We start from the raw sequence: 115,343 nt of genomic DNA on the forward strand, positions 1-115,343 counted from the left end.
GTTGAATGAATCATCTTCATCTATAACTGCACAGTTGTATTTTTCTGTAGTAGAAGGGCTGTAATAAAACTTTTCGTTAACTTGCTCAATATGTTGCAAATTGTTTGTGTGATCAATTAATAAAGTTTTTAGAAATTCTTGTATTGTGGGAAATGAGAATGCCATATTGTCCTCCTATTATGTATAAAAATTTTGACAGTGATAAAAAAATAATACACCTATTTATGATAAATTCAAAATATTTTTACAAAATAAAAATATTATTTGTAAAAAGTGTATATATGTAGAGTTGGCACGTCAATTGCATAAAAGAAAGTGAGGGAGTAAAAAGAAGGGAGGGGTGCTACGTGAGGCACTGTGACGTTTTAATAATAGGCGGTGGTATTATAGGATGTTCTATCGCTTATTACACATCAAAATATGGAAGAGACGTAACAATCATTGAAAAAGGAGAATTTGTCAGTGGGACGTCTTCACGGTGTGACGGAAATATTTTGGCTATTGATAAAGACCCAGGGTTTGATAGTCAAATGTCATTAGTAAGTCAAAGATTAGTAACTGATTTAAGTGAAGAGTTAGAGCACTCATTTGAATATAGGGCGCCAGGAAGTATTCTCGTATGTGAGTCGGACGAAGAGATGGAAGCAGCGCTGCAATGGGTAAATCGTCAAAAAGAAGCTGGATTACCATTTCGAATGCTTGATAGACAAGATATAAGAGCAGAATCACCATTTTTCGCGGACGATTTATTAGGCGGGTTAGAATGCGCAACGGATTCGACTGTAAATCCATATCTTCTCGCTTTTTCACTTCTTGCAGAATCGAAGAAGTTTGGTACGAAAGTTTTTAATCATACAGAAGTAAAAGAAATGAAAAGAGATATAGACGGTTCCTTTATTGTAGAAACGACAAATGGGACGTTTACTACGAAGCAAGTAGTAAACGCAGCTGGTGTATGGGCTCCAAAGATCGGAGAAATGTTGGATGTAAATATCCCAATTGAACCGAGAAAAGGACATATTATTGTAGCTTCAAGGCAACAACACGTTGGTTGCCGTAAAGTAATGGAATTTGGTTATTTAATTTCTAAATTTGGCGGAAAACGAAAAGTGGATGCTTTAACTGAAAAATATGGGGTAGCTCTTGTGTTTGAACCGACAGAGAGCCAAAATTTTTTAATTGGTAGTAGTAGAGAGTTTGTAGGATTTCATACGAGGATAAATAACGAGGTAATTAAATGTATTGCGAACAGAGCAATACGCTTTTATCCGAAAATGGCGGATATGATGGTGATTCGTTCATACGCTGGATTACGTCCGTGGACAGAAGACCATTTGCCAATCATTTCACGTGTGGAACATATCCCGAATTACTTTATAGCAGCAGGGCATGAAGGGGACGGCATTAGTCTTGCCGCAGTTACTGGGAAAGTGATTGAAGAGTTATTAAATGAAAAAGAAACAATTATTCCTATTGAACCACTTCGTTTGAGTCGTTTTACAGAAAGGGTGTTAAACGGATGAGGTCACAAAGAGTCTTTACGACAATTGATACACATACAGGCGGGAATCCAACGAGAACATTGATTAGCGGACTGCCAAAGTTAATTGGAGAGACGATGGCAGAGAAGATGTTACATATGAAAAAGGAGTATGACTGGATTCGCAAATTGTTAATGAATGAACCGCGTGGTCATGATGTCATGTCAGGAGCATTATTAACAGATCCATGTCATCCTGAAGCAGATATTGGTGTTATTTACATAGAAACAGGTGGATATTTACCGATGTGTGGTCACGATACAATTGGTGTATGTACAGCTTTAATTGAATCAGGTTTAATTCCGGTAGTTGAACCGATTACTTCGTTAAAGTTAGACACGCCAGCCGGCTTAGTTGAAGTTGATATCTTTGTTCAAGATGGAAAAGCGAAAGAAGTCTCTTTCTGTAACATACCAGCTTTTTTACTGAAACATATCACCGTACAAGTCGAAGGAATTGGAACTGTTAAAGCAGATATTGCGTATGGAGGAAATTTCTATGCCATTATTGATGCGAAGTCAGTAGGTTTAGAGTTAGTACCGGAAAATGCATCTACAATTATCGATAAGGCAATCCATATTAGAAATATCATAAATGAGAAATTTGAAATCATTCATCCGCAGTATTCGTTTATTAGAGGGTTAACCCATATTGAATTTTATACAGATCCTACTCATGAAAGTGCTCATGTGAAAAATACAGTTGTCGTTCCGCCAGGAGGAATTGATCGTTCTCCATGTGGTACAGGAACATCAGCGAAGCTAGCTGTATTATACGCAAATCAAAAAATTGAAGTGGATGAAGAGTTTATTCATGAGAGTATCGTTGGCTCTTTATTTAAAGGGTGCGTCATAAATACAACATCTGTAGAAAATATTGAAGCTGTCGTAACGAAAATTACAGGTTCAGCCTGGCTTATGGGTATGCATAGATTTTTTTACAATGAAAAGGATCCGCTGAAAGAAGGCTTTTTGCTAATTCCGCCGATGGAACATGAAACGGAGGATGTAAAATGAACATTCAAAAAATGTATACAGCAGTAGACGTACACGTAAATGGCGAGGCATTTCGTGTAATAAAAGATGTACCATGTAAGTACTACTACAATTTAGAACAATTAAGCGAACAATTCTCAGGTGAATTAGCAGATGAAATGCAGCTTTTATTAAATGAACCGCGTGGTTTTATCGGTTTAAATGGATGTATCGTCGTTCCTTCTATTCATTCGGAAGTCGATGCAGCTGTATTATTTTTTAATCATGAAGGATCAATTCCTCTCCACTACGGAGGTATTGTCGCAGTCATAACGATGTTACTAGAAAGCGGGTATTTAAAAAAGAGAGAGACGAATCAATACAAAATCGAAACGTTATCTGGCATATTCTCAGTCTATGCGTATGTAGAGAATGATGAAGTAGTCTCTGTTTCGTTTGAAAGCAAACTATGTTATATGATTGAGAAAAATTTACAAGTCGGTAATTTAAGTTACTCTCTCATACAGGCAGATAAAGTATATGCAGTTGTAGAAAAAGGTGCGTATTCGCCAGAAATTCGTATTGAAAACATTTCTGAATTGAAAAAATGGGGAGAAGCTACACTACAAGCTATACAAAAACAATCACTTATAAAAAGACTTATTTTAGTAGATTCTTCGCAGAAAGAAAAGAACCATATAAAGTCGATTACATTTCATGAAGATAATTTCATCGTACGTTCGCCAGGATTTGTCTCTACTATTGTGTCTTTTGTTCATACATTATTTAAAAATGATTATATAGCGGATAAACCTTTTATAAATGAAAGTATATTTAATAGCTTTATAACTGTTGAAAAAGTGAAGAAGGAAGAAACGGGTTACATTTTCCGTTTCGAAAGTAGAGGTTTTATTACAGGGATGCAGACGTTTCTATTAGACCATACAGATCCGTTTCCGACAGGATTTTTACTAAAATAAAATGGTAAAGGGAGAGATAAATATGAAAAAATTTAAAGGGGCATTTCCAGTATTAATCACACCGATGGATGAGTTGCAAGAAATTAATTGGAACGGTGTAAAACAAAATGTAAACTATTTTATCGATCAAAAAGTAGCTGGCATTATTATTAATGGAAGTACAGGGGAGTTTGTTAGTTTATCAAAAGAAGAACGATTTAAAATGGTAGAAACAGTATTAAAAGAAGTTGATGGCCGTATTCCAGTTATTGTAGGAACTGCAGCAGAAACGACGAAAGAAACGATTGAATATACGAAACATGCAGAAGCACACGGAGCGGATTGCGCATTAATTATTAACTCGTACTATTGTAAGCCGAAAGAAGAGGAAATTTATTTTCATTTTAAAGAAATCTCAAACGCTGTAAATATACCAATTATGTTATACAATAATCCGTTTACATCTGGTGTTGATATGAGTACAGAGCTCATGCTACGTATTGGAAAAGAATGTGAAAATGTTACACATATTAAAGAATCTAGCGGAGATATTCGTAAAGCAAGAGATTTAGTACGACAAGGCGAAGGTGCTTTTCAAGTATTCTGTGGATCTGAAGATTTAGTTATGGAATCTTATTTAGTAGGTGCAACGGGATGGGTTTCAGTAGCAGGAAATATCTTGCCGGGACTTGTTACGAAAATGTATGAGCATTTCCAAAATGGTGAATTAGAAAAAGCTTGGGAAATAAATGATGCGATTTTACCTCTTTGCGAGTTTCTTGAAGGATCAGGAAAATATGTACAAATCGTTAAACGCTCAATGGAATTACACGGGCAAGCAGGGGGACCTTCTCGTTATCCGAGACTCGGATTAACTGAAGAAGAAGATCAAAAACTTCAAACGATTATTTCAAAAATTGCAGCTCATGCAGCTGTTTAAATAAGGAGGAGAGCATATATGTTAACGACAAACATTGAGCTGAGACCAAAAGTGAAAGCGTTTTTAAATGAAGAAATTAAAATGTTTATTAATGGTGAATTTGTACCTTCCATTAGCGGGAAGACATTTGAGACATACAATCCAGCAACAGAAGATGTTTTAGCTGTCGTATGCGAAGCGCGAGAAGAGGATATTGATGTAGCGGTAAAAGCTGCAAGATCTGCATTTGAATCAGGACCTTGGGTAGAAATGACTACCGCTGAAAGAGCGCACCTTATTTATAAATTAGCAGACTTAATTGAAGAGCATGGAGAAGAATTAGCGCAGTTAGAAGCTTTAGATAATGGAAAACCATATCAAGTAGCACTGGATGATGATATTGCAGCGACTGTAGAAAATTATCGTTATTATGCGGGATGGGCTACGAAAATTATCGGGCAAACGATTCCGATTTCAAAAGATTACTTAAATTACACACGCCATGAACCTGTTGGCGTTGTAGGTCAAATTATTCCTTGGAATTTTCCACTCGTTATGTCTTCTTGGAAAATGGGAGCTGCACTAGCAACAGGTTGTACAATCGTATTAAAACCAGCAGAGCAAACGCCTTTATCGTTATTATATACAGCGAAGCTCTTTAAAGAAGCAGGTTTTCCAAACGGTGTTGTAAACTTTGTTCCAGGTTTTGGCCCTGAAGCAGGAGCTGCAATCGTAAACCATCATGATATTGATAAAGTAGCCTTCACAGGTTCAACAGTTACAGGGAAATATATTATGCGTCAATCTGCAGAAACAATTAAACATGTAACGTTAGAACTTGGTGGTAAATCACCAAATATCATTTTAGAAGACGCTGATTTAGAAGAAGCGATTAACGGCGCATTCCAAGGTATTATGTATAATCACGGCCAAAATTGTAGTGCTGGATCTCGCGTATTCGTTCACCGAAAACATTACGAAACAGTCGTAAATGAACTAGTGAAAATGGCGAACAACGTAAAACTTGGAGCAGGTATGGAGAAGGAAACGGAAATGGGTCCACTTGTGTCTAAAAAGCAACAAGAACGTGTGCTACATTACATTGAACAAGGAAAAGCAGAAGGTGCTACTGTTGCTGCTGGTGGTGAACGGGCATTTGAAAAAGGATATTTTGTACAGCCAACAGTTTTCACAAATGTTACTGATGATATGACAATTGTGAAAGAAGAAATTTTTGGACCAGTTGTCGTTGTACTTCCGTTTGATTCAACAGAAGAGGTTATCGAAAGAGCGAATCGCTCTTCATACGGACTCGCTGCGGGCGTATGGACACAAAATATTAAAACAGGACATCAAGTTGCCAATAAATTAAAGGCAGGAACAGTATGGATTAATGATTATAACTTAGAAAATGCAGCTGCACCATTTGGTGGGTTTAAACAATCTGGAATCGGTCGTGAGTTAGGTTCATATGCGCTTGATAACTATACAGAAGTGAAAAGCGTTTGGGTAAATATAAAGTAATAGAGAATCTAACTGTTAATAAATAGAGGGATGAAATAATGAGAGATACGGACAACTGTAAGGTTTAATAATAGTTGTCCGTTTTCTTATATATAAAATAGTTTTCAAAAGAATGTTAAGGGGGATTTTGATGGAGCAATTAGTAGAGTGGTTAGTAGGGCAAGTATGGAGTATTGGGTTAGTTGTTTTTGCATTAGGGGCAGGTGTGTATTTTACAATTGCCACTCGTTTTCTGCAAATTCGTTATTTTAAAGAGATGATTAAACTATTATTTGAAGGGAAGAGCTCGGAGACGGGAATTTCATCCTTTCAAGCATTTTGTTTAGCGTTATCTGGTAGGGTTGGAATAGGTAATATCGCAGGGGTCGCGACAGCAATCGCTTTTGGCGGACCAGGAGCTGTGTTTTGGATGTGGGTAATGGCTCTTTTAGGAGCAGCGAGTGCATTTGTTGAATCAACATTATCTCAAGTGTATAAAAGTAAAGTTGGGAATGAATACCGAGGTGGTACACCATATTTCATTGAAAAAGGCCTGGAAATGAAATGGTTTGCAGTTATTGTAGCGGTCGTTGTAACACTTTCATATGGCGTTTTATTACCAGGTATTCAATCTAGTAGTATCGCAGTTGGTTTTGAAAACTCTAACGGTATTAGTAAATATATAACTGGTATATTGTTAGTCGTATTATTAGCAGCGATCATTTTTGGTGGCGTAAAGAGAATAGCTGGCGTTTCGCAAATGCTCGTTCCATTTATGGCAATAGGTTATGTAATTGTTACATGTATCGTATTAATTGCGAATGTAACAGAAATTCCAAGTATGTTCGCTTTAATTTTCTCTAGTGCTTTTGGTGTAAATGAAATGTTTGGCGGAATCGTTGGTGCAGCAATCGCTTGGGGCGTAAAGCGTGCTGTATTTTCAAATGTTGCTGGTGTTGGAGAAGCGACGTATAGCTCCGCTGCTGCTGAAGTATCCCATCCTGCAAAACAAGGGTTAGTTCAAGCGTTTTCTGTATATATCGATACAATTGTTGTATGTACAGCGACAGCTCTTATGATTTTAATAACAGGTATGTATAATGTTATACCGGAAGGGAAAAGCGCTATTGTAAAAAATATAGGGAATGTTGATGCAGGTCCAATTTATACACAACAAGCAGTTGAAACTGTTATGACAGGGTTTGGTCCATTATTCATTTCAATCGCAATCTTCTTCTTCGCATTTACAACTTTACTCGCATACTACTATATCGCTGAAACGACACTTACTTATTTAGATCGTGAGCTTAAACATAGCTGGTTAAAACCAGTTTTAAAAATTGGATTTTTAATTATGGTTTACATCGGTAGCGTAGAATCAGCGTCGCTTTTATGGAATCTTGGAGATTTAGGAATCGGTAGCATGGCATGGTTAAACTTAATTGCGATTCTACTATTAAGTAAAATCGCATTAAAAGTGTTAAAAGATTATGAAGCACAGAAAAAGGAAGGGAAAGATCCCGTGTTTGATCCTAAAAAAGTTGGGATTGAAGGATTAGTTTTTTGGGAGGAGAGAAGTAAAGAGATTGAAAGGAAAAACTATAAAGAACAAACGGTAGAGGATGATAGTCTGAAATTATAGTTAAAATAAACTGAATATTCATTCTTTTTAGTGTTGTATATTGCCTTCTTTTCATCACATACTACAATAGGTACACATAATTGGAATGGAGGTAATAATAAAATGGAACACGAACAACATAGTTCAGTAAATGACGTTCTACATCATTATAAAGAAGGAATCGGTAGTTTTACAAACCAAATTCCTGAAATTGCAGAAACATATAATGCATTCACGCAAGCTTGTTTTCAAGAGGGCGCTTTAACAAAAAGGGAAAAACAACTTATCGCATTAGGAATTAGTCTAGCAACGCAAGATGAATATTGTACCATTTATCATACAAAAGGTTGTCTTGATCAAGGATGTTCAGATAAAGAGATTCTGGAAGCATGTGGTGTATCAGCAGCATTTGCTGGCGGAGCTGCAATGAGTCAAGCGGTAACATTAGTACAAGAGTGTTTAAGTGAACTGAAAAATCAGAAGCATTGAATGTAAAAGAACGTTTTAAACTTTATGTTTAAAACGTTCTTTTACGTGAGATTAAATTTGAGTATAAAAATTATCTGGTATGTGATGTATTAAAGTAAGAATTTTAAATTTAGTCGGAATGAGAAATAACAACTATTTATTTAGTATTAAGATTTTCTAAAAAGTTTCAATTGTTTCATATAATCAATAGCTTTTGTTTTGTTCTTTTGTTTACATACATATTCGAATTCATTCTTATCTCGATAATAACAATTCATTATTTCTTCTGTAAGAAATCCATCGGAAATAGCTTTTTTAATTGCGCAATGTGGTTCATTTGTATGAGTGCAGTTAGAGAATTTACAGCTCATAGATATCTCTTCGATATCTTCATAGCCAAGATTAAAGTTGTCCTCATGTTTTATTAAGTCAAAACCTGTGTTACTAATGGTTAATCCCTCCACTTTTCAATGAGTTTTTTAGAAGTACGCATACAAAAATTCTACCGTCTTTAAGTTGTATGTAATTTAACATTCCATATTTTTATAAATCGATTTCTCCACGTCAGGAAGAACTCTGTATATGCTCTTACCGATTAAAGATTCTAATTCATTCTTAATTGTATAGAAACCTTTCCAATGTAAAGAAGAATGAGAGGTTGTTCCATGTCGTAAACCAACTGAAATTAATCTTTTTTCAAGAGTAGTAAAGCCTTCTGCATCAGCAAGTGCGTCACAAAGGGTAATGACCTTATTGTATAAGTCGTAGTCACTATTTTTATTTAAAATTTCAATTAATCGGCTTTTCATATAATCAGGAACAAGGGACCACTCCGCTGCTATGTCTAAATGTTCATTTTTGCACGGGAATGAATGTGTCACGCAAATAATCGCGTTTCCTATATAGCCTAAATCATTCATATACATATAACCATCATAGGAATGAATAACAGATTTAGTAAAACCTTTATACCGTCCTATATCATGCAGGAGAGCTGCATTATATGCTATGTCAGCATTTAGGTCATACCCATTATTAATAAGTTCTACAGCTATCTTTTCAGTTGCAAGAGCAACATTATATGAATGTTTGAACCACGGACCTGGGTTTTGTTCATATGCCCACTCGAGAAGTTCTCTTGCGTATGTCCTATCTAATATATACTTCATATAAGTATCCTTTCTCTAAAAAATTGTACTTTAAATAATTTCATCTTAGTAACCCGTTTTTCCTTCCTTAAAACTTGGTACAATGAAACAAAAGGGGGGATTAGTAATGCAAAATGTAGTAATTGAAGAGATTAAGCAAATAAATGATGATATGGAAGAGCTTTCTAAACTTTTGAAAACGGTTGTAGATGATGGGGCGTCAATTGGTTTTTTACCTCCACTGGAACAAATAGAATCAACAAAGTATTGGGAAACTGTTTTAGCACCAGAAGTGATCTTGTATGTTGCTAAAATAAATAATGAAGTGGCAGGGAGTATTCAATTACATTTAGTTACAAAGCCTAATGGGATTCATAGAGCTGAAATTTGCAAGTTAATGACTCACCCGAACTTTAGACGTAACGGCATTGGACGTTCGCTTATGCAAAAAGCAGAGGAAAGAGCAAAGCAAGAAAATAGATCTCTTATAGTGTTAGATACGAGAGAAGGAGACCCTTCTAATAGATTGTATAAATCATTAGACTATAAAGAAGTTGGAAAAATACCAGAATATGCAATATCTCCAAATGGTAATTTAGATGCAACGGTTATTTATTATAAAATGATTTAGTATTTTTATTTAAAAAGAGGGATATTTTCAAACGAAAAATCTGTTATTAGGTCTGAGTATTGATTTGTAAAAAGATTGATAACCCCCTGTATAATAGGGGGTTTCTTTTCATTCATTAACTTCATATTGAATGTTCAATTTGAGGGCCAATTTGTATAAGGTTTTAACAGTTGTATAAGAGGTATTACTTAAATAAGGATTTTGAAGTCTTTTGGTGAATATTAAATGTTAATCTAAAAGATGGAGGTTGCTGTGATGTTGAAACTGTTTCAATATAACTGGCAAGTTCGTGATGATTGGTTTACATGGTGCGAAGACATATCGGCCGAAGAACTGGTAAAGAAACGGGTCGGTGGATTCGGCAGTATACTACATACCCTATTTCATATTGTAGATGTGGAATATATGTGGATCTTAGGGTTGCGTGGTGAATCAGTGCCTGAGGAGCCATTGTTTGAAGAGTATGCCAGCTTACAAAAAGTGAAAAATCTTTCAGCTCAATACCACGGGAAAGTGAAGCCATTTGTGACCTCTTGGACAAATGAAATGGATTCTCGGAAACTTTCAAAAGCTGACTTCAATGAAGAGCCGATTAGCTCAAGAGACGCACCAATTAGGCGCCGAGTCATTGAATGTACACACGGAGAGTTAATAAGTCATGTCATTGTCCACGAAATCCACCATATCGGCCAGTTATCTATATGGGCACGTGAAATCGGAAAGGAGCCAGTTTCCGCAAATCTGAGAGGGAGAGGGCTATTTGATAACTAGACTAACTTTGCCAATTTCGTAATTTATTTATAAACGAATAGTTTAATTTAGTATATTTAACACCGTCTATATTTCTCTAGCGGTGTTATTTGAATGTATCAATAAAATTTATTTAATGTACTAAATGAATTTGAGAAAGTTTTTAGAGGGTTCTTTTAGGTATGTTCTTCGACTTATAATTGATGTAGAGAAGATGACTAGCCGACTATAGTTATTTTCGCTTTATTATGGGAAAGGGGATGATGGGATGAGAACGAAAGGTTTACAGAAGGTGAAGAAAGTTATATTAAGTGGTGGTATATTACTTACGGGATTGTTAACTTTCGGTTTTTCAGAAAAAGCTTCAGCTCATGGATATGTTGAATCACCAGCGAGCCGTTCTTATTTATGTAAGCAAGGGGTAAATGTAAATTGCGGACCAATTCAATACGAGCCGCAAAGTGTAGAAGGAATAGGTGGATTCCCGCAATTAGGACCTTCTGATGGACAAATCGCAGGAGCAGGCCATTTTCCTGCTTTAGACGTTCAATCAGTTGATAGGTGGAAGAAAGTTACGTTAAACGGCGGGACGAATACATTCAAGTGGAAACTAACCGCACCTCATAGTACGAAAGAATGGAAATACTATATTACGAAAAAAGATTGGAATCCAAATAAGCCGTTAACAAGGTCTGATTTAGATTTAGTGCCATTCTATGTGAAAAATGATGGGGGAACAAGACCAGGAACTTCAGTAACTCATGAAGCGAATGTACCTACTGATAGAAATGGATATCACCTTATTTTAGCTGTTTGGGAAATTGCAGATACTGGGAATGCATTTTATCAAGTTATAGATGTTAACCTTGTAAATAACGGTTTAGCATCAAATTTTCCGCTAAATCATGTAGTGCAAGCTCCTAGCTTATTTTAAATAAAATATACATTTTGATCATCTAATTCATTTTAGATGATCTTTTTTTACGAAAAACGATGAAAAATATAGAAGAAAGTGCAATTATTTATAAAAAATTATGCTTTAAATATTGTCATATTTGCTTCTTTAAGATATCCTTTTCATGAAGAGGTGGAAAACATGGAAAAAGTACTAGTTTTCGGGCATAAAAACCCAGATACAGATGCAATTTGTTCTGCAATTGCTTATGCAGAATTGAAAAAAGAATTAGGAATGAATGCTGAGCCTGTACGTTTAGGCGAAATCAGCGGTGAAACTCAATTTGCGTTAGACCATTTTAAAGTAGAAGGACCGCGTTTTGTTGAGACAGTTGCAAGCGAAGTGGACAACGTTATTTTAGTTGATCATAACGAGCGTCAACAAAGTGCTAACGATATCGAATCTGTTCGTGTGTTAGAAGTTATTGACCATCACCGTATTGCTAACTTTGAAACAAGCGATCCTATTTACTATCGTTGTGAGCCAGTTGGTTGTACAGCTACAATCTTAAACAAAATGTACAAAGAAAATGGCGTTACAATTCGTAAAGAAGTTGCAGGTTTAATGTTATCTGCAATCATTTCAGATTCTTTACTATTCAAATCTCCAACTTGCACAGAGCAAGACGTAGCAGCAGCTCGTGAATTAGCGGAAATCGCTGGTGTAGATGCTGATAACTACGGGTTAGAAATGTTAAAAGCTGGTGCTGACTTAAGCGGAAAAACAATGGAGCAATTAATCTCTCTTGACGCTAAAGAATTCCAAATGGGTAATGCAAAAGTTGAAATCGCACAAGTAAACGCTGTTGATACAAACGACGTTCTTGTACACCAAGCGGAACTTGAAAAAGTTATCTCTGCAGTAGTAGAAGAAAAAGGTTTAGACCTATTCTTATTCGTTGTAACTGATATCTTAACTAACGATTCTGTCGGTCTTGCGATCGGTAAAGCAGCAAACGTTGTTGAGAAAGCATACAACGTATCTCTAGAAAACAACACTGCTACTTTAAAAGGTGTTGTATCTCGTAAAAAACAAATCGTACCAGTATTAACAGAAGCATTCCAAGCTTAATTTTATTGAGTACAGATACACAGCAAGGACAAGTAGTCGGATTGGCTACTTGTCCTTTTCTATCTCTAAAAAACAGAAAATTAAAATTTTAAAACAGGAGGATTGTGTATGCTTAATGATTTGGAGAGTAAATTACAGTCACTTTTAGAGCGAAATATGACTTCTGTTTCAGAATTAGAGAGTTGGCTTTTGGATGAACTGCGTGTAACCGCTGAAATAGAAGAGGAGATAACAAGTAGTTTAATTGCCACGTATAGAGATACAAATGACAGAAATAAACGTAATTTACATATGTATAATCAAAATACAATTCAACCACTTTTAAAAAGATACAATGCGAAATTTGACCAGAAATTTAGAGAGTCTCCGTTTTCCGACTTATTAAATGAGCAGAAATACGGTTTTATGAAAAAAGCAAGATTGGTAAAAAGTAAAATGTTTAATGACAAGAACGTTGCTCTTTCCATTAAAGAGCAAAAGCTTATTACGAAATATAGAGAAATAATGTCTAACATATCTATTAATTGGGAAGGAGAGCAAAAGACGTATGCATATGTAAAAGCAAAGCTAGATAACCCCAATAGAGCTATTCGCGAAAAAGCTTGGTACGCTTTATGTGAAGTAAGAAGTATAGTGAAAATAGAAATAGATTGTATTATGAATGAACTCATACAATTGCGGAATGAGATCGCTTTAAATGCAGGATTTAATAATTATAGTGAGTATGCTTTTAAACAAAAAAATAGAGATTATAGTATTAAAGAGTGTTATAAGCTTCATGAATCTATAGAAAAGTATGTTGTACCAATATGGGAACAGTTGGGGATTCTTTCTAAAAACAATCTCGGTGTAAAAAAATATCGCCCTTGGGACCTTACTCCATGTAAATTACCAAAAGCTCCATTCCAAAATGCTATTGATTTATTGAATGGGGTGGAAGAAATATTTCGGAAGACAGATTTATATTTTTATGAGAAATTTATTCATATACGAAGAACGGGATTAATTGACGTAGAAGAATGTGAAAATAAAGCACCGGGAGCTGCTTGTTTTACCCTTCCTCATAGTAAAGAGGTTTTTGTGTATTCTAATTTTAGTCCATCTTTTTATGCAATTAACGCGCTAATACATGAAGTGGGGCATGCATTTCATTTTTATAAACAATTTAACAGTGATAGTAGCATGCAAGAAAGATATCTTCGAGAAGAGGTAGCTGAGCTTTATTCCCTAGGTCTTGAGTTGCTAGTAATGGATAAGCTCAATATCTTTTATAAGCAAGAGGATGAATATAAAGAAGTGCAGCGTGTACAATTATATCGTGCTTTGTCTTTATTAATGTCGTCAATTGCAGGAGATGTATTCCAGCACTGGCTCTATACAAATCCAAACCATACACCAGAAGAACGTGATAAGAAATACGCTGAAGTATGTAAAAGGTATCAATATTCATCAGTCAATATTGCAGGATTAGAAGATGAAATCGGTGCAAGCTGGTTAGAGTCATTTCATTATGTTCAGTTTCCTTTTTATCAAATTGAATACGCAATTGCGCAAATAGGAGCAATGCAATTGTTTCAAATATATCGAGAGGATCCAAAAAAAGCGATTGCTTACTTTAAAGAGGGAGCGAATGCAGATTGGAATTTACCTATACAAGAAATATATGAAAAAACAGGTGTTACGTTTGACTTTTCGGAAGAAAGGATAGAAAGTACTGCAAGTGTAATTTTTGATCAAATAAATGAATTAAAATAAGGATAGCATTTGCTATCCTTATAACTGTTTATTCGTAGATTTTTTCTTGTTTATAGAAAATGTAATAATTGCAGTAATGAGGAAAATAGGTATAGCATATGCTTGCCCAACAAACAATTTCCAGCCAATATGATTATAGCCTTGAGATGTTGGAGCAATCATAGCGATTACGCAAACGATAATATAGAGTACTAGTGCAGGAATTATATTTTTCATTTGTTCACCCCCATTTCATAAAATCATCACATGTATATTTATATAATACTTTATAAATTGAGATAAGATATAGGTTTATCTAATATTTATGTAAATAAAAGGGTTGTTTTTAAGTGGAATAGAATAGGTGTATGTAGAATGATATAGGGGTGTTATATATAATGAACAATATATTAAATCGAATAAAGAAAGATATAAATATAGAATTATTGAATGGGCTATGGCCTGGTTTTAAGAGGGCTGCATTTGCATTATATGATGATGAGCATGTGTATGTATTTCATCATCCATTATTTTTGAAAGATGATGGTGAGTATGCCATTTTAAAGTGGGATGACCAATTTAAAGGTGATACACTTATTCTATTCAAAGATTATCCGACTGCCATTGTGAATATGAATAGGTATAAAGATTATGAAAGTTTATTTGCGGTTGTTGTGCATGAACTTTTTCATTGCTATCAATATTTGAATAAAGAAAGTAGATTTCCAAATGAATCTCTAGGATTTCTATATCCAATATAAGAAGAAAATATACAATTGCGAAATAATGAACGAATGTGTTTATATGATGCTGTGCATTGTAAGTCACAAGCTGAGAAATATAATTATATTAAGCAATTTATTGAACTAAGAGAGCAAAGAACTAGTTTTATGAAAGAAGAGTTTATAACATATGAGTGTATGGTTGAAAGTATAGAGGGGCCTGCTTGGTATGTTGAAATGAACGCCCGCATTGCAGTATGCGAAAAGGATGAAAGTGAAACAATACGAAAATATAGCGGACTTATTTTAGATGCATATGAAGCTAATTATAACATTAGGAAGAGCGGCTATAGCTCAGGAATGCTTTTATGTTTATTATTAGATGAAATCCATCCTGAATGGAGAACGAACTTCTTTAATAGTGATAAATCGTTATATTCTTTTTTAAAACAAAATATAAATGTGGACTTGAGTTTTAATAATGAAATTGCAATAAGTAAGGAAACGAAACAAATCCTTCATTTTGTTCAAAACGAAAGAGACAAGGATTTTAAACAATTCTATAAAGAAAAAGGGTATCATCTGTATATTGTAGGGGATATAAAATTAAATTCGTTTAATCCGATGAATGTAAAATTAAACAAAAATAAAGCGTTACATAAAACCTTTTTAAGTGTAAGTATACATAATAAAACATATATGATAAATCAACCTGTTTTAGCATCTTTTGAAGAAGATTTTAAAAATATGAAACAAGTTCATATTATAATGAATGAAAAGCCAATAGAAGCAAATAATGGATGGAACGTAGTAGGGATTGGAGATATAGAAGGTGAGTATGAAGAAGTAGGGAATTCTATATTTTTATATTTAAAAAGTTAGAAGTGAGGTAAGAAATAACGATGAAAAGGTTATGCATAATTCCATGCGGAAAAAAGAAGATTTGGGATAAGTATCCAGATTACGGACCGATGGAGGCAAAAGATGTATATATTAGTCCATTCGGAAAAGCATGTCAGGCGTATGCAACTATGTTTTTCGAGAATTGGGTTATCTTATCGGCGAAGCATGGATTTTTAAGACCAAATGATATTGTATTAGAAAACTATGATCTTGCCTTCGATTCAAAGAGTGATGAAATTATTAGCATGGAACAATTAAAACAACAGATGATTGAAAAAGACTTGTTTCAGTTTGATGAAATTGTTTTACTTGCAGGCAAGAAGCATAAGAAAGTAGTGACACAATTATATGCAGAAGAAATTATTACGTATCCGTTAGCAGGGTGTAAAGGGATTGGGTATATGTTGCAGAGGTTGAAAGGGGCTGTTGGGGAAGGGAAGGAACTATAGAGAATAGCTGTTGAATGTGATAGTTGGTCACAAGATTGGTCACATTTTTATTATCTTTTCAAGTTCATCAGATATTGACTTATCCATACTCGGTAAAACATGCGAATAAATATCTAACGTAGTCTTAATCGATACATGTCCCAAGCGTGAAGAGATTAATTTCACATTTACGTTTTGTTCAATTAACATCGTCGCATGTGTATGTCTTAAGTCATGAACTCTAATTTGCGGTAAACCAACACGTTTAGTTGTTTCTTTGAAGAAATGACGAAAGTTACGCGGGATGATAGGTTTACCTTGTTGAGTACATACAACTAAGTCAAAGTTATTATATTCAGCTTCAAGCTGTTTCTTCTCACTTTCAATTCTATCCCTATGAGAAAGTAATTCATCAACGAGTATCGAAGGGATATGGATGGACCTTATACTAGAATCGTTTTTTGCCCCAGTTTTTATTTTAACATCTTGTGTAACAGTTTGTTTAATGTGAATTATGCCATTTGTAAAGTCTATATCACTCCATCTAAGGCCGAGAGCTTCACCTTGCCGACAACCCGATAACGCAATGATTACATAGCCTATACGACACCGTGTAACGCTCTTTAACGTGCGTGATTTACTAATAAATTCAGATACCTGTTCTGTGGTCCAAATATTCATTTCTCTCTTCTTAATCTTAGGCAACCTTGTTCCTTCAGCTGGATTATCTTTAATTAGTTTCATTGTCTTTGCTCTTTTTAGAGATCCATTAATAATTTGAAAAATTAAACGGATTGTCCTAGGAGCATAATGATTGTCAAGCACTATTAATATTCAAAAATATGAGTCTCGTACATGGCGTTCAGCATTCGTTCACTATGCAGTTGATTGGAATGAAACTATTCAAATTGCTGATACAAAATACATAGCTTATGGTGCAGGACCAGGCGCAAACAAAAGATTTGTACATGTAGAACTTTGTGAAACGACTAATTATGAAAAGTTTAAACGTTCCTATGAAAAGTATGTTAGATTACTAGCTAAAATTTTAAAAGATAATGGTTTATCTGTAGAAAAAAGTTTATGGACTCACTATGATGTAACGAAGTATCATGGCGGTACAGACCATGAAGATCCACTAGATTATTTGCGTAGTCATGGCGTTTCTGAATCTCAATTCAGAGCGGACGTGCGACGCGCGTATAATAATGGTGATGTATCAGTTCCAAATAAACCTTCTAATCCAGGTAAGCCGACTTCAAATGTGGAAGGAATTGCGTATGTTTTAGGATACAATGTGAATCTTCGCAAGGGGCCAGGAACAGATTATTCGGTTATTCGTCAATTAAACAAACCTGAAGCATACCAAGTATGGGGAGAGAAAGATGGATGGTTAAATCTTGGTGGAGACCAGTGGGTATATAATAACTCGTTTTATATCAAGTTTGAGAAGAAAGAGTCAGTTAATACGATTGCAGGGAAACGTGTTGTGTCTAAAGCGGACAATCTACGTTTCTATGATTCTCCTTCTTGGCAGGATAAAGATGTTGCTGGTACATTAGATGCAGGCTTAGGATTTGCAATTGATAAAAAAGTAATGGTGAATCGTTTTCCACAATATCGTGTACATAATTCTAAAGGGAAGACATTTTATATTACTGCTAGTGAGAAGTATGTGAGTGTGAAGTAATAGTAAAAGCCGACTCAAATTGATATGAGTCGGCTTTGTTAATTACAACTTTATTCTTTACTGTTTATAGATTCTTTTAGTGTTTCAAGTGTCTACTTTAACCATTCTATAGGTGTTAAATTTAAACAGTGTATTTAATATATGTTTTCATTTAAATGTTCAATTTATTTAATAACTTTTCTATTCTCTTTAATTCATTATTACTCTGTTCTGCAAGGTATTCATCAGGACATTCTTTTAATATTTCAAAAAAGTTTTCTGCTCCTTTTAATAAAGTTAATAATAATTCATCTTTATTAAAACGTGTTTTTTCTCCTGCAATAGATAATAAAATTTGCTCTTGCGAAATAACCTGCATTTTTACCTCTAAAGGTTGGTCTGGAAAATAAAAACTTACATCGTTTTTATTTTCAAACAATTCTTCAATTGCATTTATGAAATATGACCATAACTGATCAATCATATCCCATTCTTTAAATCCTAAAATAGTATTTCCATAATAGTTTATTATTATTGCACCTTCCATATAATCAAAATCAATAACCAGTTCTAAACATTTCGTATTATCAAAATCTATGAAATATTCAAGAAAGTTACTTTCGATATTATCTAATGAAGTTATTATTTTATCATTTTTTATATATGATTTTACACTAATCATATTAACGTCTCCTCGGATTTCTATTTAGGATATAATTGTCCTATTCTGCCATTTTTAAATCCAACAATATATGTTATTCCATCTACTTTCCCCTCAATTTGATACATACCTTTTGTTCCTTTAGAAATAATCGTATCTCTATTCTTACTGATAACTTCTCCTGCTATATTTTGTATATCAGATATCGACAAATCTTTGTTTAAAAATGATTGTTCTTTTTTTACTGAACCATCCCAATAATCTGGATGATGTCTTTCTAAAACATGTTTCATGCCTTTTTTATCAAACATTATGTTGTTTCCATCAACATTCCATTTTTTTGATGTGTAATTATCTAAATCATTAATAATTTTTTCTGGTTTGGCAGCTTTACTTGCCCCTTTACCAACACCAGAAGACGAAGAAGACTCGAATTTTTGAAGACTATCCTTGGCATTTTGAATCGATTTATCCCAAACCAATCCACCATGTACAACAGCACCAACACCAGCAGCTGTAGCAGCTGCATCTAATGGAAGAACAATTGGTGATGCTAACCCACCACTTCCTACTTCTGCGGCGAATGTTAAGAAATTAGCCCCACCTATGACCGAAATACCTTCAAAAATTTCTACAATAGATCCTGCCGTTGATATAACATGTCCAGTAAATCTTCCAGCTTGATAAGTTGCTTCGCTTTCTAATTTATCATTATCAGGTGGTGTTAGTCCAATATAGTCTTCAGCTACTGCACTACCAGCGCCTTGTATAAAGTCCCAAGCACCTTCATAAATATCTTCGACACCATGTTTAAACTTATCTAGTAAAGATTTATCTTTTTTCTCACTATTTAATGGACCACACATTGCTCCTTCTTCAATTGAACTACCATTTAAAAGATCGTCGGCCTGACGCTTCCTATCTTCTTCAATCGCCTGAATGGAAGTCGTCCACTCCATATTCAATTCTTGTGTACTAAACGTGCCACTTGCAGGACTAAAGCATTTTCCACTTTGGACTTCGGCAAGACCAGTAGCAATACTAGCTGCTAGTTAAAGAGCCGTACTATAGTTATTACTGGATGTATATTCAAATTCATGTAAATGCTCTAGTTTTTCTTCAAGTTTTTTTCTCATCGCAACTAAGACTGCAACAATTGCGTCTATTCCAGGCATTGGCATAGCTACATCTACCGCTTCTATACTTGCAATCGATTGATTGATTTCCTGTATTTGTTCTCTTATCTCTTGTTCGATAACATCAGTTGAAGCTACCTGTGATTGAAATTGACTTGGAAAAGCATCATTCTGACGGATTAATTCTTCACATAAATAAATGATTCCTTGCGCTAAAGGACGAAAGGTTTGAACAAAAAATGCTTTTGCACTGCTATATGTTTGCCCTTGTAACACAGTATCAGTTGCAAAAGCATCAATCGACTGAATGGCTTGTTCCATACCTTGAATGGTAGCCGTACATACAGCATTCATGCTTTGAGTTTGGCTTTGTACTTCGCCCAAATACATATTTAAACTCATGCATTGACCTCCCTTGCTAATTGTTGTTGCTGGTAGGATAGGTCGTCTTCTAAATCACTAAGGTCTCGTCTTTCTTTAAGCAATGTTTCTTTTTGATTTTCCAATTCGAATGTAAGTTTTCGTTCGATGTGTTGTGCTTCTTGACGCATATTCATAAAAAAATGAGATAACTCTCTATCGCCGTGCCAAGTTTCTAGAATTCGGTTAAATAAACGATTACTTCGATTTCTCCATTCGTGAAAATCTGCTTCCGCGTGTTCTTGAGTTTGAATTGCAGATTGATTCCGATCCTGTGCTTTGAATACACTTTGTAATTTTTGATTCAATTGATTGATTTGTTTTTCAATATCTTGACTCATCTTTTTCCTCCTACCGTTTTACTTTTACGAAGGTGGTCACATTAGCGAAAAGTGTTGTGAAGTTCGTGATCCATTCTCTCGAACTCTTTAGCTACCAAATGAATGTTATCGACCGCTTGTTGAAAGGCGGCGGAAAATTGTTTCGTCAAATCTAAAAGTTGTTGGTTCGCTTCTTGTGCTTTTGAATTAACAGAAAGTGTAGTACGCGTCGCCTTTTTTATAGAGCGATTTGTTGCACTTTAGATGGTATCCGACGCTGCTCTCATCTGCGTAGCAATTTGTTGTGCCGATTGAAAATTACTTTGAAATTGTCCCATCGTATAAACCCTTTCTATATTTCTATGAACGTATTAAAGAAGGGGAGTGCCTAGTATGTATGTCCATTATCCTATTGTTCTTTATAGGAACTCTCCTGGGAAAATATTGCAGATATAATTATAATAATAAATGGTTAAAATTTCCTCAAAAAATGTGTTTTACAACATATGTGTTTGTTATAGTTCTCAATAGGTAATGTAGTATAACGTAGAGGTAAAACACTAAGGGGAGAGTAATAAATTGATGTTAATATTTTAAATTATAATGATATTTTTCAATGGTAAAAATCGATAATTTAGGTACTTAGTTGAGACTATCCCAATCCTGTTTCATAGTGTGACTAAACAAGTTATAATTAAATTATAGATGAACAGAAGGGGATGGCTCGATGGAGAAAAATAGTGAGTTGTATAAGCATTTAAGCTCAACCGGATATTCAAAAAGAATAATGAAATATCAACTAGAAACCTATTTAAGATTAAATATGGGTATTGTGCGTAAGATACAAAAGAAATATGGGCATAACGATCAAGTAATGATAGCGATAATAGATTACGTATTGTATATTTCTAAAGGAATTCTTTATCTTCGATATATAGAGTATCTTTCTGCTATGATTATTGGCGAAAGAATTGATTTAATGAAAAATTTATTAAAGTACTTATATAACGTGAAACCGTTACAGCAAGAAATAGAATGCAGGTTGGATGTCAAATAAAACTAATATCTGTTTCTAGGCAATGTTACAGTAAATGATGGAACTATATCATTATGGAGGTATAAATAGATGATAAAAGAAATATCCTTATTTGATTTGAATGAAATAATTGATAATAGAAAAGCTGCCTTCCTTTGTGGTAATGGATTTAGTATGAATTTCGATAGTGATTTCGGAAATATATTTAACAGGTTATATGATGCTCATAAAGAAATTATAAAAGGTAATGCAGAATATAAAATTAAAGCGAATTCACTATTTGAAAACAAATGTAAAGGTAATTATGAAAATGTTAAAATGCTGTTAGAGGATGCTTCTAGTGAGAGAATAGTAAAAATATTCAGCGATGCATTGATTTTTGCAGAAAGCATACAACAAAACAATAGATTAATTGATGAGTTATGGAATAGAAATTTAATTAAAAAACTTGTTTTTGGATTAAGTGAACAAGATATTTTAAATCAAATTTGTAAAATAGGACAAGAACTAGGTATAGAACGTATTAATATTGAACACTGGACAATCCTTATTTATTTTTATTTTGCTATCCAGCAAGTAAAGCCATCTTATTATGAATTTCCAGAAAATAATTTATTTTTAAAGGCGATAGATATTGGCGATGAAAATTCGAATGAAGCAAAGGATGATATAACTTCAAGAGTAATCACTAATGGCTTTAGTACATATTATCGTATGCTGTTTTCCATTGTTATTTTTGCAAATGGAAAGAGTGTGGACCATAAATTATTAAATAAAATCAACGAGATTTCGATTTCTGGAATAAACGATTTTCTGCAGAAATTTGAATGCCTGTGCTCTTTGAATTATGATCACATATTAGAGAACATAACGAAACGTAACGTAGAGCACTTTCATGGAGAATTTATTAAAGATGAGAAAGAATATGTGTTTAGTCAAAGTTATGGATTGAGTTATACTGATGGGTATATTAGTTTTTCTGATATTTTGATAGGCGACTATTTTATATTTAAATCGTTATTACCAATAATATCAAACTTTGCCATTAAGAGTAATCCTTATAATAAAAAGACAAAACCATTTTCTAATAGGATGAATGATGTTATTCTAACAAATGCAATTGATACATTTTTTATATTTGGCATGAATATTGAAAATGATCAACATGTAATTAGAAACATTATGGTATGTCTTCATAGTGCAGGTATTCGAAAACCGAAAATAGTGTATTCTTATTTCAACGAAAAAGAAAGAAATGCATTTGTAGAACAATTTGAAGCTGTAATTACTTTTGGGGAAGAACTTAGCAGTTATGCAAAAAATATAGAAGTGAATTATATTAAGACACAAGATATATTAAATGCGTATTTTTATAAAAATGAAATAGTTGAAGAATTATTAAATTAATGTGGTACTCACCAATGATTCTTTATCTCCATTAAAATAGAAAAAAGGCTTAGGATTTGTTCTCCTAAGCCTTTTTTTATGGAAATAATCATGTCAAATAGCAAATTATTATTTAAATAGCGATCACATTTTGGTCACAAAACTGGTCGCAAATCTTAAAAATTCAACCCTTTCGTTAAATTAAACACCTCCACAAACCCTGTAATAAAGCCATTTCTCATTACGTACCCATTAGCAGGGTGTAAAGGGATTGGGTATATGTTGCAGAGGTTGAAAGGGGCTGTTGGGGAAGGGAAGGAACTATAGTAGAAAACTATTCGATGTTGAATCTTTAGAGTTTGTATATTTAGAGCATGCTCCATCTAATATAACAGCTCGACAAAGAACAGATAATAGAATTTTCTTCAAAATTTATCCTCCTACATGTATAAAATATATTTTCGGTTTATAGTATAACAGATTACAAATAATCATTTTACAAAAACTTTTAAAAAGATTTGTTTTCAGTAAGATTAGCTATACTAAAGAGTCAAAACTAGACTAGTAAACAATCCTTTTTATACTTTCAAACATAGAATATGATGAATACTATTGAAGGGAGAGTCATATTCATGGGAAACAATTGTCGTTGTAGACAGTTCCGGGATTGTAATAGATTTTGGGATGATCTAATGTTTGGAAGATGTAGACGTAGAGATTGTGATGATTGTGGTTGTAAACGAAAACGTCATTGTGATTGTGATGATTGCCGTTGCAATCATAAACGTGACGATGATGACGATAAATGCCGAAAGTGGTAATTTTTTTGAAAGAGTACTTATAAGTAAGTACTCTTTTTGTATATCAACCTTTTACATTCCATCCTGAACTAATTTCCTTTCAATTTCCCATGAATCTCGCTTTTTAATTGTAATAGCGATATTAGTTCCAGTATACTCCTTATAAAAAATATATCCATTGTTTGCGTTCACATATGTCAATGGTTCACCTATGCAATCTCGCGAACAAGATGTATTAATTAGCTCGATTAATGATAGTTCGCTCGGATCGGTTTTACTTACATCTATAATAGTATCAACGTCTATTTTACGGTAACCTTGTAAATTCACATGGAAACTTTGTTCAATTTCACCTGTAATGCTAGTATTCATTACTTCAACAGAATTTTTCTTTTCTTGAAGAAATCCGTTTTCATAAAGTAATTTTGTATATCCAAGCCATCCAATTAAAACTAGCATAATAAATATACTAGATATTTTAAGTGTTCGAAGCCGTTTACTAACAATCGTTTCTGAGTATTTCATTTAGTTTAATCCTCCAATGTTTTTAATTAAAAGTATGCCTAGATACATACTTTTAGAAGAAGGATAGAAGTTAATGAGTTCTGGATTCAAAAAAGAAAGCATCCGAAGTTAGATGCTTTCTTTTTTTAGTATTTTTCGCTATCTGTTCGTTACTTGTTTCATAAGTGGCCTAATTTCTTTAACGGGTGGTTTTTTATCATAGGCATCAACGTAAGAGAAATAGTAATTTAAGTTTCTGAGAAGACCTTTTCCTATTTTAGCGCTCAAGAACGGAAATACTTGTCCAGTATAATCATCGAGAGATTTACAGTAATATTTTTCATCTAGATAAATACTGTATTTACATGTTAGTTCTACTAGTGAGTTCCCTTCATCATCAATTACTTCTTTAGAATCAATAATGTCTATTAATGCGAATTTTTCATTCAGATAAACTTTCTTCTTTTTCTCGTGTTTATTTGTGAGGATAAATACGAGACCAATGGCGTTAATCAAAAGATTTCCTCCTATAAAAAACGGATATTAATAAAATATATCGATATACGTTAAATGTAAAGAGGAGAGGTGAAATTTCATTGATAGAAAGTTTTATAAACCGATTTGTTTTTTTAAATCGGCTTATTATTATTGAAACACTTGTGGGAATTGTTTTACGATTGCATTTGTTAGCATATCAGCCATTTCTAATGCTTCTTTTTCAATTTTATCGTATAGTTTTACGCTTGCTTCAAAATCTTTATTTAGGAAGGCAAGCGCTTCTGCTTTCGTAAGTGCTAAATGTTCATAAAACATTTTTCTGAATTCTTCTTTTTCTATATATGGGTTGATGCTAGTAAGAAACGCCACAATTTCATCACCATTAGCGTACCATTTTTTCTCTATAGCGGCAGCTGCATTTTGATCACCTGCTTTTGCGGCTTTAACTAGATCCGCTGCAATGACTAAGTGATCTTTAATTAGTGCACTATATTTTTTTACAGCATCTTCACCATAGAATGGTTCAAGTGACAGTCCCATATGTGTTGCATTTTGAAGAAGTCGCCCAACTGTAACGTTTACGTCTGGTAAATTAAAGACAATGCTAATAATAGCTAATCTCGTCCAAGCGACATGTTGTTCCCATAAAGAACGCATATAACCTTTTAAAAAGTTCTCGTTTTTACTAATTCGGTAATTACGTACGGATGTATCAAAGTGTACATAAGGGTTATGATAGGGGGAGTAATACGATTGCCAATAAGAATACATAAACGGTAACACTCCTTTGAACATGTATAACTCAAAGTATGATGGGAATTTATTTTTAGTTACGTGTCCTAAATTAATTTCAGAAATTGATATGGAAAAAGATGAAGAATTTTATTGCGATATATACAAATAAAATGAATATAAAAATAAACAAGGCTCTGCAAGGGAAGTTGCAGAGCCTCAAAAGGGTATTGCCGAGATGTCGGACTCGACTAAGTAATGTTATCATAAAATTCTATTTAAAAAACCTGGTAAATGTGTCCAAATGAAAGTGGATCTTTAATAAAGTCAAAGAGATCAGCTTCCCGCAGCAGATCCCGTTAACTAGATAATGTTGATGAGCAAAAACTCATCTGGAGTACTTTTATAGTAATAAGTGAAATTCGTTTTGTGTATGGAGAAAAAAAGAATTACTTCAATAAATGTTAAGAACTTATATTTTACATCTCGTTACTATTATCATTTGTTGTGAGTGGAGTATGGTTATAAAATAGAGAAAAGATATACAGGTGTATCTAAAAGTGTACTGAAATATATAATAATCAAAAAAGACCTGCTTTTATAAGCAGGTCAACTTAAGGGGTTTATCCAACAGAATATTTCATATGATAACATCTGTATTATAGTAAGTCTATAAGGTATATATTGAGAAAATTATTATGGATAATATATCACATACACATTAACGTTTAAAAAGTTGAGAAAGAAAATGGAAAAGCTTTCTATAAGAAAATAATGGCTGGCATTTATAATACGATTCATATTTCCACGCATCATGATTCGAAAATTGGAGTTGGTTCGGTACTGTTTTCTGCTTGATGGGACTAATATTCTGCTGCTTCATATAGTAACCTCCTGAATTCATATGTATAAGATTAGTAGTATTCAAGGAAGAGTAATAAAATGTACATTTATTTTGCAATTCATTTTATATGCGCTTTATTTTTGTTTTAAAATTTATAAACATAAATAGCCATTAAAACACCGTTGCTAAACAACCTTTAAAACGTAGAAAAGCATAAAAAATGAAAAAGCAAGCTGTTAGTCATGTATTCATCACTTTCATGACGCATAAGTGATGATATAATAGGAATAGATGAAAGATATAGAAAAGCAGGTGACTCTTTTTTGTTTACAAAAGCACAAGAACTTTTAGCGTCTTATTTCGGTTATTCGTCATTCCGAAGAGGACAAGATGAAACAATTAAAAATGTATTAGATGGGAAAGATACGGTTTGTATTATGCCTACGGGTGGTGGTAAGTCAATTTGTTATCAAATTCCCGCATTAGTATTCGAAGGAACGACATTAGTTATTTCACCTTTGATTTCACTTATGAAAGACCAAGTAGATACATTAGTACAAAACGGTATTTCAGCTACTTATATTAATAGTTCTATTTCAATTACAGAAGCGAATCAACGCATTCAATTAGCGAAACAAGGACATTATAAGTTACTTTATGTAGCGCCTGAGCGTCTTGATTCAATGGAGTTTGTTGACCAACTTATCGATATGAAAATCCCAATGATTGCAATTGATGAGGCGCACTGTATTTCGCAGTGGGGACATGATTTCCGTCCAAGTTATTTACATATACATCGTATATTAGATTATCTTCCAGAAAAGCCGCTTGTATTAGCTTTAACTGCGACGGCAACACCACAAGTTCGTGAAGATATTTGCAACACGCTTGGAATTAATCAAGAAAATACGATTATGACAACGTTTGAGCGCGAGAACTTATCATTTTCTGTTATTAAAGGACAAGATCGTAATGCATATTTAGCGGATTATATTCGTCAAAATCAAAAGGAATCTGGGATTATATATGCAGCTACTAGAAAAGTAGTTGATCAGTTGTATGAAGATTTAATGAAAGCGGGAGTTTCGGTATCAAAATACCATGCTGGTATGAGTGATACCGATCGAAATGAGCAGCAAGAACTCTTTTTACGTGATGAAGTGAGTGTAATGATAGCGACATCTGCATTCGGGATGGGGATTGATAAATCGAATATTCGTTACGTTATCCATTATCAACTGCCAAAAAACATGGAAAGTTATTACCAAGAAGCAGGACGTGCTGGACGTGACGGATTAGATAGTGCGTGTATATTGCTATATTCTTCTCAGGATGTGCAAGTACAGCGCTTTTTAATTGATCAATCGACAGGTGAATCTCGATTTTCAAATGAACTTGAAAAACTGCAAAATATGACTGATTATTGTCATACAGAACAATGTTTACAATCATTTATTTTGCAATACTTTGGAGAAGAACCGAAAGAAGATTGTGGCCGCTGCGGAAATTGTACGGACGACCGGGAAAGTATCGATGTGACGAGAGAATCACAAATGGTTCTATCTTGCATGATTAGAACGAACCAACGATTTGGAAAACAAATGATTGCACAAGTTTTAACTGGTTCGAAAAATAAGAAAGTTATTGAATTCAATTTTCATACTTTACCAACATACGGGTTACTATCAAATCGTAGCGTAAAAGAAGTTAGTGAATTTATTGAGTTTCTAATTTCAGATGAGTTAATTGCAGTAGAACATGGTACGTATCCAACATTAAAAGTTACGGAAAAAGGGAAAGAAGTATTATTAGGTAAAGAGAATGTTTTACGTAAAGAACGAGTAGAGACAAGACAAATTGTTCAAGATCATCCTTTATTTGAAGTACTGCGCGAAGTACGTAAAGAAATTGCGCAAGGAGAAGGTGTACCTCCATTCGTTATTTTCTCTGATCAAACGTTGAAGGATATGTGTGCAAAAATGCCACAAAGTGACTCTGAACTTTTAACTGTGAAAGGGATCGGCGAACATAAACTTGTGAAGTATGGTTCTCACTTCTTACAAGCAGTTCAGCACTTTATTAAGGACAATCCAAACTATGCTGAAACAGTTAAAACAGAAGTGGTGACAGAGCGGAAAAAGTCAGGGAAAGCTTCAGCAAATTCTCATTTAGAAACGTATGAAATGTATAAACAAGGCATTGATCTAGATGAAATTGCGAAAGAACGTGGCTTATCAAGACAAACAATTGAAAATCATTTAATTCGCTCTTTTGAAGATGGAATGGAAATAGACTGGAACAGTTTTGTTCCTGCAGAATATGAATCACTGATTGAAACTGCCATGCAAAATGCAGAAGGTGGTCTGAAATCGATTAAGGAACAACTTCCAAATGAAGTGAGTTACTTTATGATTCGTGCATATTTACAATTTAGAAAGTAGAGATATATAAAGGGGATAGGGGAATGCATCACGTTTTCGTGTATGGCACATTAAGAAAAGAGCAAACGAATGCTCATTTTATGCAAGGTGCAATATGCATTGCAGACGGAGCATGGACGTATGGGAAATTATTTGATACAAACGAGGGGTATCCGGCAATGATTTGTTCAAATGAAGACAAAGTATACGGAGAAGTTTATGAAGTAAATGAGGTTATTCTGCAAAAATTAGATGAACTTGAAGAATATACAGGTAATGCAGAAAGTGATTTATATGACCGAATCACCGAAACGATTTATTTAGGAGATAGAATAATACGTGCATTTGTGTATGTCGCTCAAGATAAAGAGATGCTAAAGAAAGTTATCATTTCTGGTGATTGGGTAGAGTATCAACAAGAAAAATAATAGCAGCCATAGAGCAGATAGTGGGATCATTCATTATCTGCTTTTTATATTGTTACTTTAAAAATTCTTATTATTTTGATAAAATTGTAAATATAGAGAATAATAACCTTTTTTCATGGGTGTCAGAAATTTAGTTTCTCACCTGTAGAAGAAAAATCTATTGCAGGAGGAGAATAATAATGAATGAATTAGATGTGAGAGAATTTTACGAAAAACAATTCGAACTATCCAATTACGATATTAATACAGAAAACTGGTTAGAACAGGTTGCGAAAGAAGTTCAAGAACAAATTGGACATCCATTTCAGTCAATGTTAGAACTAGGAGCAGGAAATGGTGGATTTGCAAGGGCGATGTCTAAGTTACAAGTAAAAATGACTACTGTTGAGCTTGTACCAGAGTTAGTTATGTTTGCAAAAGAACATTCTACTAATGATATAGATATTCATTGCGCTGATTTTTATAAAATTAATTTTGAAGAAAAGTTTGATGTTGTTAGTTATTTAGACGGATTTGGTGTAGGATCAGATGATGAGCAATTGATTCTATTAAAACGGATTAAAAACTGGATGAAGGATGATGGATGTGCACTTATTGATATTTATCAACCACTTTATTGGAAAAAGGTAAGTGGACAAGAAATGACCTTAAGTGCAGCTATGCGAAAATACGAATATGATCGTATAAATGAAAGAATGTTAGATTATTGGTGGCATCCTAATAATCCAAATGATATAGTTACACAGTCTTTACGTTGTTATACGGTAGATGAGATTAGCAATCTATGTGCTGAAGCTGGATTAAGTATTGTAGGGTTCTTCCCAGGCGGAGCATATGATTTTGAAAAACGAAAATATAAAGAATTAGCAACTTTAAATGAATGTTTGGCGTACCGAATTAAAATAAAGAAGAGTAGAGATTAATCTCTACTCTTCTTTATTTTAGAAAATTCTTACTAAAACTATTGACTTTATAAATGGATTTTTAATACAATTATATTTCGACTGAAAAATTAGAACGGACAGGAGGGAATCATCAAATGAACAATATTTTTGAAGAAGAGTTACAAAGGATGAAAGATACATTACGTACGATGGATGATCAATTAGAACAGCTCGAAAACATTCCGGTTTATTATGGAGATGATTTTAAAGAACAAATTCTAGAAAGTATGAGAGAATCTAATAGGCAAAATTTACGTATCGGTGTACAAGAACCATACTTTGGAAGATTAGATTTTCAAGAGGATGGCAAGGAAGGTGTTATGCCGATCTACATCGGTAAAGTAGGTGTTTCACATAAAGACACAATGAAACCAATTGTAATAGATTGGCGGGCACCTGTTGCAAGTATGTTTTATTCATTTACCGGCGGTGATGAATTAGCGTTTTATCAATCTCCAGACGGATTAGTAGAAGGTGATGTGTATTTAAAGCGAAACATCTCTATTCGAAAAAGAGAACTAGAACGTGTTGTTGATACATATGTAAAAGGAAATGAAGATGTCTCACATGCCGATGATTTTCTTCTATATCGATTAGGTGAGAATAAAGATAATAAACTAAAGGATATTGTTTCGACAATACAATCGGAGCAAAACGATATTATTCGTGCGGAAAGAAACTTACCATTATTAATTCAAGGGGTTGCAGGAAGCGGAAAAACAACGATCGCTTTACATCGCCTTGCTTTTTTAATTTATGAATATCGTGAACAATTAGAAGCTGAGAGAATGATTGTATTCGCTCCGAATAGTCTGTTTTTAGACTATATTTCGAGTGTGCTTCCTGAATTAGGGGTAGGGAATATTAGTCAAACAACATTTCCAGATTGGGCATTACGTACGTTAGATGATTCTGTGAAACTAAAGCAAACAGAAGAAAAGTTGAAAGAAGCCTTTTCTATTAATCGTGATGAAGAAAAGGTTATGCTCGGTAAATTGAAAGGCACGCTGGAATTTAAGTCCTTTATTGAAGAGAGAATGGTTCAATTTGAAAAAGAATTAATACCAACAAGTGATTTTGAGGCATGGGACAAAGCTATTATTCCAGTAGAAGACATAAAAAAATGGATGCAAGTTGAATATAAACATTATCCATTAAAGAAAAGAAGAGAAAGATTAGTCGGCCGAATGAAGCGCTGGATTGAAATTGAACTGAAAAAGTATGGAGAAACAAACGAGAAGAAATTATTAAAAAAAGAAGCGACAAAGAGATTGAACACATATATGAAGTTTTGGCCGAAAATGAGCCCACTTTCACTTTATAGTTCAATATTGAAAAGTAAAGAAATACTCGAAGTATTGCCTGAAGAACTTGTGAAAGAAACTGAAAAGAGTTGTCGTAAAAAAGAAGTGTATGTAGAAGATTTACCAGCTTTAATTTACTTACATCACCGCATAACAGGTATTGAAATCGGACAGAAATTCCATCACGTCGTTATTGATGAAGCGCAAGATTTCTCACCATTCCAAGTGTATGTATTAAAAGAAATTACACTAGGTAATTCTTTCACTATATTAGGTGATTTATCTCAAGCAATTTATGATTATCAAGGGATTGAAGATTGGGGTGCTTTTAAGGAAGTATTCCAAGAAACAGGTTATTATGAACTGACGAGAAGTTATCGTTCTACAAAAGAAATTATAGAATTTGCGAACGAAATAATTAAAAACGCAGAGATTCCAGTTGGGCTCGCAACACCAGTTTTTCGCAGTGGTGAAAATGTTAAGGTAATCCATGCAGAAGATCAATTTAATGAGATTATGAAGACGTTAAAACATCTACAAAACGAAGATGTGAAAACAATTGCGGTAATAGGGAGAACAGAAGATGAATGCCGCGATATATATGAGAAATTAACAAAAGCAGGATTGGCCGTAAACGTCATTGAAGCAGATCAAAGTAAATATGAAGGGGGTATTTCAGTAGTACCTGTATATTTGGCAAAAGGGCTAGAATTTGATGCTGTTCTATTAATCGATGTTGATGAAGAACATTATAAAAATACGAAACATGATGCGAAGTTACTATATGTCGGATGTACAAGGTCACTTCATGATTTATGGATTTTCCATAGCGGGGAAGCATCGCCTTTAATTAAAGGAATAAAATAAATATGAAAAACAAGAGGCGTTTCTAGTAACAAAAAGAAGAACCTCTTGTTTTTCTATATAAAGACATGGAGAGAAAATAACAATGATCACAAAAGTAATAACAAAAAGAAATTGGGAAATCGCAAAGATAAATGGAGAAATTAATGAAACTTCACTAAAAGAAGAAGGATTTATTCATTGTTCATTTTTAAAACAAGCTTTAGAAGTTGCTGAAAAATATTTTAGTCATGAAGAAGATGTTTTATTACTTACAATTGATCCATCATTAATAAAAGCAGAAATAAAATATGAACTTGCTTTTAACGGTCAAGAATATCCGCATGTATACGGAGTAATTCATATTGAATCAGTTGTAAATGTTACCCCATTTATTAAAGAAAAAGGAGAGTTTATATTACAAAGAGGTACAAAATTAAAATTGTTATAAGCATTTAAATTAGCCAGAAAAGCACAAAATCTATAGTTTGTGCTTTTTTATTTTCTATTTTTTGTAAATACGTATTGTTTTTATCACATTAATACTGTACGATACATAGTATAAAACACATACTGTATGACATATAGTAATGAAAATGAGGTGAGTGAATGGATGCTTTATTAAATTCGTTAATTACTGAACTAAGAAGAGGTACATTAACATTAGCGGTTTTAAGCCAGTTAAGAACACCACAGTATGGGTATTCACTTGTTCAATTATTGGAGCAATCAGGGATTACAATCGATCAAAGTACGTTATATCCACTACTTCGCCGATTAGAAAAGCAGGAGCTAGTGACGAGTAGTTGGGATAAAACGGAGAGTAGACCGCGTAAGTATTATATTTTAAGTGAATACGGATTAGAGATATTTTTGCAGTTAAAAAAGGAATGGATAAAGGATTCGAAAGAACTTTATAAATTATTAAAGGAGGAGGACAAGAATGAATTTGATTGATATTTACGTCGAGGAAGTAGCGAAGAGATTACCTGAAAAAAATCGTGAAGATATTATTCTTGAACTACGGTCAACAATCGAGGATATGTTACCGACTGATTATAATGAAGATGATGAAAAAAGAGTTCTTGAAAAATTGGGGAGTCCAGTTTCATTGGCAAATGGGTACTTAGATAGGCCGATGTATTTAATTGGACCACGTTATTTTGATGTATATACGACGTTATTAAAAATGATCATACCGATTGCAGCTGTTATCGCACTCATTGCAATGGTTGCAGAAAATTTTGTAGGATATGACGGTGAGCAAGCGGTATTAAATGTTATTTTAAATCTGATAGGTAAAGGAATTGGGGAAATTATCGAAGTAGGCCTCCATGTATTTTTCTGGTTGACACTTGTATTTGCTATTTTAGAAAGAACGGATAAAGACAAAGGTACCGAGCCGTTGACAACAAGTTTAAAAAAGTGGACGCCAGATGATTTGAAAAATATTTCGTATATTCCGAAGAAAAAAGCAATCTCCAAGTTTGAAGTTTTTGGAGGGTTAATGTGGACGGCAATATGGGCTACACTTTACTTTTATGCGAATCATCTCGTTGGCGTATACAGTAGTACGGGAAGTGGATTGAAGTTTGTCGCGCCAACGTTTAATCAAGATGTGTTACTTCAGTATTGGCTAATCGTTGTGATGATAATTGTTTTTGAAATAGCTATATCTCTTTATAAGTTAGTACAGGGACAATGGACGAAAAGATTGGCAATCGGGAATACTATTCTCCAAATAGCTGGAACAATAGTATTCATTATAATTGTAGTAAATCCGGACATATTTACCGATGGATTTATTACGTTTGTGGCAAATGTGTTCACTATTTCTCTGGAAGAAATTAAAAAGTGGCTAATTGGTGGGGGGATTCTCATTTACGTTTTATCTGCTGCATTAAACATTTATGATGGCTTTCGAAAAGCTAGTGTTCGTGTAACAAATAGGTAGTTAAAAAGAGAACGTATATGAAAGGAAGAAAACGATGATAAGGGAAGCAACGGAAAAAGATGTAACATACATTTTAGATATTTATAATGATGCCATACTAAATACAACCGCTGTATATGCATATAAACCTGTAACCCTTGAAAATAGAATAGATTGGTATGAACAGAAAAAGTCTGAGGGTTATCCGATTTTAGTATATGAACTAGATAATAAAGTAGTAGGTTTTGCGACATTCGGTCCGTTTAGAGCTTGGCCTGCCTACAAATATTCAATTGAGCATTCTGTGTATGTTGATAAGGAATATAGAAAATGTGGGATTGGAACTTCTATGATGAGAGCATTGATCACAATTGCAAAAGAAAGAGAATATATGACTTTAATTGCTGGAATTGATGCGGAAAATGAGAAAAGTATTTCTTTACATGAAAACTATGGATTTGTTCATGCTGGTACAATCAAAAAGGCTGGTTATAAGTTTAATAAATGGCTAGATTTAGCTTTTTATCAATTAGAGCTTAGCGGTCCTAAAACGCCTACGGAAGAATAGATAATTGTATTTTTCCTAGTATTTATTTTAGAAAGGTAGCATGGAGAAATTTCATGCTATCTTTTTCTTATTGTAATAGCCGATTTAATCTGCTAAAAAGGGTTTTTACATTCTATATTGAATTATTGAAGGTGATAAAACGATATGAAATGAGGAATGAAAATGGAAACTGTCATTCGAAAAATGAAAGAGATACAATCTGATCATGTTGGGATAACTATTTATTCTACAAAAAGCAATCGTATAGTTGCTTCATATAATGGTGAATTAAATATTCCGTTAGCATCGGCAGCAAAAGTAGTAATCGGATTTGTAGTAGCGCAAATGGTGAAGGAAAATAAATGTCATTGGAATGATATACTTCAGCATGTTAAATTTAATCCGAAAGAAGATAGTGCGCAGTTATATCCACATTTACAAGGGAGAAGGACTTTAACACTTAGTAAAGCAGTAGAAGTAATGATAGCATGTCATGATAGTTACGTTGCACAGTCAGTTGTAATGTACTGTGGTGGATGGGATGTTGTGAAAATGTATGCCCAAACGTACTTTTCAAAAATTCATATACAAGAGGACGCTAGAGATGAGAAAAATGTTGGAGAATTAAATGAAGTTCTTTCACTGTTAGTACATATTTTTCAGGGGTATAAATCAGAAGCAGAATTATGGGAACCAATTATTAATGGCATGGTAAGGCAGCAAGGAGAATATGAAGGGATACCATATTATCATATAGCTCATATGACAGGTGGATTGCCTACAGCAATAATAAATATTGGTATAATAGGGGTGTTTAACGAATTCCCGGTTCTTTACGTTATTGGGGGGAAAGATTTACCTAATCGAAGTGAAAATAAAGAAATAGATGAAGTTTTTGCAGTATCGTTGAAATACATATATAAAGAATATAGTAAAAGCATGCTAGGGGTGTGCGATTGAAAAGAAACTTAAAAACTTCAACAATTATCATATTAATTTTAACAATTATCGCTATTGAAGTTGGAATCGCGATCTATGATCATAATCTGTCATTGGATACGATTTACTTTGCAGCAATCCTCATTTGTATAGTATTGCTTTTTGGCATACGTATTTCTAAAGAAAAAGAAAGTACATCGGAACAGAGAGGAAGCAAAACAGCTCTTATATTTTGGCCATCTATTTTATTATCTATCGCTAGTTTTGCAATTATAAGTTATTTAAGAATAGGCTATGTTTCAGTGCCAGGGATAATTGGTTTTTCATGCTTTGTTACTTATGGTGGATTCGTGTTTATTACTATTTTAAAGAGAAAAAGTAAAAATGAAAGATAGCTTACTAAGTTGAAATGGAGAAATATATGAAACACATAGAGAATGGTACTCGCACTGAAGGAGAGTACATAAAAAATAAAGTAATTCAATATAACATGTCGATTTTAAGGGATGAAGCAAAACAGCCGATGGAGCAAGTAAGTTTCGTAGTAAAAGATGAGGATGGAAAAATATTTGGTGGGGTAACAGGAACGATGTATTTTTATCATCTTCATATAGATTTTTTATGGGTTGATGAAACAGTTCGTCATAATGGTTATGGCAGTCAACTGTTACATAAAATCGAAGACATCGCGAAGGAAAAAGGGTGTAGATTAATATTATTAGATTCATTTAGTTTTCAAGCGCCAGATTTTTATAAAAAGCACGGCTACCGAGAATATGGTGTTGTTGAAGATCACCCTAAAGGACATAGCCAACACTTTTTAGAGAAGCGGCTATAGTAATAGTATTCGTGCTCTAGAAGAAAAGTTGATTTTAAAAGCATCACCAAACAAGGTGATGCTATTTTTAATTTATAGCAACTACTCAAGCTAATGTAATTAGGAGAACAAATAGTACGATTCGTATAACTATGATTTTCTTTTTTATTGGAAATGAGTTACTGTTTTTGTAGAAGACACTTGTAGTATAGGTTTTTCTAACAAATGTTGTTGAATTTTTAAGAGCAGAAGAGCAATAAGACGAGCTCTGAATATAATACTAATAAAGGAGGTGTTAAGCAATGGGTTACATTGTAGATATTTCGAAATGGAACGGTAACATTAACTGGGATGTAGCAGCTCCACAACTAGATTTCGTAATCGCTAGGGTACAAGATGGTTCGAATTACGTAGACCCTTTATATAAAAATTACGCTCAAGCATTGAAAATAAGAAATATTCCTTTCGGTAATTATGCATTTTGCCGATTTATTTCAATTGCTGATGCGAAGAAGGAAGCGCAAGATTTTTGGAATCGCGGTGATAAGAGCGCTACAGTTTGGGCGGCTGATGTAGAAGTGAAAACAATGGATGACATGAGAGCAGGTACACAAGCTTTTATCGATGAATTACGCCGACTAGGTGCTAAAAAAGTTGGTTTATATGTTGGCCATCATGTATATGAGCCTTTCGGAATGGCGAACGTAAAAAGTGATTTTGTATGGATTCCTCGATATGGCGGCAATAAACCAGCATATCCTTGTGATATTTGGCAATACACGGAGACAGGTAATGTGCCAGGTATCGGCAAATGTGATTTAAATCAATTAATAGGTAATAAACCACTTTCCTGGTTTACTGAATCAGTACCGAAACAAGAAAATATACAAGGACAAGTTTCTAAACAAAATATCATTCAATCTGTAGCCTTTTCACCTGATGAAACTCCAGATGTTATGGGAGCGTTAACTTCTTTAAAAATGACTGCTACCTTCATTTTACAATCGGATGGTTTAACGTATTTTGTTACTGAACCAACTGGTGATACGCAATTAAATGCTATGAAAGGCTGGCTTGATCGAAAAGGTTGGTGGTATGAAGTTAAATAAAGATAAAAGTCGTCTTATTGGGTGGTTTTTATCTTTAGCCAACTTAATATATTACGTGCTATTTTTAATATAGAAGAAATAGGAAAGGATGAGAGAGACTGTTTATATTGCAATTGTAAAATCTATATTATAAATTAATTTTACAATGGGTTTAATAACCGGTTGGATTCAATAGCTTATATTGAAGGGAGTAAAGTAAGACAAAATAAATATAATGAGTAATTTGATGGGAGAAAGAAAATGTACACGTATAAATTGCAACATGAACAACCAATCTGCGTAGGCAAAATAAAAAAACTTTATGACTCTGACGGTTGGTGGCCAGAAAGAAAAGAAATCGATATTCAAAAAATGTTAAAGCATAGTATAGCAATTGGGGTATGGGAAGAAAATGAATTAATCGGATTTGCTAGAGTCGTTTCTGATGGTGTTTTTCGAGCGTACATAGAAGATGTTGTTGTGCATGAGATTGTAAGAAATAAAGGGATTGGAGAGAAGATGCTTACAATGTTACTTCAAGAGATTTCTCATGTTCATATTGTTAGTCTATTTTGTGGAGAGAAATTAATAAAGTTTTATGGTGAACACCAATTTCAAGCGACGAAACAAATTGTAATGCATCGTAATCAAATCGTGAAAGAATAAGAGGTGCGAATTAGAATGGATGCAACAAGAACATATTGTTTATCAAAAAGAAAAGCGACTGAAGATTCTCCTGATGGTTGGAATGCAACATGTATGAGGCTTAATAATAAAATATTTGCGATAATAAACCATGAAGAAGGAGAAAAAGCTGCGATTACTTTAAAATGTGATCCAGAACTTGCATTAAGATTAAGAGAAGAGTATCCAGAAGCAATCATTCCGGGGTATCATATGAATAAAAAGCATTGGAATACAGTGTATATACATAAAGATGTAGAGCAAGAGCAAACTAATAAGATGATTGATTGGTCATATGATTTAGTTCTACAATCATTTTCAAAGAAAAAGCAGCAAGAGTTATTAGATTAATATGTATAAGGGGGGGAAGTAATGAAAGACACGATCAAAGATACATATGATAAATTAGCGAGTACATATAAAGAAAATCTAGACTTGGCAAATCCATATAACAGTTATTATGAAAGACCAGCGATGATGGAGATGATTCCAAAAAATTTAGAAGGGAAGAGTATATTAGATGCTGGATGTGCAGCTGGGTGGTATACTTCTCAATTTGTAGAAAGGGGAGCAAATGTTACTGCAATTGACGTAAGCTCTGAAATGGTAAAAGCTGCAAAGGAAAGTATGGGTAATAAAGCAACGTTTCTTTGTCATGACTTGCAAGAAGTATTACCATTTGAAGATAATACGTTTGATGTTATTGTAAGTTCGTTAACGCTTCATTACTTAGAAAATTGGAATAAAGTATTTCAGGAGTTTCATCGAGTATTGAAGCCAGGTGGCGAATTTATATACTCCATTCATCATCCTTTTATGGATTTTACAAAGTTTACTAGTGAAAATTATTTCGAAAAACAATTATTAGTAGATACTTGGGTTAAACCAAATATTACAATAGAAGTTAGCTTTTTTAGAAGATCACTCCAAGACATAATTAATGAAACAACAAATTATTTTGTGTTAGATAAAATGGTGGAACCGAGGCCGGTTGAAAAAATGAGAGAAGTAAATGAAACATCATATCATTATCTAAATACAAATCCACATTTTCTTATTATGAAAGCCATTAAAAAACAGCTAGTAAAATAATTATATTTTACTAGCTATTTTGAAGTTTTAAATAATGAAATAGGAGTTTTGAAATGAATACGAAACGAAATAGATTACTATACGCAACGTTTACAATTATTGTTATTATTTTAGGGCTTAGTTCAAGAAAGTTAGCTTTTGCACTGCCTGCTCTATTAAATGATTATTTAGGTGATGCTTTATGGGCACTCATGATTTTTACAGGGTTCGGATTTTTATTTCCTAAAATAAAAACGAAGAAATTGGCTTTTATAAGTTTGCTGTTTTGTTATGGGATTGAAATAAGCCAATTATATCATGCCGAATGGATAGATAGCATTCGTGCAACGACTTTAGGTGGGCTCGTGTTGGGATATGGTTTTCTGTGGAATGATTTAGTAGCTTATACAATTGGTGTTGGGATTGGAATGTTTTGTGAATTTACGTTACAGAAGAAATAATAGATTTAAAAAGGGGTATGTATGAAAAAAATAATATTAATTGGTTCTGGTGGTTCAGGAAAATCTACATTAGCAAGGCAGTTAGGAAATAAATTAAATATTAAGGTGCATCATCTTGATGCATTATTTTGGAAACCGAATTGGGAAGGTGTTCCGAGAGAAGAACAAATAGCAGTTCAAAATAACTTAATTAAAGATGAGAAGTGGATTATTGATGGGAATTATGGCGGGACGATGGATATCAGACTGAATGCAGCTGATACAATTATCTTCCTTGATATTCATAGAACAATTTGTATTTATCGTGCGTTTAAAAGAATTGTAAAATACCGGAATAAAACAAGACCAGATATGGGCGCGGGATGTGAAGAAAGATTTGATTTGCAATTTTTTAAATGGATATGGAAATATCCTAATGCTAAACGACCTACAATTTTAAAAGGGTTAGAGCAATTGTCCGAAGAGAAAAAGGTTATTGTTTTAAAATCTCCAAATGAGGTTCGGAAATTTTTAGAGCACATATAATAATAGAATGTGACACAACAATTCTTTTTGGATCTTACCGATTAGTTTAATTAAACTAATCGTTTTTTATTATGAAAAATTTAACGCTTTTTGAAAATTGTATTTTGTAATGAGTATATGACTATAAATTCATATAAAATGAACGTTTGGAGGAATAGAAAATGACTAATGATTTAATTCAAACAATCGATTCATTAATGGTAAATATTCCAGCTGGAGAGGTAGTATTAAGAGATGATCGAATAAAAAAAGAATGGCTAGTGCAAATTCAACCATTTCTTCTTGCGAAGTATGCTGTAACAATGGAACTATATGATGCTATTACAAATAGTCCATTAAATAATTTTGATAAAAATCATAAACCAGTTGTCAATATTTCATGGAACGATGCCATTGCGTTTTGTAATGTACTTTCAAAAAAAGCGGGATTAAAAGAATATTATTCTATTAGTGATGGTGGTCAAATTGTGAAATGTAATTTAGATTCAAATGGCTACCGATTACCATCTGAGGCAGAGTGGCAATATGCATGTAAAGCAAGTACAACCGGATATACATACGGGAAACTTCATGATATAGCGTGGTATAATGAAAATTCAAATGGAGAGATTCATGACGTTGGCCAAAAAGAACCGAATGCATGGGGACTTTATGATATGCTAGGGAACGTTTGGGAATGGTGTTATGATTTGTATGATGAAACAGTGTACGGATCATATCGCATTTTTCGTGGTGGTAGTTGGGCTGAAACAGCGAGAGGGTGCGGCGCTACTTGTCGTCGTCGAAGCCATCCTACATTTCATATAGATGATCTCGGTTTTAGACTCGCTAGGTCAATTTAGTAGGAACATGCTACGAACAACTAAGAAAAGAGTATGGAGAAAATCCGTACTCTTGCCAACATAGAAACGATTTAACGTAAGGAGTGTTTATTATGGCGCGTGTTTTATTTATTAACGCTGGATCAGAAGGACATATAAATCCAACTTTACAAGTTGTAGAAGAATTGATTTCTCGTGGTGAAGAGGTCGTTTATTTTTCAATAGAAGCTTTCAGGGATCGGATTGAGAAGACAGGTGCTACTGTACGAACGATTGATGATCAAAAATTTATAAAAGCGTTTCTATCTGGAGGCAGAAATTATTTACAGGAAAGAATAAACGGCCTTCTACATACAGCGGATATTGTAATATCTAGCGTTCTAGAACAAATTGAAGGTGAACATTTTGATTATATGATTCATGATTCTATGTTTGGTTGTGGCCATTTAATTGCTCAAATTCTTAAACTTCCAGCCATAAATTCATGCACATCTTTTGCGCAGGATGAAAAATCATTTGAACAAATGTTAGACCACTTGTCTAAAAGTATCCCAGTGAAAGTTCAGGATAAGATACATAATGATTTTGAAAGATTAACTAAGGGGATTGCGGAAAAATATAGTGTTGAAATAAACTCACCATATGAAGTTTTCTGTAATCCAGCGCCACTTACTATTGTGTATACAATAAAAGAGTTCCAACCTTTTGGAGATATGTTTGATGAAACATTTAAATTTGTAGGTCCATCCATCCCTGCACAAGTAAAAGATGAAGAGTTTGATTTTACTACAATTGAAGAAAAAAGCCCGATTTACATTTCACTAGGTACTGTTTTTAATGAAGCGCTTAATTTTTATAAACTTTGCATAAAGGAGTTCGAGAATAGTAATTATACAATTGTGATGTCTATCGGTAATAAAACGAAAATAAGTGATTTAGGTGAAATTCCTAAAAACTTCATTGTAAAAAACTATGTACCACAAACGAAACTACTTGCATATACAAAGTTGTTTATTACACATGGCGGAATGAACAGTACACATGAAGGACTATATAACGGGATTCCACTCATTGTAATTCCGCAAAGTGCAGATCAGCCAGTAATCGCAAAGCAAGTAGAGAATCTAGGAGCTGGGATTAAGTTATCTATAAATGAATTAACTGTGGAACAACTACGTGAAAGTGTAAAACTTGTATTAAATAATCCTTCATTTAAAGAAGCTGCTTTGAATTTGAAGGAGTCTTTCCGAAAATCTGGTGGCTATAAGGAAGCTGTTGATGAGATTTTTACATTTATAGGCCAGTAATAAATAGAAAATTATACATGAGAAGAGTGTCTATATCATTTCATATAGACACTCTTCTTTTATATGAATCGGAGAATGCGTTGTTTTGAAATGTTAAATATTCTGTTTTATAAATTCGGACCATAGTTTTACGTGTTACTAATGCTTTCATCATTTCTGCACAACTTCTGCACATACTTTGATGATTTCTATGTCATGATATATTCATCAAGTGAAATGTTTCACAAGAAATGAAATATATTTTCACTGCGGTGTATGCATAATTACATACATCGATACAAGATTGTCTCTTGTTATTCTTTTACATCGAAGCCCACATTACACTACGAAGTATAACAAGAAGGGGACAGGAACATGAATAATCGATTATTAAAACAACTACAAAACATGAAAATGAACAAAAAAAGTCTAGGAGCTGTTGCATTAACAGCTGGAATTATTGGCACGACACTTATTCCTCAAAACGCATACGCGCACGGTTTTGTTGAAAAACCTGGCAGCCGATCTGCTTTATGTAGTCCAACCTATGGTGCACTAAATGCAAACTGTGGAAGTGTTATGTATGAACCACAAAGTTTGGAAGCTCCAAAAGGGTTCCCGCAAGCTGGCCCAGTTGATGGCCAAATCGCTTCTGCAGGTGGTAAATTTGGTGGTGTTTTAGATCAACAAACAGCTGATCGTTGGTTTAAAAATACAATCACAGGCGGGGGAAATACTTTTACTTGGAAATATACAGCGCCTCACTTAACAAGTAAATGGCATTACTATATTACAAAAAAAGGATGGAATCCAAACAAAGCGCTTACAAGGGCGGATTTAGAACCAATTGGTACTGTACAACATGATGGTTCTGCAGCCTCAAATCATTTAACTCACAAAATCAATGTACCTAATGATCGAAGTGGATATCATGTGATTTTAGCAGTATGGGATGTAGCTGATACAGCAAATGCATTCTATAATGTAATTGATGTTAATCTTATTAATGATGTGAAACCAGATATAGAAGCTCCAAGTACTCCAAATGGAATTCAGACACAAAAAGTAACAGCGAATAGTATAGAACTAACGTGGAACGCTTCTACGGAAAATGTAGGGGTAAAAGGGTATCAAATCTTCCGTAACGGAGAGATGATTGATACAGTACCAGGAACTCATTTTATTGATAAAAAATTACAACCAAGTACAGAATACTCTTATACTGTAAAAGCAATTGACTCAGCTGGAAATGTATCGAAAGAAAGTGCAGCGCTTACAGTAAAAACAACAGTTGAGGCGCCTGATACAGAAGTACCAACACAACCAAAAGGATTACATAGTATGGGAACGACAGCGTCAAGTGTGGATCTAATGTGGAGTCCCTCTGACGATAATATTGGTGTAGACCATTACGATATTTATAGAGAAACAGAAGGATCATTGAAAAAAATTGCAACATCCAATGCGACTTCTTATATGGATAAAAATTTACTTCCTAATACTACTTATAAATATGTAGTGAAAGCTGTTGATGTAGCTGGAAATGAATCTGTACAGAGTGATATATTCACAATTACTACAAAAACTGAAAGCGCTTCATATGAAGAGTGGAATTCAAAGAAAGCATATGAAAAGGGAGATAGAGTTCTACACGAGGGAAAAGTATATGAAGCTGTCCAGAGTTATAAAGGAAATGGGGATCCAAACTGGATTTATGCCTTATCATTATGGAAAAGAGTGTAAGCTTTACCTAGGTATGAACTAAGAGATGATGGGCTTTGATGCAAAAGGAAATTTTGAGAATTCACTTTTCTGTTTATAAAAAAGACGACGTTGAATACGTCGTCTTTTTTTCTAAATTTTACTTTCCTTCATTAAATGATGATAAGTCCCGTAATTAAACTAAAGTGTTATTTTCATAAAATAACGGGGAAGGAGAGATTTAAAGAAAAATCATAGTGTATGATTCTAAAATGTTTTTGAAAATGTATGGAGCGAAATAAAAAGAACCCTGTATAAAACGGTTTCTTTTGCTGCGTTAATCTATTAATTACAATCTTGATAATATTCATCACACGAATCCTTATTATCGTTACAGCAAATACAAAATGTTTTTTGCACAAATAAACTAACTATACTAGTAGGACCTTCCTGTTTGGTAAAAGTAAGACTTTGAAAATCTTCAACTTGAAATATTTTTGTTTGAACAGGTTGTAATGTTGCAGTAATTGGGCGGCTAGATTTTCTTGTTAGAATAGTTACTTGAACGGGTGCACTCATCCCGACAACGAATAACTGAATTAATGTTTTATTATGATTGTTTGTGAAATCCTCAAATACAGTTTGTGGCGCGGTGGTTTCAAGGAAAATAGATAAAGGTATATTTCCATTTGCATTTTCTGCAGAACCAGTTATCGTATGAGTTTCAATAAAACAGTTATTTTTTTGATCGTTCGAATGCGATTGATTTTTATAATATTTTTTACCATCTTTATAAAAATAATTAGCCATAAATATTTTGCTCTCCTTTCTTTGGAATATCAATATATATTATTAATTAAAAGGAAAGAGTGCTTGTACAAAAGAATAATATCCGCTTTTGTAAAAAAAGAAATATATTTGAGGATGTTGTAGTTTCTAACTAAAAATAAGCACACATTGAAGTGTGCTCTAGATAAGAAAGGTAAGAATCTTATGAATGGAGAATCTCCATTCAATAACATATGCTTGTCTAATTTTAAGGTGAAAACTTTTTAACAAAAAAGTTATTCGGAAAATTTTCCTGTGATGATACAATTATTTTTTTTGATTTTAGATGTTTGGAATTATGAATATCGAGATGGATTTTAAAAAAATTCAGAAATTTAATTTCATTGCAAATAATGAAGCAGTTAGCCAACTTTAACTAATCGATACAGGGGTAGTAATCTAGATACATAGATATTATATTGAGTTATGTATTGTATTCAAGGGGGAATACAGAATGTGTACGTATGGGGAAACGTATTTAAAGAATTCTTCGAGAAGCAAGAACGAAATAAAAGAGCGATTAGCAAAAGCTAACTGCTCCAAACAGAGATGTCACACTTGATGTATTTATAGTATTGACGAAATATCGAGTTTTATTCAAATGGAGAGTAGTAGGCTATTAACATGGAGATGCATAAATTCATATCCTGTAAGTAGTAAATTAATGACGGGATAGATTGAAAATGGATGATCCGATTAAGGAGATAGTTGGTGCTTGGTTTGTTGCAGTAGGGACAATTATTGCTGCGATTGGTAGTACACCTTTTAAAAAATTGAACGACGAATTAAGAAGAGATTTAAACGTATGGGGGAATGTATTACAGGCAACAGGGAACGGCCTGGAAGCTGATGGACAAGGGGAAATATCTCTTGAAAAAATCGGTAATGAAATCCAATCAATTGGTAATATAACGGTTTTAACAGGACTCATTATAGAATTTGAAGATAATACACAAAAAAAAGTAGTGATTGCAGGAAATTGGATACAAGCATTAGGTGGTATTACATCAATAGGTGGGGAATTAGAGGATAGTTCCGATATAGATGAATCGTATAACATTGCCGGGAATGTGTTACAAGCGACTGGAAATTCATTACAGGCAATTGGTGGAATAGATGAATTGAAAACTAGTGGGGATAAAGTGGAAGAAATTTCGGAAGGAAATGAGGAGGATGGACAGATTATAGTGATTATGGGGAGTTGGATTCAAGCAGTTGGTTCTGTAGTTTCATTAATCGGTCAAATAAGAGAAGAAAGAGAAGAGATAGTAGAGAACAATTCATAGTGAGTTTAATAAAATAATCTTTTTAAAGTGAAAGCTAACAGAATATAGTGCGAATAGAAAACTAGAGAACACCAATTCATTAAGGTTGTTTTAAGACTATGTATGATAGGTTCTTTGCTTTCAAGTGAATAAGATACAGAAAGGTGACTATATGAATAAACAATATAGTCACCTTTCTGTTATGATAACACTTTCATCATAAGTATATGTGGAATACCATCTTCCATAAATATATCAGAAGAAGTTTCATAGCCTAATTTCCTATAAAATCCTTCAGCTTGTATTTGCCCGTGTAATTTCACTTTTGTAGCTTGTTCATTACGAGCAATTTCTTCTAACGTTTGAATGATGACTTTACCTAATCCATATTTACGATAGTCTTTTAAAATACAAATTCGCTCTAATTTTCCTGCACCGTCAACAAATCGTATACGACCTGTACCTACAGGAAGATCGTTATAATAAACTAAAATATGTTTGCATTTCTCACCGATTTTATCGAATGTATCGAATTCATCTTCAAGAGGGACACTTTGTTCTTTTACAAATACTTCTTTTCGAATATGAAAGGCAGTTTCTAAATCTGTAAGTTCTGTTATGACTTTAGAGTGCAAATTGTTCAGTCCTTTCTAGTGTGATGTTCTTTTGTTTTCATAGTATATCATAATGATACGCAATACAGAGAAAATATAAAAAGCTGACTGTAAGAGTCAGCTTTCATTATAGTTCCTTTATCCCGTTTTTTGTTCCAATAATCGCCTTACTAGTCATATTAACAAACAATCCTGTTTCAACTACACCTGTAATCATTTTTAATTGAGTGTGTAAATTGGTAGGATTAGTTATGTTATGAGGGAATATACAATCAATAATCATGTTATTGTTATCGGTAATAAACGTTTCATTATTTTTTAAACGTAACGTTGTTTGACAACCTAAAGATTGAATTTTCCTTTCGGTTTGTTTCCAGGAAAAAGGTATTATTTCAATAGGTAATGGGAAAGTACCTAAATGTGTTACAAGTTTCGATTCGTCAGCAATAATAATTAGTTCTTTGGAGGAAGTGGCAACAATTTTCTCGCGAAGTAATGCGCCACCACCACCTTTTATAAGTTGTAAATTAGCATCAATTTCATCCGCTCCATCAATTGTAAGATCAAGGCTTTGTACGTCGTTTAACGAAATTAGAGAGATATTTAGTTGTTTAGCTAATACTTCCGTTTCTTTTGACGTTGGTACAGCTTGAAATGATAAGCCTTCTTTTACACGCTCACCTAATTTTTGTATCAACCAATATACAGTAGAACCTGTGCCAAGTCCAACTTTCATCCCATCTTTTACAAAGTTTGCAGCATATTCACCAGCGAGCTGTTTTAAATTCAGCATATTATTCTGCTGGACGTGGGCCTGCATCTAGACCTGAATTTTCCACTGTAAGTATAGGACGAACGACTATATCTTTATGTACGTGCATTTGGCATGATAAACGTAAGTGATCTTCAATTCCTTTTTCCGTAATTGCATTTTTTTCATTAGAACTTGCTTCACAAAACTCACCTGCTATAATTTCTACTCTACAAGTTGTACAGCGCGCTTTCCCACCACAGCGATGGAGAATGTGTACACCGTTATCTTCGATCGCTAATACTAACTTTGTGCCTTCTTTTACATCAAAAGTTCCCGCACCTTCAATTGTTAATTTTGGCAAATTTGTTCCTCCTCACGTAAAATTGTACATAACATATTTATGACCGCGAATTATTGAACATAAACATAATATTTTTATATGCCCCGTAACTTTTTTATTTGTTTAATCGTTAATTAAGTAAGCGCTGAAAAGGAGTGGTTATTTTGTGCACAAAAGTAACTCATATTTTAAAGAATCATATCGATATGAATCATTCAAATATAAACTTTTTAATTGAGCAATATGGAGAATTGAAAAGGTACTGTACATTTTTAACAAAAAACAAATGGGACGGCGAAGATCTTGCCCAAGAAACAGTTTGTAAAGTTCTTCAAAAATATAGTAATAAAGATATTTGTATGACGCTTGTATATAAAATAGCTAGAAATCGTTGGTTAGACCAGATGAAATCAAAATCAGTTCATGAAAAAATAAAGGAACAAATTACTTTTGAAGAACCACAAGAGAATATTGCAGATTTGCATGAAATGGTAGGGAAAGTATTATCTTCATTAAATGTACAGCAATCCACGATTTTATTATTAAAGGATGTTTTTCAATATAGTATCGCTGATATTGCTAAAGTATGTTCCGTATCGGAAGGGGCAGTAAAAGCTTCTTTGTTTCGTAGTAGAAATAGGCTGAAAACTGTAAGTGAAGAAGGGATTGAGATCGTCGAATTCACAGATGATATGGAAGTTGTAGTAACGTCTATTCGAGAGGAGAGACCGGAATTATTAACGAAACTGCTTCCGACAATAGATTTTACTAAGTTACCATCTAAACAGCCAGTCTTATTATTTAATGTGAAAAAACCTTCTTCCTACAGTTGTGTGCTTTGCGCCGCATAACAATTATTGGAGGGATATAAAATGAATGCAATTCCATATGTTGTAGAACAAACGAAATTAGGAGAACGTTCCTATGATATATATTCAAGGTTATTAAAAGACCGTATTATTATTATCGGTTCAGAAATAAATGATCAAGTAGCGAGTAGTGTCGTAGCTCAATTATTATTTTTAGAAGCGGAAGATGCAGAGAAAGATATATATTTATACATCAATAGCCCAGGTGGTTCAACAACAGCGGGTTTTGCCATATTAGATACGATGAATCTCATTAAACCAGATGTACAAACGCTATGCATGGGATTTGCAGCATCATTTGGTGCATTGTTATTATTATCAGGTGCAAAAGGAAAACGGTTTGCGCTCCCTAACAGTGAAATTATGATTCATCAGCCACTTGGCGGTGCGCAAGGCCAGGCAACAGAAATTGAAATAACAGCGAAAAGAATACTAAAGTTAAAGCGTGATATTAATAAAATGATTGCAGAAAAAACGGGGCAATCGATTGAAAGAGTAGCACATGATACAGAAAGAGACTATTTTATGACTGCTGAAGAAGCGAAAGAATATGGGATTGTAGATGATGTTGTTACGAAAAAATAAGATAAAACAGGCTAGAGGAATAGCATATCCTCTAGCCTGTTTTATTAATCTTTTACCCATTCATCAACTAGCGCTTGATTCTTTTCAATCCATTTGCGCGCCGCTTCTTCAGGATCTTTCGTTTTATTTAACATGACCATTAATGTACCAAGTTGTTCATCGTTCATTTTCCATTTGTCAAAGTATTTCACGATATCTGGATAATCTTTTTCGAAACCTTTACGAACAGAGTAATAAATGTCATCTTTTTCACCATATACTTTCTTAGGGTCTTTTAAATATTTTAAGTCAAATTCTGAAAAGCCCCAATGCGGATTCCAAAGCGTAACAGCGATTGGTTTCTTTTTCGTATATGCTTTCTTTAATTCACTCATCATCGCAGCTTCAGAAGATTGGACAAGTTTTAGTTTAATATCATATTCCTTCATCGCTTTATTTGTTAAATTCATAAGACTACTACCGGGTTCGATACCGACAATTTTGTTATCTAGTTCATCTTTATGAGCATTTAAATCCTCAATACTGTTAATGTTTTTCATATAAGAAGGGACGACAAGGCCAAGTCCAGTACCCTCATACCATTTTGATTTTAAGACTATATCATCTTTATAACGAGCATTTAGCGGTTTATCCGTAACGGGTAGCCATACTTCTAAATTAGCATCAACATCACCGCGAGCAACGCCAGTCCAAATTGCAGCTTTTTCTAAGTACATGAGCTCAACTTTGTAACCTTTTTGTTCTAATAAAACTTTCCACATGTTTGCAGTTGCAATGTTTTCTTTCCAACTTGTTACACCAAGTTTAATTTTTCCTTTCGAATTTGCATTTGTTGCATTACATGAAGAGAATATCATAGTAATAAATAATGCAAGGCATATAAGCCATATTTTCTTTTTCATCGAAACCCTCCTAAAAAATGCTTGCCTTTTTAAATAAATGTATAAGTAAGCATTCTTATTATGAACGGAAACGCGAATTTTAAAGAAATCTTATGAATGTCATTTTTATGTAATATTTCTTTGTAAAATCGCAACACTATATGAATAGATGGGTAGAAAAGGAGTAGTGACATGGATAATACAAAGGTGCGTGTTGAAAACGTAACAAAAGTATTTGGGAAACACCCGCAAAGAGCGCTGTCTTTATTAAAAGAAGGAAAAAGCAAATCGGAAATTTTGAAAGAGACAGGAATGAACGTTGGTGTAAAAAAGGCAACCTTTGAAGTATATACTGGAGAGATTTTCGTTATTATGGGTTTGTCTGGTAGCGGGAAATCTACGTTAGTTCGGATGTTAAACCAATTAATTAAACCAACAGCGGGACATATATACATAGATGGTGAAGATATCGCAACGATGGGAAAAGAAGAGTTGCGAAGAGTGAGAAGAACGAAGATGAGTATGGTGTTTCAAAAGTTCGCTTTATTTCCACATCGTACAGTGATACAAAATGTTGCGTACGGGTTAGAAATTCAAGGAGTTCCAGTAGAGGAACGAGAGAATAAAGCGTTAGAATCGCTACAGTTAGTAGGACTTGATCATCATAAAGATAATTATCCAAGTCAACTTAGTGGCGGTATGCAGCAACGTGTTGGAATCGCAAGGGCATTAACAAATAATCCAGATGTATTGTTAATGGATGAGTCATTTAGTGCATTAGACCCACTGATTCGAAAAGAAATGCAAGATGAGCTGTTAGAATTACAAGATAAAATGGAGAAAACAATTATTTTTATTACACATGATTTAGATGAAGCTCTTCGAATTGGAGATCGTATCGCATTAATGAAAGATGGAGAGATTGTCCAAATTGGAACACCGGAAGAAATTATGATGAGTCCTGCCAATGAATTTGTAGAGAAATTCGTAGCGGATGTAAATTTAGGAAAAGTAATCACGGCGGAATCTATATTAAAACGACCGGAGACTTTATTAATTGATCGTGGACCGCGTGTAGCACTTCAAATTATGAGGAACGCTGGTGTTTCTACTGTGTATGTTGTTAACAAAAAGTATGAGTTTTTAGGGATATTAACGGCAGATGATGCGAGTAAAGCCGTTCAAAAACAGTGGCCAATTGCTGATTTATTACTTACCGATATCCCGCATGTGTATTTAGATACTTTACTTGAAGAAACGTATGCAAAAATGGCGGAGATGAAATATCCGTTACCAGTAATTGATGAGAAGAAAAGGCTAAGAGGAATTATTAAACGCGAAAGTGTCATTCAAGCTCTTGCAGGTAATATTGAGGAAGAGGTGAAAGACGATGAGTAGTATACCACGTATTCCATTAGGGGAATGGGTCGATTCATTTGTTGCAAGTTTATATGAACACCTTGAAGGCTTATTCCGAGGATTCTCATATATTATCGGTGGATTCGTTGATTTACTCACTAATTTTTTAACAATAATACCGGCCATATTGATGATTATTATCCTTTGTTTCCTCATTTGGTACACAACGAGAAAGGTATCTTTAATTATTTTTACACTGATCGGTTTATTATTTATTTTAAATATTAACTACTGGGCACAGACGATGCAAACATTAGCACTTGTACTTACGTCTGTTATTATTTCAATTATTGTAGGAATCCCAATCGGAATTTTAGCTTCTCAAAATGAACGCTTCTCAAAATTTTTAAAACCGACATTAGACTTTATGCAAACAATGCCGGCTTTTGTATATCTTATTCCTGCGATTACATTTTTTGGAGTAGGTGTAGTGCCTGGGATTATCGCATCCGTAATCTTTGCAATGCCACCGACAATTCGTTTTACTGACTTAGGAATTAGACAAGTTCCAGAAGATTTAATTGAAGCAGCGAATGCGTTTGGCTCTACCGCATCACAAAAATTATTTAAAGTACAATTACCACTCGCAACTGGAACGATCATGGCTGGCGTGAACCAAAGCATTATGCTTTCTTTATCTATGGTAGTAACAGCATCTCTTGTAGGAGCACCAGGTCTTGGAGTTGATGTATACCGATCTGTAACACAAGTTAATATCGGAATGGGATTTGAAGCCGGACTAGCTATCGTTGTCATTGCGATTATATTAGACCGTATTACACAAGGATTTCATCAAAAAAGAAGATAACAAAAAAACACACTTTATTATACAAAGTGTGTTTTTTGTTTGAATAGATTACATACGAACAATGGCAGAACCACCAGGTGGTACACAAACTTGTTTTTGGTGTTGTTCCATTGATTTATATTTGGATTCCAATGAGGATGCATTTGAATCATTCCTCCTTAAATAACTTACTGATATTTCTTATAGTAAATGCCTATATATATTTAATGGTTACTTGAAATTTTTTCATTATAAAAGGAGTATGCACAGAAAATGGAAAATATTATATGTGAAGTTATAGTGCATTTTTTGGAAATATTCAAGTGAGATAGTGAATATATTAATACATTCAAGTAAATGTATGTTATTTAGGGAGAAATGATGGGAGGAGATGCAATTTTGGCTAAAAATAATAAAAGGAATGATGCCTTGGCAATAGGTGTCGGTATAGGGGTTGTAATCGGTGTGTTTCAAGGGTTCTTTACTAATAATTTAGTAATCGGAATTGTGATTGGAATCGTAATTGGGATTGCGTTTTTGAAGAAATAATAAGGTGCAAATTTATTTCAAAAATTGCCGAATTGAAAGAATGAATTTTCGGAATATAAATCTTTTTTTTATGATATTATTAATAAAAAGGATGGTGATGGATATGTCAACAAATAATCAAGTAGAACGAAAATGCTTTATTTGCGAGAAACATAAAGGAAATATTACAGTTCCAGGTGGAGCTATTTATGAAGATGAACTCGTTTATGTTGGACATGTCCACTGGGATAGTGAAGAAACATACCTTGGTTATGTAATGATAGATATAAAAAGACATATACCTGGTCTTGCTGAACTAACAGATGAGGAAGCGAAAACGTTCGGACTTATAACAAGTAGAGTAAGTAAAGCGTTAAAAGAAAGCGAAGGTGCAGAGCATATTTACACTTTTGTTTCAGGAAATGGTGTACCACATATGCACATGCACATCATACCGCGTTATCCAAATACACCCAGAGAATTTTGGTCACCAACTGAAGTAGCGAAATGGACTGATGCGCCATATGGTGACGAAGAGAAAATCAAAAAAATATGTGAAAGAATACGAAAGTATATGTTAAATGAGTATGCATACAACAAATAATAGACAATATTCTTGGGTTGGAAATACAGAAATGTGTTTAGGAGAAATTTCAGTTAAACAATATGGTGACGTTGTACTTGGAAAATACGGCGGGAATATAAGCGCCGGAGCAAAAAAGAACGAAGATGGTGCGTTAGTTTGGTCAAATGGTGATTGGGAATTTGCAGCTATTTTAGATGGACATAATAGTGCGGAAAGTGTTGATTTAGTAGTAAATACAATCCAAAAAGAATATGAAAATATAAAAGTAATGATGAATGAATCGATTGATACAGTATTTCGATCTGTTGAAAATCATCTACTTACAATCTTTCAATCCCCCTCATTTAAAGAAAAGTGCAAAAGAGTAAAAGGTGAAACAGCGTGCTTAATATGTGTAAGAAAAGAAAACTACATATGGTGGTTATCTATTGGCGATTGTTTAGTTTATGTATTTCATGAAGAGTTATATAAGTTAGGACAATATGCATTAAATCAACGTCACTTTTACGAATGGATTGGAAATGTAAATACCTTTGATTTATCTGTACCTTGCTACTCAACCGGAATTCATGAATTACGTACTGGGAAGAATCGAATTGTAATGGTTACAGATGGAGTATTAGAATGCGGGGAACGACACTATGAAACACCATTAAATCTGTATAATGATATGAACAGAAATAATATAGAACTTGAAGAAAGTGTTTATTATGTATTAGAGCACGTTCATCATCAATTCGGACGAGATAGTGCGACTATTATTAGTTGGGACGTAGAGAACAAAATGAGTACTACGTATCCGAGTGATCAGCCGGAGAAAATCCAGACGATAAGATAAAGGAGGTGATCTCTCTAATCCATGTGAAAGTAATTGTATTAGTTTTATGGATCATATTCTTATTTGTTTTAGAAAATATAGTGAGAAAAAGGCTAAATATACCGAAACAAAAAGGATGGAATAATAAATATGTAAATAAGCTGCATAAATGGGGAAACAGGATTATTATTTTTTCGTATATAGTAGTTATAATTATATGTTCTTCTCTTTCGAACCCTCTATACATGGGCTTCCTACCCTTTCTGTTTTTAATTACGTTGTATAGTTTCGAATCATATATGGAATGGAAATATGATAGAGAATCAAGGGAGTTTTTGATGTCCTTAGGCGGAGTTGTATCACTATTGATGTTACTTATTAGAACAGTTTTTAAGAATAAAATTAAATGTGGAGAAAAGAGGCTTCTTTGGATATAAGCATGTGAATAGTTTACATGTAAAAATAGAAATAGGGCTTATTATTATTTATGTAATAAGTAGTTGTTATTATATGTTTAAATTTGAAAACGCTAAAATGGCTTATGTCATGTTCGTTTATTTAGGGATATCATTGACTTTAAGAGCATGGATGGAATGGAAGTATGATAGAAAATCAAAAGAATATATACTGTCGATAACGGGAATGGTTACATGTATATTGATGCTCTCAATACTCGTTTATTTCGTTCCACCTGCTGCATAATAAGGTGATTATTAATGGTACAAATAAAGAGTTAACTAATAAATAAGAAACCATTTACTACTAAATGGTTTCTTATTTAAATTCATCATTTATTTTGGCTAATATGGATGTAACGAAATTCGTTTTATCCTCAGCATATTGATGTTTATCATTAGGATTAGCTTGTAAAAGTTGAATCTTTAACTGTTCATACTGTATACGAGAAGTTTTGTTGTTTATTAAGTAATCTCTAAATTGTAATTGCTCTATTAAATATGTATTTCCTTGTTCATACATATGAATTTGATGAGTTCGTGGTTCTCCTTTATTAAAATAATATCGTTCAGGTAGTACATCTTTTCTGTATTTATAGTTTAGCAGTTCTAACTTTTTAATACATGTTAAACCGTCTGTATAATCTTTTAGTTCGATTGCAATATCAATAATTGGCTTTGCGCTTAAATGTGGAATAGAGGTACTACCAATGTGGTGTATCGCTAAAATATGTTCGCCAATTTGTTCCTCAATGAATTGTTTCTCTTTCATATATTCAATTTCCCATTGTTCAGTCCACGGAACTAAAAATACTTGTCCATATGGTAAACCTAACATTTAATTCGCACCCCTTTCAAAATGGTTTTCAAAAAGTCTATTACATTTTCTTAAAGGTTCTCAAAACAATGTATTCCCACAATCTCCAAGGAAGAATCTTCTTTGCAAAGATCATAAATTTTACACCTTTTCCAATCGGATATCGTAAATTCGTTCGCTTAGATTCAGCGATTTCTACAATTTTATTAGCAACATCTATCGGATTACCAAATGTATCACTGCCGCTATTAATATGTTTTTGTATTTTATTCATATATTCTTTGTAAGGAGAAGTGGTATCAGATTGGTTTGTAGCTAGTTGTTTACCAACTTCCCATATATTTGTGTTATAAGAACCAGGTTCCACTAAAGCAACATCTATTCCGAAAGGTTTTACTTCTAAACGAAGGGATTCACTCCAGCCTTCTAATGCATATTTTGAAGAAACGTAAGGGGATAGACCAGGGAATCCAACTTGACCACTAATGCTGCTTATATTAATGATTTTCCCACTTTTTTGTTCTCTCATATAAGGTAATACAAGTTGAGTAATTGATATAGCTCCAAAAAGGTTCGTTTCAAATTGTTTACGGTATTCCTCTACTGGAATTTCTTCTACAAAGCCCCCATTTGCATATCCTGCGTTATTAATAAGTAGATCTACTCTATTTATTTCTTTTATATATAATTGAAAGTTATGTATAGAGTTTTGATCGGTTACATCTAATTGTTGAACTGTTATGTTTTGCTGCAAGTTGAGTTGAGTAGCTTGAGATATTAAGTTCGCTTGTTTTTCAAGGTTTCGCATTGTAGCGATAATTAAATAATCTTTTTTTGCGAGTTCGAGTGTAGTTAATAGTCCAAATCCACTTGAGGCTCCTGTAATAATTGCGACTTTTTTGTTCATTTTCTGCCAGCTTTCTTTTTCTTTTATCATAACGAGTTATGATAAGAAAATCTATTATTCTACCATTCATTTTGAAAGAAGTACCCATTCATGTTATACGAGCTTTTTTAACGACTTTTAAAAGAGGGAATTATATGGACTTAGCGTATATAGAGAAGTGAGTATGAATACGTTAATGAAATGAGGGAAGAAAAATGGCCCATGTGAAAGATGTATTAGCAGATCAATTATTGGCGAATGCAAACGATCCCAGTTGGTATATTCCATTTTCAGATGCAGTGAAAGATTTATCAGAGAGAGAAGCTTTCTGGAAACTGAATGAAGAGAGTAATAGTATAGCTGAAATTGTACAACACTTACTGTATTGGAACTCAACGTGGCAAACTAGATACAAAGAATCAAATGTGAATGCCGTGCCCGCAATTGGTGATAATAATAAAAGTTTTATGCTTTCAGATAATCAATCTTTCGATGAATTAAGAGAAAAACTACTAGAGAAACTGTTACTATGGCAAAAGCTAATAAATGAAGAAAAGGTTGAAAGTGATGTGGTTGGATTTCCGGTATGTGCAAAGTGGTGGGAAGTGCTAGCAAATGTCACAACTCATAATGCTTATCATATAGGTCAAATTATTTACATCCGGAAGTTACAGAAGAGTTTTGATCATGAATAAAATAATAATTCTCAAATTAGGTGAACAAAAGTGGACAAAACGAGACAGATGTCTCATTTTGTCCACTTTTTTATTTTGAAAGAAAAGAGGAAACCTATTAAATCAAGGATTAGAATTTGGCACAGTAGTTGCAATATAAAAGATGAACAAAAAAATAGGAGGGCTGAACATGTTAAAAACAACTGAAAGTAAAGGGAATGAAATTACGAAAGAACAAGCTCGTTGGATGTATGAAAAAATGTTAGAAATTCGTAAGTTTGAAGATAAGGTACATGAATTATTCGCGCAAGGCGTTTTGCCAGGTTTCGTTCATTTATACGCAGGTGAAGAAGCAGTAGCAGTTGGTGTATGTGCCCACTTAACGGATCGTGACAGTATTACAAGTACGCATAGAGGACATGGGCATTGTATCGCAAAAGGCTGTGATTTAAACGGGATGATGGCTGAACTTTTCGGGAAAGCGACAGGGTTATGTAAAGGGAAAGGCGGTTCCATGCATATTGCTGATTTAGATAAAGGAATGCTTGGTGCAAATGGGATTGTAGGCGGAGGTTTTCCACTTGCTTGCGGCTCAGCATTAACTGCTAAATATAAAGGAACGAAAGATGTGAGTGTTTGCTTCTTCGGTGACGGAGCAAATAATGAAGGGACATTTCACGAAGGGGTTAACTTAGCAGCGATTTGGAAGTTACCAGTTATTTTTATCGCCGAAAATAACGGTTACGGTGAAGCAACGACATTTGAATATGCGTCAAGTTGTGATTCCATTGCAGATCGAGCAAAAGCTTACAATATTCCAGGTGTTCAAGTGGATGGAAAAGATTTACTTGCAGTATATAAAGCCGCGGAAGAAGCAGTAGAACGTGCGCGTAATGGTGGTGGTCCAACAATAATTGAATGTATGACATATCGCAATTACGGTCATTTCGAAGGTGAAGCACAAACGTATAAAACTTCAGAAGAAAAAGAAGAACATTTAAATGAAAAAGATGCGATTGTGAATTTCCGTAAGCATTTAATTCATGAAGCGCTATTAACTGAATCTGAACTTGTCGATATGGAAAAGGCAGTAGATGAAGCAGTGCAAAGATCAATTGAATTTAGTGAAAATAGTCCATATCCAGAGGATGAAGAATTATTAAAAGATGTATACGTTTCTTACAAATAAGAGGAGGGTGAAAAATAATGACTAGAACAGTAAGTATGTCAACTGCAATTAATGAAGCGATGAAAATATCAATGCGTCGTGATGAAAATGTAATTTTAATCGGAGAAGATGTTGCAGGCGGTGCACAAGTTGATCACTTGCAAGACGATGAAGCATGGGGCGGTGTGCTTGGTGTTACGAAAGGCCTTGTACAAGAATTTGGTCGAAATCGTATTTTAGATACACCTATTTCAGAAGCGGGTTATATGGGAGCGGCGATGGCAGCTGCAGCAACAGGATTACGTCCGATTGCTGAATTAATGTTTAATGATTTTATCGGTAGTTGTCTTGATCAAGTATTAAACCAAGGCGCAAAGTTCCGCTACATGTTCGGTGGTAAAGCGAAAGTGCCAGTTACAGTACGTACGATGCATGGTGCTGGTTTTAGCGCAGCGGCACAGCATTCACAAAGTTTATATGCGTTATTTACGAGCATTCCAGGTATAAAAGTTGTCGTTCCTTCTACTCCGTATGACGCAAAAGGTTTATTATTAGCAGCAATTGAAGATGACGATCCAGTTATCTTCTTTGAAGATAAAACACTTTACAATATGAAAGGCGAAGTACCAGAAGAATACTATACAATTCCATTAGGGAAAGCAGATATTAAACGTGAAGGTTCTGATGTAACAATCGTCGCAATTGGAAAACAAGTTCATACAGCACTTGCAGCTGCTGAGCAATTATCGAAAAAGGGACTTGAAGTAGAAGTAATTGATCCACGTTCTTTATCACCACTGGATGAGAATACGATTTTAGCATCTGTAGAAAAAACGAATCGCCTAATTGTTATTGACGAAGCAAATCCAAGATGTAGTATCGCAACGGATATTGCAGCAATTGTAGCGGATAAAGGATTCGATTTGTTAGATGCACCTATTAAACGAATTACAGCACCACATACACCAGTTCCGTTCTCACCACCACTTGAAAAGTTATATTTACCAACTCCGGAGAAAGTAATTGAAACTGTATCAGAAATGATCGGAGACCAATCTTTATTACATGTGTAATGAAACGATGAGAAGGGAGAGAGAAACATGGCTGTAGAAGTTGTAATGCCAAAGTTAGGTATGGCGATGAAAGAAGGTATTATTACGAGCTGGAATATTAAAGCAGGCGATAACGTATCAAAAGGTGAACTAATTGCTAGCATTAACTCGGAAAAAATCGAAACTGAAATAGAAGCACCGGCTGATGGAACTGTTCTTGATATAGCTGTAAGTGAAGATGAGGGAGTGCCGCCGGGTACTGTAATTTGCTATATCGGTAAGCCGAACGAAAAAGTAGAAGTCTATGAAAATACAAATGTTGTAGAAGAAAAAGCACCTAATGCAGAACCTAAAAATATACAACATCCAGAACCATATGCGAAAGAAGTAGCGAAGCAAAGAATCAAAATATCTCCGGTTGCGAAAAAGATTACAAAAACTGAAAGTCTTGATATTAGATCATTAATTGGTACAGGACCTGGAGGAAGAATTACAAAGGTAGATGTTTTAAAGGCACTTGAGGAAAGAGTTGCAATTCCAGAAGTACTTGAACAAGAAGAAAGTAAAGTCATTCCTGTGACTGGTATGAGGAAAGCAATCGCAAACCGTATGCATGCAAGCCTACAAAATAGTGCGCAATTAACATTAACGATGAAAGTAGATGTGACAGATTTAGTAGCTTTACATAAAGACATAGCGGAAGTTGTACAAAAACGATACGATAACAAACTAACCATTACGGATTTCGTTTCTCGCGCTGTTGTATTAGCACTTGCGGAGCATAAAGAAATGAACAGCGCTTATATAGATGATGCAATTCATCAATTTGAACATGTTCATTTAGGCATGGCAGTCGCGTTAGAAAAAGGATTAGTCGTTCCGTCTATTCGCTTTGCTAATAATTTATCTTTAGTAGAGTTATCTAAAGAAATTAAAATTGTGGCACAAAAAGCAAGAGAAGGTAGTTTAAGTAGTGACGATATGCAAGGGACAACCTTTACAATTAGTAATTTAGGTAGCTTTGGGATTGAATATTTCACACCAGTATTAAATACACCTGAAACTGGTATTTTAGGTGTTGGTGCAATTGAACATGTTCCTGTATATAAAGGGAAAAAATTAAGAAAAGGAAGTATGTTACCTTTAAGTTTAACATTCGATCATCGTGTATTAGATGGTGCACCAGCAGCTGCATTTTTACGTACAATTAAACGTTATTTAGAAGAACCTGTAACAATTCTTTTATAAAGAGAAGGTGAGAGAATGAGTAAATTAGTCGTTATTGGAGGCGGGCCTGCTGGTTATGTAGCAGCAATTACTGCGGCTCAAAATGGGAAAGATGTCACTCTTATTGATGAAGCTGATCTTGGCGGGACTTGTTTAAATGTTGGTTGCATGCCTACAAAATCATTGTTAGAAAGTGCGGAAGTGCATGACATTGTGAGAAAAGCGAATAATTATGGAATTACACTTAACAATGGAAGTATATCAATTGATTGGAAGCAAATACAGGTGAGGAAATCACAAATCGTAACGCAGCTCGTCCAAGGAATCCAATATTTAATGAAAAAAAATAAAATAAAAGTTATACAAGGTAAAGCAAAATTTGAAACGGATCACCGTGTGCGAGTTACAAACGGTAATAAAGAAGATGTAGTAGATGGAGAACAGTTCATTATAGCGGCAGGTTCAGAACCGACTGAATTACCTTTTGCTCCATTTGATGGGAAGTGGATTTTAAATAGTAGTCATGCAATGTCCCTAGAAAATATACCGAAATCATTATTAATCGTTGGCGGTGGTGTAATAGGTTGCGAGTTTGCAAGTATTTATAGTCGTCTTGGAACAAAAGTTACGATTGTTGAAATGGCACCGCAATTACTACCTGGTGAAGATGAAGATATCGCACATATTTTAAGAGATAACCTAGAAAATGATGGCGTAGAAATATTTACAGGAGCTGCTTTAAAAGGATTAAATAATTATAAGAAGCAAGCTTCATTTGAATATGAAGGAAGTATCCAAGAAGCCAATCCGGAATATGTTCTCGTTTCTGTCGGCCGAAAACCACGTGTACAAAAATTAGATTTAGAAAAAGCAGGTGTTCAATTTTCAAATAAAGGAATTTCTGTGAATGAACATATGCAAACAAATGTATCACATATTTACGCAGCAGGTGATGTGATTGGTGGAATACAACTGGCTCACGTTGCTTTCCATGAAGGAACGACAGCAGCGTTACACGCGAGTGGAGAAGATGTGAAAGTTAACTATCATGCAGTACCTCGATGTATATACACATCCCCAGAAATCGCAAGTGTTGGTTTAAACGAAAAAGATGCAAGAGAACAATATGGTGATATTCTTACCGGAGAATTTCCTTTTACAGCGAACGGAAAAGCGCTTATTATTGGAGAACAAACGGGTAAAGTAAAAGTTATCGTGGAACCTAAATATCAAGAAATTGTTGGGATTTCTATTATCGGTCCTCGTGCAACCGAACTAATCGGACAAGGAACTATAATGATTCATACAGAAGTTACCGCTGATATTATGAGAGATTATATTGCAGCGCATCCAACTTTATCTGAAGCGATTCATGAAGCGTTATTACAAGCTGTAGGGCATGCTGTGCATGCTTAAATAGAAATATAATAACCCACTATTCTCTACATTAATAAGAAAATAGTGGGTTGGATTTTTTCAATTAGTAAATATACAATTACTATTTAATTTCAATAGCTGAAGTAATGTCGTTCCAATCCGCAGCTAAATTGGCAGTCTTACCGTACCAATCAGCATGTTTAAATAAAACACCTTTTCCATATCCTTGTGTTGAAGTATGCTCCCAAAGTGTCGTTGAATAACTTGCAGAAGGTGAAGCTGTACTTACAGAAGAAATTCTATCATTCCAGCTAGAAGGTAAGTTTTTAAAACCGCTGCTCCAGTAAATATATTGGCCACCTTTATCTTTATGTTCATAAAAATCAGTACTACCAGCACCGCTACCTAAAGGATTAATTTTATTTTTAAGTACTTTTTTATCCTTTTCAATATAAGAATCTAATGTTTCGCGGCTAGTAAAACCGTAAGCTAGCCAATCTCCATTTTCATTTTGCTCTGGTAATACCATAGTAATTTGGATGTCTTTCTTATCCTGATCACTTAATTTTGCAAATGAATTAACATTCTGTTCATCCACTTTTAAATAATCAAAAGACTTAATTGTGTTAGCTTTTTCTTCAGCACTTGCTACGCCTAGTCCGCCAGTTAATGCAAAACCTGCTACTAATGTCCCTGCTACTAATTTCTTCAACATATAACCATCCCTTTTTGTTTAGATTTTTGTACAGGTGAATCTTGTACAACTAAAATGTATTCTAATTTTTTATTTTTGTAAATATTCTGAAGTTTTAGAAATAAAAGGCGGAATATTTATAGTTTTGCATTTTTTCTTTAGAAAAAATAGTTATTGGAATGATATAATAAATAGATGTATTGCTTTTGTGGGATGTTAAAATGTTTTAGGGGTGGTGCGATTGAAGAATTTCACTGGAGATTGGTATAAAGAAATGCAAATTATAGAATTTGTAAGTTTTATAGAGTCTATAAAAGAATGGTCAGAAATGGATATACAAAGTTTAATAGAGGAAATAAAGGAAAGGAAAACAGATTTATTAAAATTCCTTCCTGAATCCATACACCCATTTATTCATAACACCATAATTAATTCAGAATATCCTTCTAGTGAATTGAAAAAACTTATGAAAGAATGGATAGAGGATTGTGAGAAAAGAAGGGCTCATTTAGATCGATTCTACTTAGAGCAATTCCATTCGATTAAGAAAAAACTCCCAACAAATGTTATTCAGTTACATGATTACTCACTACATGACAGTGTAGTCAAATCAGTAGAGAGAATATCAAAAGATACGCTAATTATTATATTAGATTGCAGTGGTACTTTCAGTGAATTTGATAAACTAGAAGTAACTTTTACAGGCGTAACGAAATGTTCTATTCCGGAAGATTTTGAAGGTGCTTGGTGGTTATGTCATGAAATAGATCTTATTAATGAAGGATTCGAATTGGGTGTTTTATTTGATTGCCCATTTCAAGAAGTGACGATTTGTGCAAAAGACGTATTGCTTGAGATAGGTAATTAGTAAAGTTTATAACTTTACTAATAAAAAACAGTCTTATAGGACTGTTTTTTATTTAGATGCTAAATTATCAAGTTTCCAATATATATATGTTAAAGGGCAGATTTGCTATATATATAATTATTTTGGTGAAGTTTTCAAGTTAAAAAGGATAGAAAGAGGGAGAATACTGTATAAAACGGAATAAATAAGAATTGAAAATATTGTAAAACGGAAGAGACATGCATATAATTAAAATAAGGATGAGATTTCAGAATCTTCAATAACGGCGGTGGGTATATGTTTACTGAAGAGCGTAGAGAGAAAATTTTGGAGTTACTGAAGAAAGATGGAAGGGTAATTGCTAAAAATCTTGCGGAAAGTTTCGATATGTCTATTGATTCGATAAGAAGAGATTTGTCTATTATGGAAAAGGATGGATTATTAAAAAGAACGCACGGAGGTGCAATTGAACTTACGCGAGTGAGAAACTTAGCTGCCGAACCAACGAAACGTTATAGTGATCGTTCTATAAATGAAGAAGCGATTGCAAAAGTTGCTGCATCCTACATACAAGAAGGAGATTCCGTTTTTATTGGCGGGGCCTCTATTCATTATGCGATGTTAAAGTATTTACCTGAAACATCATTTACAGTGATTACGAATGCTTTAGAAATTGCTAGTAAGTTAAGGGAATTTAAAAATGTAGAAACGTATTTAATTGGTGGAAAGGTGAAACCATCAGGAAATATGACAGATACACTTGCCTCCGAAATGATAAGTAGATTATCTATTGATCTTTATTTCTCTACAGGTGGTGGCATTTCATTGAACGGTATAAGTACTGCAACTCCAGAAGTTGCTTATTTTGGAAAAAGAGTAAGTAAAATTGCAAGAAGAAATATTTGTTTAGCTCCTCATAAGAAACTTGGAATAGACGGATTTATAAAAGGAGAGTCACTGATAGAAATTGACCTTATAATAACAGATGAAGAGGCTAGTAAAGAAACGATTCAAGAATTTGAGAAACAAGGTAAAGAAATTATAATAGCGTCAATAACCCCCATTTAATAGGAGTTTGAAATGATTATAAAAGAACAAGAGTTTTATATAAATGGATTAACTTACACAATTCGTTCAGCAGCTCAAACGGATGCTGAGCAATTATCGAAGATTAGAGTTCAGATCGATGGCGAAACTGAAAATATGGATAGAGAAGCTGGAGAGGGATTTATAGATAAGATAGGTTTTCAAAAAATAATAAAAGCAGATAGTGAAGAGATGAAAAATCTCTTTTTAGTTGCAGAAGTGCACAACCAAATCGTAGGATTCTCAAGATGTGAAGGATCAAATTTGAAAAAATTATCCCATAAAGTAGAGTTTGGCGTTTGTATTTTAAGAGAGTTTTGGGGATATGGAATTGGTAAGAGTCTCTTGCAACAATCTATTCAGTGGGCTGATGAAAATGAAGTGAAAAAGATATCATTACAAGTGTTAGAGACAAACGAAGCAGCCATTCAACTTTATAAGAAATTAAGTTTTGAAGTAGAAGGTATTTTGAAACATGATAAAAGACTATCGGATGGGAAGTATTATAATACAGTTGTAATGGGAAGATTCATAAAAGAGGTGTAGTGGGATGTTTTACAGAAGAAAGTATTATATAGTAAAGAATGAATTTGTAGAAACATTTAATGAGCATTTTAATACTACGAACTTCCCCAATCAATTAAAGCATGGTTCCAGGTTAATAGGACGCTGGATGAAAGATAATAATGATGGCACAACAGAAATATTCGCCATATGGGAATATGATAGTTATGACCAGTATAAAGACATTGAATCGAAAATTAGAAATGACAAGATACATGTTAACAGAATACATGATTGGTATGAAAAACATGGCGGAAGAGAATATGTTTTACAGAAGTACATATTAGAGTTGAAAAATGAAGAGTTAGTATGTACTGTAAAGTCATAGAGGAGTGAGGGATAGTGGGAATTAAAACAAAATTATATTTTAGTTTAGCATCCACTACTTTATTTGCAATAGCGTTGATAGTTTTCTTTATAAACGGCAATCCACAAAAGTGGTTTTGGTTATGTATTTTCTTTGCGTCTATTATACAAAATATAGTTTTACTAATAAAGAATCGCATTGATATATTCATATTATTAACATATTTGTGTCGTCTTTCTAGTTTCATTGAAAACGCTTTTATACAGTTTTATAATAAAAGTATGTTTTTACAGATCTCCAAAACAATGAATAGGGAGATGATACAATGTTAGCTTCACCGTTTTACTTATATACATGGAAAAAGTTTGTTGATGAAGGAGTCCTTGATTCGAACCGTATGAACGAAAGAATTTCAGAGTCATGGCATCGATGTAAACAAGCAAATGTGAATCCTCATATGAATAAAGGTCAGAAAATTTTGTCTTCTAATATTTTTCAGGATCAAAAGAAAAAGAGTGAAATCTTCCTTGATATAGCAATACCTCAAATACAAAATATGAGAAAAACCATTGATGAGCTGCAAATGATGGCATTATTAATCGATCCAGACGGTTACGTTCTATCGTTAAGTGGAAATCAACAAACGTTGAAACGAGCGAAACATATTAACTTCATTGAAGGTGTGAAATGGACGGAAGCAGCTGTTGGTACAAATGCGATAGGAACCGCGTTGCAGATTGAAGAGGCTATTATGATAAGTGGTACAGAGCATTATTCTGTCGCATCTCATAGCTGGAGCTGCGCGGCCGCTCCCATTCATAATGATGATGGGAAATTAATTGGAGTTCTAGATTTCTCCTGTCCAATTGAATTTTCACATCCGTATATGCTCGGGATGGTAACTTCGATTGCACATGCGATTGAACGTGAATGTAGTATTCGAGTGCATCAAAATGAACTACATTTAATCCATCGTTTTTTAGATGTAATTGATAGTGATGAACAAGTTGTTATTTGTAATCATCGTGATGTTATCGTTTCTGCGAGCAAGAAGGTTCGAGAACGAGTTTCGAATTGGTCACGAATGAAACTTGAAGATTTAATACAAAATGGATTGAAACCAAAATTAGAAGTACCAGTATATAGTAATGATAGAATGATTGGGAAATGTATTTATGTAAAGGAAAATAAACGCGGAAATTTATTTTCTACTTCCCCATTTATTAACGGAATTACTTTCCCTGGAGTTATTGGTACAAGTAATGCATTTCAACATACGTTAGAAGAAATTAAGCTTGTATCTCCAACTGACGCTAGTGTATATGTTTGTGGTGAAACAGGTGTAGGGAAAGAATATGTAGCGAGAGCGATTCATGAAAATAGTCCAAGAAAAAATGGTCCTTTTATAGCTGTTAACTGTGGTTCATTGCCGAAGGAATTAATGGAAAGTGAATTATTCGGTTATGCTGAAGGTGCGTTTACAGGTGCACGGCGTCAAGGATATAAAGGGAAATTCGAACAAGCAGACGGTGGAACAATATTTTTAGATGAAATTGGTGAAGTGCCACCAGAGATGCAAGTGGCATTATTGCGTGTTTTACAAGAACGAACAGTAACCCCCATTGGCAGTTCAAAAGAGGTCCCGGTAAATATTCGTATTATTACAGCGACACATAAAGATTTACTGCGATTAGTAGAAGAAGGGAAATTCCGTCAAGATTTATATTATCGGTTACATGTTTATCCGCTATATGTTCCATCGTTAATAGAAAGAAAAGAGGATATTCCGTACTTCATACAACATTTTTGTGAACGAAAGAATTGGAATGTTGTATTTCCAAAGAGTATTTGTAATCAACTTTCACAACATACATGGCCCGGAAATATTCGAGAATTATTAAATGTGTTAGAACGTATTTACATTTTGTCGCAAGGACGGGAAATATGCGAAAAACAAATCTCTTTTTTATTACAAACTATGATGGGAAATCAACATCAACTTGAATTGCAAGCAGAAAATAAAACGGAGCATACATTAAATTTCCGTGAAAAAATACAGCGTGATAGTATGATTGAAGCGCTAGAAAAGACGAATGGAAATGTTTCGTTAGCTGCAAAACTGTTAGATGTACCTCGAAGTACATTTTATAAACGAATGCAAAAATATAAGTTATAAAGTAGATTTTTGTAATCTACTTTTTCTTTATGGGCTCATGTTCTGTCGGAATGTGCGCTTACCGGGGAAATAATAGATTAGTTAGAAATTAATTTCCGAAAGGGGGACTTATGTGAAGTATATTGAAATTGGAATTGGAAATAGGTGGTTCGTTCGAACAGAAACAGAAAATAAAGATGGAACTGAATTTGAGGAACGAGGAATTATAAAACCTATTTATTTTGAGTCTTTATATGTACGAATTTGGTTTTGGAAAACGTGTTTTATTTTTGATACGAAAGAAGGGTTTAAGAAAGTAAGAAAAAGTAGAGCTGAGTATAAGTTTATTGTTGGAATTGTGAGTAGGTTAACACAATAGAATCAAATAGGGGTTGTTTTTATGATTAGAATTACCACATTTATACTCGCTATTATTGTAATGGGCTATTCTATTTACAGTTGGAATGATGATTCTAAGCAAAATATGCTTATTTTGCAATTATTGTTAGGTTTTATGCTTGCTAGTATGGGGATACAAAATGTTAAGAAGGATGAAAAAAAGAATAAGAATATGGGACTGTTGCTTTTACTTACATCGTTATTTTGTATCATTGTATCTTTAATAAAATATTTAAAATAAACTTTTACTCAACATATCGAGTAAAAGTTTATTTTTTAAAGTTTTCTCATTAAAATTCTAGTAGCTGTTTTGTACATTTTTTTAACAATACAAAATCTTTCTGTTATCCAATAAGTAAGTTCAGAAGAGGTGAGAATACATTCTTTTTTCTTACCTTGGAAATATTGCTAAAACATTCCTGTTATTTAAAACAACACTTTTAGCATAACCATACCCACATATAGACCATACAATAGCACACTTATATAAATGAGTGTGCTATTTATATAGCCCAGTCGTATACATTTCCGTCAATGTATGTACTATCACTTCTAATTCTAATTTTTTATCATTTTTCACAATCGTCCAAAGAAACATCTCATTCATCGCGAACCAAGCACGTGCTACAATTTCTTTATTTAATTGAGGCTGTGCTAAGCCACCTTCTTGAGAGTATGTAATATCCTGCGCAATACTGTTTATAAAGCGTTCCCGTATCTCTTCCCATTTTTGACGTATCTCTTTTGATAATCCTATAGCTTCTTGAACAACTTGCAATATAGCTCGTTCTTTTTCTGCTAATTGTAGGAATGCTCTAACTTGATTTTGAATCATTTTATGTGCTTCTTCTTTCGTTTGAGGGGAAAAGGAGCGCTCAGCAATATCATAAAATTGATTCATAACATCTTCCATTAAAACGATGAGGAGATCATCTTTGTTTTTAAAGTATACATATGCCGTTCCATAACCGGTTTCTGCATGTTTAATAATTTGTGTAATTGTCGTTTTTTGAAATCCGTTCTGTATAAAAATAGTGTAACCAGCGTGTAATAGTTTCTTCTTTGTCTCTATGGAGCGGTGTTTTCTTGATGAAAGAGTATTGTTTTTCAAAGAATCACCTCTTTATACTGAAATATCTGAAAATATAACTGTATTGTAAAAGAAATTCATATATAAAGTCAACTGACATAATATCATTGACGTTATATCAACTATGGTGATATATTTCAATTAGTTAGAATAAAAAGAAAATTAAAAGAAGGTGACACCATGTATAAAGAACCATTTCAATCAACTTATGAATATGCGCTTGAATGTGATAAACATGATGAACTGAAAGATTTTCAAACTGAATTCTATAAAAAAGAAGGAACAATATATTTAGATGGAAACTCATTAGGACTACTTTCAAAAAGAGCAGAGAAATCGTTACTTACGTTGCTACATTCATGGAAAGAGTATGGAATTGATGGCTGGACAGAGGGTGAGCATCCGTGGTTTTTCCTTTCGGAGAAATTAGGTGAATTGACAGCGCCTCTTATTGGAGCTTTATCGGAAGAAACAATTGTAACCGGTTCCACTACTACGAATATACACCAAGTTATTGCGACGTTTTATGAGCCGAAAGGAATACGTACAAAAATTCTTGCTGATGAATTAACATTTCCGTCAGATATATATGCACTTCAAAGTCAAATTCGTTTAAAGGGTCTAGATCCAGATGAGCATTTAGTACGAGTGAAGAGCCGAGACGGTAGAACACTTTCTGAAGATGATATTATTCAAGCAATGACAGATGATATCGCGTTAATTTTATTGCCTTCTGTACTATATAGAAGCGGCCAAATTCTTGATATGAAACGTTTAACAGCGGAAGCACATAAGCGTGGTATTCATATCGGATTCGATTTATGTCATTCAATCGGTTCTATTCCGCATTATTTCAAAGAATGGGATGTTGATTTCGCCATTTGGTGTAATTATAAATATTTAAATGCAGGACCTGGTGGAGTAGCGGGCCTTTATGTAAATAAAAAGCATTTTAATAGACTTCCAGGATTATCAGGTTGGTTTAGTTCTAGAAAAGATAAGCAGTTTGATATGGAACATACATTAACAGCTGCTGATCATGCAGGTGCTTATCAAATTGGTACACCGCACGTATTAAGTACTGCACCTTTAATTGGTTCTCTTGAAATATTTAAAGATGCTGGTATAGAACGTTTACGTGAAAAATCGCTACATATTACAAGATACATGCTGGATTTAATTGATTATGAATTAAAAGATTACGGATTTACAATTGGAAATCCATTAGAGGATGAAAAACGAGGCGGGCACATTTATTTAGAACATGCAGAAGCAGCACGCATATGTAAAGCGTTAAAAGCAAATGGAGTTATCCCTGATTTCCGTGCACCTAATGGAGTAAGACTTGCGCCGGTCGCTTTATATAACACATACGAAGAAGTGTGGAAATCTGTACAAATATTAAAGAAAATTATGAAAGATGAAGAGTATAAGCAGTTTGAAAATAAGCGAGAGGTTGTGGCATAAGTATGAAAGCTTCAGAGTGGATTGATATTTCACAACCGCTAAATAATAATATTGCTACTTGGCCAGGTGATACACCGTTCTCGTATGAAGTTTCATGGTCAAAAGAAGAGAGTGGCTCAGTAAATGTCGGAAAGTTAACGATGAGTATTCATACAGGTACTCATATTGACGCACCGTTTCATTTTGATAATGATGGAAAGAAAGTAATAGATTTAGATGTTCAAGTTTATGTCGGTCCAGCGCGGATCATTGATGTTTCTAATCTTGAAAGCATTGGGAAAAAGGAATTAGAAACCTTTCATTTAGAAGGTATAGAACGCTTGTTGTTACGCACATCTTCACATGGTAAAGCGAATGAATTCCCGGATGTAATTCCGCATTTACGTGCTGATATCGCACCATTTCTTTCTGAAAAGGGAATTCGTTTAATTGGGGTAGATGTACCATCAGTAGATCCATTAGACGATAAAGAATTAGCAGCGCATCACCAATTGTTTAAACATGGTATACACATTTTAGAAAATGTCGTACTAGATCATGTAGCAGACGGCGATTATGAATTAATCGCATTACCACTTGCCTTAACAGATGCAGATGGAAGTCCAGTTCGAGCAGTTATTAGACCAATATAAGTAGAATTATATAAAAGGGGCGTTTGGCTAATATGAAAGAAAACGAAAAGGTAATTATGGAAAAAGGAATTCATACGGACTTTAAAGAGAATATGACGTACGGGGAGTATTTACAATTAGATAGTTTACTATCTTCTCAAAAGAGATTATCAGATCATCATGATGAAATGTTATTCATCGTGATTCACCAAGCAAGTGAACTTTGGATGAAGCTTATTTTACATGAGTTAAACGCAGCGATTGAATCTATTAAACAAGATAAATTACAACCAGCTTTTAAAATGTTAGCACGTGTATCAAAAATTCAGTCGCAAATTATTCAATCTTGGGATATTCTTGCAACATTAACACCATCAGAGTACATTGAGTTTCGTGACTCACTCGGTCAAGCTTCAGGTTTTCAATCGTATCAATATCGTATGATTGAGTATGCGCTTGGCTATAAAACGCCGCACGCATTAAAAATTTATGAAAAAGATCCAGAATTACACGCTCGACTTCATACAGCACTACATGCACCAAGTTTGTATGATGTGGCAATTCAAGCTCTTGTAAAAGAAGGATTCCCTATTCATAAAGATGTGTTAAATCGTGATATTACGCAGCCTTATGAAGAAGACGCAACAGTAGAAGCAGCATGGATAGAAGTGTATGCAGATGTGAAGAAGTATTGGGATTTATATCAGCTTGCTGAAAAATTAATCGATATTGAAGACTGGCTACAACAATGGCGTTTCCGTCATATGAAAACGGTAGAACGTATTATTGGTCATAAAATGGGAACAGGTGGATCTTCTGGTGTATCTTATTTGAAAAGGGTACTTGATCAATGTTTCTTCCCAGAGCTTTGGAATGTTCGTACGAAATTATAAAAAACAAACCTGTCAGTTTATTACTGGCAGGTTTGTTTTTTATTTGAACGCATTTATGTTTTAATTAAAGCTACAAGATATAATAAATAAGGTAATGATTTAATTGGAGGTAAAGTTTTGGATTTCAAGCAACTAGAAAATAAATTTGAAAAGAAAAAAGTAAATACATTTCTCGTTTATCAAAAAGGTGAGCTAACCAATGAATATTATAAAACGATAGAATGTGCAAGTAATTTATATAAAATAAACTCGATTACAAAAAGCATTGTATCTATATTAATTGGTATTGCAATTGATAAAGGATATATAAATGATATACATACACCGATTATAGAGTGGATTGAAAATGTATCTAATGAAAAGCGGGATTTGACTCTTTATCATTTATTAACGATGACTACAGGTGAGGATTGGAAAGAGTTCGGAAATGGAGTAGTGTTCCCAAATGATTTTGTAGAATCGGAAAACTGGGTGCAGTATATATTAGAAAAACCAATAATGGAAGAACCAGCTACAAAAATGAATTATAACTCAGGGTCTTCTCACTTGCTTAGCTATATTGTTCAAGAAGTTACCGGAATGTCGACAGAGCAGTTTGCGAAAAGATATTTATTTGATCCATTAGAAATTACCGAATATGAGTGGCAACAAGATCCGCAAGGCATACATGTCGGCGGTTTCGGTATGAAAATGAAATCTAAAGATTTATTAAAGCTCGGAATATTATGTTTGCAGAATGGATATTGGCAGGGTAATGAAATTGTATCCTCGAAATGGTTAGAAGAATCAAGTACACCTCTATTTGAAACGTATGAACATGTCGGGGCATATGGATATCACTGGTGGGTATTGAATAACGAAAGATTTCACATACCGTATTGTATGTATTTTGCTATGGGATACGGCGGACAATACATCGTTATCATTCCACAGTTAGAACTGGTAGCAGTTATTAGTAGCCATATGCCAAAACGCGGACTCGTTCCATTGAAATTATTTATTGAGCATGTACAAGAGAATGATAAGTTGATATAAGAAGAGGAGAGAATGTATGAGAGGTGTAAAAACATTAGCTTTATTTAGACTATGTTTAAGTCTTCTAGCATGTAGCGCCATTATTACGCAATTTATAATAAGGGCACAAGTGAAACCGTTCAATCCAGTTAACTTTTTTAGTTTCTTTACGATTGAAAGTAACATCTTAGTTGCATGTATTCTCCTTTTAAGTAGTATTGGAACAGCTACATTTGGTCGATCAGAGCAGTTTAGTATACTTCGTGGTGCCGCAACTGTATATATACTTACGACAGGACTCATTTATTTTTTGCTATTAAGAGGATTAGAAGAATCACTTCAAACCGCAATACCATGGGTGAATACGGTGCTACATTATATCATGCCAATTGCCATGCTTTTAGATTGGATTTTAAATCCACCTAGTAAGAAAATCACTTGGAAACAAGCTGCAAGTTGGCTCTTATTCCCGTTTTTTTACGTTGTGTACAGCTTAATTCGTGGTCCAATCGTAAATTGGTATCCATATCCGTTTTTAGATCCGAGAATAGGTGGATATGGTAGAGTACTTATATACAGTATAGGGATAGCAGTTGTAATTGGTGCTATTTGTATATTGGTAAGATTTTTAGGGAACCGAGATTTTAGGAAAGAATTTTAGAAATGAAAACCCCACTGTTAACATTTTAACAGTGGGGTTTTCATTTTATCTACTCGTCTTCTGAAATGTCATCTTTATAAATTTATCTGTCTTCGTTTCAAATTCTACATCAACAAAAACACCATATTCTTTTCCATCTTCACGTAGCCACAATTTAAATTTTTCAACCGTTATTTGAACGGTTTTCGGTTTTCTACCTATATGAAGGTAATCAATAATCTCCGCTTTTGGGTATTGTTCTTTCGTCTTTTCTACAGCAAGTTTCCCCCATTTGGCATACGGAGGCTGCGCATGAACAATTGATGGGACAGTATATATATTTGAACATGTAGTTATGAACAAAATGACGAGTGCGATACGCTTTAACAATTTTTTCATGATGAACTCCTTTTATATTTTTTTATATTGTTTACATATTTTTTCAACGATATGAGTTTGGATTTTTTTGTCTTCTTTACATAAAAGCGAGGCTTTTACAAAACATAACCAAGAAATCATTTCCGTAATTAAGGAGGGAAAATCATGCGTCAAAAAGCTATTTTTAAAATAGCAATTTTACTTGCTTTCATAGGACTATCTTTGATGGTAAGTAGTATACAACTAAAAAATGTTGAAGCTTTTTCTAATCAAGTCATTCAAAGAGGAGCATCTGGCGAAGATGTCATTGAACTGCAATCTCGTTTGAAATATAACGGATTTTATACGGGAAAAGTGGATGGTGTTTTCGGATGGGGTACATACTGGGCACTTCGAAATTTTCAAGAGAAATTCGGATTACCTGTTGATGGTTTAGCTGGAGCTAAAACGAAGCAAATGCTAGTAAAAGCAACGAAGTATGACAAGTCAACAGCTAATAAAGGAACGACAACGAATAAAGGAAATAGTGGTGGTACTGCACAAGAAAATAAACCATCTCAAAATAAAGGGACAAATGTTCCAAATGGTTATTCTCAAAATGACATTCAGCTTATGGCAAACGCAGTATATGGAGAATCTCGTGGTGAACCGTACTTAGGGCAAGTTGCAGTAGCTGCGGTTATTTTAAATCGAGTTACAAGTGCCTCATTCCCAAATACCGTTTCGGGTGTAATCTTTGAGCCAAGAGCATTTACAGCGGTAGCAGACGGACAAATATATTTAACGCCAAATGAAACAGCGAAAAAAGCTGTATTAGATGCAGTTAATGGATGGGATCCAACAGGAAATGCATTGTACTATTTCAATCCAGATACCGCAACAAGTAAATGGATTTGGACTCGTCCACAAATTAAAAAGATCGGGAAACATATTTTCTGTAAATAGAGCGGAGGTGGAACTATGTTACGAGGTATTATAATCGTATTATTAACAGTCGGTGTAGTTGGAACAGGATATTGGGGCTACAAAGAACATCAAGAGAAGAATGCAGTATTAATTCGAGCAGAAAATAGCTATCAACGTGCGTTTCATGATTTAGCATATGAGGTTGATTTATTGCACGACAAAATTGGAACAACGCTCGCGATGAATTCACGTGCATCTTTATCACCTGCATTAGCAGACGTATGGAGAATAACATCTGTAGCTCGTTCGGATGTAGGACAACTGCCTTTAACATTAATGCCTTTTAATAAAACGGAAGAATTTTTAGCAAATATCGGTGATTTTAGTTACCGTGCAGCCATTCGTGATTTAGAAAAAGAGCCGTTAAATGATCAAGAATACAAAACGTTGGAAACTTTATATTCAAATGCAGGCAATATACAAGATGAACTAAGAAAAGTACAACATCTTGTTTTGAAAAATAATTTACGCTGGATGGATGTTGAGATGGCACTCGCATCAAATCGTGATCCTGCAGACAATACAATTATTGATGGATTAAAAACAGTAGAGAAAAACGTAACATCGTATTCGTCTACAAACTTCGGACCGACCTTTACTAGTGCGCAAAAAAATAAAAAAGGCGGATTTGAAGCAGAAGGAAAAGCAATTTCTAAGGATGAAGCGGCGAAAATCGCAAAATCATTTTTGAATTTAAAAGGAAATGAAAAAGTAGATGTTGAGAAAAGCGGAAAAGGTGCGAAAGAATCTTTCTATAGTGTGAAAATTAAAGATCCAGCAACGAATAATGAGTTTTATATGGATATTACCGGAAAAGGCGGATATCCAATTTGGGTTATGAATAACCGAGAAATTAAAGAACAGAAAATTAGTTTAAACGATGCAGGAAGTAAAGGTTTGAAATTTTTAAAGGACCACAAGTTTAATAATATGGAGCTTTTTGATAGCTCACAATATGATAACGTTGGTGTATTTACGTATGTAGTAAATGAGAATGGCGTACGAATTTATCCAGAAGCAATTCAAATGAAAATTGCTTTAGATGATGGTTCTATCGTTGGTTTTTCTGCAAAAGAATATTTAGCATCACACCAAAAACGAACAGTTCCCTCAGCAAAGCTAACTGCAGCAGAAGCAAGAAAGAAAATCAATCCAGATGTTAAAGTTATGGAAGAACGTAAAGCCGTAGTTGTAAATGATTTGCATAATGAAGTACTTTGCTATGAATTTGTAGGTACTTTAGGGAAAGATACGTACCAAATTTTCATTAATGCAAATAGCGGAGCAGAGGAAAAAGTGAAGAAAATGCAAGCTGTTGAAAAAATTTATGATTAAACTTTAATAGTAAAGTGGTGAGAATAATGAAGATCTTAATATATATGTTGATGCTTTGCTTTTTTATAACAGGATGCAGTATTGGAAAAAAGGACAATCCAAACGAAAAACCGGAGCAAAAAAATGTTTCGACGAAAAATGTTAATTATACAAACAAACCAAATAAGCCAAATGAAAAAGCGGCGGACCATTTAGCATCTTTAGCCGCAAGTGTGCCAGGTGTGAATGATGCAACAGCGGTAGTTGTGGGGAAATATGCTATTGTAGGTATTGATGTAAAAGCGAAACTCGATCGAACTCGCGTGGAGTCCATTAAATACTCTGTAGCAGAAAGTTTAAAAAACGATCCGGATGGTGCTAATGCAGTCGTTGTAGCGGATGTTGATACGTATGAACGACTGAAACAAATTGGAAAACAAATTAAAAAAGGAAAAACAGGTGAAGGTATACTTGATGAGTTAGCAGCAATTGTTGGCCGAGTAATGCCACAAGTTCCAAATGACATGATTGAAAATCGAGAAACGAATCCAATTAAAGATAATGATAAACAATTACCAAAAGATGAAGAACAAGAACTAAGAAAAGAACAGAATGACCAATCAAATAATCATTTGAATAAATAAAGTTAACCCCGTACTTAATTGTACGGGGATTTTTCAATATAATATTTAATATTCAGTTTATTTTTAAGGGAATATATGGTTTAATTATGGTGGGAGGGACAACTGTTATGATGAAAAAAAGCGCATTAATAGTATGTAGTTTATGCTTAGGTTTCAGTATGACAGCGTGTGAACAGAAGAAAGAAGTAAAAAAACAAACAGCGACTTCTTCTACTGTGTTGGAAAGTGAGAAGAAAGAGTCTATCAATATAAATCATTTCTCGAATATAAATGAAGGAATGACTTATATTGAAGTGAAAGATGTAATTGGTTTTGATGGTAATTTACTTATAGAAGAAGGTGTAGAAGATTCTACACAAATTAAACAAATTTTTTCATGGAAGGGAAGCGATCCAACTTCATTAGTTGAAATTACCTTTTTAGATGGAAAAGTGCATTCAAAAGCGCAGCAAGGTTTAAGTTAATAAGTTGAAAAATGGGAGAGTTTAGCATGAACATACATACAGGGGAAATTCAATTAGTTCCGTATAAGGAGAAGTATAAAGAAGTTATACAAACATTTACTTTACCAAGTGAACAAGTTCAATTCACATTAGATCCAGGTGAATTATTGGAGAAAGCAAAAAGTGATCGAACAAAAAATGTGATTGTTATTTTAGATTACAATGGGGTACCTGTTGGTCTTTTCGCATTGCAAACAGGGGATAGAGTACAGGAGTTCACAGACAATCAAGATGCTTTACTTTTAACTTCGTTTTCTATAAATCACAATAGGCAAATGAAAGGATATGCTAAAAAATCATTGGCATTATTACAAGAGTTTGTAAAACGTTATTTCCCGATAAAAAATGAGGTTGTACTTGCTGTGAATGAAAAAAATATTCCTGCACAAAATTTATATGAAAAAGTCGGCTTCCAAGATAAAGGCTTTAGAAGAATGGGACCAATTGGTCAACAAATTATAATGCATTTACCTATCATGAAATAACGAGAAGAAAAACTTACTCTTGCATAACAAAGTAGTAAGTTTTTTTATTTAGTACGATATATAATGTAGATTATATATATAAATGAAATAGAAATGAAGGAAATACAAAATGAATCAAGTTAGAAAATGGAATATTGTTGGAGGAAGGGTGATAAAAACCGGAATAGCAGTTTTTCTTACAGTTCTAGTTTGTGAATTTTTCAATATACCTACTATTTTTGCTGTCATCACGGCTATTGTAACGATTGAGCCAACTGCAACGGATTCTATAAAAAAAGGGCTAGTTCGTTTTCCAGCTTCAACAATTGGATCGGCGTATGCAATGACTTTCACATTTTCCCTAGGTCATCAGGCTCTTTCTTACGCGTTAGCAGCGATGTTTACAATCGTTACATGTCAAAAACTAAAGTTACATGCGGGAACGTTAGTCGCAACATTAACTGCTGTTGCAATGATCCCTATTACGACAGATCATTATTTCACTGCATTTTTAATTCGATTAGCTACTACATCTACTGGTATTATAGTATCTACTTTAGTGAATTTTTTCATTTTGCCACCACACTACCTTAAAACCATTTCGGGATGTACAGAGGAGTTATTTGTTAAAACTGCAAATATTATGGAGGAATGGCTTAATGCATTAATTGAAGGGAAAGTTATAACGAAAGAGACAACCTATAATCTATCTAATTTGAATTTATCATTACATAAAGCGGTACAATTTGTTCAATATGAGCAAAAAGATTGGAAATATCATCGACATACAAAGAAGGAAATGAGAAGCTTTTTAGCCATGCAGAAGCAACTCCATATATTGCAGCAAATTATTTACCATATAGATAATTTAGCTCGAGCACCAATTGAAACATGAGACTGGTCACAAAATAAAAAAGAGATATTACAGCGAACGGTTCATTCTGTAATTTCTATATTAAGAAATAATTGTAATGAAATAGATGAAGAACATTTTAAACTGATTGATGAATTAGACAAAAAATTTTAGGATTATAAAAATGATTTAGGACATTGTAAACCAAATCAATAACATCATCACTTTTCAAGCGAATCTATCATTTTGTTTGAGGTATTATCTATACATGATATGTTAGAGGAATTAAAACAAATATCCGAGAAATATGAGAGTGAAAATCAACTCAATTGTTCGGCTCATTTAAATGGGGAGGATTGATATGACAATTTATATTACATTACTAAGAGGAATCAATGTAGGTGGGCATAAGGTAATCAAAATGGCGGATTTAAAACAAATGTTTGAATCAATAGAGTTAAAACAAGTAAAAACATATATTCAAAGCGGTAATATCGTGTTCGAATCTGAAAAAGATGTTGATTTTTTAAATAAACGAATACAATCGGAAATTAAAAACGTTTTTGGTTTTGATGTTCCAGTCATGTTAAGAACACATGAGGAATTTATAAATATGATAAAAAGATGCCCCTATGAAGCCGATTCATTGCTAGAAGGGGAAAGTATACATGTTGCTTTCTTAGCAAACGAACTTTCTGAAAAAGAAAAAGATCAGCTGCTTATGCAAAAAAATGAGACTGAAGATTGCTATATTCATGAAAAAGTTGTGTATTTATTTTTCAAAAATAGCATTCGAAATTCTAAATTAATGAACCAGTTTCAGAAGTTACATACACCAGCTACAGTAAGAAATTGGCGGACTGTGAATAAATTAAAAGCGATAGTTGAGGGGATGTAAAGAAATACGGTAAAGTATATTGGAATACGATTGACAATAGATTAACATCTACAGAAAAGAAAACTCTTAGAGACGTATTACTTAGGGTAGATAAATGTTTAAGAGACTATGGTTATAGTATAAAATAAAACGAATTAAGAGGTAGGTAAGATGGGGAAATTTGTGAAAGACCAAAGGGTAGTTGCATTTACATTAGAGGGGTTAGCACCATGTACAGTTATAAGAGTTGGTTGGATTTTTATCATGGTACAAGTAGAAGAAACGAAGCACCTATACTCAGTTACAAAAGGTAAGATAACGTCTATAGAAGAGGATAAACACTATTTTTTAGAAGAGAGTTTTGATGAAGAAGGGGTTTTTGATATTGGTAGAGTTTTTGGTGCGATTGAAACAACAGACATGGAACTTGCAAAGAAATCATTTGAAGAAAATGAAGACTTCAAGAAATACGAAGATTTTCACAATCCATCAGAAGGGAAACTGTATGGTGGAGAGTACTATACTACAATCAAAACAGGTAAAGAGTTACTAGAACAATACTTTAATCGAGAAGGAATAGAGTGTAATGGTACAAATTAAATTAGATGTGAAAACAGTTAAAAGTCAAATCTTATTTATGTTAGGTATATAGATTAATAAAAAATTTTTATATTTTATTATTGGGAGGACGAAGTAATGGATTTGGTAAACAAATTTTTAAACGGCTTGAGAGCAGCATTATCAACAGATGATCTCGAAACACTAAATAAAGCGTGCGGTGCTACAAAAGAGGATATTGATACATTAAGGCTAGAATATCCAAATTGTCCAGAATCACTAATCTCTTTTCTTGAAAATATTGATGGTACATATTGGCGGAAATATGGAGAAAATAAAGTTGCGGTATGTATTTTAGGCTCAGATGTTGAAGAGTATCCATATTATTTGCTTTCTACACAGCAGATGCTCGAAAGTTCAAAAGAAGAAGAAGACGTATCCTATCTTTTAGAATACCAAGATGACGAGGATACTGTTGATTCTAAGATAAATCCAAAAGGACTTCTCCCTGGCACTTATATTCATTTTTCAGACTGTATGAACAATGGTGGAACATCAAGACTCTATATTGATTTTAACCCTTCTGATGAAGGTGTATGTGGCCAAATCATTCGTTTTTTGCACGACCCTGATGAATATGAAGTGATTGCAAACAGCTTTGATGAGTATTTACAGAATCTTATTGATGGTGATTTTAATTTTCTAGAAGAAGAATCCCAATAATTTTTTTACAAACTCATTTAAAAGGTTAGAAATTAAACAACTTTAAAGAGCCTTACTACAATATGATTTGTAGCGAGGCTCTTATATTTTTTAATCAAAATTAAATAACATTATTATCACTTTACAAAATCTCATCTTTTTATTTATATTGTTTTGCGACTATAAGTTCGACGATAGGATAAATAAAGAACGAAGAACACAGTGCGATAAAAAGAGGAAGATTCTTTATTTCATCGAGTATTAGGAATGAAAATCCTTCTGATAATATTACAATAAAAAACATAAGGCATATAAGTGCAAAATAAGCAATTTTAAAGCTTTTATATTTAATTTGTTGTCCCATTTCATCTTTGCTTTCTTCCGATACTCCGTTTGGATCTCCCCAAGTAATTTGATTAAGTAAATTACCAAGTATTAACGAAAAAGCGAATATTGTCCCTCCAAAAATCGAACCTTCCGTTACATATTTATATGCGCCATGTATGAGAACTCCGATTAATGATAAAACGATAATTATGAAAATAAATTTTTTATGATTCAATTTAGAAATGACACCTCCTGTGATGTAAAAAACTCTTTACATCCATAGTATAAAATTGGAAAAGTTTAATGTCAAATACTTTTTACATAAATGGTGCAAGAATATGATATTTTGTTTTTACGATTTATAAAAAATTACATTACATTTGAATGTAAAAGAAAGGGCTCGCATATATTTGGAAGGGATGTCAGATTAATTTAGGGGGTAGTTATGTCTATTCTATTAAAAGCTGGTGCTGATGCAGGAAATAACGGTTTGAAGTTAATGGTGAAAGGGCAAGACCCTATTTTTATTCCAAGTATATATTCTTTATATATAGGAGAGCCTACAGGATTGTTAGATGAGAGTGATGTTTCATTATCTGAATTAGAAAATCACATTGATGTGACCATTAGTTCTCCATCGCTAATGTTAAATAACGTGCGGTATATCGTTGGGGAAAAAGTCATTCAAGATCAATTAAAAGGTACTGAGGTTGAGAAGAAATCAAATAAGTCAACTGATGAGTTAATGGTTATTACAATTCTATCTGGTTTAGCAGTAAGTGCTATGCGTCAAAGTCCAACTTCTAGTCATATTAATATTCGTTATGATTTATCTGTTGCTCTTCCTATGCAGCTTATTACACAAGAAATAGCTGCGGAAAATGCGAAACGTTATATGGGCAATCATAAGGTTGTGTTCCATTATCCAAACGGACGTGATGTGACAATTAATATTTCAATCGAATATTGTAAATGCCTACCTGAAGGCGCTTCTGGTACGTGGGGCATTGTATATGATGAAGAAGGAAATGTAGTGAAACATAAAATAGAATGTGAACAAAATCAAGTTTCAGAAATTGATTTTGTTGATAAAACTTTATTGTCTTTTGATATTGGTGCAGGGACGACAGAAGAAGTAGTTTCACTAGGTGTGAACTTTAGACCACAACTAAGTAAGGGCTTATCATACGGTGTGAAAGAAACGTTACTACAAATTATTACAAGATGGAATCGGAAGTATCCAACAAAGACGATTGATAGTATTACAGAGTTTAACCAAATTTATTTAAATGAAAAGCACCCAAGAAATGCGTTACTAGTTGAAGAATCACAACCAGCATTATTAGGTTTAGCAGCGCGTGTCGCAACAGATATCATAAACAAAATTGATGACATGAAAGACGATCCATACGTATTTATTTATGGCGGGGGCGCAGTTATCATTAAAAACAGTTTAAAAATGATTTTAAAACAAAAAGGACGACTAACAAATGTAATCTTTGTAGATAATCCATTATTTACAAATGCACGTGGATTATTAGTCTACACTTGTTCGCCAAAATATAGAGAGCATAAGCAAAAAGAGTTAGGATTTACAAACTTAACGATAAGTTAGTTGGTGGAAGTATGCGATCTAGGCGATATAAACGTGGTGATCGAGTAAAAATCAATATTCATAAATCAGTATCACCTGAAATGATTGCATGGCTGAATAAACAATCAAACCCAACCAATTTCTTTTTCTTTGCAGCGCAGCAACTCTTTAAACAAGTAGGAGATATTGATGTGTCAAAAGCTATACCAAGTAGCCATGTTTTCTCATTATACGTGGAGCCATCATCTTTATTAAAGGTCGAAGTAAATCCCTTTAAAAACGTGCCACTAGAAGCTAATAAATCCACCGATAATAAAAAAAAAAAATCATGGGAATCTGTTGATCAATTAGATTGTCCGTTTTTTTAAACATAGAAAAAATAAGTATTGCCCATCACTATACATATGGATACAGTGATGGGCTTTTTTACATGTAACGAATAGAAGGGGCACAAATTATGGTGTGCCCCTTCTATTCGTTATTTATCTATATTTTAGATGTATGTTCAATAACTGCATGAATGATGTCTTCCCAGTCATCAGGATGATTTTCATGTCCTGCGCCTTCAAGGGTTAGTAGGACTGAGTTAGGAATTTCATCAATAAGTGCGAGACCATGTTCAAAAGGGAGTGCAGTATCGTCTGTTCCGTGAATAACTAATGTAGGTGCTTGTATGGAGTGAAGCACACCTTCATAAGCATCATCACCTTGAAGTAAAGCGTGATTAAACATACTTAGTAGATTGTTTGCGCGTTCTATTTCTTGTTTTACTTGATTATAGACTCTTTTTTCATCAAATGTTCGTTTGGACCCACATAATAGGCGAGATCCGGAAACTAAATATTTTGCTACAACATTTTTATTTGTCCAATCTAAATGCGTGCCATTTGCGTGATGTGTTAAAATTCTTTCGTCCATCGGAGGTAAATCGCGCGTGTTATCGTCAGAGCCTATCACACTTGTAGCCAGTAATGTTAACGTTAAAATTCTTTCGGGATGTTTTACAGCAACAATTTGAGCGATCATTCCACCTAATGACATACCGAATAGATGTGCTTTATCAATATGATAAGCATCGAGGACCCCAATTGCATCTTCAGCCATATCTGTAACTGTATAATTGGAAGTTCCAGGCTCATATGTAACAGAGCATCCCACATCACGGTTATCAAAACGAATAACAAATTTCCCCGTGTTAGCTAACTGTTCACAAAACTCTTCATCCCAATAAACCATTGAACACGTAGCACCCATAATTAATAAAATAGCTGGATTTTTAGGGTTCCCAAAGCTTTCTGTACATATATCAATCCCGTTTATTTTAAATTTCTTTTCAGTCATAGAGTTCTCCCCATTTCTTTTGAATGTAATTGAAAATACAGTTTTGAGTGATTCTAAGGTGAGTGTACGTTTTCTTACGGAATTCATAACGCTTCTTACGTAATTACCCCCAAAAATAAGTTTATGATAATTCAAGGCAAAAAATTTTGAGAAATATTTGTATGTTATTAAAATAAATAGCAAGGAGGAATGGACATGAAAGCAATTGTTATAGATCAATATGGTAATGTTGAAGAATTAAAAGAAAGAGAAGTTTTAAAACCAATTGTTAAAGGTAACGAGGTATTGATACGTATTCTCGCGACATCTGTTAATCCTGTTGATTGGAAAATAAGAAAAGGAGACTTACAAGAACAGTTGCGATTTTCATTTCCAATTATTTTAGGGTTGGATGTAGCTGGGGTTATTGAAGAAGTTGGGGAAGAGGTAGAGTGCTTCAAAGTAGGAGATAAAGTATTTACGAAACCTGAAAATATAGGGAAGGGCTCTTATGCTGAATTTATTACAGTAAAATCGGATTTATTATCTTATATGCCTACTAATCTAAGTTTCGAAGAGGCAGCTTCTATCCCTCTTGCAGGACTTACAGCGTGGCAAAGTCTTGTAGATTACGCAAAAATAAAAGAACATGACCGAGTACTCATTCATGCTGGAGCTGGTGGAGTTGGAAGTTTGGCAATCCAAATCGCAAAATCATTTGGAGCTTTTGTTGCGACAACCGCAAGTAGTAAGAATGAAGAGTTTTTAAAGTCTTTAGGAGCAGATCTCGTTATTGATTATAAAAAAGATAAATTTGAAGAGTTACTATCAGATTTCGATATTGTATTAGATACAATAGGTGGCGAAGTACAAGAAAAAAGCTTTCAAATTATAAAATCTGGTGGTGTGTTAGTTTCGATTGTTCATGAGCCAATTCAAAAAGTAAAAGGGATAAAATCAGGATTTTTATGGCTAAAACCAAACGGAAAGCAATTAGAAGCATTATCAAAATTAATTGTACACGGAAAAATAAAACCAATTATAAGTAAAGTTGTGCCGTTTAATGAAGAGGGGGTTAGAGAAGCTCATATTTTGAGTGAAGGTCAACATATTAGAGGTAAAATTGTAATGAAAGTCGGAGGATAATGAAAATAGTGGCTTGTAGAGAAAGTGAAGTTGAACTACAAAAAACGCAGAAAAAAATACTATCCAAAAAGTCACATTTTCATTTTGGATAGTATTTTTTATTGGATATTTAATGTTATTTCTATAATATACAGTTTCGTATTGTATCATGTAATTTCTCTAAACCAATCAACATATCTTTTTCATTTAACATTGAGTAGCTAATCCGTAATTGGTTATTACTTATATCTGTATTTAATAGACAAGCTGTTCCTGGTAAAAAAGAGACATCTACTTCATTTGCTTTTTGTAATAAGGTAAAGGGATCTATCGAATCAGGAAGTGTAATCCATAAATTAAAGCCACCATTAGGTATTTCAAATCGTAATTCTTTAAGTGGTGATAACATATCAATAGTAATATCACGTCTAATTTGTAAAGCCGTACGTAATTTTTCTAAATGATTTTTCATACGTTCTGCACGTAAAAAAGGAAGGAGTGCTTTTTGCGTTAATAAAGGACTACCGATATCCATTGAACCTTTTACAGCATATAGCCATTCAAAAATAGGCCCATCGGCAATAAGAGAGGCGATACGCAATCCTGGTGCTAACGTTTTACTAAATCCTTTTATATATATTACATGACCATTCGTATCAAAATTTTTGATAGGAGAGGAAATAGTAGCACCCTCAAAATATATTTCTCCGAAAGAATCATCTTCAATTATAAAAAACTCATATAGCTCTGCTAGTTCTATAAGTTCCATTCGCCGTTCATTACTCATTACTGTACCTGTCGGGTTCTGGAAAGTTGGATTCGTATACAATAATACGGGATTTTTACTTTGGCAAATATCATCGATTAAGTCGGAGCGAACTCCATGATTATCAAGAGAAACTGGTATAATTTTAGCACCTTTATTGATGAAAATATCAAGCGCAGCACTGTAACAAGGACTTTCCACTAATACAATATCACCAGGTTTTAATAATGTTTGAGCAATTAAATCAATTCCTTGTTGTGCTCCGCTTGTAATTAATAATTTAGATGGATCGGTCACTAAATTTTGGTGTTCACTTAAGTAATTTGCTATTTCAACTCGCAGTTCATAATCACCCTGTACTGGCCCATAAGTTGCTAGAATCATCTGGTCTTTATGAAGTATTTTATGCATTTCGTCTGCTAAGAATGGATTTGGCAATAAACGAGGATACAAAATCGCTTGTGAAAAATCGTAATATTTTCGGTGCTGATTCATTGCATATTGAGATCGCATAACATTAATCGTTTTCGTTTGTTGCCATTTGTACGGAATTGGTTTGAAATCTTTCTTTACATGTTTATGTATATAAGCACCTTTTCCTTGCTCAATGCGTATATATTCTTTCTTTTCTAATTGCTTATATGCCTTACGAACAGTTAATAGGCTAATCTGCAAATCTTCGGCCATAGAGCGTAAAGATGGAAGGAGGTCACCATGCGCAAGCATGCCACTTTGTACTCTTTCAACGATTTGCATATATATTTGCCTGTAATACGGTATGTTGGATTCTTTACGAAGGACAATCTTCATGGTTTCACCTTTTTCGTTTTTATTTTATTAAAGCGAAAAATATAAAAAGAATCAACTACAATTTTAAGTAACTGTTATATACATAGATACACTGTTATACACCATACCTTCTATACTCATGTTAAGAGTAAAAAGGAGGAAGAAAAATGGTCATTTTCAATTATATTTTAGTATGTATTATTTTCGGAACAACATTTTTAACGATAAAAATCGGAATTGAAGCAGGAGCGCCCCCATTATTTTCAGCAGGAATTCGTTTCTTTTTAGCAGGCGTCATTCTGATGATTATATTTAAGTTAAAGCGAAAGGAAATTATGCCACATGTATTTTCAAAACGTATTATATATGCTGGTTTTTGCTTAACGTTTATGACATTTGCTACATTGTACTGGGCGGAACAATATATTTCTTCAGGGTTAGCTGCTGTACTTTCTGCTACGGGGCCGATGATGATTTTGTTATTACAAGCAAAGAGAAATAAGACAAAATTGCAAAAGGAGCAACTCGTAGCATTAATTATCGCACTAATAGGTGTTGTTTTTGTTTCTTTACCAGGAACGCACCAAGAAGTAAGTCTCATATGGAGTATCGCTTGTTTTGTGTTAATAATAGGAGAGTTATTTTACGGAATAGGCTCTATTCGCTCAAAAGAAATACTTTCGGATTTACAAAGTGTATCACCATTTCTCATTAATGGTATTCAAATGTTTTACGGAGGGGTATTATTACTAATCGTATCCGTCATAGTAGAACAACCGAATGTATCTGTATTAGCTTCATGGAGTGTACAGTGGCCTATTTTATATCTTATCTTTATCGGATCAATTGGTGGGCACGGATTATATTATTGGCTCTTATCAAAAACAAATCCTGTATTCCCGTCAACGTGGTTATATGTATCACCGTTAATTGCTATTATTGTAGGATATATCATATTAGGGGAACCTTTAAACCCTACAATGGGAATAGGTGCTTGTTTTATTTTGGTTGGTGTATTTTTAGCTAATCGATCCACACTTCGGAGCTATTTCAAACAAGGGAAATTATTTGAGAAGGAAAGGTAGTAGAATTAAAAACACAGTTGGAAAAATAACCAACTGTGTTTTTTACTTAATTTACTTTTTTTATAAACCCTTTATAATGACGTTTCACAAGCTGACTTTCTAACGTCTTCATTGTTTCAAGTGCTACACCGACGATGATAAGTAAGCTTGTACCACCAATTTGTGCAGAAGGTGGTAATGTAGCAATTTTTGTGAATACGAGCGGTAAAATTGAAATGGCACCTAAGAAAATTGCACCGATAAATGTTAAACGGTATAAAATTTTCGTTACATATTGTTCGGTTGATTTACCAGGACGAATACCAGGCACATAGCCATTTTGCTTTTTCAAATTCTCAGCCATTTGTTCAGGGTTTACTTGAATAAATGCGTAGAAGTATGTGAAAGCAACGATCAGACCGACATAAAGCGTCATTCCAAGTGGATGTGCGAAATCAAGATTTGCAACTAACCATTGCGATACGCTTGAATCAGGGAAGAGCTGCGCAATTGTACGCGGCGTCATTAAAAATGCGGAAGCAAAGATAACTGGAATTACACCAGCACTATTTACTTTAAGAGGTAAATGAGTGTTTTTTGCTCCTTGATATTGATTGTTTCCTGAAACAGCTTTTGCATATTGAATCGGTATTTTACGTACAGCTTGTTGAATGTAAATAACACCAACAACTATCGCTAAAATTACGAGACCAATTAAGACCATCTTTATGATGTGCATGAATAATTGATCGCCTGCATTTTGAAATTGTTGCAAATAAATTTGATTCGCAACATTTGGAATCGCCGCAACAAGTCCTGCGAAGATAATCATCGAAATACCGTTACCAACGCCATTAGCGGTAATTTGTTCACCTAACCAAAGTAAAAATGCAGTACCTGCAGTTAAAACTGTCGCAATAAATAAGTATGTAGTCCAGCTTTGATCTGTAATTAATTGTCCACCTGCTATATTATTAAAACCATAAGACATCCCAATGGCTTGTATGAATGCGAGAATGATTGTAAAGTATCGAGTGAATTGAGCTGATTTCTTTCGGCCCATTTCTCCTTGCTTTGCCCATTCCGAAAATTTAGGTATAACGTCCATTTGTAGTAATTGTACTATGATGGAAGCTGTAATATATGGTGTAATACCTACAGCAAAGATTGAGAAGTGTTGCAGTGCTCCTCCGCCAAATACGTTTAACATACCTAAAACGTTAGCTTGATCTTGTACTTTTAATACCTCTGCGTTAGTATGAGGAACTGGAATAAACGTGCCAATTCGAAAAACAATTAGCATCGCTAGTGTAAAAAGAATTTTGTTTCTTATCTCAGCTACTCTCATGAAATTTGAAATCGTACGAAACATTATGTCGCCTCCTATATTTTTATCAGTTCAAAACTGATGGTTATATCCCGATGAAGTAACCACAAACCTCCTTCCGCATTAAATTCATTTGACAAATGGAATTTTATACACTTTGTAGTTTTCTCGGATATAAAAATATAAGGTGTTTTTTAGCGACCAATAAGCTTTTCGTAATCATTCAATACACATAATATATCGAATAAATTAACAAATGTACATACATACGCATGAAAAATGAATGAATAGGGGCATTTTTTACATTTATTTAATGCTAGATTGATAATTAGGAACGTTTTATGTAGTTGTATTGAAAGGATTCGGTGGAAAGTATTATGGTGTAACTGCAGCACATGATAACTTCAAGGAAATCTTCAAGGATGTTGAGAAAACTCATATATTTAGTCGTGAATTAGAGAAACAGTAGTGAAGGAAAATCTTTCTTCTATAGAGAATATTTCTAACGCAGGAATCTAAGTATATAGGTTCTAATGAAAGGAGAATTCACATGAATACATTTGTAAAGGACAAGTTTTATGAAACGAGAAATCAATTATTTGAGGAAATTACTTTGTTAAGTGATACTCAATTTAATAGAAAACCAGATAAGGATAAATGGAGTATAGCACAAGTTTGTCATCACTTAGTTTTATTAGATGAGAGAGTTATAACGGTTATTTTGTCAGGATTAAAAAAGATGGATAGTTTCCAAAATGAGCGTAAAGAAATTCATACTATTGTATTAGATAGATCAATAAAATTTATAGCACCAGAAATGATTGAACCAAGTATAGAACCATTTGAAGTGCTGCAAATGGTTGATTTGTTAACCGACTCTAGAAAAGCATTGATGCGTTTTCTGAGTACAATAGAAGATGAATCTAAATTGGCAAAAAAATCAGTGATGCATCCAGCTCTTGGAGAATTACTTCTTGATCAGTGGATAGAATTAATCTATTTGCATGAACAACGTCATATAGAACAAATCAAAGAGGTAAAATTGCTTTGTGAAGTTGAAAAGTAAAAATTATTATCTATTTATTGAGCGATTTAGGAAAGCATCAAGGGTTCGAGTGATAAAATATAAGTCCTGATAAGCAGAAGAAAATACGAAACTAGCAGATCTTACTCTTGAATAGGAAACGAATATTCGAAAAAAAACTGAATCCGAATTGTTGTATAAGTGGAACCCCGTCTTAAATGAAGAACGGGGTTATTATTTTTGGAAGTGATCTCAGCATTTTCGTTTAGAAGGAAATAAATTAGCAATGAAATCCGAAAATGTAATCAGCATTACACACTATATCTTTAAGTTATAATGATTTCCGGAAATGAGTTATATGTCCATAATTTTGACAGTACATATACATCTACCGTTGGTTTAGCGCTCTTCACACGTTGGAGGAAGAAGTAAATACTATTCTGCTAGGGGGTATATGCATTTTATTCTCTATATTTTCACAGCAGAACCATCTCCAAAATTTTCTTTTGCAGTTGAAGTTTTCCGAATAATAAGTTACATTTTTAAAGTTCAAGCAACTTTATGAAAGTACAAAAAGGGGAGAAATATTGTTATTATGCAAAAAATGAAATGGAAGAACTATTTATGTTATTTTGTTATTTTTATACTTCTTGGAACAGCAGTAACAGTCAAACCATCTATCTCAAAAGCTGAGGAATCTGATGTTAATATTACACTGTTAGGTACTGCCGATATTCATGGTAGATTTATGCCTTGGGATTATGCGCTTGATGGTGCAAATACGAGTGGAAGTTTAACGCAGCTTTATACGGTTATAAAGAAGGTGCGTCAAGAAAATCCCAATACCATATTAGTAGATGCCGGGGATACAATTCAAGGAAATTCAGTAGAGTTATTCAATGATCAGCCACAATCGCCAATGATGGTAGCGATGAATGCAATGGAATATGACGCCTGGGCATTTGGAAATCATGAATTTAACTTTGGATTAGATACATTGAAAAAAGTTAGTGAGCAATATAAGGGCAAGACACTAGCAGGAAATATTTATAAGGAAAATGGAGAGCGTTTTCTTCCTGCATATACAATTGTTGAAAAAGGTGGAATTAAAGTCGGGATTATTGGTATGAATACACCAATGATTAGTGATTTTGAAAAAGGGACAGATCATTTGGATGGTTTAGTTGTGAAAAATCCAGTAGAAGAGACAAAAAAGGCAATTAAAGAATTAGAAGGTAAAGTAGATGTAATGGTAGGCGTTATGCATATGGGACTAGAAAATGAGAATGGAATCCCTGGTACTGGTGTTCAAGATATTGCGAATGCTTGTCCGGAACTAAGTGCTATTTTTGCAGCTCATATGCATAAACTTGTTAAAAAAGAAGTTGTAAATGGCGTTATTATTACAGAACCAGATAAATATGGAACACATATCTCACGTATTGACCTTACTTTTACAAAGCAAGATGGAAAGCTGGTTTTAAAAGATAAAACTGCTACAGCTATACCTGTAAAAAATACTGATGGAACAACAATAGTATCTGATCCTACACTTGAAGACACATTGACACCTTTTCACGAGTATGCGAGGGGAGATGCAAATGTTGTAGTCGCTCAATTAAAGGGTAGAAACCTTGTTCCTGAAAATGAAATAAAAGGTATTCCAAGTGTGCAGATTCAAGAGACACCTTTATCGGATTTCTTTCATGAAGTCATGCTCTACTACAGCAAAGCAGATGTAGTAGCCCATCAAATTGATAACGATAATGCCCGTTTGGATGTAGGTCCTATTAAGAAAAAAGATATTGCGTATAATTATCAATATGCTTTGGGAGAAATTACGGTATATAAGGTAACTGGGAAAGACTTAAAAGACTATATGGAATGGGCGGCAGGGTACTTTAACTCATCTCGTGCCGGAGATGTAACAGTTAGCTTTGATAAAACCCGTCGTGCTTCTAAATACAGTACGAATGATTTCTTTGGAGGCGTAAAATATGAAATTGACTTAACAAAACCATATGGTAGTAGAATTACAAATTTACGCTCTATTCGTACAAATAAACCAATCAAAATGAGTGATGTTATGACGCTAGGAATGAATGCGTATAGAATGGAGGCTCTTCAGGCAAAAGGGGGAGCTTTAGAGGGACGGAAATTTGAACAAACTTGGTCATCTAAACAAGAGAATGCATTCGGAGAAACAGGTGGAACCATTCGTAACCTTGCTATTACATATTTAAAAGAGGTAAAGAACGGTGTATATACGCCAAAAGTTATGCATAATTGGAAAATTACTGGCGTGAATACACATTCTTCAGAGCATAAGGCTGTAGTTGATCTTGTAAATAAAGGGATTTTAGAAATTCCAAAAACTGAAGATGGAAAATATACAAATATAGCATCTATAAATACTAAAGATTCAATTACAAAAGAAGAGATTGTAGCACTCTCACAAAAAGCTAATATTAATCCAAATCAGTTTAATCATGTAAAAAGAAAAGGTGAATTTTACAAAAAACTTAGTAGGATAATTAAATAAATATAAAATAGATAGCTTTCGTGCAAAAAACTATTAAACTTGGACATACCATTATCCTAAAAAAAGTTTGTGATTGGTATGGAAATATAAAGAATCAACGATAAAAAATCCCCTGGATCATTAAACAAATCCGGGGGATTTTTTATTTGAATAATTTTGGTTTTATTTCTTACTATGCATATTTATAATATGCTTTAAAAGAACATACCTTGAGCTAATAACATGCAATAGATGTGTCCTTTACTATATTTAAATGGGAGACAAATTAAAGATATTTTTGACAAAATAAAAAAGCCTGAAACTCATATGAGACTTCAGCTATCTCATGATGTTACAATCCATGCAGCTATATACATAACAACATTATATTAAAAAATCTAAATTGTAGATGCGCTGCCTCACTAAAGTATTTATATACTATATATCATAAAACAATACACGCACTTTCTTTTTCTTGTTTATCAAGGTCATTAGTATTTATTTGATCCATCTTTATCCTAAATCAACTTCATGTCCGAAATATAAGTTTAAATAAGTAATATAAATTATAAGATGTCCTATAATAATTGTTATTTTAATAGCATTAAACCTACTCTTAAAATAGTAAAGAGTGGGTTTTTATGTTGTTATTTAGATGTAAGGGTACTTTGATTAGAATGAATATAGATAATTAACAACTAACCAATTGGATGAGCGCCTAAAAGAGCTCTGTTTTATTGAAATTAATATACATATATGTGTCGTTCTTTATTTATATCATCGACCACATATATGTAATTTTGCATAATGTTACATAAATTGTGTATTTTCTCTTTTTTCCGACAGGAATAGACAGTATACTTTGTACAAGCTTTCTATTTCAAAAATTATACGAGGTGAAAAAATGAAAAACAAAAAGACATTAACTAAGGTAGCATTAACAACAGGCTTAGCTTTAACAGCTGTAGCACCATACGGAGTAGGTTATGCAGAGGAAACAGACCAACTACAAGTTCAAATTCAGGAAGAATCGTTCCGTTCAGGTGAACTTACACAACCGTCACAAAAGGCACCAGAAAATGTAGTAAAAGATGCTCTTAAGGAGAAAACAGAACAAGCTCTTTCTCCAAAGCAAGTCAATGGAGAAACAGGAGTAGATTATAAAGTTCTTCAAAAACGTGGTTCATATGATGGAACTACACTTGTACGTATACAGCAAACATACGAAGGAAAAGAAGTATATGGCCATCAATTAACTGCACACGTAGATAATAACGGTGTTATTAAAAGTGTTTCAGGCGATAGCGCGCAAAATTTAAAACAAGAAGAATTGAAAAAACCTATTAATCTATCAAAAGATGAAGCAAAACAATATATTTATACGAAGTACGGGAACGATATCAATTTTATTTCTGAGCCAGAAGTTAAAGAAGTTATTTTTGTTGATGAAAATAATGGACAAGCTAGCAATGCATACCAGGTTACATTTGAAGCTGCAACACCAAAATATGTTTCCGGAACTTATTTAGTAAATGCACAAAATGGTGATATGTTAAAAAATATGGTACAAGAATCTAACTTAAAAGCAAGTGAAAAACTAGTTGGAGCATTAAAGAAAAGTAAAAAAAGCAATCTTACATCATTAACTGGAACAGGAAAAGATGATTTAGGTATATCACGTACATTTGGAATCTCTCAACAAAGTAATGGCAAATATGCTCTTGCTGATTATACAAGAGGGCAAGGAATCGAAACATATGATGTGAATTATAGAGACATTACTAAAGAAGAAAGCTATTATCCTGGTACATTAGCAACTAGTGCTTCGACAACATTTAACGATCCAAAAGCAGTAAGTGCTCATTACTTAGCAACAAAAGTATTTGATTTTTATAAAGATAAATACAAGCGTAATAGCTTTGATAATAAGGGACAAAAGGTAGTTTCAGTTGTACACGCTTGGGATTCCGGAGATACGAATGATCCGAAAAATTGGCAGAATGCTTTAAGTGCGAATAATGGAAGTATGCTTGTATATGGAGATCCTATCGTCAAAGCATATGACGTAGCTGGCCATGAATTTACACATGCTGTTACTTCTAGCGAATCTAATCTTGAATACTACGGTGAATCTGGTGCGATTAATGAGGCGCTATCTGATATTATGGGAACATCTATTGAGAAATACGTAAATAATGGAAGCTTTAACTGGACGATGGGAGAACAAACTGGATCTGTTTTCCGTGATATGGAAAACCCGGCTTCTGTTCCATCTTCACTTGGAGTACCTTATCCAGATGATTACAGTGAATTTAACGATTTTAATGGATGGGATCAAGGTGGCGTTCATTTTAATTCAAGTATTATTAATAAAGTTGCGTATCTCATTGCAAAAGGTGGAACTCATAACGGTGTAACTGTTAAAGGGATTGGTGAAGATAAAATGTTTGATATCTTTTATTATGCAAATACAGATGAGTTAAACATGACTTCTAATTTCAAAGAGTTGAGATCAGCATGTATTCGAGTTGCAACGAATAAATATGGAGCAAATACTGCTGAAGTTCAAGCAGTTCAAAAGGCATTTGATGCAGCAAAAATTAAGTAAGTTAGAAATATAGTTTTCATTCATATATTATTACATTATGAAAAATAGCTACTGTCATTTTAAAGATAGTAGCTGTTTTTTTATACAGCAATGTATGATTGAAAATACACTTAATAAGCAATAATTAGGTTGTCCATCTTTATGAAGTTACGACACATATATAAGGATTAAAGTGTATAAAAACAGAAAATTAATAATATATTGACCTCTTAATAGAAAGTGCTATAAAATGAAAGCGATAACAAACGATTGCTTTAAAATGATTTCCTTGATCTTTTAGTATTTACAAACATATGAAGACATAAATAAATCTATTTTTTTAAACATTAATGCAAACGTTTTCTTATTGAAAGATCATTGAAATACATATGTGAAAATAGCCAATATGGGGGTGAATTAAAAGAGAGTTCTAGATTAATTTAAGTAGTGTAATTTAGTACGAGCATAATAAATTGTACGTACTATTTAAAGAAAGGGTGTATGTGGTGCAAATGATAAAAAGATTAATTAACAAATCAGTTTTATTACTTACTATAATCGTTATGTTATCATCTGTTTTCTCTTTTCAAAGTGTAAAGGCAGTTTCAAATTCGAAGACAACTGAAGTTATCATTCATTACAAAGAACAGTCTGGAAATACAAAGGATTGGAACCTTTGGTTATGGGGAGAAAATGCGAATGGTAAATCATATGAATTTACTGGTGAAGATGAATTTGGAAAGTACGCTAAGATTAATATAGATGGTGACTATAATCGTGTAGGATTTATCATTCGTACGAATGAGTGGGAAAAAGATGGTGGCGATCGTTGGGTTGAAAATATAAAGGATGGTCGTGCTGAAGTATGGATTCTTTCTGGTGATGATAAAGTATATAACTCTAAGCCATCTTCGGATCTATCAATTCAAAAAGCAACTATTGATAGTTTCAATGAAATTACTGTAACGACTAATGTCCCGTTTCATATTAAGGAACGGAATATTGAAATTGAAGGCATTAAAATTAAGGATATTAGTCCTTATGATATAAACAGTGGAAATGTTACTAATAAGGTTAAAATAATTACAGAGCAGAAAATTGATTTAAAACAATCATACAAAGTTAAAATCGAAAACGTAGCTGATATGTTTACCGAAATCGGTAAAGTCATTCGTAGTGAGGAATTTGATCATTCATTTTATTATGGTGGTAACGATTTAGGTAATATATATACGCCACAACACACTAAGTTCCGTGTATGGGCTCCTACTGCGAGTGAAGCGAAGTTAGTTACATATAAAAAATGGAACGATAAAATAGGTACTGAAATAAACATGCAACAAAGTGAAAAGGGCACTTGGAAAGCAGAACTTAAAGGGAACCAAAAAGGTCTCTTTTATACGTATAAGGTGAGAATTGGGGATAAGTGGACTGAGGCAGTTGATCCGTATGCGCGTGCTGCTTCTGTAAATGGAGATAAAGGTGCAGTTGTTGATTTAGAAGAAACAAATCCGAAAAAATGGAAGACAAACAAAAAGCCAAAATTTAAAAATCCGGAAGATGCAATTATTTATGAATTGCATGTACGTGATCTTTCTATTCAGCCCGAAAGTGGTATAAAACATAAAGGAAAATATTTAGGTGTAACTGAAAAAGGAACAAGAGGGCCTAAAGATGTGAAAACAGGACTTGATCATATGAAAGATCTTGGTGTTACGCACGTGCAGCTTTTACCGATATTTGATTATGCATCAGTAAATGAAGAGAATTTAAACGAACCACAATATAACTGGGGATATGACCCGAAAAACTTCAACGTTCCAGAGGGATCCTATTCTACAAATCCATATGAACCAACTGTTAGAATAACCGAATTAAAGCAAATGATTCAAACACTGCATGATAATAATCTTCGTGTTGTAATGGATGTAGTATATAACCATATGTATAACGCTGCTGAATCTAATTTTCATAAGTTAGTTCCAGGTTATTATTATCGTTACAATGAAGACGGAACATTTGCAAATGGAACCGGAGTAGGAAATGATACAGCTTCAGAGCGAAAAATGATGAGAAAATTTATGGTGGATTCGGTCACATACTGGGCAAAAGAATACAATTTAGACGGATTCCGTTTTGATTTAATGGGTATTCATGATTATGAAACGATGAATGAAATACGTAAAGCTGTTAATCAAATTGACCCTTCTATTATACTGCATGGGGAAGGTTGGGATTTAAATACACCTCTTGCTGCTGAATTGAAAGCAAATCAAAAAAATGCAGAGAAAATGAAAGGGATTGCTCATTTTAACGATAATATACGAGATGGATTGAAAGGTAGTGTATTTGAGGAGAAAGAAAATGGCTTTGTAAATGGGAAGGAAAACATGGAAGACCGTATTAAAAAAGGGATTACAGCAGGCATTGACTACGATACAAATTCGTCTACGTATAAAGATCCGGAGCAGGTGCTAACTTATGTGGAAGCGCATGATAATCATACATTATGGGACAAACTTGAGTTAACTAATCCAGGTGACAGTGAAGAAGTGCGAAAACAAATGCACAAATTGTCTTCTTCAATTTTATTAACATCACAAGGCATTCCATTCTTACATGCAGGACAAGAGTTTATGCGCACGAAATATGGTGATCATAACAGTTACAAATCTCCTGATTCAATTAACCAAATAGACTGGTTGCGCCGTGCAGCATTTAATAATGAGGTAGAATATATGAAGGGTTTAATAGATTTACGGAAGAAGTACGCAGCTTTTCGAATGACAACCGCAGAGCAAATAAAAACACATGTATTATTTATTGATGCCCCGAAAAATACTATAGCTTATACAATAGAGGGGAATAAAAACGAATACTTTACGGTGGTTCACAATGCAAATAGAGAAGCGGTTGAAATAACACTTCCATCGAAAGGTCCTTGGAAGGTACTAGTAGATGGGAAACAGTCGGGAAGTAAACCACTGTATGTTGTCCATGACAATAAAATTAAAGTTCCTGCGTTAAGTTCATTAGTTTTAAAAACAGAGACACCGATTAAATAACTTTAAAAGTGAAGTGAAAATTGTTTTCACTTCGCTTTTAAAGTTAAAGTAGTATAATTTCACGTACTGTAATTTTATTACAATTTAATAAACAAAAAGAGAAGAACTCACCAAGGTTCTTCTCTTTTTTATGTGTAATTAGCGTTTACATGATTGTAGATATAAGAGGTTTTGAAAATAGCTAAAGGCAAGACGATGAACCTATGTACAAAGTGACAAGAAAATGACAAAACTGTAAGAATGCATGAATGTTTGTAAGAAAGTTCGATGTTTTCCTTTTTCTTTTTTTATTAAAGTGAAAAAGAAGAAAGCGATTTCATGAGAGGTTGATATTTTTAGATGAGTACAATAACCAAAGCTATTTATGTAATGAAGGTGTATGGCAATCAGTAAAACACCTTACTAAAAAGGAGGGATTTGAAATGTCTTTTTCTCAATTCAATATTGATATTTTTCGAGCAATTAATGATTTAGGTAAACAATATTCATTCCTAAACTCAACCATGGTATTTTTGGCAGAATATATGGTATATATTTTTGCTTTAATTATTTTAGCTTATTGGTTTACCGGGTCCAGAAAAAGTAGAATGATGGTTATGCAAGCGATGGTTGCTTTTGTAATTGCTGAAATCATTGGAAAAATAGCAGGGAAATTTCATTTGAATTATCAACCGTTTGCAGTATTGCCGGATGTGAATAAACTTGTCGACCATACTGTAGATAATTCATTTCCTAGTGACCATACGATTCTCTTTTTTTCAATTTGTTTTTCGTTTTGGCTTGTTCGTAAAAAATCTGGATGGTTATGGCTTATACTTGCATTTAGTGTAACAATCTCTCGTATTTGGGTAGGGGTTCATTATCCTTTTGATGTTGCAATAGGGGCTTTAATAGGATGTATTGCAGCGTTATTTTCGTATTGGTTAGTACCGAAATTTTCTTTTATCAAGCAATTGCTTACTCTATATGAAAGAGTAGAGAAACATGTTTTACCATCCAAAAACAAATCAAAGGGATTTTGAGTATAGCCCTTTCTCATCCTTATTATTATTCTACACAAGTTGAATGGGTCGATACATTCAATGCACCTATTTACATCCACGAAGACGAAAAAGAATGGGTAGTACGTCCAAGTAACAAAATAATTTTTTGGTCGGGCGAGTCTTTTGAATTAACAAATGGCATTCTTTAAATCGTATTGGAGGTCATTTTAAAGGAGGAACTGTTTTACACTGGAAAGGTGGAAATCATAAAAAAGGTATTACAGTTATCCAAATCTGATTCTACTTCCTGCTAGTAAAGTAAGAGAGATGATGGATAAAGTAAAAGGGCTACCATTCAACCGTATTTATAATGCTTTTCATCGAGTCGTGTCAAAGCATGCGGACCTTGCTGTTCAGAAGTCAGCAGATCGATACATAAAAGCACTGCAGGAAACACTTTTTAATACATGAGATGTTTCAATATTACCTGTAGACATCTTTAAGAAATTAAAATAAATAGAGAAGTTTAGAGCATGTTATTATCATTTTTTAAAACATGCTCTTTGTATTTAAAGTAACACCAACATTACTGACACGTACAAGTTATCAACAATCTTTATGTTGAAAGAATCTTAGCGTACGAATGTTGGTACTACCCCCTACTTAGTAATCTCACAATTTAAGGCATATCATTGGGGAAGATTTGGGAGTTCAATCGATTCTGAATAAAATGGATAGTATCAGTTGCAATTTTTTTACGTTTAAGGACAATCCCGGCATGCCCACATGTATAAATATATCGCGTAGGTCTTTCCCAGGATTCCCACAAATAGTCCGTATCCTCAGAATGCACATAAAGATCATGCTTGCCCGAAATTAATAAAATATTTTCTTTTTTTACTTTTGGTAATGCTTGACTCGGTTCAGTGATTTTCCAATAAGCTATTAAATCATCATAAGTAACACCATGATGTTCCAAGTCTTCTCTAATAAATTTACCTGGATTTGTCTTCCAAATTGAATAAGAGAGTCGATTCGCGTAGAAAATGGATGCTAACACATCAATTTCTGGTTCAACAAGAGATGTTAAGTTAGTAATAACTCCACCTAAACTGATTCCTATTAAAATCAAGGGACCATTTTTATTTGCTTTAATCCATTTGATCAAAGTTCGTAAATCAGCTACCGCTTGTTTAGTTGCTTCTACAGTTCGTTCAACATTGGCACTTACCATGTACTCTCCACTGTATAGGGATTGGTTCGGTTTTCTGTCAAAATGATATGGTAAAGTGAAATAATACATATTCCACTTTAAGTTGGTCATATGATCGTGGAATATTTTTTTTACACGTTCGTTAGAATCCATTCTCCAACCGTGAACAAAGATGACATGAGGTGCATCTTCATTTTTATGTAAAAATAATTCTCCAGTGACAGAATCGTTGCGTGAATCACCAGATTGAACCGAGCTTTTATATTTGAATTGTCCAACCATGTAGTCCTTTTCCTGTTTTAAATGCTTAATGTTAAAATGAATATGAGATGGTTTTACTTTATAAAAAAATTCTATGTCCTTTATATATAGTGAGGTGTTAGAAAGAGAAGTATACTGAAACTTTACACTTCTTTTTTTGTGCAAATCATACAAGGCGTATCGATCAATGAGTTTTGAAAAAATCAAATTAACCTCCTCCAAAATACATATCGTCTAAAAGATGGACAAAATTTATGCTGTAAATTAATTGTAAAATATTCTCTTTTCCTAATAGTAGATGCTTGAATTATAAAACAGGTGGGAAATTTGTATATTATATTATAAAGCTATCAATAAAATAAAACTATAAATATCTTTTACAAAAACCTAAAAAGCAAGTTAATATTCTCATTCATAAAAGAGAACATTAACTTGCTTATTTTTGTATTAAAAGGTACACCTTTTGAAGTGACGTAATTTATATGAAAGACAATGTGTCAATTTGTATATTTAATACAGTGATAGTTATCATAATTTTCGAAGCCTATAGTTAATTAACCTTACAATATACGTCTTTTTGGTATATAAATAGCTATATTCATTAGAGAAAGAGTTTTAATCCTTCATGAGAATCTTTAAAACCTAATTTCTTATAAAAATGTAAAGCTTCTTGTCGTTCTTTATCTGTTGTTAACTGTACTAAATGACATCCCCGTAATTTAGCACGTTGAATAGCCCATTTAATAAGTTTACTTCCTATACCTTTACCACGTTTTGATGAGGCTGTCCGTACACCCTCAATTGTAGCTCTCCACCCCCCTTGACGTACAATGTAAGGCGTAAATGTAATTTGTTGAATACCGACAATCTCCGTCCCATCACACGCTACAATCAACTCGTTATTTGGATCACAATCAATAGCATAAAATGCTCTTATATAACTATCAGGGAGTGGTGTTTCATAGCGCTCTCTTTTATTTCCTAAAACATCATCAGCAAGCATTTTTACAATTTCATCTAAATCATCTGCCGTTGCAATCCTAAATGTTATAGTTTCTGTCACTATCAAAAAACCTCCTTAATGTATGCACTTGTTACTTTTATTTTACTTGTTTAAATACAATAGGTTAAATTATAAAATATTATGAGTCTCTATAACTTTTTCTTATAGATAGCATAAAAGCCTAACTTATAAAATTATAATTTAGGCTTTTTAACACAATATTATTATTAGAAAATCCGACCAACTTCAAAAAAACTCCATATTCTTTAATGAATTTTCATATTTAACAAGCACACATAGAACCATTCAAATAGGGTGGTTTTTATTTGTTGTATAGAAATTACGTAATAAGCATGGATTTGTATGCTCTCATTCAATGCTATCTAAAGCCATAACTTCCTTGCCAATATTCAAAAACGATTACGTTTTTGAATATGTGTTCCGGTCTTTCTTGACCAGGTCAATGAATAACTACACATAAACTCCTTATATCTCTAGATAAACTACCGATTAGCTCCATATAGACTCTAGATAACCTATATAGAATACAAGTTATCAAGGAGGTAAGAAAAAATGAACTTTATGAAACGAGCAATTCTCAGTATGAAAAAAAGAGTAGGAACATCATTAATTTTGATGGCGGTTTTCCTAATTGTTACAAATTTGGTGTTGGCAGGATTCACAATCCAAAATGCATCAAAAAAAGCTGCTGATGCAGCAAGAAAAAAACTCGGTGCAGATGTTACTTTAAGTCTTGATTTTGACAAATTAGGTCAACAAGCTAGGGAAACTGGAGAGATGCCTAATCCACCGAAGCTTAATACAAAAGAAGCAGATCAATTAGCGAAGTCAAAGTATGTAAAAGACTATAATTACATAACAAGCACTTTCGGAATTTCTGACGGACTTAAACTAGTAGGAGCTTCAGAAGGAGAAGAAGAAGGAAAAGGTAAGGCGGGAATGGCAGCTGTACGAGGCGGTTCAGGCTCCGGTACAGAAATAGATATGAATTCTTCTTTTATGATTGAGGGAGTTCGCAAAACTGCATTACAAGAAAGCTTTAAGAATGGAAAAAGTAAAATCATTGATGGGAAACCAATTACAGAACAGATGAAAGATCAGAATGTAGCTTTAATGGAAAAACGATTAGCGGAATTAAACAACTTGAAAGTAGGAGACAAAGTTAAAGTGCAATCAGGGGATAAGAAGGAAACCCTGGAGGTTGAAATTATCGGTATTTACGAAACGAATGAGCAAGCAATGGGGCAACAAGCTCCTCCTATAATGGATCCAGCTAATAAACTATATATGCCGCATTCAACTATGAAAAAATTAGAAATAGATCAAGGTATAAGTAGCATTCAAGTCGTGTATTTCTTGAAAGATCCACAAAACATTGAAGCATTTAAAGAAGAAGCAAAAAAATCTGATATTGATTTTAATTATTATAAATTAGATGCACATGATTCGTTGTACAAACAAATGATTGGGCCTATCGAAAATATCTCATCTACTTCTCAAATGATTATTTATATTGTATCAATTGCAGGTGCGATTATTTTAGGGTTAATCATTATGTTATCGATTAAAGCACGTCGTAAGGAAATGGGGATTCTATTGTCCATTGGAGAGAAAAAGTGGAAACTGATGGCGCAGTTCGTAGTAGAAGTAGTATGTATCGCTATTTTAGCATTTGGATTATCTATAACAACAGGAGCAAAAATTTCTCAATTCATAGGGAATAATTTACTTTCGAGTGAAATTGCTACAGCAGGAGAAGAAACAAACACCTCACAAAATGGAACTGTAATGGTAGCTGGACCTGGTGGAACTGTACAAAATCAAAAAGAGGGTCCAATTGATAAAATTAATGTAAGTGTAACAGGTGAAGATGTAGGAAAAATGGGGGGGATTGGACTAGCTATTGCTATAATAGCAACGCTTCTTCCGGCATTATCTATTCTACGTTTAAATCCAAAACAAATTCTTTTAAAAGATGAATAAGGAGGCTTAATATGGAAACGATTTTACAATTTAAAAATTTGGATTATTATTATGAAAGTAATGGGAAAAATGTAGCAATACTAGACAATGTCAACTTTTCTTTTCAAAAAGGACATTTCTACACGATTCTAGGACCATCTGGATCTGGTAAAACTACAACTCTAAGCTTAGGTTGTGGACTGGATGTCCCTAAAAATGGTTATGTACTGTATAATGGCAAAGATATTCGAAAAATCGGTTTGGATAGATACCGTAATCAAAATGTATCTGTAATTTTCCAATCTTATAATTTGATTACTTATATGACGGCTCTTCAAAATGTCCTAACAGCGATGGAAATTACAGGTGTTAAAGTGCAAAATAAAACGGTAAGGGCGTTAGAATTATTAGAGAAAGTAGGACTTACAGAAGTAGAAGCGAAACGAAATGTTCTGCAACTAAGTGGCGGGCAACAGCAGCGTGTTGCAATCGCTCGAGCGTTATCTTGTAATGTTGATTTACTGATTGCGGATGAGCCGACAGGAAACCTCGACGAAGAAACGGCAATGGATATAATAGAACTGTTTCAAGAACTTGCACATAAAGAAAATAAATGTATTATTGTTGTGACGCACTCACAGGAAGTTGCTAAAAAATCAGACCGTGCAGTCTATTTAAGTAAGAAGAAGTTGGTAGTAAACGAAATTTAATATAAACACCCTAGTTTTTCAATTCACATAATTTTCGAAATTAGTTTCTTCAAATATTTATATTTGATATACAATATAACCAAGCCATAATTAAAATGGTCTCCCTGTATTGAATGTTAAGATAGTTTGTTATTCCCTTTTTAACAATTTTTGAAAAAGAACTTGTAGTATATTCTACAGGTTCTTTTTGTTATGATCGGTTTACTATATCATTGAAGAATTGCATATAAAAAACGGGACAGTATTTAGGTGTATGATCTAAATACTGTCCCGTTTAATTATTTATCTGTAAAAAGGAACTAGCTTACATCTCATGTGATAGATTTTATAAATAAGAGCGTTTAATTGGCCATGGATCTAAGCACTAACCATTTGGAATAAAGATGCAATGTATCAGTTATACTATGTAATATTTATTCATTACAAAATATGGTGGTATGTATGACTAAGCAAACAATTACTTTATTTCAAGTTTCTATGATACTCATTGGTAGTATTGGGATAATTAATCATGTCATTATGATTCCTATGTTATTAGATACCTCAGGTAGAGATTCGTGGATCTCTATCATATTAGTAAGCATTATATACTTGATTTGGATTTCATTAATATTCATCATATATAGAAACATAAAAAATGAACACTTGTTTTCGTGGTTAAAAAATAATTTTGGGAAACTCAGTGTATATCCAATCATATTTATAGTTGTGATTTATTTAATAACAATTGGTGTCGTTGCACTAAAAGAAACATTAACCTTTTTCTCTTTTTATTTACCAGAAACACCTCACTTTGTATTAGGAATACTTTTTTCAATGATTTGTCTCTATAATGCTACAAGAGGAATTCAATCTATTGCACTTACAACAGGTGTTTTGTTACCTATTGTATTCCTACTTGGTTTTTTTGTAATGTTTGCAAATGTTCCACATAAAGATTATTCTTTACTTCAGCCAATGATGGAAAATGGAATGAAGCCAGTATTTAAGGGAATGGTTTATCCTGCAGCAGGATTTTTAGAGTTAATTTTTATTCTTTTCTTACAGCATCACATTTGTTCAAAAGTCAAATTATATCAACTGATCGCTTTGGGAATGGTTATTATCGGTATCACAATAGGTCCAGTTATGGCAGCTATTATAGAATTTGGACCTTTCGTAGCAGCAAACCAACGATATCCAGCATTTGAAGAATGGAGACTTGTGTCAATAGGAAGGTATATTGAAAATTTAGACTTTCTCTCTGTGTATCAGTGGCTTGTAGGGATCTTTATTCGTCTATCACTTGTTGTTTTTCTTATACCGGATTTGTTATCAATTACAAATCGAAAAACGAGAAATAGGATTATGTTTGCAATACTTTCATGTATTTTATTAATAAGTATACTACCCATCAGTGACTCTAGTTTCTATTGGTTTGTATCTCAAATTATTTTACCAGTTTCAGCTTTAGGGCTATTTTTGTTTTCTATCTTACTAATAGTGTTTGTATGGGTTGCTAAATTTAAGAAAAGCTCTTAAAAGAGTATGGGGATATATTTTATATAAGGTTGCTGAGTTTGAAGGAGACAACGTAGATGAACAAACGAGTAGAAATAAATGAGAAGATAATACTAGAGTGGTTTGAAGGATGCAACGATGTAAAAGTAATAAAGCGTGAATTGGATGAGACAGAAAAAAGGAATTCAGTATTGTTTATGTATTGTCAAAACTTAATTGACAATACAAAATTAAAACAAGCCACATCATCCCATGTTTGCAAAGAGCTTTCAAGTAATTCAATAGAAGAGTTTAACCTCTCAACATTAATTCCCCAGTTATCAGTAAAGAAATTAGATATGGTAAATTCGAATGAAACTATCTCTCAGATTATATTTGAAGGTAACCTCCTTATTATTTTTGAAGAATCTAAACATGGATATATAGTTGATATTGCCCAAATACCTACCAGATCGGTTGAACAAACAAATACAGAGATGACCATTCGTGGTGGACGTGATGGATTTGTTGAAGAGTTAAACACAAATATAGGATTAATTAGAAAAAGACTAAAAACGAGTTCTCTTAGTTATGAAGAATTTATTATTGGAGAAAGAACACAAACTAAAGTAGCACTCCTGTATTTAAAAGATGTCGCATCCCAAGATATCATTAATCAAGTTCAATTAAAATTAAGACAAATTAAAATAGATGGGGTTGTTTCAAGTGCACAAATTGAAGAGTTAATCACAAACGATCAATTTAGTGTATTTCCTTTAGTTGAATATACAGGGCGCCCTGATTATGCTGTGAATTGTTTGCTATATGGGCGTTTTATTTTACTGGTTGAAGGGTCACCAACAGCGACAATTGCACCAGTTACATTTCCTTTTTTTGTGAATACATCTGAAGATCAAGATCTTTTCTACATATTCGGTAGTTTTGTACGACTTGTAAGTCTTTTGGGGATAGCAATTTCTATATTTCTTCCAGGAATTTGGATAGCACTAATTACATATCATCCAGATCAGATTCCCTATACGTTGCTAGCTACATTAAGCTTATCAAGAGAAGGGATTCCTTTTCCAGCTCCTTTAGAGGGGCTAATTATGATGACATTATTTGAAATTTTGAGACAAGCAGGATTGCGTGTTCCTGCCGTATTCGGTCAAACATTATCTGTTGTAGGGGGATTAATTATTGGACAAGCTGCTATTAGTGCAGGAATTGTTTCAGCATCTATGGTCATTATAATAGCAATCTCGGTTGTTTCGACATTTGCATTAACTAATCAGTCAGTAACAGGAATAATAAGTATATTGCGGTATGTAGTATTCTTAGTATCTTCTTTATTAGGCATAGTAGGATTTATCTTTTGTGTCCTTGTGATGGTGATACATGTAGTAAATATACGCTCTTTTGGAGTTCCATTCTTTACACCATATTCACCCCCTGTGTTTAAAAGTATGCTAGCAGCCACATTTAGACTTCCTTTCACGTATATGAAAAAAAGACCTAAAGAATTGCATACGCAAGATAATACAAGGAAAAGAGAGAGTACCGATGAAGAAAAATAAAAGAATAGTTATATTTCTTTTTATGATGTGTACGTTTCTAACAGGGTGTTGGGATCAAAGAGAGTTGCATCACGTTTTGTATATAAATAGTCTAGGTATCGATTTTAAAGATAATAACTATATCATCCGTCCGCAATTTATTAATTTTTCTAACATAGCTAAACAAGAAGGGAGCACTACCCGTAATTATAGCCAGGCCTATATCGGAAAGGGAAAAGGCCCCATTTTAGATGAGGCAGCATTTGATTTTTATAAGGGTGCTCAACAAGAAATCTCATGGGAGCATCTCAAAACAATTGTTGTAACAGAGAGATTTCTAAAACATGGTGACTTAAATCAATTTAATGATTTTTTTTCTCGGTTTTTTCAATTTCGAGATACTATGTGGATATTTGGAACTAAGGAGCCTTTAGAAAATATATTAGCGAACAATAATATATTAAATATTTCTCAATTATATACAATCATTAATTTACCAAAAGAGATAACCAAGCAATATACAATAATAGATCCTTTACCTTTATATAAATTCCAAAGAAATTATTATGAACCTGGGATGACAACTCGCATTCCATTCTTAGCTACGACTAAAACATATTGGAAAAAAGGACATACATCATTTCCAATGTTAAAATTTAGTGGTTATGGTTTTATAAACGATAAATCCTATATAAATCATTTAAACAGCCATGATATTGCTGGGGTTCGATGGACGGATGAAAATACCAAACGAGCTCCATTACTATTAAAATTTAACAAGAAAATCATTGGACATATAGTATTAAAAAATCCAAAGATAGATACAAAGCATTTTATTAAAAATGGAAAGTTACGTATGCTTATGAACATCCATTTCGATGCTGATATTTTTCAATTAATAAATTCTATGCCTGTAAATGATATTAAAAAAATTGCAGAGGACCAAGTTGAAAAAGAAATTAAAAAAACGTACCGCAAAGGAATCGAAAGAGGGATTGACACGTATCAGTTATCACATTCCTTATATCGACAGAATTCCGAATTATGGAAACGATATAAAAAAGAGGGGGAGATATCCCTTCAAAATAAAGAATTAGATTTAAATGTCTCGATTAATATAGCTACAAATGGAAAATCTAAAAATATGCGTAATATGATTGAACATTAGAATAGTTGAAGATGAAAGGAAACGTAAAATATTAACTCTAAATAGGAGATTCGAACTTGAAAGACCACTATGATGTGGCGTCGTCTTCTTTAGGAATGGGATGAGAATTCGATTAGGAGAAGAAGGAGGCTTTTGCCTCCTTCTTTGCCTGAAAACACGCTTACATTTCTTAGCGTTTAGATAAGTACAAGTATTTAAAACTATATGTGCCGTAAAGTAGGAGCAGCTTAAATTCATTACTATAATTTATTTGTAACTTTTAAAGCGTCTAACACTATTTTAGTTGCATTTGCAATAAGTTTATCATCGTATTTCGCATCTTCTTTCGCATGATTAGAAAGTATCGCAAGAATAATTGGCTTTTTATTTGGTGGCCAAATGATTGCAATATCATTCCTTGTTCCATAAGACCCAGAGCCGGTCTTATCGGCTACTTCCCATTCTCCTGGAACTCCAGCACGGATTAAGTTGTCCCCCGTAGTATTTCTTTTCATCAAATCTATTAAAAAGTTCCGTTTCTCAATGGAAAGTATATCGCCTAGCGCGTATGCTTGAAGACTAGTAGCTAATGCCTTTGGGGTACTAGTATCACGAGTGTCTCCTGGCTGCACTTCGTTTACTTCTGGTTCAAAACGTTCAGGATTTGTGACAGTATCTCCTATTTCTCTCAGTGATTTTTTGAATTCACTTGGCCCACCTAATTGTTTAAGAATAAGATTTTGTGCAGTATTATCACTATATCGAATGGAAGCATCCGCAAGCTCTTTCAGAGTCATACCTGTATCTACATATTTTTCAGTAATTGGATTGTAATTCACAAGATCTTTGCTGGTATACTTAATTTTTTGATCTAAATCTTCTATTGATTTCTTTTGTAACAGTGCTCCAACAGCAAGGACTTTGTGGGTAGATGCGTATGCAAAGCGTTCATCTGAACGATAAGTAACAGTTTGATTCGTACCTGTGTCCAATGCATAAATACCAAGTTTAGCATCATATTCTTTTTCAAGCTTTACAAAAGAATGCCTACTTATATTTTCTTGTTTGGTTTGTTTCGATGGTTCGGATTGAATATTATTGGAACAGCTTATAAGCATTACACATGAAAGTAATACTACAGGTAGCATCTTTTTATATTGTGCAATGTGAAAAACCTTCTTTGAAACTATCATACATTTTCAACCTCTTTCAAGAATATATGGATTTTGTATAAGTATTTTACATACCTATACAATTAACAAATGTACTGGATAGCACTTCTCTTGTATTTCTTGCATTACAAAATGAGAGGACTACCAAGAATACCTTTTTTATACGTAATAGACAATCTAAGTAACACATTTGTTCCATTTATGATTAAGGTTTTTAACATATCTATTAACTTTGTTTTTAAGCATCGCAAACTCCACTTAATAAAGTTGGATGGTAGAAATAAAGAGCTTAAAAAACGAAAAGTCCCCCTTATTGATTCCTAATAAGATTATACTTGCTACAAAAACAAACAAACTCGTCCTACTAAGAGGGGAGTTTGTTTGTTTGTTGTTTAGATAAAGGAATGTTCATGCAAAATTGCACACTATGTTCCATATTTTTTATAGAATACTTTATATTTAGCGTTTCAAGAATTTGTTTAACAATATATAGCCCCAAACCACTTCCGCCAGTATTTCGATTCCTTGATTTTTCAATTCGATAAAATGGTTTGAAAATTTGTTGTATATCTTCATCTTTAATATTGATACCTGTATTTATAATTTGCATTTTAATTTGATCTTGTTTAGAATCCTTACTTAACTTTATATAGACTTTTTCATTATATGGTGAATACATAACTGCATTATGGATAATATTTTTACATGCTTTTTCAAAAAGTACACGATCTGTATAAACAGAAAGGTCAGAGTCAATTTCTTTTATTATTTGGATGCTTTTTTGAGAAGCGAAAAATTCGAGATCTTTTGTGATTGTACCTATTAACTTTGAAAGATTAACTTCTTCTATTTTTAGTTTAAATGTATGTTGTTCTAACTTTGACATACTTAAAATTTCACGAACTAATTGTTCCATACTTTCAATAATTTGATGATTTTTCTTTAAATATTGATCACGATTTTGATAAGGGCCAATATTGTATATCATCCCTTCTAAGTATCCTTTCATTACAGTAAGAGGGGACTTTAATTCATGTGCTACAATCGCAAAAAACTCTCTGCGTTTTGTTTCTATTTCTCTTTCTTTTTCAATATCATTTTTTAATTGTTCATTTGCTTTTTTTAAATCAAACATAGCTTGTTGTAAGTTAATAGACATGTCATTCAAACTATTAGATAATTCTCCTAACTCATCTGTAGAGCGAACCTCAATTTTTTCGGAGAAATCTAAATTTGCCATATTTTGTGCACCCTCGTTAATATAAATAAGTGGCTTTGTAATAAACCTGGAATAGAAATAAGCACTCCCTATACCAATTACGATCACAATGATACTAATATAGGGGAGAAAGCGCACTAATACTTGCGAAGCTTCATCAATCGGTTGAAATGTTGCGAACACTACAAGCGTTAAACTACCATCTTGGAATTGAATTGGTTCCGTAACATTATATGAATTGCTAATGGTACCTGCATTCTCAAATCTTGCTGCTTTAGTAACTACTGTTGTTTGTGTACCACTTTGAATAAAAGAAAATGAAGGCGAGTAAATAATTATTCCTTCTTTATTTTGAAGCGAAAGCATCGCGTTATTTTTTTTTGCGTATTCATCAAAAAGTGGTATCGCATCTTGAAACGTAAGATTTTTGGACTTATCAATTATTTCTTTTATCCCTGTTTGAAGTTGATCTGTTTTGTATTGCTCATAAAACGTAGGGAGAAAGAAATATAAAGTTAAATAAATTAATACTGCAAAGGATAACAAAATGAGAGATGTAGTCATAAAGAGTTTATAAGTAATTTGCTTCATCTTCATGACTTTTAAAATTTTATTCATCAATTTTATAACCAATCCCCTTTATTGTTTTAATATAGGGGATAGCTAGTTTTTTACGTAGGTTTTTAATATGTGTATCTATTATTCGTGTTTCTCCAAAATAATCGTATCCCCAAACCTTTTCTACGATATTTTCTCTTGTAAGTACTTTTCTCTCATTTTGAAATAGTAGTTGTAGAATTTCGAACTCTTTTGTCGTTAACAAAATTTCAACATCATTTACATATACTCTATATGCATCAACATCAATGCGCACTTCTTTAAATACCAAATAATTATTTACATTTTTATCATAACTTCTTCTAAGTACAGCTTCGACTCGTCTAATCAAAACATGAAACGAAAAGGGTTTTGTTATATAATCATCAATCCCAAGATCGAACCCTTTCATTTGATCTTCCTCTTCTTCTAACGCAGTTAGCATAATAATTGGTATGTTTGACTGACTTCGAATCATTTTAGCAACTTCAAATCCATTAAGATTGGGCATCATTACATCTAGAAGAACTAAATCAAAGGATTGCTTATTAAATTGTGTCATACCCTCTAGTCCATCTGAAGCAACTACCACTGTATACTGTTGTGTCATTAAAAATTGTTTAATTAATTCCTGAATTTCTTGATCGTCCTCAACCACGAGGATATGATAGTTTTTCATAATATCACCTCTGGTAGTCATTATAGCCGTACTATCTGTAGTTTATGTGGAGATACAGTAGGAAACTTCATAGGACGTTTAACGTATTAACTCCATTTTCAAGATTGTGTATTCTCCATAAAAAAGTATTATTACCCATATTCCTTTTTTATGGAGAAATATTTGTGTGCTTGAAAAAACTTATCATATAAAAAGCTGAACGATTAATATTTACAAAAAACTAATGTATAATAATGTAAAATGTATGTAGTTTTTTTAGCTGTTTGAAAATATACTTTCGATACTTTACTAGAAAGGGAAAGGGAGATGAATTTAAATATAAAAGAAGCCAGCGAAATTCTAGAGCGTATGCCACAAAATTTTTAGTTTTTTTGCTAATTTAGTAAAGGCCTAAGGTGCGAACAAGGGATTATTAAATCATGTGAGAAAGGTTGTGAAATTATTTGATGGGTTATAAAGCGATGCTGTTTGATTTAGATGATACGTTACTTGATAGGGATAAGGCAGTAGATAAATTGTTTTTATTAGTTTTAGAAAAGTGTTATGAGGATGTTAGTGATACGATCAAAAACAATATGTTATTGAAATTCAAAGAATACGATAAAAGAGAATACGGCAATAGTGATAAAACGATAGTTTTAGAATCATTATTTGATGAATTTGCACCGGAATATAGATTGCCACGCAATTATATCCAAGATTTTTGGAATGAAAATTTCCCTAAATGTTTTTCGATAGACCAAAACACTATCCATTTCTTAAATCACATAAAGAAGCACTTAAAAGTTGGAATTATAACAAATGGATCAACGCAGAGGCAAACGGCTAAAATAATTAACACAAATTTAAATAATTACTTTGAAACAATTATTATTTCTGAAGAAGTGGGGTTTAGTAAACCTGATAAGCGTATATTCGAACTAACATTAAACAAGCTTAATGTGCAACCAGATGATGTATTATTTATTGGGGATGACTTAGAAAAGGATATTGCTGGTCCTCAAAATGCAAATATAAAAGGCGTGTGGTTTAACCCTCAGAAAATCAAGAATACTACCAAAATACAACCATATGCCGAGATTAACACTTTGGATAGTTTGTTAAGTTATGTTACTCCACGATATTTTTATAACAAGTAAAAGTAATTTCATATATATATTCGAAAATATAAAAAAGAGAAACTATCATTAATTTCATTGACCGTATTAGTAATAAAAAAATATATTTACAATAAAAAAAATAGAGGCGATTTTAATAGCTACGGCTAATTTAATCTATGATTAATACGAAGTTTTGTAAAACAATTTTATTCATACTGTGTAAATTATAAAGGGGTGAGACTATGGAAATAAAGAAAGTAGTAATCGATGGAATCAATATTGCAGTCATTAGAAATGATAAGGTATTAATATCCGATGTTCAATCTGCATTAAATACTATGGCAACTGTTCAATATGAGGTAGATGCGAAGCATATTATTATCCATAAATCTTTAATAAGTGAAGATTTCTTTGATCTAAAAACATGTCTTGCAGGCGATATTCTTCAAAAGTTTATAAATTACAGAGTAAAGATTGCTATTGTTGGAGATTTCTCTATGTATACTAGTAAAAGCTTAAAGGGTTTTATTTATGAATGTAATAAAGGTAAAGATATTTTTTACTTAGCAACTGAACAACAAGCAATTGAAAAACTAAGTACATTAAAGTAATAACAATACCCCAGTAAAATCCCCCTCTTTTTCACATCGCTTATTATTTATAACATATAAGAACTGATGTTTGTGTTAAACTAAGAAATGAATAAAGGGGGAGTTTTCTTGAACAGTTATAATGATACGATACAAAACTTAAACAATATAATTTACAAACCTAACGAATTAATAATCACGAATCTAAAAGAAGAACAGCAAAACGCAGAATATGCGGGATATTTATTTCACTTAAATAACAAAACCATTCGTTTTAGAAAATCCAAAATTACTCCTAATAAAATTGGTCAATTTGTTTCTTTTTGGGAGAAAGATGACAATATGCAGAATCAAGCGTTTTCTTATGACGCTGCTCCTGACTTATTAGTTATCACTTGTATAGATGATAATAAACTAGGACAATTTATCTTCCCTAAAGAGATTCTTCTTAAGGAAAAAATCTTGAGAACACAAAAGCAAAAAGGCAAGATGGCTATGAGGATTTATCCGATTTGGGATACCCCTGTTAGCAACCAAGCTAAAAAGAGCCAAATGTGGCAACTTCAATATTTTGTTGATTTAAGCGATCATAATAATTTACCTATAGACAAACTATTAAATTTGTATTCGTAGCTTCTTATCTTAAGTAATCTTGTTGGTTAGACTTTTTGTACCGGTACAGTTAAACGAAATGTACATTGTTTCAGTACCCCTTTAAATTTACAATCAGCATATACTATTTTAACTTATACATTTTAAGGGGTGCTGACTATGACAAGTCTACAACATAAGCTTTTTACAAGATTGAATCTTGCAAAGCGTACTGAAGTGAAATTTGAGGAATTAAATACAATTCTCTTTGCATTTGCACACACTATACCATTTGAGAATTTAGATGTAATAGCACGTAATACGAATGCAATTACTATGGAAAATTTACAGGATAAAATTTTAACTAGATCCCGCGGTGGACTTTGTTATGAATTAAATACTCTTTTTTACTACTTTTTAAAAGATTGTGGTTATAATGTACAACTCGCAT

Annotated in this window: 120 protein-coding genes and 6 pseudogenes (2 of these 126 cut by a window edge); 94 read left to right on the forward strand and 32 right to left on the reverse strand. The window is 33.4% G+C overall.

Annotation, left to right across the window (positions count from 1 at the left end):
- Nucleotides 1-165: the start of a sigma-54 interaction domain-containing protein gene (locus AC1Q8N_RS02265; protein ID WP_493521047.1), read on the reverse strand. The gene continues 1,497 nt to the left of window position 1, outside the view; the window shows 165 of its 1,662 coding nt (coding positions 1-165); the start codon lies at nt 163-165; its stop codon lies beyond the left edge, outside the window.
- A 182-nt stretch (nt 166-347) separates the two neighbouring features.
- On the opposite strand from AC1Q8N_RS02265, the gene AC1Q8N_RS02270 reads away from it, so the two are divergent.
- From AC1Q8N_RS02270 to AC1Q8N_RS02300, 7 genes are all read left to right on the forward strand, one after another.
- Nucleotides 348-1,523, forward strand: coding sequence for an NAD(P)/FAD-dependent oxidoreductase (locus AC1Q8N_RS02270; RefSeq protein ID WP_098076165.1), 1,176 nt, complete (start codon nt 348-350; stop codon nt 1,521-1,523).
- Nucleotides 1,520-2,557 carry a proline racemase family protein gene (locus AC1Q8N_RS02275; RefSeq protein ID WP_098047717.1) on the forward strand — a complete coding sequence of 346 codons (1,038 nt, stop codon included), beginning with the start codon at nt 1,520-1,522 and terminating at the stop codon, nt 2,555-2,557. The genes AC1Q8N_RS02270 and AC1Q8N_RS02275 overlap by 4 nt, the downstream gene beginning before the upstream one ends.
- Complete coding sequence (locus AC1Q8N_RS02280) at nt 2,554-3,495, forward strand: proline racemase family protein (protein ID WP_098047716.1); 942 nt, start codon at nt 2,554-2,556, stop codon at nt 3,493-3,495. The genes AC1Q8N_RS02275 and AC1Q8N_RS02280 overlap by 4 nt, the downstream gene beginning before the upstream one ends.
- A gap of 1 nt (nt 3,496) precedes the next feature.
- Entirely contained in the window at nt 3,497-4,414 is a 918-nt protein-coding gene (gene dapA, locus AC1Q8N_RS02285; RefSeq protein WP_142346292.1) for a 4-hydroxy-tetrahydrodipicolinate synthase, read from the forward strand.
- Between the two features lie 18 nt (nt 4,415-4,432).
- Entirely contained in the window at nt 4,433-5,917 is a 1,485-nt protein-coding gene (locus AC1Q8N_RS02290) for an aldehyde dehydrogenase family protein (RefSeq protein ID WP_048547420.1), read from the forward strand.
- 130 nt (nt 5,918-6,047) lie between these two features.
- Nucleotides 6,048-7,538, forward strand: coding sequence for an alanine/glycine:cation symporter family protein (locus AC1Q8N_RS02295; protein WP_098221991.1), 1,491 nt, complete (start codon nt 6,048-6,050; stop codon nt 7,536-7,538).
- Nucleotides 7,539-7,568: 30 nt separating this feature from the next.
- Entirely contained in the window at nt 7,569-8,006 is a 438-nt protein-coding gene (locus tag AC1Q8N_RS02300) for a carboxymuconolactone decarboxylase (RefSeq protein WP_176519549.1), read from the forward strand.
- 146 nt (nt 8,007-8,152) lie between these two features.
- Here AC1Q8N_RS02300 and AC1Q8N_RS02305 read toward each other — a convergent pair whose 3' ends face one another.
- Both AC1Q8N_RS02305 and AC1Q8N_RS02310 read right to left on the reverse strand, forming a co-directional pair.
- The gene (locus tag AC1Q8N_RS02305; RefSeq protein ID WP_048547416.1) at nt 8,153-8,449 is read right to left on the reverse strand and encodes a hypothetical protein; all 297 of its coding nucleotides are present in this window, start codon (nt 8,447-8,449) and stop codon (nt 8,153-8,155) included.
- 63 nt (nt 8,450-8,512) lie between these two features.
- Nucleotides 8,513-9,154 carry an HD domain-containing protein gene (locus AC1Q8N_RS02310; RefSeq protein WP_098047713.1) on the reverse strand — a complete coding sequence of 214 codons (642 nt, stop codon included), beginning with the start codon at nt 9,152-9,154 and terminating at the stop codon, nt 8,513-8,515.
- A 106-nt stretch (nt 9,155-9,260) separates the two neighbouring features.
- Between AC1Q8N_RS02310 and AC1Q8N_RS02315 the strand changes: the two genes are divergently transcribed.
- From AC1Q8N_RS02315 to AC1Q8N_RS02335, 5 genes are all read left to right on the forward strand, one after another.
- Nucleotides 9,261-9,764 carry a GNAT family N-acetyltransferase gene (locus AC1Q8N_RS02315; RefSeq protein ID WP_098076161.1) on the forward strand — a complete coding sequence of 168 codons (504 nt, stop codon included), beginning with the start codon at nt 9,261-9,263 and terminating at the stop codon, nt 9,762-9,764.
- 255 nt (nt 9,765-10,019) lie between these two features.
- Nucleotides 10,020-10,535 carry a DinB family protein gene (locus AC1Q8N_RS02320; RefSeq protein ID WP_098076159.1) on the forward strand — a complete coding sequence of 172 codons (516 nt, stop codon included), beginning with the start codon at nt 10,020-10,022 and terminating at the stop codon, nt 10,533-10,535.
- 247 nt (nt 10,536-10,782) lie between these two features.
- Complete coding sequence (locus AC1Q8N_RS02325; RefSeq protein ID WP_048547409.1) at nt 10,783-11,448, forward strand: lytic polysaccharide monooxygenase; 666 nt, start codon at nt 10,783-10,785, stop codon at nt 11,446-11,448.
- Between the two features lie 162 nt (nt 11,449-11,610).
- The gene (gene ppaC / locus AC1Q8N_RS02330; protein ID WP_000416840.1) at nt 11,611-12,540 is read left to right on the forward strand and encodes a manganese-dependent inorganic pyrophosphatase; all 930 of its coding nucleotides are present in this window, start codon (nt 11,611-11,613) and stop codon (nt 12,538-12,540) included.
- A 108-nt stretch (nt 12,541-12,648) separates the two neighbouring features.
- On the forward strand, nt 12,649-14,295 hold the full coding sequence (locus AC1Q8N_RS02335; RefSeq protein ID WP_493521048.1) for a M3 family oligoendopeptidase: 1,647 nt from the start codon (nt 12,649-12,651) through the stop codon (nt 14,293-14,295).
- An 18-nt stretch (nt 14,296-14,313) separates the two neighbouring features.
- On the opposite strand, the gene AC1Q8N_RS02340 is transcribed toward AC1Q8N_RS02335, so the two are convergent.
- On the reverse strand, nt 14,314-14,511 hold the full coding sequence (locus tag AC1Q8N_RS02340) for a DUF4017 family protein (protein WP_048547405.1): 198 nt from the start codon (nt 14,509-14,511) through the stop codon (nt 14,314-14,316).
- Nucleotides 14,512-14,672: 161 nt separating this feature from the next.
- On the opposite strand from AC1Q8N_RS02340, the pseudogene AC1Q8N_RS02345 reads away from it, so the two are divergent.
- A pseudogene (locus AC1Q8N_RS02345) lies at nt 14,673-15,878 on the forward strand (peptide ABC transporter permease).
- A 20-nt stretch (nt 15,879-15,898) separates the two neighbouring features.
- Nucleotides 15,899-16,348 (forward strand): DUF6884 domain-containing protein, encoded by a 450-nt coding sequence (locus tag AC1Q8N_RS02350; RefSeq protein ID WP_048547401.1) that lies wholly within the window; start codon nt 15,899-15,901, stop codon nt 16,346-16,348.
- A 39-nt stretch (nt 16,349-16,387) separates the two neighbouring features.
- Here the strand turns inward: AC1Q8N_RS02350 and AC1Q8N_RS02355 are convergent, their stop codons facing one another.
- Nucleotides 16,388-17,071, reverse strand: a complete 684-nt coding sequence (locus AC1Q8N_RS02355; protein ID WP_098047706.1) for a tyrosine-type recombinase/integrase — start codon at nt 17,069-17,071, stop codon at nt 16,388-16,390.
- 70 nt (nt 17,072-17,141) lie between these two features.
- Here AC1Q8N_RS02355 and AC1Q8N_RS02360 point away from each other — a divergent pair, with 70 nt between their 5' ends.
- Nucleotides 17,142-18,017, forward strand: coding sequence for an N-acetylmuramoyl-L-alanine amidase (locus AC1Q8N_RS02360; protein WP_098047705.1), 876 nt, complete (start codon nt 17,142-17,144; stop codon nt 18,015-18,017).
- Nucleotides 18,018-18,168: 151 nt separating this feature from the next.
- Here AC1Q8N_RS02360 and AC1Q8N_RS02365 read toward each other — a convergent pair whose 3' ends face one another.
- The 4 genes and pseudogenes from AC1Q8N_RS02365 to AC1Q8N_RS02380 form a co-directional block, all read right to left on the reverse strand.
- On the reverse strand, nt 18,169-18,678 hold the full coding sequence (locus AC1Q8N_RS02365; RefSeq protein ID WP_048547399.1) for a hypothetical protein: 510 nt from the start codon (nt 18,676-18,678) through the stop codon (nt 18,169-18,171).
- A gap of 20 nt (nt 18,679-18,698) precedes the next feature.
- Nucleotides 18,699-20,195, reverse strand: a pseudogene (locus tag AC1Q8N_RS02370) (T7SS effector LXG polymorphic toxin).
- Nucleotides 20,192-20,554, reverse strand: coding sequence for a DUF3958 family protein (locus AC1Q8N_RS02375; protein WP_098047704.1), 363 nt, complete (start codon nt 20,552-20,554; stop codon nt 20,192-20,194). The pseudogene AC1Q8N_RS02370 and the gene AC1Q8N_RS02375 overlap by 4 nt, the downstream one beginning before the upstream one ends.
- A gap of 41 nt (nt 20,555-20,595) precedes the next feature.
- Nucleotides 20,596-20,871: pseudogene (locus AC1Q8N_RS02380) on the reverse strand (TIGR04197 family type VII secretion effector).
- Between the two features lie 389 nt (nt 20,872-21,260).
- Between AC1Q8N_RS02380 and AC1Q8N_RS02385 the strand changes: the two are divergent.
- The 4 genes and pseudogenes from AC1Q8N_RS02385 to AC1Q8N_RS02400 all read left to right on the forward strand — a co-directional run bounded on the left by AC1Q8N_RS02385 (nt 21,261) and on the right by AC1Q8N_RS02400 (nt 23,776).
- Nucleotides 21,261-21,590, forward strand: coding sequence for a hypothetical protein (locus AC1Q8N_RS02385; protein WP_493521049.1), 330 nt, complete (start codon nt 21,261-21,263; stop codon nt 21,588-21,590).
- A 69-nt stretch (nt 21,591-21,659) separates the two neighbouring features.
- Nucleotides 21,660-22,976 carry a hypothetical protein gene (locus tag AC1Q8N_RS02390; RefSeq protein ID WP_098047702.1) on the forward strand — a complete coding sequence of 439 codons (1,317 nt, stop codon included), beginning with the start codon at nt 21,660-21,662 and terminating at the stop codon, nt 22,974-22,976.
- Between the two features lie 216 nt (nt 22,977-23,192).
- Nucleotides 23,193-23,282, forward strand: a pseudogene (locus tag AC1Q8N_RS02395) (DUF6884 domain-containing protein); the annotation flags it as partial.
- A 305-nt stretch (nt 23,283-23,587) separates the two neighbouring features.
- Nucleotides 23,588-23,776, forward strand: coding sequence for a hypothetical protein (locus AC1Q8N_RS02400; protein ID WP_088096646.1), 189 nt, complete (start codon nt 23,588-23,590; stop codon nt 23,774-23,776).
- Between the two features lie 51 nt (nt 23,777-23,827).
- Here the strand turns inward: AC1Q8N_RS02400 and AC1Q8N_RS02405 are convergent, their stop codons facing one another.
- The 4 genes from AC1Q8N_RS02405 to AC1Q8N_RS02420 all read right to left on the reverse strand — a co-directional run bounded on the left by AC1Q8N_RS02405 (nt 23,828) and on the right by AC1Q8N_RS02420 (nt 26,372).
- Nucleotides 23,828-24,280 carry a hypothetical protein gene (locus AC1Q8N_RS02405; RefSeq protein ID WP_048547387.1) on the reverse strand — a complete coding sequence of 151 codons (453 nt, stop codon included), beginning with the start codon at nt 24,278-24,280 and terminating at the stop codon, nt 23,828-23,830.
- A gap of 138 nt (nt 24,281-24,418) precedes the next feature.
- Nucleotides 24,419-24,775, reverse strand: coding sequence for a hypothetical protein (locus AC1Q8N_RS02410; protein WP_000606238.1), 357 nt, complete (start codon nt 24,773-24,775; stop codon nt 24,419-24,421).
- A gap of 129 nt (nt 24,776-24,904) precedes the next feature.
- Nucleotides 24,905-25,528 (reverse strand): hypothetical protein, encoded by a 624-nt coding sequence (locus AC1Q8N_RS02415; RefSeq protein WP_048547385.1) that lies wholly within the window; start codon nt 25,526-25,528, stop codon nt 24,905-24,907.
- Nucleotides 25,529-26,210: 682 nt separating this feature from the next.
- Nucleotides 26,211-26,372, reverse strand: a complete 162-nt coding sequence (locus AC1Q8N_RS02420; protein WP_048547384.1) for a hypothetical protein — start codon at nt 26,370-26,372, stop codon at nt 26,211-26,213.
- Nucleotides 26,373-26,656: 284 nt separating this feature from the next.
- Here AC1Q8N_RS02420 and recQ point away from each other — a divergent pair, with 284 nt between their 5' ends.
- The 20 genes from recQ (at nt 26,657) to AC1Q8N_RS02520 (ending at nt 44,187) form a co-directional block, all read left to right on the forward strand.
- Nucleotides 26,657-28,774 (forward strand): DNA helicase RecQ, encoded by a 2,118-nt coding sequence (gene recQ, locus AC1Q8N_RS02425; RefSeq protein WP_493521050.1) that lies wholly within the window; start codon nt 26,657-26,659, stop codon nt 28,772-28,774.
- 23 nt (nt 28,775-28,797) lie between these two features.
- Nucleotides 28,798-29,181 carry a gamma-glutamylcyclotransferase family protein gene (locus AC1Q8N_RS02430; RefSeq protein WP_048547381.1) on the forward strand — a complete coding sequence of 128 codons (384 nt, stop codon included), beginning with the start codon at nt 28,798-28,800 and terminating at the stop codon, nt 29,179-29,181.
- A gap of 179 nt (nt 29,182-29,360) precedes the next feature.
- On the forward strand, nt 29,361-30,104 hold the full coding sequence (locus AC1Q8N_RS02435; protein WP_098076139.1) for a class I SAM-dependent methyltransferase: 744 nt from the start codon (nt 29,361-29,363) through the stop codon (nt 30,102-30,104).
- 116 nt (nt 30,105-30,220) lie between these two features.
- Nucleotides 30,221-32,296 (forward strand): HelD family protein, encoded by a 2,076-nt coding sequence (locus tag AC1Q8N_RS02440; RefSeq protein WP_098047701.1) that lies wholly within the window; start codon nt 30,221-30,223, stop codon nt 32,294-32,296.
- An 82-nt stretch (nt 32,297-32,378) separates the two neighbouring features.
- Complete coding sequence (locus AC1Q8N_RS02445; protein WP_493521051.1) at nt 32,379-32,723, forward strand: DUF952 domain-containing protein; 345 nt, start codon at nt 32,379-32,381, stop codon at nt 32,721-32,723.
- Nucleotides 32,724-32,881: 158 nt separating this feature from the next.
- Nucleotides 32,882-33,229, forward strand: a complete 348-nt coding sequence (locus tag AC1Q8N_RS02450) for a PadR family transcriptional regulator (RefSeq protein WP_048547374.1) — start codon at nt 32,882-32,884, stop codon at nt 33,227-33,229.
- Nucleotides 33,216-34,226, forward strand: a complete 1,011-nt coding sequence (locus AC1Q8N_RS02455; RefSeq protein ID WP_098076135.1) for an HAAS signaling domain-containing protein — start codon at nt 33,216-33,218, stop codon at nt 34,224-34,226. Before AC1Q8N_RS02450 ends, AC1Q8N_RS02455 begins: the two co-directional genes overlap by 14 nt.
- A 34-nt stretch (nt 34,227-34,260) precedes the next feature.
- Nucleotides 34,261-34,773, forward strand: a complete 513-nt coding sequence (locus AC1Q8N_RS02460; protein ID WP_048547370.1) for a GNAT family N-acetyltransferase — start codon at nt 34,261-34,263, stop codon at nt 34,771-34,773.
- Nucleotides 34,774-34,935: 162 nt separating this feature from the next.
- Nucleotides 34,936-35,712: a serine hydrolase gene (locus tag AC1Q8N_RS02465; protein WP_048547368.1), complete on the forward strand. Its 777-nt coding sequence runs from the start codon at nt 34,936-34,938 to the stop codon at nt 35,710-35,712.
- Entirely contained in the window at nt 35,709-36,086 is a 378-nt protein-coding gene (locus tag AC1Q8N_RS02470; RefSeq protein ID WP_048547367.1) for a hypothetical protein, read from the forward strand. Before AC1Q8N_RS02465 ends, AC1Q8N_RS02470 begins: the two co-directional genes overlap by 4 nt.
- Before the next feature lie 26 nt (nt 36,087-36,112).
- Entirely contained in the window at nt 36,113-36,529 is a 417-nt protein-coding gene (locus AC1Q8N_RS02475) for a GNAT family N-acetyltransferase (RefSeq protein ID WP_098076133.1), read from the forward strand.
- Nucleotides 36,530-36,810: 281 nt separating this feature from the next.
- Complete coding sequence (locus tag AC1Q8N_RS02480) at nt 36,811-37,617, forward strand: GH25 family lysozyme (protein WP_098079762.1); 807 nt, start codon at nt 36,811-36,813, stop codon at nt 37,615-37,617.
- 240 nt (nt 37,618-37,857) lie between these two features.
- The gene (locus tag AC1Q8N_RS02485; protein WP_098077561.1) at nt 37,858-38,262 is read left to right on the forward strand and encodes a GNAT family N-acetyltransferase; all 405 of its coding nucleotides are present in this window, start codon (nt 37,858-37,860) and stop codon (nt 38,260-38,262) included.
- A gap of 15 nt (nt 38,263-38,277) precedes the next feature.
- Nucleotides 38,278-38,631, forward strand: a complete 354-nt coding sequence (locus AC1Q8N_RS02490; protein ID WP_098077559.1) for an MmcQ/YjbR family DNA-binding protein — start codon at nt 38,278-38,280, stop codon at nt 38,629-38,631.
- A 21-nt stretch (nt 38,632-38,652) separates the two neighbouring features.
- Nucleotides 38,653-39,372 (forward strand): class I SAM-dependent methyltransferase, encoded by a 720-nt coding sequence (locus AC1Q8N_RS02495; protein WP_098077556.1) that lies wholly within the window; start codon nt 38,653-38,655, stop codon nt 39,370-39,372.
- A gap of 53 nt (nt 39,373-39,425) precedes the next feature.
- Nucleotides 39,426-39,812, forward strand: coding sequence for a ribosomal maturation YjgA family protein (locus AC1Q8N_RS02500; protein ID WP_098077554.1), 387 nt, complete (start codon nt 39,426-39,428; stop codon nt 39,810-39,812).
- Between the two features lie 21 nt (nt 39,813-39,833).
- Complete coding sequence (locus AC1Q8N_RS02505) at nt 39,834-40,337, forward strand: DNA topology modulation protein (RefSeq protein WP_000720552.1); 504 nt, start codon at nt 39,834-39,836, stop codon at nt 40,335-40,337.
- Nucleotides 40,338-40,498: 161 nt separating this feature from the next.
- The gene (locus tag AC1Q8N_RS02510) at nt 40,499-41,179 is read left to right on the forward strand and encodes a formylglycine-generating enzyme family protein (RefSeq protein ID WP_098067952.1); all 681 of its coding nucleotides are present in this window, start codon (nt 40,499-40,501) and stop codon (nt 41,177-41,179) included.
- 92 nt (nt 41,180-41,271) lie between these two features.
- On the forward strand, nt 41,272-42,465 hold the full coding sequence (locus AC1Q8N_RS02515) for a macrolide family glycosyltransferase (RefSeq protein WP_098077551.1): 1,194 nt from the start codon (nt 41,272-41,274) through the stop codon (nt 42,463-42,465).
- Between the two features lie 354 nt (nt 42,466-42,819).
- Nucleotides 42,820-44,187 (forward strand): lytic polysaccharide monooxygenase, encoded by a 1,368-nt coding sequence (locus AC1Q8N_RS02520; protein ID WP_098077548.1) that lies wholly within the window; start codon nt 42,820-42,822, stop codon nt 44,185-44,187.
- A 303-nt stretch (nt 44,188-44,490) separates the two neighbouring features.
- Here the strand turns inward: AC1Q8N_RS02520 and AC1Q8N_RS02525 are convergent, their stop codons facing one another.
- Nucleotides 44,491-44,955 carry an exosporium protein D gene (locus AC1Q8N_RS02525; protein WP_098077546.1) on the reverse strand — a complete coding sequence of 155 codons (465 nt, stop codon included), beginning with the start codon at nt 44,953-44,955 and terminating at the stop codon, nt 44,491-44,493.
- A 701-nt stretch (nt 44,956-45,656) separates the two neighbouring features.
- Here AC1Q8N_RS02525 and AC1Q8N_RS02530 point away from each other — a divergent pair.
- The gene (locus AC1Q8N_RS02530) at nt 45,657-46,259 is read left to right on the forward strand and encodes a DUF6944 family repetitive protein (protein WP_098077543.1); all 603 of its coding nucleotides are present in this window, start codon (nt 45,657-45,659) and stop codon (nt 46,257-46,259) included.
- 179 nt (nt 46,260-46,438) lie between these two features.
- Here AC1Q8N_RS02530 and AC1Q8N_RS02535 read toward each other — a convergent pair whose 3' ends face one another.
- From AC1Q8N_RS02535 to AC1Q8N_RS02545, 3 genes are all read right to left on the reverse strand, one after another.
- Nucleotides 46,439-46,873: a GNAT family N-acetyltransferase gene (locus tag AC1Q8N_RS02535; protein ID WP_098077540.1), complete on the reverse strand. Its 435-nt coding sequence runs from the start codon at nt 46,871-46,873 to the stop codon at nt 46,439-46,441.
- A 106-nt stretch (nt 46,874-46,979) separates the two neighbouring features.
- The gene (gene rpiA, locus AC1Q8N_RS02540) at nt 46,980-47,642 is read right to left on the reverse strand and encodes a ribose 5-phosphate isomerase A (protein ID WP_098079791.1); all 663 of its coding nucleotides are present in this window, start codon (nt 47,640-47,642) and stop codon (nt 46,980-46,982) included.
- Between the two features lie 4 nt (nt 47,643-47,646).
- Nucleotides 47,647-47,967, reverse strand: a complete 321-nt coding sequence (locus AC1Q8N_RS02545) for a 2Fe-2S iron-sulfur cluster-binding protein (RefSeq protein WP_001125375.1) — start codon at nt 47,965-47,967, stop codon at nt 47,647-47,649.
- Nucleotides 47,968-48,110: 143 nt separating this feature from the next.
- Between AC1Q8N_RS02545 and AC1Q8N_RS02550 the strand changes: the two genes are divergently transcribed.
- Nucleotides 48,111-48,797 carry an RNA polymerase subunit sigma-70 gene (locus tag AC1Q8N_RS02550; protein ID WP_048547354.1) on the forward strand — a complete coding sequence of 229 codons (687 nt, stop codon included), beginning with the start codon at nt 48,111-48,113 and terminating at the stop codon, nt 48,795-48,797.
- A 21-nt stretch (nt 48,798-48,818) separates the two neighbouring features.
- Nucleotides 48,819-49,400: an ATP-dependent Clp endopeptidase proteolytic subunit ClpP gene (gene clpP / locus AC1Q8N_RS02555; RefSeq protein ID WP_000991621.1), complete on the forward strand. Its 582-nt coding sequence runs from the start codon at nt 48,819-48,821 to the stop codon at nt 49,398-49,400.
- Nucleotides 49,401-49,444: 44 nt separating this feature from the next.
- On the opposite strand, the gene AC1Q8N_RS02560 is transcribed toward clpP, so the two are convergent.
- Nucleotides 49,445-50,302 carry a glycine betaine ABC transporter substrate-binding protein gene (locus AC1Q8N_RS02560; RefSeq protein WP_048547352.1) on the reverse strand — a complete coding sequence of 286 codons (858 nt, stop codon included), beginning with the start codon at nt 50,300-50,302 and terminating at the stop codon, nt 49,445-49,447.
- Nucleotides 50,303-50,473: 171 nt separating this feature from the next.
- Between AC1Q8N_RS02560 and AC1Q8N_RS02565 the strand changes: the two genes are divergently transcribed.
- The 7 genes from AC1Q8N_RS02565 to AC1Q8N_RS02595 all read left to right on the forward strand — a co-directional run bounded on the left by AC1Q8N_RS02565 (nt 50,474) and on the right by AC1Q8N_RS02595 (nt 55,120).
- Complete coding sequence (locus AC1Q8N_RS02565; protein ID WP_000370614.1) at nt 50,474-51,679, forward strand: quaternary amine ABC transporter ATP-binding protein; 1,206 nt, start codon at nt 50,474-50,476, stop codon at nt 51,677-51,679.
- Nucleotides 51,672-52,508, forward strand: a complete 837-nt coding sequence (locus AC1Q8N_RS02570; protein ID WP_000095064.1) for an ABC transporter permease — start codon at nt 51,672-51,674, stop codon at nt 52,506-52,508. Before AC1Q8N_RS02565 ends, AC1Q8N_RS02570 begins: the two co-directional genes overlap by 8 nt.
- Nucleotides 52,509-52,868: 360 nt before the next feature.
- Nucleotides 52,869-53,036 carry a glycine zipper domain-containing protein gene (locus AC1Q8N_RS02575; RefSeq protein WP_048547350.1) on the forward strand — a complete coding sequence of 56 codons (168 nt, stop codon included), beginning with the start codon at nt 52,869-52,871 and terminating at the stop codon, nt 53,034-53,036.
- A gap of 40 nt (nt 53,037-53,076) precedes the next feature.
- Nucleotides 53,077-53,619 (forward strand): HIT family protein, encoded by a 543-nt coding sequence (locus AC1Q8N_RS02580; protein ID WP_493521052.1) that lies wholly within the window; start codon nt 53,077-53,079, stop codon nt 53,617-53,619.
- A complete protein-coding gene (locus tag AC1Q8N_RS02585; protein WP_493521138.1) occupies nt 53,603-54,439 on the forward strand; it encodes a PP2C family serine/threonine-protein phosphatase in 837 nt (278 codons plus the stop codon). The genes AC1Q8N_RS02580 and AC1Q8N_RS02585 overlap by 17 nt, the downstream gene beginning before the upstream one ends.
- Nucleotides 54,440-54,456: 17 nt before the next feature.
- Nucleotides 54,457-54,855 (forward strand): DUF4181 domain-containing protein, encoded by a 399-nt coding sequence (locus AC1Q8N_RS02590; protein WP_098077582.1) that lies wholly within the window; start codon nt 54,457-54,459, stop codon nt 54,853-54,855.
- Nucleotides 54,815-55,120: a DUF4181 domain-containing protein gene (locus tag AC1Q8N_RS02595; RefSeq protein ID WP_098077535.1), complete on the forward strand. Its 306-nt coding sequence runs from the start codon at nt 54,815-54,817 to the stop codon at nt 55,118-55,120. Before AC1Q8N_RS02590 ends, AC1Q8N_RS02595 begins: the two co-directional genes overlap by 41 nt.
- Before the next feature lie 72 nt (nt 55,121-55,192).
- On the opposite strand, the gene AC1Q8N_RS02600 is transcribed toward AC1Q8N_RS02595, so the two are convergent.
- Together AC1Q8N_RS02600 and AC1Q8N_RS02605 are read right to left on the reverse strand one after the other, a co-directional pair.
- Nucleotides 55,193-55,711 (reverse strand): GrpB family protein, encoded by a 519-nt coding sequence (locus tag AC1Q8N_RS02600; protein WP_098077533.1) that lies wholly within the window; start codon nt 55,709-55,711, stop codon nt 55,193-55,195.
- Nucleotides 55,712-55,751: 40 nt separating this feature from the next.
- Nucleotides 55,752-56,597 carry an oxidoreductase gene (locus AC1Q8N_RS02605; RefSeq protein ID WP_048547873.1) on the reverse strand — a complete coding sequence of 282 codons (846 nt, stop codon included), beginning with the start codon at nt 56,595-56,597 and terminating at the stop codon, nt 55,752-55,754.
- A 194-nt stretch (nt 56,598-56,791) separates the two neighbouring features.
- Here AC1Q8N_RS02605 and AC1Q8N_RS02610 point away from each other — a divergent pair, with 194 nt between their 5' ends.
- The 5 genes from AC1Q8N_RS02610 (at nt 56,792) to lpdA (ending at nt 62,113) form a co-directional block, all read left to right on the forward strand.
- A complete protein-coding gene (locus AC1Q8N_RS02610) occupies nt 56,792-57,271 on the forward strand; it encodes a DinB family protein (protein WP_048547343.1) in 480 nt (159 codons plus the stop codon).
- Nucleotides 57,272-57,440: 169 nt separating this feature from the next.
- On the forward strand, nt 57,441-58,439 hold the full coding sequence (acoA, locus tag AC1Q8N_RS02615; protein WP_098077530.1) for an acetoin:2,6-dichlorophenolindophenol oxidoreductase subunit alpha: 999 nt from the start codon (nt 57,441-57,443) through the stop codon (nt 58,437-58,439).
- A 17-nt stretch (nt 58,440-58,456) separates the two neighbouring features.
- On the forward strand, nt 58,457-59,491 hold the full coding sequence (acoB, locus tag AC1Q8N_RS02620; protein WP_088608819.1) for an acetoin:2,6-dichlorophenolindophenol oxidoreductase subunit beta: 1,035 nt from the start codon (nt 58,457-58,459) through the stop codon (nt 59,489-59,491).
- A gap of 27 nt (nt 59,492-59,518) precedes the next feature.
- Entirely contained in the window at nt 59,519-60,718 is a 1,200-nt protein-coding gene (locus AC1Q8N_RS02625; RefSeq protein WP_098077527.1) for a dihydrolipoamide acetyltransferase family protein, read from the forward strand.
- A gap of 15 nt (nt 60,719-60,733) precedes the next feature.
- Nucleotides 60,734-62,113, forward strand: coding sequence for a dihydrolipoyl dehydrogenase (gene lpdA, locus AC1Q8N_RS02630; protein WP_431096645.1), 1,380 nt, complete (start codon nt 60,734-60,736; stop codon nt 62,111-62,113).
- Nucleotides 62,114-62,195: 82 nt separating this feature from the next.
- Here lpdA and AC1Q8N_RS02635 read toward each other — a convergent pair whose 3' ends face one another.
- The gene (locus tag AC1Q8N_RS02635) at nt 62,196-62,789 is read right to left on the reverse strand and encodes a hypothetical protein (protein ID WP_098077521.1); all 594 of its coding nucleotides are present in this window, start codon (nt 62,787-62,789) and stop codon (nt 62,196-62,198) included.
- Nucleotides 62,790-63,009: 220 nt separating this feature from the next.
- Here AC1Q8N_RS02635 and AC1Q8N_RS02640 point away from each other — a divergent pair, with 220 nt between their 5' ends.
- The 7 genes from AC1Q8N_RS02640 (at nt 63,010) to AC1Q8N_RS02670 (ending at nt 68,367) form a co-directional block, all read left to right on the forward strand.
- On the forward strand, nt 63,010-63,636 hold the full coding sequence (locus AC1Q8N_RS02640) for a DUF4085 family protein (RefSeq protein ID WP_048547331.1): 627 nt from the start codon (nt 63,010-63,012) through the stop codon (nt 63,634-63,636).
- Between the two features lie 276 nt (nt 63,637-63,912).
- The gene (locus AC1Q8N_RS02645) at nt 63,913-64,683 is read left to right on the forward strand and encodes a DeoR/GlpR family DNA-binding transcription regulator (RefSeq protein ID WP_098642434.1); all 771 of its coding nucleotides are present in this window, start codon (nt 63,913-63,915) and stop codon (nt 64,681-64,683) included.
- A 12-nt stretch (nt 64,684-64,695) separates the two neighbouring features.
- Entirely contained in the window at nt 64,696-65,247 is a 552-nt protein-coding gene (locus tag AC1Q8N_RS02650) for a GNAT family N-acetyltransferase (protein WP_098077515.1), read from the forward strand.
- A gap of 4 nt (nt 65,248-65,251) precedes the next feature.
- Nucleotides 65,252-65,593 carry an NIPSNAP family protein gene (locus tag AC1Q8N_RS02655; protein ID WP_098077513.1) on the forward strand — a complete coding sequence of 114 codons (342 nt, stop codon included), beginning with the start codon at nt 65,252-65,254 and terminating at the stop codon, nt 65,591-65,593.
- A gap of 304 nt (nt 65,594-65,897) precedes the next feature.
- Nucleotides 65,898-67,748 (forward strand): sigma-54-dependent Fis family transcriptional regulator, encoded by a 1,851-nt coding sequence (locus AC1Q8N_RS02660; RefSeq protein WP_493521053.1) that lies wholly within the window; start codon nt 65,898-65,900, stop codon nt 67,746-67,748.
- A gap of 112 nt (nt 67,749-67,860) precedes the next feature.
- On the forward strand, nt 67,861-68,106 hold the full coding sequence (locus tag AC1Q8N_RS02665; RefSeq protein ID WP_098067942.1) for a DUF3977 family protein: 246 nt from the start codon (nt 67,861-67,863) through the stop codon (nt 68,104-68,106).
- 21 nt (nt 68,107-68,127) lie between these two features.
- Nucleotides 68,128-68,367 (forward strand): DUF3953 domain-containing protein, encoded by a 240-nt coding sequence (locus tag AC1Q8N_RS02670; protein ID WP_098077506.1) that lies wholly within the window; start codon nt 68,128-68,130, stop codon nt 68,365-68,367.
- Between the two features lie 258 nt (nt 68,368-68,625).
- Here the strand turns inward: AC1Q8N_RS02670 and AC1Q8N_RS02675 are convergent, their stop codons facing one another.
- The gene (locus AC1Q8N_RS02675) at nt 68,626-69,237 is read right to left on the reverse strand and encodes a TetR/AcrR family transcriptional regulator (protein ID WP_098077503.1); all 612 of its coding nucleotides are present in this window, start codon (nt 69,235-69,237) and stop codon (nt 68,626-68,628) included.
- Nucleotides 69,238-69,396: 159 nt separating this feature from the next.
- On the opposite strand from AC1Q8N_RS02675, the gene kynU reads away from it, so the two are divergent.
- The 5 genes from kynU (at nt 69,397) to AC1Q8N_RS02700 (ending at nt 73,862) form a co-directional block, all read left to right on the forward strand.
- A complete protein-coding gene (gene kynU, locus AC1Q8N_RS02680; RefSeq protein WP_098077500.1) occupies nt 69,397-70,683 on the forward strand; it encodes a kynureninase in 1,287 nt (428 codons plus the stop codon).
- Nucleotides 70,684-70,685: 2 nt separating this feature from the next.
- Nucleotides 70,686-71,315: an arylformamidase gene (gene kynB / locus AC1Q8N_RS02685; RefSeq protein ID WP_048547311.1), complete on the forward strand. Its 630-nt coding sequence runs from the start codon at nt 70,686-70,688 to the stop codon at nt 71,313-71,315.
- A gap of 32 nt (nt 71,316-71,347) precedes the next feature.
- Nucleotides 71,348-72,187, forward strand: a complete 840-nt coding sequence (gene kynA / locus AC1Q8N_RS02690; RefSeq protein ID WP_000661964.1) for a tryptophan 2,3-dioxygenase — start codon at nt 71,348-71,350, stop codon at nt 72,185-72,187.
- A 117-nt stretch (nt 72,188-72,304) separates the two neighbouring features.
- Nucleotides 72,305-73,222 (forward strand): serine hydrolase domain-containing protein, encoded by a 918-nt coding sequence (locus AC1Q8N_RS02695; protein WP_098047680.1) that lies wholly within the window; start codon nt 72,305-72,307, stop codon nt 73,220-73,222.
- A 16-nt stretch (nt 73,223-73,238) separates the two neighbouring features.
- Entirely contained in the window at nt 73,239-73,862 is a 624-nt protein-coding gene (locus tag AC1Q8N_RS02700; RefSeq protein ID WP_064475460.1) for a Pr6Pr family membrane protein, read from the forward strand.
- 45 nt (nt 73,863-73,907) lie between these two features.
- On the opposite strand, the gene AC1Q8N_RS02705 is transcribed toward AC1Q8N_RS02700, so the two are convergent.
- Nucleotides 73,908-74,240, reverse strand: coding sequence for a DUF3889 domain-containing protein (locus AC1Q8N_RS02705; protein WP_048547304.1), 333 nt, complete (start codon nt 74,238-74,240; stop codon nt 73,908-73,910).
- Nucleotides 74,241-74,384: 144 nt separating this feature from the next.
- Between AC1Q8N_RS02705 and sleB the strand changes: the two genes are divergently transcribed.
- The 9 genes and pseudogenes from sleB to AC1Q8N_RS02750 all read left to right on the forward strand — a co-directional run bounded on the left by sleB (nt 74,385) and on the right by AC1Q8N_RS02750 (nt 81,121).
- Nucleotides 74,385-75,164, forward strand: a complete 780-nt coding sequence (gene sleB, locus AC1Q8N_RS02710) for a spore cortex-lytic enzyme (protein ID WP_048547302.1) — start codon at nt 74,385-74,387, stop codon at nt 75,162-75,164.
- Between the two features lie 15 nt (nt 75,165-75,179).
- The gene (gene ypeB / locus AC1Q8N_RS02715; RefSeq protein WP_048547301.1) at nt 75,180-76,520 is read left to right on the forward strand and encodes a germination protein YpeB; all 1,341 of its coding nucleotides are present in this window, start codon (nt 75,180-75,182) and stop codon (nt 76,518-76,520) included.
- 26 nt (nt 76,521-76,546) lie between these two features.
- Nucleotides 76,547-77,143 (forward strand): YhcN/YlaJ family sporulation lipoprotein, encoded by a 597-nt coding sequence (locus AC1Q8N_RS02720; RefSeq protein ID WP_048547299.1) that lies wholly within the window; start codon nt 76,547-76,549, stop codon nt 77,141-77,143.
- A gap of 107 nt (nt 77,144-77,250) precedes the next feature.
- Nucleotides 77,251-77,607: a hypothetical protein gene (locus AC1Q8N_RS02725; protein WP_048547297.1), complete on the forward strand. Its 357-nt coding sequence runs from the start codon at nt 77,251-77,253 to the stop codon at nt 77,605-77,607.
- A 26-nt stretch (nt 77,608-77,633) separates the two neighbouring features.
- The gene (locus AC1Q8N_RS02730; protein ID WP_098641832.1) at nt 77,634-78,131 is read left to right on the forward strand and encodes a GNAT family N-acetyltransferase; all 498 of its coding nucleotides are present in this window, start codon (nt 77,634-77,636) and stop codon (nt 78,129-78,131) included.
- Between the two features lie 109 nt (nt 78,132-78,240).
- Nucleotides 78,241-79,323: pseudogene (locus AC1Q8N_RS02735) on the forward strand (aromatic acid exporter family protein).
- 1 nt (nt 79,324) lies between these two features.
- Nucleotides 79,325-79,861 (forward strand): DUF1697 domain-containing protein, encoded by a 537-nt coding sequence (locus tag AC1Q8N_RS02740; protein WP_098077491.1) that lies wholly within the window; start codon nt 79,325-79,327, stop codon nt 79,859-79,861.
- Between the two features lie 150 nt (nt 79,862-80,011).
- Nucleotides 80,012-80,440, forward strand: a complete 429-nt coding sequence (locus tag AC1Q8N_RS02745) for a hypothetical protein (RefSeq protein ID WP_048547289.1) — start codon at nt 80,012-80,014, stop codon at nt 80,438-80,440.
- A 96-nt stretch (nt 80,441-80,536) separates the two neighbouring features.
- Nucleotides 80,537-81,121 carry an SMI1/KNR4 family protein gene (locus AC1Q8N_RS02750; protein WP_048547287.1) on the forward strand — a complete coding sequence of 195 codons (585 nt, stop codon included), beginning with the start codon at nt 80,537-80,539 and terminating at the stop codon, nt 81,119-81,121.
- Between the two features lie 139 nt (nt 81,122-81,260).
- Here the strand turns inward: AC1Q8N_RS02750 and AC1Q8N_RS02755 are convergent, their stop codons facing one another.
- Nucleotides 81,261-81,662, reverse strand: a complete 402-nt coding sequence (locus AC1Q8N_RS02755; protein ID WP_098642431.1) for a hypothetical protein — start codon at nt 81,660-81,662, stop codon at nt 81,261-81,263.
- A gap of 210 nt (nt 81,663-81,872) precedes the next feature.
- Between AC1Q8N_RS02755 and AC1Q8N_RS02760 the strand changes: the two genes are divergently transcribed.
- Both AC1Q8N_RS02760 and AC1Q8N_RS02765 read left to right on the forward strand, forming a co-directional pair.
- The gene (locus tag AC1Q8N_RS02760; RefSeq protein ID WP_000025617.1) at nt 81,873-83,042 is read left to right on the forward strand and encodes a ParM/StbA family protein; all 1,170 of its coding nucleotides are present in this window, start codon (nt 81,873-81,875) and stop codon (nt 83,040-83,042) included.
- Nucleotides 83,043-83,053: 11 nt separating this feature from the next.
- Nucleotides 83,054-83,389 (forward strand): hypothetical protein, encoded by a 336-nt coding sequence (locus AC1Q8N_RS02765; protein WP_493521054.1) that lies wholly within the window; start codon nt 83,054-83,056, stop codon nt 83,387-83,389.
- A gap of 118 nt (nt 83,390-83,507) precedes the next feature.
- On the opposite strand, the gene mleBCA is transcribed toward AC1Q8N_RS02765, so the two are convergent.
- On the reverse strand, nt 83,508-84,362 hold the full coding sequence (gene mleBCA / locus AC1Q8N_RS02770; protein ID WP_098077488.1) for a BCA family alpha/beta fold macrolide esterase: 855 nt from the start codon (nt 84,360-84,362) through the stop codon (nt 83,508-83,510).
- Between the two features lie 195 nt (nt 84,363-84,557).
- Between mleBCA and AC1Q8N_RS02775 the strand changes: the two genes are divergently transcribed.
- Nucleotides 84,558-85,487: an NADP-dependent oxidoreductase gene (locus AC1Q8N_RS02775; protein WP_098077485.1), complete on the forward strand. Its 930-nt coding sequence runs from the start codon at nt 84,558-84,560 to the stop codon at nt 85,485-85,487.
- 121 nt (nt 85,488-85,608) lie between these two features.
- Here the strand turns inward: AC1Q8N_RS02775 and pdxR are convergent, their stop codons facing one another.
- Nucleotides 85,609-87,042 carry a MocR-like pyridoxine biosynthesis transcription factor PdxR gene (gene pdxR, locus AC1Q8N_RS02780; protein ID WP_098067933.1) on the reverse strand — a complete coding sequence of 478 codons (1,434 nt, stop codon included), beginning with the start codon at nt 87,040-87,042 and terminating at the stop codon, nt 85,609-85,611.
- Nucleotides 87,043-87,188: 146 nt separating this feature from the next.
- Here pdxR and AC1Q8N_RS02785 point away from each other — a divergent pair, with 146 nt between their 5' ends.
- A complete protein-coding gene (locus tag AC1Q8N_RS02785; protein WP_493521055.1) occupies nt 87,189-88,106 on the forward strand; it encodes a DMT family transporter in 918 nt (305 codons plus the stop codon).
- Nucleotides 88,107-88,152: 46 nt separating this feature from the next.
- Here AC1Q8N_RS02785 and secY read toward each other — a convergent pair whose 3' ends face one another.
- Complete coding sequence (gene secY / locus AC1Q8N_RS02790) at nt 88,153-89,457, reverse strand: preprotein translocase subunit SecY (RefSeq protein WP_048547274.1); 1,305 nt, start codon at nt 89,455-89,457, stop codon at nt 88,153-88,155.
- 505 nt (nt 89,458-89,962) lie between these two features.
- On the opposite strand from secY, the gene AC1Q8N_RS02795 reads away from it, so the two are divergent.
- The 6 genes and pseudogenes from AC1Q8N_RS02795 to AC1Q8N_RS02820 all read left to right on the forward strand — a co-directional run.
- Nucleotides 89,963-90,478: a DinB family protein gene (locus AC1Q8N_RS02795; protein WP_060486760.1), complete on the forward strand. Its 516-nt coding sequence runs from the start codon at nt 89,963-89,965 to the stop codon at nt 90,476-90,478.
- 553 nt (nt 90,479-91,031) lie between these two features.
- On the forward strand, nt 91,032-92,978 hold the full coding sequence (locus tag AC1Q8N_RS02800; RefSeq protein WP_098077477.1) for a bifunctional metallophosphatase/5'-nucleotidase: 1,947 nt from the start codon (nt 91,032-91,034) through the stop codon (nt 92,976-92,978).
- A gap of 883 nt (nt 92,979-93,861) precedes the next feature.
- Nucleotides 93,862-95,565 (forward strand): M4 family metallopeptidase, encoded by a 1,704-nt coding sequence (locus AC1Q8N_RS02805; RefSeq protein WP_098077474.1) that lies wholly within the window; start codon nt 93,862-93,864, stop codon nt 95,563-95,565.
- A gap of 485 nt (nt 95,566-96,050) precedes the next feature.
- Complete coding sequence (pulA, locus tag AC1Q8N_RS02810; protein ID WP_493521056.1) at nt 96,051-98,609, forward strand: type I pullulanase; 2,559 nt, start codon at nt 96,051-96,053, stop codon at nt 98,607-98,609.
- Between the two features lie 422 nt (nt 98,610-99,031).
- Nucleotides 99,032-99,631 carry an undecaprenyl-diphosphatase gene (locus tag AC1Q8N_RS02815; RefSeq protein WP_098681650.1) on the forward strand — a complete coding sequence of 200 codons (600 nt, stop codon included), beginning with the start codon at nt 99,032-99,034 and terminating at the stop codon, nt 99,629-99,631.
- A pseudogene (locus AC1Q8N_RS02820) lies at nt 99,601-100,063 on the forward strand (MBL fold metallo-hydrolase); the annotation flags it as partial. The gene AC1Q8N_RS02815 and the pseudogene AC1Q8N_RS02820, both read left to right, overlap by 31 nt.
- A gap of 208 nt (nt 100,064-100,271) precedes the next feature.
- Here the strand turns inward: AC1Q8N_RS02820 and AC1Q8N_RS02825 are convergent.
- Complete coding sequence (locus AC1Q8N_RS02825; RefSeq protein WP_098047671.1) at nt 100,272-101,273, reverse strand: alpha/beta hydrolase; 1,002 nt, start codon at nt 101,271-101,273, stop codon at nt 100,272-100,274.
- Between the two features lie 394 nt (nt 101,274-101,667).
- Nucleotides 101,668-102,129 (reverse strand): GNAT family N-acetyltransferase, encoded by a 462-nt coding sequence (locus tag AC1Q8N_RS02830; protein ID WP_098047670.1) that lies wholly within the window; start codon nt 102,127-102,129, stop codon nt 101,668-101,670.
- A gap of 513 nt (nt 102,130-102,642) precedes the next feature.
- Between AC1Q8N_RS02830 and AC1Q8N_RS02835 the strand changes: the two genes are divergently transcribed.
- From AC1Q8N_RS02835 to gerXC, 5 genes are all read left to right on the forward strand, one after another.
- A complete protein-coding gene (locus tag AC1Q8N_RS02835) occupies nt 102,643-104,073 on the forward strand; it encodes an ABC transporter permease (RefSeq protein ID WP_098077463.1) in 1,431 nt (476 codons plus the stop codon).
- An 11-nt stretch (nt 104,074-104,084) separates the two neighbouring features.
- Nucleotides 104,085-104,762 carry an ABC transporter ATP-binding protein gene (locus AC1Q8N_RS02840; protein ID WP_098077460.1) on the forward strand — a complete coding sequence of 226 codons (678 nt, stop codon included), beginning with the start codon at nt 104,085-104,087 and terminating at the stop codon, nt 104,760-104,762.
- Between the two features lie 441 nt (nt 104,763-105,203).
- Nucleotides 105,204-106,283 (forward strand): spore germination protein GerXB, encoded by a 1,080-nt coding sequence (gerXB, locus tag AC1Q8N_RS02845; protein ID WP_098642428.1) that lies wholly within the window; start codon nt 105,204-105,206, stop codon nt 106,281-106,283.
- Between the two features lie 56 nt (nt 106,284-106,339).
- Nucleotides 106,340-107,818, forward strand: a complete 1,479-nt coding sequence (gene gerXA, locus AC1Q8N_RS02850) for a spore germination protein GerXA (protein WP_098077454.1) — start codon at nt 106,340-106,342, stop codon at nt 107,816-107,818.
- Nucleotides 107,805-108,965 carry a spore germination protein GerXC gene (gene gerXC / locus AC1Q8N_RS02855; RefSeq protein ID WP_098077452.1) on the forward strand — a complete coding sequence of 387 codons (1,161 nt, stop codon included), beginning with the start codon at nt 107,805-107,807 and terminating at the stop codon, nt 108,963-108,965. Before gerXA ends, gerXC begins: the two co-directional genes overlap by 14 nt.
- 239 nt (nt 108,966-109,204) lie before the next feature.
- Here gerXC and bla read toward each other — a convergent pair whose 3' ends face one another.
- The 3 genes from bla to AC1Q8N_RS02870 all read right to left on the reverse strand — a co-directional run bounded on the left by bla (nt 109,205) and on the right by AC1Q8N_RS02870 (nt 112,611).
- Nucleotides 109,205-110,137: a class A beta-lactamase gene (gene bla, locus AC1Q8N_RS02860; RefSeq protein WP_098077449.1), complete on the reverse strand. Its 933-nt coding sequence runs from the start codon at nt 110,135-110,137 to the stop codon at nt 109,205-109,207.
- Nucleotides 110,138-110,480: 343 nt separating this feature from the next.
- Nucleotides 110,481-111,953 (reverse strand): sensor histidine kinase, encoded by a 1,473-nt coding sequence (locus AC1Q8N_RS02865; protein WP_098077579.1) that lies wholly within the window; start codon nt 111,951-111,953, stop codon nt 110,481-110,483.
- On the reverse strand, nt 111,946-112,611 hold the full coding sequence (locus AC1Q8N_RS02870) for a response regulator transcription factor (RefSeq protein ID WP_000800743.1): 666 nt from the start codon (nt 112,609-112,611) through the stop codon (nt 111,946-111,948). Before AC1Q8N_RS02870 ends, AC1Q8N_RS02865 begins: the two co-directional genes overlap by 8 nt.
- Nucleotides 112,612-113,057: 446 nt before the next feature.
- On the opposite strand from AC1Q8N_RS02870, the gene AC1Q8N_RS02875 reads away from it, so the two are divergent.
- From AC1Q8N_RS02875 to AC1Q8N_RS02890, 4 genes are all read left to right on the forward strand, one after another.
- Nucleotides 113,058-113,750 (forward strand): HAD family hydrolase, encoded by a 693-nt coding sequence (locus tag AC1Q8N_RS02875; RefSeq protein WP_141519980.1) that lies wholly within the window; start codon nt 113,058-113,060, stop codon nt 113,748-113,750.
- A 203-nt stretch (nt 113,751-113,953) separates the two neighbouring features.
- On the forward strand, nt 113,954-114,322 hold the full coding sequence (locus AC1Q8N_RS02880; RefSeq protein WP_493521057.1) for a DUF4180 domain-containing protein: 369 nt from the start codon (nt 113,954-113,956) through the stop codon (nt 114,320-114,322).
- Between the two features lie 108 nt (nt 114,323-114,430).
- Nucleotides 114,431-114,934, forward strand: a complete 504-nt coding sequence (locus AC1Q8N_RS02885; protein WP_141545784.1) for a MepB family protein — start codon at nt 114,431-114,433, stop codon at nt 114,932-114,934.
- A gap of 138 nt (nt 114,935-115,072) precedes the next feature.
- Nucleotides 115,073-115,343 carry the beginning of an arylamine N-acetyltransferase family protein gene (locus AC1Q8N_RS02890; protein ID WP_098642424.1) on the forward strand. The gene runs 497 nt beyond the window's last position, so only the first 271 of its 768 coding nucleotides appear in the window; it begins with the start codon at nt 115,073-115,075; the stop codon falls past the right edge of the window.

This window comes from Bacillus sp. GW823-FHT06B01, assembly GCF_058952315.1.

Coding starts and splice junctions, on each gene's coding strand:
- AC1Q8N_RS02795 (WP_060486760.1), top strand. CDS start 89,963: ATGAATACATTTGTAAAGGACAAGTTTTATGAAACGAGAAATCAATTA.
- AC1Q8N_RS02610 (WP_048547343.1), top strand. CDS start 56,792: ATGGCCCATGTGAAAGATGTATTAGCAGATCAATTATTGGCGAATGCA.
- AC1Q8N_RS02635 (WP_098077521.1), bottom strand. CDS start 62,789: ATGTTGAAGAAATTAGTAGCAGGGACATTAGTAGCAGGTTTTGCATTA.
- AC1Q8N_RS02320 (WP_098076159.1), top strand. CDS start 10,020: ATGTTGAAACTGTTTCAATATAACTGGCAAGTTCGTGATGATTGGTTT.
- AC1Q8N_RS02655 (WP_098077513.1), top strand. CDS start 65,252: ATGTTTTACAGAAGAAAGTATTATATAGTAAAGAATGAATTTGTAGAA.
- AC1Q8N_RS02310 (WP_098047713.1), bottom strand. CDS start 9,154: ATGAAGTATATATTAGATAGGACATACGCAAGAGAACTTCTCGAGTGG.
- AC1Q8N_RS02515 (WP_098077551.1), top strand. CDS start 41,272: ATGGCGCGTGTTTTATTTATTAACGCTGGATCAGAAGGACATATAAAT.
- AC1Q8N_RS02465 (WP_048547368.1), top strand. CDS start 34,936: ATGGAAACTGTCATTCGAAAAATGAAAGAGATACAATCTGATCATGTT.
- AC1Q8N_RS02575 (WP_048547350.1), top strand. CDS start 52,869: ATGGGAGGAGATGCAATTTTGGCTAAAAATAATAAAAGGAATGATGCC.
- AC1Q8N_RS02600 (WP_098077533.1), bottom strand. CDS start 55,711: ATGTTAGGTTTACCATATGGACAAGTATTTTTAGTTCCGTGGACTGAA.
- AC1Q8N_RS02605 (WP_048547873.1), bottom strand. CDS start 56,597: ATGAACAAAAAAGTCGCAATTATTACAGGAGCCTCAAGTGGATTTGGA.
- AC1Q8N_RS02420 (WP_048547384.1), bottom strand. CDS start 26,372: ATGAAGCAGCAGAATATTAGTCCCATCAAGCAGAAAACAGTACCGAAC.
- AC1Q8N_RS02530 (WP_098077543.1), top strand. CDS start 45,657: ATGGATGATCCGATTAAGGAGATAGTTGGTGCTTGGTTTGTTGCAGTA.
- AC1Q8N_RS02335 (WP_493521048.1), top strand. CDS start 12,649: ATGCTTAATGATTTGGAGAGTAAATTACAGTCACTTTTAGAGCGAAAT.
- AC1Q8N_RS02355 (WP_098047706.1), bottom strand. CDS start 17,071: ATGAAACTAATTAAAGATAATCCAGCTGAAGGAACAAGGTTGCCTAAG.
- AC1Q8N_RS02750 (WP_048547287.1), top strand. CDS start 80,537: ATGGATTTGGTAAACAAATTTTTAAACGGCTTGAGAGCAGCATTATCA.
- AC1Q8N_RS02520 (WP_098077548.1), top strand. CDS start 42,820: ATGAATAATCGATTATTAAAACAACTACAAAACATGAAAATGAACAAA.
- AC1Q8N_RS02720 (WP_048547299.1), top strand. CDS start 76,547: ATGAAGATCTTAATATATATGTTGATGCTTTGCTTTTTTATAACAGGA.
- AC1Q8N_RS02415 (WP_048547385.1), bottom strand. CDS start 25,528: ATGTATTCTTATTGGCAATCGTATTACTCCCCCTATCATAACCCTTAT.
- AC1Q8N_RS02490 (WP_098077559.1), top strand. CDS start 38,278: ATGGATGCAACAAGAACATATTGTTTATCAAAAAGAAAAGCGACTGAA.
- AC1Q8N_RS02670 (WP_098077506.1), top strand. CDS start 68,128: ATGATTAGAATTACCACATTTATACTCGCTATTATTGTAATGGGCTAT.
- secY (WP_048547274.1), bottom strand. CDS start 89,457: ATGTTTCGTACGATTTCAAATTTCATGAGAGTAGCTGAGATAAGAAAC.
- gerXA (WP_098077454.1), top strand. CDS start 106,340: ATGAACAAACGAGTAGAAATAAATGAGAAGATAATACTAGAGTGGTTT.
- kynA (WP_000661964.1), top strand. CDS start 71,348: ATGAAAGAAAACGAAAAGGTAATTATGGAAAAAGGAATTCATACGGAC.
- AC1Q8N_RS02565 (WP_000370614.1), top strand. CDS start 50,474: ATGGATAATACAAAGGTGCGTGTTGAAAACGTAACAAAAGTATTTGGG.
- gerXB (WP_098642428.1), top strand. CDS start 105,204: ATGACTAAGCAAACAATTACTTTATTTCAAGTTTCTATGATACTCATT.
- AC1Q8N_RS02525 (WP_098077546.1), bottom strand. CDS start 44,955: ATGGCTAATTATTTTTATAAAGATGGTAAAAAATATTATAAAAATCAA.
- AC1Q8N_RS02570 (WP_000095064.1), top strand. CDS start 51,672: ATGAGTAGTATACCACGTATTCCATTAGGGGAATGGGTCGATTCATTT.
- AC1Q8N_RS02560 (WP_048547352.1), bottom strand. CDS start 50,302: ATGAAAAAGAAAATATGGCTTATATGCCTTGCATTATTTATTACTATG.
- AC1Q8N_RS02865 (WP_098077579.1), bottom strand. CDS start 111,953: ATGAATAAAATTTTAAAAGTCATGAAGATGAAGCAAATTACTTATAAA.
- ypeB (WP_048547301.1), top strand. CDS start 75,180: ATGTTACGAGGTATTATAATCGTATTATTAACAGTCGGTGTAGTTGGA.
- AC1Q8N_RS02800 (WP_098077477.1), top strand. CDS start 91,032: ATGCAAAAAATGAAATGGAAGAACTATTTATGTTATTTTGTTATTTTT.
- sleB (WP_048547302.1), top strand. CDS start 74,385: ATGCGTCAAAAAGCTATTTTTAAAATAGCAATTTTACTTGCTTTCATA.
- AC1Q8N_RS02375 (WP_098047704.1), bottom strand. CDS start 20,554: ATGAGTCAAGATATTGAAAAACAAATCAATCAATTGAATCAAAAATTA.
- AC1Q8N_RS02450 (WP_048547374.1), top strand. CDS start 32,882: ATGGATGCTTTATTAAATTCGTTAATTACTGAACTAAGAAGAGGTACA.
- AC1Q8N_RS02625 (WP_098077527.1), top strand. CDS start 59,519: ATGGCTGTAGAAGTTGTAATGCCAAAGTTAGGTATGGCGATGAAAGAA.
- kynB (WP_048547311.1), top strand. CDS start 70,686: ATGAAAGCTTCAGAGTGGATTGATATTTCACAACCGCTAAATAATAAT.
- AC1Q8N_RS02350 (WP_048547401.1), top strand. CDS start 15,899: ATGAAAAGGTTATGCATAATTCCATGCGGAAAAAAGAAGATTTGGGAT.
- AC1Q8N_RS02295 (WP_098221991.1), top strand. CDS start 6,048: ATGGAGCAATTAGTAGAGTGGTTAGTAGGGCAAGTATGGAGTATTGGG.
- AC1Q8N_RS02455 (WP_098076135.1), top strand. CDS start 33,216: ATGAATTTGATTGATATTTACGTCGAGGAAGTAGCGAAGAGATTACCT.
- AC1Q8N_RS02485 (WP_098077561.1), top strand. CDS start 37,858: ATGTACACGTATAAATTGCAACATGAACAACCAATCTGCGTAGGCAAA.
- AC1Q8N_RS02440 (WP_098047701.1), top strand. CDS start 30,221: ATGAACAATATTTTTGAAGAAGAGTTACAAAGGATGAAAGATACATTA.
- AC1Q8N_RS02475 (WP_098076133.1), top strand. CDS start 36,113: ATGAAACACATAGAGAATGGTACTCGCACTGAAGGAGAGTACATAAAA.
- AC1Q8N_RS02645 (WP_098642434.1), top strand. CDS start 63,913: ATGTTTACTGAAGAGCGTAGAGAGAAAATTTTGGAGTTACTGAAGAAA.
- clpP (WP_000991621.1), top strand. CDS start 48,819: ATGAATGCAATTCCATATGTTGTAGAACAAACGAAATTAGGAGAACGT.
- AC1Q8N_RS02385 (WP_493521049.1), top strand. CDS start 21,261: ATGGAGAAAAATAGTGAGTTGTATAAGCATTTAAGCTCAACCGGATAT.
- AC1Q8N_RS02325 (WP_048547409.1), top strand. CDS start 10,783: ATGAGAACGAAAGGTTTACAGAAGGTGAAGAAAGTTATATTAAGTGGT.
- AC1Q8N_RS02405 (WP_048547387.1), bottom strand. CDS start 24,280: ATGAAATACTCAGAAACGATTGTTAGTAAACGGCTTCGAACACTTAAA.
- gerXC (WP_098077452.1), top strand. CDS start 107,805: ATGAAGAAAAATAAAAGAATAGTTATATTTCTTTTTATGATGTGTACG.
- AC1Q8N_RS02760 (WP_000025617.1), top strand. CDS start 81,873: ATGTCTATTCTATTAAAAGCTGGTGCTGATGCAGGAAATAACGGTTTG.
- AC1Q8N_RS02390 (WP_098047702.1), top strand. CDS start 21,660: ATGATAAAAGAAATATCCTTATTTGATTTGAATGAAATAATTGATAAT.
- AC1Q8N_RS02785 (WP_493521055.1), top strand. CDS start 87,189: ATGGTCATTTTCAATTATATTTTAGTATGTATTATTTTCGGAACAACA.
- AC1Q8N_RS02280 (WP_098047716.1), top strand. CDS start 2,554: ATGAACATTCAAAAAATGTATACAGCAGTAGACGTACACGTAAATGGC.
- bla (WP_098077449.1), bottom strand. CDS start 110,137: ATGATAGTTTCAAAGAAGGTTTTTCACATTGCACAATATAAAAAGATG.
- AC1Q8N_RS02500 (WP_098077554.1), top strand. CDS start 39,426: ATGAATACGAAACGAAATAGATTACTATACGCAACGTTTACAATTATT.
- AC1Q8N_RS02430 (WP_048547381.1), top strand. CDS start 28,798: ATGCATCACGTTTTCGTGTATGGCACATTAAGAAAAGAGCAAACGAAT.
- AC1Q8N_RS02495 (WP_098077556.1), top strand. CDS start 38,653: ATGAAAGACACGATCAAAGATACATATGATAAATTAGCGAGTACATAT.
- AC1Q8N_RS02765 (WP_493521054.1), top strand. CDS start 83,054: ATGCGATCTAGGCGATATAAACGTGGTGATCGAGTAAAAATCAATATT.
- AC1Q8N_RS02315 (WP_098076161.1), top strand. CDS start 9,261: ATGCAAAATGTAGTAATTGAAGAGATTAAGCAAATAAATGATGATATG.
- AC1Q8N_RS02505 (WP_000720552.1), top strand. CDS start 39,834: ATGAAAAAAATAATATTAATTGGTTCTGGTGGTTCAGGAAAATCTACA.
- AC1Q8N_RS02340 (WP_048547405.1), bottom strand. CDS start 14,511: ATGAAAAATATAATTCCTGCACTAGTACTCTATATTATCGTTTGCGTA.
- AC1Q8N_RS02290 (WP_048547420.1), top strand. CDS start 4,433: ATGTTAACGACAAACATTGAGCTGAGACCAAAAGTGAAAGCGTTTTTA.
- ppaC (WP_000416840.1), top strand. CDS start 11,611: ATGGAAAAAGTACTAGTTTTCGGGCATAAAAACCCAGATACAGATGCA.
- AC1Q8N_RS02705 (WP_048547304.1), bottom strand. CDS start 74,240: ATGAAAAAATTGTTAAAGCGTATCGCACTCGTCATTTTGTTCATAACT.
- kynU (WP_098077500.1), top strand. CDS start 69,397: ATGTATAAAGAACCATTTCAATCAACTTATGAATATGCGCTTGAATGT.
- AC1Q8N_RS02585 (WP_493521138.1), top strand. CDS start 53,603: ATGCATACAACAAATAATAGACAATATTCTTGGGTTGGAAATACAGAA.
- AC1Q8N_RS02725 (WP_048547297.1), top strand. CDS start 77,251: ATGATGAAAAAAAGCGCATTAATAGTATGTAGTTTATGCTTAGGTTTC.
- AC1Q8N_RS02875 (WP_141519980.1), top strand. CDS start 113,058: ATGGGTTATAAAGCGATGCTGTTTGATTTAGATGATACGTTACTTGAT.
- AC1Q8N_RS02815 (WP_098681650.1), top strand. CDS start 99,032: ATGTCTTTTTCTCAATTCAATATTGATATTTTTCGAGCAATTAATGAT.
- AC1Q8N_RS02745 (WP_048547289.1), top strand. CDS start 80,012: ATGGGGAAATTTGTGAAAGACCAAAGGGTAGTTGCATTTACATTAGAG.
- pdxR (WP_098067933.1), bottom strand. CDS start 87,042: ATGAAGATTGTCCTTCGTAAAGAATCCAACATACCGTATTACAGGCAA.
- AC1Q8N_RS02460 (WP_048547370.1), top strand. CDS start 34,261: ATGATAAGGGAAGCAACGGAAAAAGATGTAACATACATTTTAGATATT.
- AC1Q8N_RS02870 (WP_000800743.1), bottom strand. CDS start 112,611: ATGAAAAACTATCATATCCTCGTGGTTGAGGACGATCAAGAAATTCAG.
- AC1Q8N_RS02840 (WP_098077460.1), top strand. CDS start 104,085: ATGGAAACGATTTTACAATTTAAAAATTTGGATTATTATTATGAAAGT.
- AC1Q8N_RS02880 (WP_493521057.1), top strand. CDS start 113,954: ATGGAAATAAAGAAAGTAGTAATCGATGGAATCAATATTGCAGTCATT.
- AC1Q8N_RS02510 (WP_098067952.1), top strand. CDS start 40,499: ATGACTAATGATTTAATTCAAACAATCGATTCATTAATGGTAAATATT.
- acoA (WP_098077530.1), top strand. CDS start 57,441: ATGTTAAAAACAACTGAAAGTAAAGGGAATGAAATTACGAAAGAACAA.
- AC1Q8N_RS02805 (WP_098077474.1), top strand. CDS start 93,862: ATGAAAAACAAAAAGACATTAACTAAGGTAGCATTAACAACAGGCTTA.
- AC1Q8N_RS02650 (WP_098077515.1), top strand. CDS start 64,696: ATGATTATAAAAGAACAAGAGTTTTATATAAATGGATTAACTTACACA.
- AC1Q8N_RS02435 (WP_098076139.1), top strand. CDS start 29,361: ATGAATGAATTAGATGTGAGAGAATTTTACGAAAAACAATTCGAACTA.
- acoB (WP_088608819.1), top strand. CDS start 58,457: ATGACTAGAACAGTAAGTATGTCAACTGCAATTAATGAAGCGATGAAA.
- AC1Q8N_RS02660 (WP_493521053.1), top strand. CDS start 65,898: ATGTTAGCTTCACCGTTTTACTTATATACATGGAAAAAGTTTGTTGAT.
- AC1Q8N_RS02730 (WP_098641832.1), top strand. CDS start 77,634: ATGAACATACATACAGGGGAAATTCAATTAGTTCCGTATAAGGAGAAG.
- dapA (WP_142346292.1), top strand. CDS start 3,497: ATGGTAAAGGGAGAGATAAATATGAAAAAATTTAAAGGGGCATTTCCA.
- AC1Q8N_RS02275 (WP_098047717.1), top strand. CDS start 1,520: ATGAGGTCACAAAGAGTCTTTACGACAATTGATACACATACAGGCGGG.
- AC1Q8N_RS02445 (WP_493521051.1), top strand. CDS start 32,379: ATGATCACAAAAGTAATAACAAAAAGAAATTGGGAAATCGCAAAGATA.
- lpdA (WP_431096645.1), top strand. CDS start 60,734: ATGAGTAAATTAGTCGTTATTGGAGGCGGGCCTGCTGGTTATGTAGCA.
- AC1Q8N_RS02835 (WP_098077463.1), top strand. CDS start 102,643: ATGAACTTTATGAAACGAGCAATTCTCAGTATGAAAAAAAGAGTAGGA.
- mleBCA (WP_098077488.1), bottom strand. CDS start 84,362: ATGACTGAAAAGAAATTTAAAATAAACGGGATTGATATATGTACAGAA.
- AC1Q8N_RS02700 (WP_064475460.1), top strand. CDS start 73,239: ATGAGAGGTGTAAAAACATTAGCTTTATTTAGACTATGTTTAAGTCTT.
- AC1Q8N_RS02400 (WP_088096646.1), top strand. CDS start 23,588: ATGGGAAACAATTGTCGTTGTAGACAGTTCCGGGATTGTAATAGATTT.
- AC1Q8N_RS02740 (WP_098077491.1), top strand. CDS start 79,325: ATGACAATTTATATTACATTACTAAGAGGAATCAATGTAGGTGGGCAT.
- AC1Q8N_RS02775 (WP_098077485.1), top strand. CDS start 84,558: ATGAAAGCAATTGTTATAGATCAATATGGTAATGTTGAAGAATTAAAA.
- AC1Q8N_RS02365 (WP_048547399.1), bottom strand. CDS start 18,678: ATGATTAGTGTAAAATCATATATAAAAAATGATAAAATAATAACTTCA.
- AC1Q8N_RS02580 (WP_493521052.1), top strand. CDS start 53,077: ATGAATTTTCGGAATATAAATCTTTTTTTTATGATATTATTAATAAAA.
- AC1Q8N_RS02480 (WP_098079762.1), top strand. CDS start 36,811: ATGGGTTACATTGTAGATATTTCGAAATGGAACGGTAACATTAACTGG.